Below are 114982 nucleotides of genomic sequence, written 5' to 3'. Positions count from 1 at the left end.
TTGAGGGAGGCGAGATTGTAGATGGAGAGGCCGGCCATGCCGCCGGTGAGGAGAATAATGATCGCGAACACTATTCCCAGCTTCAGTTTGATCGTCATGCGCATCGTGTCACAGTCCTTCAGAGGAGGTCGAACGTTGAGAGGCTTTTGCGGAGCCCCGTCTTTTTCAATGTCCGAGCCAGCCAAGCGGGGCGGTGACTGATTCACGCCCACAGAACCGGTATTTTCGGATCGTTCTCGCGGCCGCGCCTACACACGCGGACCCCGACGGCCCCTGCCGGGCCGCCGGATAGCTGGAGGGAAAAGGCCGTCAGGCGCTTTCCCGGAAATGGTTGTCCTCAGCATCGGGACCGCCCATCGAGAGGTCCAGTGCAAAACCCTTGGCGCGGGCCTGCTGGGCTGCGACCGAGTTGCCGGCCGGGAACGCAGGACGCTTGGCCGGCGCCTTGGCGACGGCAGGCTTGGCTGCCGGCTTGGCGGCGGGCGCCAGCTTCTTGACCGAGGCCGCGCCATCGACCTTGAAGAAGGCGATGGAAGCCTGCAGTTCTTCCGCCTGGGCGGCCAGTTCCTCCGAGGTCGCCGACATCTGCTCGGAGGCGCTGGCGTTCTGCTGCGTCACCTTGTCGAGCTGCTGGATCGCTTCATTGATCTGGCTGGCGCCGATATCCTGTTCGCGGCAGGCGGCGGAGATTTCCGTCACCAGTTCCGCGGTCTTGCGGATGTCCGGCACCAGACGGTTCAGCATCTCACCGGCTTCGGCCGCAGCCTTGACGGTATCGCCGGACATCTGGCCGATTTCAGCAGCCGCCGACTGGGAGCGTTCGGCAAGCTTGCGGACTTCGGAAGCCACGACCGCAAAGCCCTTGCCATGCTCGCCGGCACGGGCGGCTTCCACGGCAGCGTTCAAGGCGAGAAGGTCGGTCTGGCGGGCGATTTCCTGCACGATCGAGATCTTTTCCGCGATGGTCCGCATGGCGGTAACCGCGCGGGAGACTGCCTCGCCGCTCGTCTCGGCATCCTTGGCGGACTGGCGGGCGATCTTCTCCGTCTGGGCGGCATTGTCGGCGTTCTGCTTGATATTGGCCGCCATCTCTTCCATCGAAGCCGAAGCTTCTTCGGCGGATGCCGCCTGTTCGGTCGCCCCCTGGGAGACCTGCTCGGAGCTTGCCGAGAGTTCCTGGCTGCCGGCAGACACGTTGTCCGAAGCTGAAAGCGCGTCACCGACGACACCACGCAGGCGCTCGATCATCACATTGACATTACCGAGCAGCACGCCGATTTCGTCGTGATTGGTGATTTCGGCCATCTTCGTGAGGTCGCCCTCGGCAACATCGGCAACGGCGGTGGTGGCGCGGCGCAGGCCGCGGGCGATGGTGAGCGAGATCCAGACGGCGGCGACGATCGCGATCAGCACGGCGAGAGCCGCAGCGGCCATCATCATCATGCGGGTCGTGTCATAGAGTTCCACCGCAGCGGTGCCGGCGTCCTGCAGGCGGCCTTCCTCGAGCTTGACGATTTCGCCGAGGATCGTGTCCATTTCGGTTGCAGCCGCACGGGCTGTCGTCACGGAGATGTTCTGGGCGGCCGGCGCATTGCCGGCGGCGAGGAAGTTGCGAATCTGCTGTTCGGCCTCATCCGACTGGACGGCGAGCGCCCGCATCTTGGCCCAGCGCGGCTTGCCCTGTTCGGTCGCCTTGGCTTCGGCGTCCGCAAGCAGGCCATCGAAGGCCTTGCGGGCGGCATCGCCCTTGGCGCGGGCGCTTTCGGCTTCCTTTTCATTGGTGGCGACCAGCAGGTTCTTCTGCTGGCGGATGGCCTGCAACTGCTCGATATTGATCTGTTGGGCGAGCTTCAACCGCGCGGCCGGGCCTTGCAAAACCTGTTCGAGATTGGTGTTGAGCGTGCCGAGGCTGAGGATGCCGTAACCGGCGGTGCCGAGCAGCAACACGATGACGAAGCCGAAGGCTATCGCCAGCTTTAGCTTGATCGTAAATCGCATAATCGAAATTCCTTTTCGCTACCCCGAACCCACGACGAGTCCTTAAGCCTCTTTCCGGAAGGAGAAGATGGCTTCGAGGTTCGGGAGGATGATGAATTGACCGCCCCGCTTGACGAGGCAGTTGATGTAGTCAGGCCGCCATTTCATGCCGACGCTCGGCGGCGGCTCGCTCATGTCCCTTGAAAGGGTGGTGACTTCATTCACCTTGTCCGTGCGAATGCCGACGAGGGTCAGCTCGCCCTGCAATTCGATTTCGATGACGACGATACGGCTATCGATCGTCGATGCGCCGGCCTCCATGCCGAAGGCCAGCCTTATGTCCGCAAGCGGGATCACCTTGCCGCGGAAATTGATGACGCTTCCGACGAAGGCCATCGCGCCGGGAACGGCCGTCTCGGGCAGGAGATCGAGGATTTCCTGCACCATGATCGCCTCGATCGCGAATGTCTCGCCATGGAGGTCGAAGGTCAGGACTTCGAGTTCACCATTGTCGTTCCAGTGCATGTCGGCCAGTTGCCGAATATTTGTCTGAAGCCTGTCACTCATCCCGCGGCACGCAGATGCGCCTCCTGTTGCTGGCCCGCCGCCACCAGATGGGCGACATCGAGAATAAGGGCGACGCTGCCGTCCCCGAGAATGGTCGCGCCGGAGAAGGTCGCGACGTCATGATGCAGCTTGGACATCGACTTGATGACCGTCTGGTGATCGCCGATGATCTGGTCGACGACCATGCCGACCCGTTCCGTGCCGGTGGAGATGACCACCACTTTCTGATGCGTGTCCGGCTTGGTGCCGGTGCGGAACAGGTCGCGCAGCCTGAGGAACGGCACGAGGCTGTCGCGCAGCGAAATGAAGCTGCGGCCGCGTGAACGAAGATCCTCTTCCAGCGACAGTTCGAGGCACTCCTCGACCGCCGACAGCGGGATGACGTAGCGCCCCTCGCCCACCCGGACGAGCAGGCCATCGATGATGGCAAGCGTCAGCGGAATGCGCAGAGCCACTTCCGAGCCCTGCCCCGGCTTGCTGGTGATGTCGATGGCGCCGCGCAGCGCCTCGACCGTCTTCTTGACCACATCCATGCCGACGCCGCGGCCGGAAAGATTGGTGACCTGTGCCGCCGTCGAGAAACCCGGCTGGAAGATCATCTGCAACAGGTCCTGATCGGAAATCTGCTGTCCCGGCTGCATCAGCCCCGAGGATTCCGCCTTGGCGCGGACCCGCTCGCGGTTGATGCCGCGGCCGTCGTCCTTGATGGTGATGATCACCTCGCCGCCGGCCTGACGGGCGGAAAGCAGAACCTTGCCCGCCTCTTCCTTGCCGGCCGCGCGCCGCTCTTCCGGCGTTTCAAGCCCGTGATCGATGGAGTTGCGGACGAGATGGACGAGCGGATCGGCCAGACGCTCGATCACGGTCTTGTCGACCTCGGTGGTTTCGCCTTCGGTTTCCAGCTCGATGATCTTGCCGGTTTCGCGGGCAAGATCGTGCACGAGGCGGCGGAAGCGGCCGAACAGGCTGCCGACCGGCACCATGCGCAACACCATCATCGTATCGCGCAACTCACCGGAGAGGCGTTCGATTTCTTCGGAGACCGAGCGCAGCTGGATATCCATGCTGGTGCTGGCGAGCTGCCGCAGGCGTGATTGGGCGATGACCAGTTCGCCGACGCGGTCCATCAGTTCGTCGAGACGTTCGGCCGGAACGCGCACATTCTCGGCCGCCTTGGCTTGCTGTTTTTCACCGGCGGGCTCGGGAACCGGCTGCGGACGTGGCGCAGCAGCCGCAACAGGTGCCGGCACCGGCTGGACAACCGGCTCGGGAACGGCGACCACCGCAGGCGCTGCAACGGCTTTCACGACAGGTGCTTCCGCGGCAATCGTTTCCACGTTCAGCGTCATATCGTCGAGAACGAAGATGAAGACATCGTCGATCGCCGAGCGCGGCTGGTCGGTGGTGAGCGTCACGTCCCAGGAGACGTAAAGCTCGGTCGGCACCAGAACGTCGAGGGAGGGAATGGCCGAAGTATCGGCAACGACATGGCATTCGCCGAGATCGCGCAGCTCGTCGAGCAGGCCAAGCGGATTGGTGCCGTTGACCATGGAATTGAGTGGCAGGCTGAAACGGATGCGGAAGGTGTGGAGGTCATCGGCAACCGCCGCAGTCTCTACCGGAGCGGCGCTCGCCGCAACCGGCGCCGGCGCATCACCTTCCACGGCAAGGCGCAGCTGCGCCAGAAGCCGCTCGCCGATTTCGCCATGGTCATCGGTCGGATTTTCGATCAATGCGCGCATATGGTCCTGCGCGGCAAGGACGGCGGCGACGAGTTCGCTGGTGGCCGGCTTCTCCCCCTTGCGCACCCGGTCGAAGGCGGTTTCGCAATGGTGGGTGAAGGCCGCGAGCGCGTCGAAGCCGAACATGGCTCCCGATCCCTTGAGCGTATGCAGTCCGCGGAACACCGCGTCGATCTGGTCCTTGTCGTTCAACCGATGGGTAAGGTCGAGAAGGCCGGTTTCGATCTGCTCCAGCAGTTCGGCCGCCTCGATACGAAAGACTGCTACGGGATCGGGCATACTCATTTTCCGAGAACCTTCTTGACGATCTTGACCAGGTTTTCCGGATCGAAGGGTTTTGTGAGCCAGCCGGTGGCGCCGGCCGCCTTGGCGCGCGCCTTCAGGTCCGCATCCGATTCCGTCGTCAGGAAGATGATCGGCACGCCCATATGGGCCGGCAGCTTGCGCAGTTCCTCGATCATCGTCAGGCCGTCCATGACCGGCATGTTCAGATCGGTGACGATCAGGTCGAACTCTCCGGCCTTTGCCTTCTCCAGACCTTCGGCACCGTTCACCGCCTCGGTGATCTCGTAGCCGGCATTCGTCAGGGTCACCTTGGTCGTCAGCCGAATGCTCGCGCTGTCATCGACCGTCAAAATCCGTCCACTCATTGTCTTGCCTTTCCATGAAACCAGAATTTTTCGTCCTCTTCCGAGAACGCCGCGGCAAAACCGCTGCGATCGAGGACATCGCGCAGACGGGCATTGGCCGCCTCTGCCAGGTTGAAACCAACGCCTGAGGATTTGGCGCGGATCCGCGCGGATTCGATCAGTTGAACGAAACTGAGATCGACATCTGAATCGTCAGGTATGTGTATAGTTAGACTCTTTCTAGAAGAAATATTTGTCGAAATTATATTATGAACTTCCGATATATTCTTAATATTCAGCTTGCTCGGCAAATTTATGGAAAAATTAAGGATGCTATTTTCGCTCATTCACGCCTCGCAGAACGAAGAATACTATTGCACTTTATTCTGGAATCTCACGGCAGCCTTAACATGCCGTAAATGCTGGTTGCATTTGAGTGCACTTATTGCGAGTCTGTTCACTATGAATTTTTACCCGAAACATTTTGTAGACAATTTTTCGATTTGAAAAATAGCGTCGCTTTTTCAGTTATTTAATCTGAAATTTCGCCTTTTCCGCGAATCCGAACATGGCAAACGCACCAGCCATGGTCGCACCCGCCTCTCGAAGCGGCATGCAACGCAGACGAGTCCCGGATTTACCGGTCGTTTGCATCCTTCAACTATCGATTGGCGCAACAATATTTGGATAGTCGAGGTTCCCGTGACACAGAATGCAGCCCTTGCGCGCCACTATGACCACGACAGCGCAAGCCTGATCGGCGACCGACTGGAGGCCGCGCGCAGCAAGGTCGAGCAACGTTTTCTCGAAGGCGGGAACGTGCTGCTTTCGGTCATGGAGGTGCTGAACCGGCTGCTTGCCTCGCTCGATAATATCAGCCGCGCGCTCGAAACCGGCTCGGCCAACGACACGATGGCCGGCCTGCTCGCCACGGTGAAGAACCTTTCCGAACTGCCCGAGATCGAAAGCCTGCGACAGACGAACCTCGAAGCCCTGGCGATCGCCGGCTCCGGCATGCGCAATCATGTCGACGACATGCAGGAGACCATGCGCTACCTGCAGACCTTCGCCGTGACGGTGAAGATCACCGGCGCCGGCCTGCCGGAATTTGCGGGTTTTGCCGAGGAAATCCTCGACCGCATCCGCTCCGGCACATCGGAGGTCAAGGGCTTTGCCGAACAGCTCATCGCCCTTGAAAAAGACCTGACCGTCGCCCGCAGCTTCGGCGCCACCATTTCCAAGCAATATGCCCAGACCGTGCCGGACGTGGTGCGCGCGCTCGAAACCGATGCCCGCACCATCACCGAGCATCGCGCCAAGCTCGGCGTCATCGCCCGCGAGGTCGGCGTTCTCGCCCGCGGCATCCAGTCGAAGGTCGCGACCACGCTATCGGCCCTGCAGATCGGCGATATCACCCGCCAGCGCATCGAGCATGTGCAGGCAACGCTGTCGATGCTCGACACCTGCCTTGCCGGCGAAGAGGCTCGCGCGCTTTCCCGCCATGACCGCGAACGGCTGACCAACATCATCCATCATCTCTGCGCCGCCCAGATGGTCGAGATGGTCGAGGATTTCCAGCGCGACAGCCGCAACGTCGTCCAGACGATTGCGAGCTTCGGTGGAGACACCCAGGAAATCCTCAACCTGCGCGCCCAGATGCAGGGCAATGGCGGCGACGACAATTTCATGCGGGCGCTGGAGGAAAGCGTCACCAAGGCGCTCGGCATCGTCGCCCAGGTGGAAGCGGCGAGCCTCAAGGCCGATGCCGTCAGCCAGTCGACCGCTGCGACCGCCTCTCGCCTGCTCGAAGGCATCGACAACATCCGCAGCATCAAGATGGACATCCACTACATGGCGCTGAACACCAACCTGCGCTGCAGCCGGTTGGGTGAGGCAGGCCGCTCCATCAACGTCGTCACCGGCGAGTTGCGCCTTTTTGCAGGCAAGCTCGATGAATCGGCCGATGCGATCGTCACCGGTCTGACCCAGTTGGACAAGGCGGCGGAAGCCATGAACGCCACCGCAAACTCCGGCTCCAGGGGCCTTGAAGAGCGCCTGAACGGTGCCGTCTCCAACATCCGCACCACGGCAAACGCCATGGAAGACGAACTGGCGACGCTTTCCGAACATGGCCGCGAAGTCGCGACCCAGATCAGCCTGATGATCGCCAAGCTCGATTTCCAGCATGATCTCGGCGAAATCCTCTCGGCCTCCTCCGACGAACTCTTGACAATCGCCGGCGCCGATATCGCCTCGTCGGAAGGGCTGGAAGCCGTGCTGGCGCCGCTCTCCCAGCGGGTCTTCAAGACCTATACGATGGTGCAGGAACGCAACGTCCACCACGCCGTCATCCCGCCGCTGGAGGGCTTTGAAGCTCCCGCCGCCACCCCGGCCCCGGCCGCGCAGGACGATGACGATCTCTTCGCCGACGCTTTGTTCTGATGGCGTTTCGCGCGCGATCGTGCTCAAAGGCGATATCCGCATCGAAACACGAGCCTGACGCATGACGAAGACGACCGAGCTGTTGCGCAAGACGCTGCGCAAGTGGCGCAACCGCACCGCCCGGCGCCTGCTCAACACCCGCATCGGCCGCGAGATGCTGGTCGCCTCGATCAGCCCCCGCGTCATCACAATGACCGCCGATTGCGGCGACCACGTCATGACTTTTTCGCCGCACGACTATGTCGGCCGGAAAATCTATCGCAAGGGTCATTTCGAGCGCGACCACGTCGACCGGCTGCTGACGATTTTGAAAGAGAAATCATTGCTCGGTGACGACAAGGTGCTGCTCGAACTCGGCGGCAATATCGGCACCCAGACAATCTATTTCGCGCTGGCCAAGGCGTTCCGGCACATCGTCAGCGTCGAGCCCGATCCGCGCAATTTCGAACTCTTGGAAACCAACATCGCCCAGAACGGGCTTTCATCGCAGATATCGGCCGTCAATTGCGCCGCCGGCGAAACCGAAGGCGAGATCGCCTTCTTCCAGCACCAGGCCAATTTCGGCAAGAGCAGCGCCATCCGCCAGAGCGCCAGCGACCGCGAGATCAAGGTGCCGGTGCGCCCGGTCGGCACGATCCTACGCGAGGCCGGTTTCAGCGAGGGTGCGGTCGGCCTCGTCTGGATGGATATCGAAGGCTACGAGCCCGTCGCCTGCCGCTCGATGCAGGCGCTGATGGCCCGGCGGGTGCCGCTCTACATGGAGTTTTCGCCGACCTTCTACGGCCGCGAGGGCACGGTGGCCTTCGTGGCGGAGCTTGCCCGCCACTACGAGGATTGCATCGTCTTCCGTGAGGACGAGCAGACGCCGATGAAGGTCAGCGATATCCCGGTTGGCGAGGAACAGTTCGACCTGTTCCTGTTTGCCTGATCAGCGCTTGCGATAAAGGAAATAACGGCCCGCATCGACTGTCGCCGGCAGCGGCAGGGCTTCGAGATCGGGATGCTCCAGCGGCAGGCCGGAGGCCGCGATGCCGCCCGTGGCGAGCGCACCAGCGGCAAGCTGCGGCAGCCATGTCAGCGTGATTGCATCCTTGTCGTCATAGCCGGTGCCGATATCGGCATGGACGAGCGCGGCATTGGCCCCGACATAGGGCTGCGCCGTCTCGCGGATTTCGCCGATGACGAGGTTTTCGGCAGGCGGCGTGGACGACGAATGGGAACCGATTGCCCGGTCGAAAGCGACGATGCGATGGCCGGGAAACAGCGAGCGCAGGTGATCGAAGGTGCGACCGTTGCCGAGCCCGATTTCGAGGATGACGCCGTCCTTCCCCCTGACCTCTTCGCTGATGTGGTTGAGGACGTCGCGCTGCGCGCTCAGGCGACGGATGAAACTATCGAGACGGCTCATTCGCACTCATTCCGGTTGCTGCAATGTCGATCGCTTAACACGCATCGCGGTTGCGGGTCGAGCCGCTTGCGCCCAATACAATAAGCGCGACCACATCACGCAAAAGCGATTCCTGTTTCCCCGCCGATACGCTAGCCTGTTCCCATGACCCAGCCGTCCACCGACACGTTCTTCCGCTCGCTTCCCGTCTTCACCGATTTCGAAGGCGTGGCCGATACGGCCAACTACCATGCGCTGCCGGAAGACTGGACGCTTGCCACCGCCGATATCGTCGATTCTACAGGCGCGATCGAAAGCGGCCGCTACAAAGCGGTGAACATGGCCGGCGCGAGCGTCATCTCCGCGATACTCAATGCCGTCGGCCAGCACGATCTGCCCTTCGTCTTCGGCGGCGATGGCGCACTGGTGGCGATCCCGCCGGGCAATGCCGGTCTTGCCGAGGGGGCGCTGGCCGCCGTCCAGGTCTGGGTGCGGGAGGAGCTTGACCTGACATTGCGCGCCGCCCTGGTGCCCGTCGCCGATGTCCATCACGCAGGGCTCGACGTGCGGGTGGCACGCTTCCAGGTCAGCCCCGGCGCCTCCTACGCCATGTTTTCCGGCGGCGGCGCAAGCTGGGCGGAAGCGCGGATGAAGGAAGGCCTCTACAGCGTGCCCTCCGCCCCGGCCGGCGTGCGGCCGGATCTCACCGGCCTCTCCTGCCGCTGGAACCCGATCCAGTCCCGCCACGGCGAAATCGTCTCGATCATCGCCCTGCCCGGCGCAGCCGCGACGACCGAAAACTTCACCGCGCTCGTGCAGGATATCGTCGCATTGGTCGGCGGCGAGGAGCGCGAGGGCCATCCAATTGGCGAAAGCGGCCCCGAACTCGGCCTCTCCCATGCCGGCCTTGACGCAGAAGCTCGCGCGCAGGCGCCGAAAGGGCGACGGTTGTGGCAAAAGCTCTTCATCATCGCCCAGTATACGCTGCTGATCACGGCCTTCCGCATGAGGCGCAAGCTCGGCAGCTTCGACCCCGCCCAATATCGCCGCGACGTCGGCCGCAATTCCGATTTCCGCAAGTTCGACGACGGCCTTAAGATGACGGTCGATATCGACCCGGCCCGCCGCGCGCGCATCGAGGCGCGGTTGCAGCAGGCCGCCGATGCCGGCATCTGCCGCTACGGTTTGCATCGGCAGGACACCGCGCTGATGACCTGCCTCGTGCCGACGCCGCTGAGCAACGACCACATGCACTTCATCGACGGTGCAGCCGGCGGTTATGCTGTGGCTGCAAGCCGGCTGAAGAAAGGCCTTTCCGCCGCTGTTACGCCTTGACGATCGTGTCCTTGACGATACCGCGGCGCTGGAAGGCGTTGCGGGTATCGACGATCAGCGGCGCCCATTCGGCCAGACCGGCATAATCGATATCGTCGTGATCGGTCGCGATCAGCACCGCATCGAAGGCGCCGACGTTCGCAGCATCGAGCGGCACCGACTTGCGGCCCTTTAGCGCCAGATATTCGCGCGTCTTCGGAATTTCCGGCACGAAGGGATCATGATACGAGGCCGCGCCGCCGCGTTCCTCGATCAACTCGATCAGCTTCAGCGACGGGCTTTCGCGGATATCCGGCACGTTCTTCTTGTAGGCGAGGCCGACGACCAGCACCTTCGAGCGGCTGAGCGCCTTGCCGAGCTGCCGGTCCAGCGCCTCGGCCAGACGGCCGATCACATGGCGCGGCATCGCCGAATTGATCTCGCCGGCCAGTTCGATGAAGCGGGTCGGCAGCTCGTATTCCCGCGATTTCCACGTGAGGTAGAAGGGATCGATCGGGATGCAGTGCCCACCGAGCCCCGGCCCCGGATAAAACGGCATGTAGCCGAAAGGCTTGGTCTTGGCCGCGTCGATCACTTCCCAGATATCGATGCCCATCGCCTCGTAGACGACCTTCAACTCGTTGACCAAAGCGATATTGACCGCGCGAAAAATGTTCTCCGTCAGCTTCACCGCCTCGGCCGTCGCGGTCGAGGAGACCGGCACCACCTTGTCGACGGCGGCCGCGTAAAAGGCGGTCGCCACAGTGGAAGCCGCCGGCCCGTCGCCGGCCACCACCTTCGGAATGCTTGATGTCTTGAAGTCGCGGTTACCGGGGTCCTCGCGCTCCGGCGAAAAGCCGAGATAGAAATCGCGACCGGAAACAAGGCCGGTCTTTTCGAGGATCGGCCGGACCACCTCGTCGGTCGTGCCGGGATAGGTAGTCGATTCGAGCACGATCAACTGCCCCGGCCGAAGCGTGGCGGCGATCGCCTTGGATGTCTTGACGATGAAGGACAGATCGGGATCGCGATGGCGGGTGAGCGGCGTCGGCACGCAGATGACGATGACGTCGCAAGCCCCGAGACCGCCGAAATCGTCGGTCGCCCGGAAGCGCCCGGCCCGCGTCTCTGCGGTCAGCACCTCGTCCGAAACCGCCTCGATATAGGAGCGGCCGGCCTCGATCGCCACCATCTTCTGCGGGTCGATATCGAAGCCGGTGACCGGAAAGCCGGCGCGCGCCACGGTCATGGCCAGCGGCAGGCCAACATAGCCGAGGCCGATGACGCCGACATGGGCTGATCGCCCGATAATGCCGTCATGAAGGCTCTGGAAAATCGGGCTGGTCTCGGGGGTATTCAAGGGGGTGCTCACAGGGGCTCATCTCGGCTTGGCGCCCCCAGACAGGAGGCGGACTTCGACGGTCGTCAGTTGAGGATAAATTGACCGGGTGTCAAGACAAGGCAATTCAGGGGCTTACGGCGCCCCGGTCGATATCCGGTAAAATTACCATACCGAAATCTGGTTTTCGGCTTTTGCGGTGCCTATATGAAAATGGTGAGGGGCCTCCCGCATCCCTGTCCGGTCGCCGTTTTCTGGCGGCAACGTGCCCGTTTCCGTTTGCATCAGAAAGACGACCGAAGCGATGAATATGCACCACAGCCATGTTTCCAATCACCTTCTCGACCGCGTTTCCCACTGGCTGAAACAGAGCGCCCTCAACGGCGACGATCTCGAAACCGTCGTCACCGGCTTTTGCGAAAGGCTTGCGGCGGCGGGCCTGCCGCTCAACCGTATCCACCTGAGCTTTTCCATGCTGCATCCGCTTTACGATGCGCTGGGCTTCACCTGGCTGCGCGGCCAGGGCGTGACGGTGGAAGGTTATCGCGCCGGCGAGCATGAGGACGATTCCAACCGCTTCCTGAAAAGCCCCTATTACTATCTGCTCAGCAACAGCCTCGAGCACCTGCGCCGCCAGATCACGCCGGAGACGCCGGACGAATTCCCGATCTTCGAAGAGTTGAAGGCGATGGGTACGACCGATTACATCGCCTTCGTGCAATCCTTCGGCGAGGCCTCCGGCCAGGGCATGATCGGCTCGTGGTCGACGGATGCGCCGGGCGGCTTTAGCGACGATATCATCGAGGCGCTGCTGCGCATCCAGAACAGCCTTGCGGTTGCCGCCAAGATGGCGGTGCTCGGCAAGCTCGCCGACAACATGCTGACCACCTATCTCGGCGCCAATTCCGGCAAGCGCGTGCTCTCCGGCCAGATCCGCCGCGGCGATGGCGAAACCATCCGCGCCGCCCTCGTCATGGCCGACATGCGCCAGTCGACGATGCTGGCGGAGCGGGAGGGACGGCAGGTCTATATCGATACGCTCAACGAGTTCTTCGATGCAATCGCAACACCCTTCAACCGCGACGGCGGCGAAATCCTGAGCTTCCTCGGCGACGGCTTCCTCGCCGTCTACCCTTGCGGCCGCCACCGCGAGCCCTCGCAGGTCGCGGTCCACACCGCCATGAACGCGGTGCGCCAGGCGACGGCCCGCATGGCCCAGCTCAACGACAAGAGGCGCGGCCGCAACCTTGGTGAAATCCACTACGGCATCGGCCTGCATGTCGGCAATGTCATGTTCGGCAATGTCGGACTGAAGGACCGGCTGACCTTTTCCGCCTTCGGCTCCGCCGTCAACGAGGTGCAGCGCCTGCAGGGATTGACGAAGAAATACAACATTCCGATCGTCGCCAGCCAGTCCTTCGCCGGCTATTGCGGCGGAGACTGGCAAACGCTCGGCGACGAGAAGCTGCGCGGCGTGCGCCAGAAGGTGACGCTGCTCACCCCCAGCGAAGCCCACCTGAAGCTCGATAGCGCGGAAGCCATGCTGAACGGCGCGCTCGAAACCCGCTCCGAAGCCGAGCAGGTGATGCTGCTCTATCACAATACCCGCCGCCCGCGGGGCGGCAGCCTGTGGAACAAGCTTTTGCAATAGGGAAAAAACGCATCCGCATCCTCTCCGAAAGCCCGCAAACCATAAGGTTCCGCGGCGATCCCGGATGCCTGTCTTAATTCCGGTGAGCGGTCATGGACAGTCACATGACCGTAGGCTAGTTTCGTTAAAGACAAGAAGGCCATAAGGCCTCTGCCGCTTGCCGCGGCCAAGAAGACGGAACGGAGAATAAACGGGGATGGATACAGGCGCAGACCTGTTGCGGATCGAAGATCTGAGCATTTCGTTCGCCATGCTGGGCGGCGAGATCAATGCGGTACGCAAGGCAAGCCTCCGGGTGCTGCCCGGCAAGGTGACGGCGCTGGTCGGCGAGAGCGGTTCAGGAAAATCGGTCATAAGCCAGGCTGTCATGGGCATCCTGCCCCGGACGGCGACGGCCACGGGCCGGATTCTTTTCTGCGACCCGAAAATGCCCGGCGGCCCGGTCGATGTCCTCGCTATGCCGCGCGACGGCGCCCAGATCCGGGAACTGCGCGGCAACCGCATGGGCAAGATCTTCCAGGAGCCGATGACCTCGCTGTCGCCGCTCCACACGATCGGCAACCAGATCGCGGAATCCCTGAAAATCCACACCGACATGAGCGCGAAGGAACGCCGCAGCCGCAGCGAGGAAATGCTCGGCCTCGTCGGCTTCTCGAAGCCCTCGCGCGCCTTCGATATGTATCCGTTCGAGCTTTCCGGCGGCATGCGCCAGCGCGCCATGATCGCCATGGCGCTGATCTGCCAGCCTTCGCTGCTCATCGCCGACGAGCCGACCACAGCGCTCGACGTGACCATCCAGGCGCAGATTTTGAAGCTGCTGCGCGATCTGCAGACCCAGCTCAACATGGCGATGCTCCTGATCACCCACGATCTCGGCGTCGTCGCCAATGTCGCCGATGAAGTCGTGGTCATCTACCATGGCGAGATCATGGAAGCCGGCCCGGTCGATGCCATCTTCCGCAATCCGTCGCACCCCTATCTCAAGGGCCTGATGGCCGCCGTTCCGCATTTCGACATGAAGCCCGGCGAACGGCTGAAGGCGCTGCGCGAGGTTTCCGTCGATGCCGGCAGCCTGCTCGGCCGCAAGGTTCCGGCCGAGCCGAAATCGCCGCTCCACTTGCAATCGGACGTGCTGCTCTCGGTGCGCGATATCGCCAAGACCTTCACGACCCGCAAGTCGAGCTGGTTCTCCAAGGCCGACAACCAGCCGCACAAGGCTGTCGATGGCGTCAGCTTCGACATCCGCCGCGGCGAATGCCTCGGCCTCGTCGGCGAAAGCGGCTGCGGCAAGACCACCGTCAGCAAGATTTTGATGCGTGCGGTGACACCGGATTCCGGCTCGGTGATGCTGTCGAGCAGCGATGGCCCGATCGACGTGCTGGCGGCTCAGGGCGACGAACTGCAGAAGCTGCGCACGAAAATGCAGATGGTCTTCCAGGACCCGGTTTCGTCGCTCTCGCCGCGCATGACGATCCAGAACATTCTGAGCGAACCGCTCGAAATCCACGATCGCGGCAGTGGCAAGTCGCGCTCTGAATCGGTCAAGGGGCTCCTGAAGGCGATCGGCCTCGACCAGCGGCATATGAACCGCTATCCGCACAGCTTCTCCGGCGGCCAGAGGCAGCGCATCGGCATCGCCCGCGCGCTGGCGCTCGGGCCGGAACTCCTGATCTGCGACGAGCCGGTCTCGGCGCTCGACGTTTCCGTACAGGCGCAGATCCTCAATCTGCTTAAGGATTTGCAGTCCGAACTTGGGCTCACCTACCTGTTCATTTCCCACAATCTCGCCGTCGTCGACTACATGGCCGATCGTATCGCGGTCATGTGCGCCGGGCGGATCGTGGAGATTGCGCCGCGCGAAACGCTGATGCGCGCGCCGGTCCACCCCTATACCCGTTCGCTGCTGGCGGCCGTGCCCTTCCCCGATCTCGACCGGCCGCTGGATTTCGATACGCTGAACACGGGTGGCGCCTCCGATATGCGCAACTGGAGCCCCACCTTCCGCAATGACGGCGACGAACAGGCGCTCGCGGCCGCCGATCTCGGCGGCGGCCATTTCGTGCTTGCCCGCCGGAATGCCGATGTCAGGGAGTTGGTGCCATGATCACCAGACGCACGACGCTCGGCCTGCTCGCCTCGGCTTTTCTGCCGGGTGCGGTGCGCGCCGGCATGATCGAACCCGAATATCTCAGGCCCTACCTGCGCGCCCAGCGCCTGCCGGGGTTGAACGAGCGCGTACCGGTCAATCCGCGCGTCGTCAATCTCGCCGCCATGGGCCGCAAGCCCGGCCGCTACGGCGGCACCGTTCGCATGATCATCGGCAGCCAGAAAGACATCCGGCTGATGACGATCTACGGCTATGCGCGGCTGGTCGGCTACGACGAGAACCTCGTGCTGCAGCCCGACATCCTCGAAAGTTTCGATGTCCAGGAAGGCCGCATCTTCACCTTCAAGCTGCGCGAAGGCCACAAATGGTCGGACGGCGCCAATCTCACTTCGAACGACTTCCGGTATGTCTGGGAAGACGTGGTCCTCAACAAGGACCTGCGCAAGGGCGGCCTGCCGACCTATTTCCTCGCCGACGGCAAGCCGCCGGTCTTCGAGGTGCTGGACCCGCTCACCGTCCGCTATACCTGGGAAACCCCCAACCCGGATTTCCTGCCCAATCTTGCCGCCGCATCGCCGGCGACGCTGGTGCTGCCGTTCCATTACATGTGGCAGTTCCACAAGAAATATCAGGACGATTTCCGCATCGCGGCGCTGATGAAAGAACAGCGGGTCAAGAAATGGGCCGACCTGCACATCAAGATGTCGCGCACCTACCGGCCGGAAAACCCCGATCTGCCGACGCTCGATCCCTGGCGCAACAGGACGGCGCCACCGGCCGAGCAATTCATCTTCGAGCGCAATCCCTATTTCCACCGCGTCGATGAAAACGGCCTGCAGCTTCCCTATGTCGACCGCTTCGTTCTGAACGTCAGCTCGTCCAACATCATCGCCGCCAAGACCGGCGCCGGCGAGGCCGACCTGCAGGCCAACGGCATCGATTTCGTCGATTACAGCTTCCTGAAGGAGGCCGAGAAGCGTTATCCGGTCAAGGTCAATCTCTGGAAGAACTCGCGCGGCGCGCGTGTCACCTTGCTGCCCAATCTCAACGTCGGCGACCAGGTCTGGCGCAAGTTCATCATCGACGCCCGCTTCCGCCGGGCGTTGTCGCTGGCGATCAACCGGCACGAGATCAACATGGTCATCTTCTACGGGCTTGGACGCGAAGTCGCGGATTCGCCGTTGCCGGAAAGCGTGCTCTACAAGGAGGAATACGCCAAAGCCTGGGCCAATTTCGATCCCGACAAGGCCAATGCGCTTTTGGATGAAATCGGCCTCGACAAACGCGACAGCAGCGGCATGCGCCTGCTTCCCGACGGCCGCGTCGCCCAGATCGTGGTGGAAACCGCCGGCGAAAGCACACTGGAAACCGATGTGCTCGAACTCGTCACCGACCACTGGCGCAGCATTGGGATTCCGCTGTTCATCAAGACCTCGCAGCGCGAGGTCATGACCAACAGGGCGCTTGGCGGCGAAGTTATGATGTCCATGTGGTTTGGCATGGAAAACGGCATCCCGACGCCCGAGATGAACCCTTCCCAGCTTGCGCCGACCATGGACGACCAGTTGCAATGGCCGGCCTGGGGGCTGAACTTCCTGTCCGGCGACACCATGGCCAGCAAGCCCGACATCGAGGAAGTGCGCCAGCTTTCGGCCCTGCTCGAGGAATGGCGCCACACCGCCGAGACATCGGAAAAGACCCGCATCTGGCATGCGATGCTATCGATCTATACGGACCAGGTCTTTTCGATCGGCATCGGCAACGGAACGTTGCAGCCGCTCTTGCGGTCGGCGCGGCTGCAGAACGTGCCGGCGGAGGGATTCTACGCCTTCGAACCCACCTCCTATCTCGGCGTCTACATGCCGGATACCTTCTGGTACAGCGACGAGGTAAGCTGAGCATGCTGCGCTATATTCTGTTGCGTATCGCCGCCATGGTCCCGACGATGCTGATCATCTCGGCGCTGGTCTTCACCATCATCGAACTGCCGCCGGGCGACTATTTCGAAAGCTACGTCGCTGAACTCAGAGCCCAGGGCGAAAGCGTCGATACCGCCGAAATCAAGGAACTGCGCGAGCAATACGGCTTCGACAAGCCGCCGATCGAGCGCTATTTCTACTGGGTCGGCGGTATGCTGAAGGGCGATTTCGGCTATTCGTTCGAATACCAGCTTCCCGTCAGCGAAGTGGTGGGCGACCGGCTGTGGCTGACGGTGATGGTATCCTTCGTCACCATCCTCTTCACCTGGCTCCTCGCCTTCCCGATCGGCATTTATTCTGCCACGCACCAGTATAGCTGGGGCGACTACGGCCTGACCTTCCTCGGCCTGCTCGGACTCGCCATTCCGAATTTCATGTTCGCGCTGATCCTGATGTATTTCGCCAATATCTGGTTCGGCACCTCCATCGGCCACCTGATGGACCAGAAATTCCTCGGCGAGGCCATGAGCTGGGAGAAGTTCAAGTCGATCCTCGAACATCTGTGGATACCGGTGATCATCATCGGCACGGCCGGCACCGCCGGCATGATTCGCCGCTTGCGCGCCAACCTGCTCGACGAGCTGCAGAAACAATATGTGGTCACGGCGCGGGCGAAAGGGCTTCACCCCTTCAAGACGCTGATCAAGTATCCGCTGCGCATGTCCTTGAATTTCTTCATTTCCGATATCGGCTCCATCCTGCCGGCGATCATCTCCGGCGCTGAAATCACCGCCATCGTGCTGTCGCTTGAAACGACAGGCCCGATGCTGATCAAGGCGCTGCAGAGCCAGGATATGTACCTTGCAGGCTCGTTCCTGATGTTCCTCGCCTTCCTCACCGTCATCGGCGTTCTTATTTCAGACATCGCGCTCGCCTTGCTCGATCCGCGTATCAGACTGCAGGGTGGGAGCACCAAGTGACCGCATCGCTTCCGAAGTCCGGCGCTCCGCTGGAGCATTACATCTCGACGGCCCCCTTCGACCCCATGTCCGTGGAGGCGATGACCGAGGCCCAGAGCAAGATCTACCAGGCATCGCAGCTGAGGCTGATGTGGTGGAAGTTCAAGCGCCACCGGCTCGCCGTCGTGTCGCTGTTCTTCCTCGCCGCCCTCTATGCGACGATCACCATCGTCGAGTTCCTGGCGCCCTACAACCTGCACACCCGCAACGTCGACTACATCCATTCGCCGCCGCAGCGGGTGCATCTGTTCGACGAAGGCTCCTTCGTCGGGCCCTTCGTCTACGGCCGCACGATGACGCTCGACATGGATACGCTGCGCCGCATCTATAACGAGGACAAGAGCAAGGTCGAGAAGCTGCGCTTCTTTTGCAGCGGCGACGCATACAGGTTCTGGGGCCTCGTTCCCGCCAGCTTCCACCTCGTTTGCCCGGCAAAGGACGGCCAGTTCTTCCTTCTCGGCACCGACCGGCTCGGCCGCGACGTGCTGTCGCGCATCCTCTACGGCGCCCGGATCTCGCTCACCATCGGCCTGCTCGGCGTGAGCATGAGCTTCACGCTCGGCATCATCATCGGCGGCATCGCCGGCTATCGCGGCGGCACGTTCGACCTGATCACCCAGCGTGTCATCGAGGTGTTGCAATCCATCCCCAGCATACCGCTGTGGATGGCGCTCGCCGCCATCATGCCCGTCACGTGGAGCCCGATCCTGATCTATATCGGCATTACGGTCATTCTCGGCATGCTGGACTGGACGGGGCTTGCGCGCGCCGTGCGTTCCAAGCTGCTGGCGTTGCGCGAGGAAGACTACGTGCTGGCGGCCCAGCTGATGGGCGCCAGCGGCAGCCGCGTCATCGGCCGCCACCTGATCCCCGGCTTCATGTCGCACCTGATCGCCACCGCCACCATGTCGATCCCCGGCATGATCCTCGGAGAGACGGCGCTGAGCTTCCTCGGCCTCGGCCTTCGCCCGCCGCTGACCAGCTGGGGCATCCTGCTGACCGAAGCCCGCAGCGTCAGCGTCATCGCCTTCTATCCCTGGCTTCTCTTGCCGACGATCCCGGTGATCCTCGTCATCCTCGCGTTCAATTTTTTGGGAGACGGCTTGAGAGACGCCGCCGACCCCTATAAGTGAATGGGATGTTCATGCAGATACAGCCCAAAGGCGAACGATTGCGTCGTACACCGTGGAGAGACCGCCCATGACGCGCCGGATCGAGGATGCCCGCATCCTCATGTACAGCCATGATACCTTCGGGCTTGGCCATCTCCGGCGCTGCCGGACGATCGCCCATTCGCTGGTCGAGGATTATCGCGGTCTTCAGGTTCTGATCATTTCGGGCGCCACCATTGCCGGCGCTTTCGATTACCGCGCCCGCGTCGATTTCGTGAAGATCCCGAGCGTCATCAAGCTGCGCAACGGTGAATACACGTCGATGGACCGGCATATCGATCTTCAGGAAACCCTGAAGATGCGCCGCTCGATCATCCGCCACACCGCCGAAACCTTCCAGCCGGACATCTTCATCGTCGACAAGGAACCGCTGGGCCTGCGCGGCGAGGTCGAAGATACGCTCGCCTATCTCAAAGCCCGTGGCACGACGCTGGTGCTCGGTCTGCGCGAGGTGATGGATGCGCCGCATCTGCTCGAAGCCGAGTGGAAACGCAACGACGTCATGAACAAGATCGGCCGCTTCTACGACAGCGTCTGGGTCTATGGCCCGCCGGATTTCTACGATCCGCTCGTCGGCCTCGATGTGCCGCAGCAGGTCCGGGCCAAGATGGATTTCGTCGGCTTCCTCCAGCGCAGCGTCTCGAAGGACACCGAGTCCGAGCACAAGCAGAAGGAAGACTACATCCTGATCACCACCGGCGGCGGCGGCGATGGATCGGACCTGATCCACAACGTCATCGACGCCTATCAGGAAGACCCGACGCTCACCCAGCGCGCGCTCATCGTGCTCGGCCCCTATATGCCTGCCAAGCAGCGCCACCGGCTATTGGAAAAGGGCGCGAAAATCCCTTACGTCGAGGTCATCGAATTCGACAATCGCATGGAAGAGCTGATCGCCGGCGCGCAAGGCGTGGTCGGCATGGGCGGCTACAATACCTATTGCGAAATCCTCTCCTTCGACAAGCCGGCCCTGATCGTGCCGCGGGTCGCGCCGCGCGAGGAACAGTTGATCCGCGCCCGGCGCGCCAGCGAACTCGGGCTGATCGATATGCTGCTGCCCGATGAAGCCGCCGACCCCAAGCGCATGGCCGAAGCATTGAAGACGCTCTCCGGTCGCCCGGCCCCTTCCACGAGCGCTGCGCATATGCAGCTCGAGGGGCTTGCCAATATCTCGAAAATCGTCGGCGAATGGCTTGGCCGCCGCGATCACCTTTCCGTCGTGCAGGGATAATTCGGATATCATGCGCCCCCGCAAGATCATCGTGGTCCTGAAGGGCTACCCGCGCCTGTCCGAAACCTTCATCGCGCAGGAACTGCTGGGCCTCGAAAAGGCCGGCTTCGACCTGACGTTGGTCTCTATGCGCCGCCCAACCGACGCCAAGCGCCACCCGATCCACGACGAAATCCGCGCGCCGGTCCTGTATCTGCCGGAATATCTGCATGAAGAGCCGATAAGGGTGCTGAAGGGCCTGATCGCCGCATGGCGCAAGCCGGGCTTCAAGGCGGCGTTCTGCGCATTCCTCAAGGATTTCCGCCGCGACATCAGCCGCAACCGCATCCGCCGCTTCGGCCAGGCGGCGGTGCTGGCGGCCGAATGGCCTGACGGCGGCGAGTGGCTGCACGCCCATTTCATCCATACGCCCGCCTCCGTCACCGCCTATGCCAGCATGCTGACCGGCGTGCCATGGACCTGCTCGGCCCATGCCAAGGACATCTGGACCTCGCCGGCCTGGGAACTGGAAGGCAAGCTTGCCGAAAACCGCTGGACGGTGACCTGCACCCATACCGGCTTCGACTACTTGCGCTCGCTGTCGCGCGACGAAAGCTACGTCCACCTGAGCTACCACGGCCTCGACCTGACCCGCTTCGGCCCCTATGCCGGCGCGCATTCGAACCGCGACGGCAGCGATTCCGCCGATCCCGTCACCATCCTCAGCGTCGGCCGTGCCGTGACGAAGAAGGGGTACGACGTGCTGCTCCGGGCCTTCGCCCTCCTGCCGAAGGACCTCAACTGGCGCTTCGAACATATCGGCGCGGGCGAGCAGCAGAAGCCTATGAAAGCGCTTGCCGCCGAACTGGGCATCGCCGAACGCATCGAGTGGCGCGGCGCACTCGCCCAGACAGAGGTGCTGGAACGCTACCGCAACTCGGACATCTTCGCGCTTGCCTGTCGTATCGCCCCCGACGGCGACCGCGACGGCCTGCCGAACGTGCTGGTCGAAGCTTCGAGCCAGAGACTGGTCTGCGTCTCCACCGATGTTTCCGGCGTGCCGGAACTGTTGAAGGATGGCGAAAACGGCTTCGTCGTGCCGCCCGAGGACCCGCAGGCGCTCGCCGCAGCGCTGGAGACAGCGATCCGCAACCCTGCCCTGCGCCAGAAGCTCGGCAACGCCGCGGAAGATCGGGTGCGCCGCGAGTTCGATCATAATGCCAGCATTCGCCAGCTGAAGACACTGTTCGAAAACGAGTGGACCTGATGCAAGACCGCCGCCCCCTCAAGGTTTTCTTCTATGTCCAGCATCTGCTCGGCATCGGCCACCTCGCCCGCGCCAGCCGCGTCGCCCATGCGCTCAGCCAAGGCGGTCATGCGGTGACGATCGTCACCGGCGGCACCCCGGTCAACGGCTTCCCCGGCTCCGGCATCGAGCATGTGGCGCTGCCGCCCGTCGTCTCCGGCGTCGGCTTTTCCGGCCTTGCGGACATGGATGGAAACCCGGTCGACGCGCGCTTTCAGGAAGACCGCAAGGCTCGCCTGCTCGCCGCCTTTCACGCGACCGCCCCGGATGTCGTGATCATCGAGGCCTTCCCCTTCGGCCGCCGCCAGGTGCGCTTCGAACTCATGCCGCTTCTCGACGCCATCGCGGCAACCGAACCGAAGCCGCTGCTTCTCTCGTCGCTGCGCGACATCCTGCAGGAACGCGCCAAGCCCGGCCGCGACGAAGAAACCGTCGCCCTCGTGAAGCAGCATTTCGACCGCGTACTCGTCCACGGTGATCCGGCCTTCGCGCGGCTGGAAGACACATTTCCGCTGGCCGGCGAGATCGCCGACAAGGTGCTCTATACCGGCCTCGTCGCACCGCCCCCGCCGGCTCCGGCGGCTGAAAAATTCGAGGTCATCGTCTCGGCCGGCGGCGGCGCCGTGGGCAATGCCCTGATCCGCGCAGCCCTTGCCGCTTCAAAGACCCTGACGACGAACGGCCCCTGGGCGCTGGTCACCGGCCCCAACCTGCCGCAACAGGATTTCGACGCCATCGCCACCGATGCGCCCGAGCATGTGAAAGTGTTCCGCTTCCGCCCGGATTTCGCCAGCCTGCTCGGCGGTGCAAGGCTTTCGGTCTCGCAGGCCGGTTACAACACCGTCTGCGATATCCTGCGCGCCGGCTGTCGCGCGCTTCTCGTGCCCTTCATCGCCGGCGGCGAGACGGAACAGACCGTCAGGGCCGAGCGGCTGGAAAAGCTCGGCCTCGCCAGTGTGCTGACCGAAACCGATCTTTCCGACGCCACCATGACTGAGGCCATCCGCACAGCGCTCGCGATGAGACAATCCGCCCACGCGCTCGATCTCGACGGCGCCCGCCAGACCGCGCGAATCATTGAGGAACTTGCGGCCGCGCGTCGGCTGGCCTGACCCAAAAAACGCCCTGAAAAGATCGCCGCAGCCCCCGGATTCCCGTGCTTAAAGCGGGTGGTTTTCGCCGGGCCGCTGTTGTAATCTCACCTTTTCAAAAGCGTGGGACATGCAGCCGATGCCGACGAGTGCCGAAATTATCTCCTCGTCGCTGCGGCTCAGGCGCGATCGCCGGGCCAACCCTGCCCCATGCATCCTTCATCCGGTTCGTTAAGCCTCCATGGAAAAACGTCTCTCCCGCTACATCTGGAAGCATACCCGAGCCCAGCAGCTCTGGATTCTGCTTGTCGTCGCCGTGTCGATGATCCCCTATTTCCTGTCCTTCGACCTGCCCAAGCAGATCGTCAACGGGCCGATCCAGGGCGACGGTTTCGACCGGCCGGATGCGACCCAGACCTTCATGAACATCAATTTCGACCTGCCCTATATCGGCAATGTCGAGCTGTTCTCCGGCCTTGAACTCACGCGCATGCAGATGCTGTTCGGCTTGAGCCTCGTGTTCCTGGTGCTGGTGATCATCAACGGCCTCTTCAAATTCTACATCAATACCTACAAGGGCCGGCTCGGCGAGCGGCTGTTGCGCCGCATCCGCTTCGAACTCGTCGACCGCATCCTGAGGTTCCCGCCCACCCAGTTCAAGCGCATGAAGGGGGCGGAGGTCTCCAGCATGGTCAAGGACGAGGTCGAGCCGCTCGGCGGCTTCACCGGCGATGCCTTCGTCTCGCCGGCGCTGCTCGGCGGCCAGGCGCTGACGGCACTGTTCTTCATCTTCATGCAGAATGTCTGGCTCGGCCTGATCGCCGGCGTCATGGTCGGCGTGCAGGCGGTCATCATTCCGCGCATGCGCCGCCGCCTGCTCGTGCTCGGCCGCGAACGCCAGATCACCGCCCGCGAACTTGCCGGCCGCGTCAGCGAAATCGTCGACGGCATCGGCACCATCCATGCCTACGACACCTCGAATTTCGAGCGCGCCGACATCGCCGCGCGCCTCGGCCGCATCTTCAAGATCCGCTACGACCTTTACCAGTGGAAATTCCTGGTCAAGTTCATCAACAACTTCCTCGCCCAGCTGACGCCGTTCCTGTTCTATTGCATCGGCGGTTATCTCGCCTTGCAGGGCCAGCTCGACATCGGCCAGCTGATCGCCGTCATCAGCGCCTACAAGGACCTGCCCGGACCGCTGAAGGACCTGATCGACTGGGATCAGACCCGCCAGGACGTGCAGGTCAAGTACGTGCAGGTGGTGGAACAGTTCAGCGCCGAGCAGATCATCGATTCGAAGATTCAGGCGCTGTCCTCCGACACCGCACCCATGCCTGCGCCGCTTGCGGCCGTGAACCTGACGCTGGCCGACGACAGCGGCGCGCGGCTGATCGAGCGCGTCTCGGTGCAGATCAAGCACGGCGAGACCGTGGCGATCATCGGCGGTGCCGGCGCCGGCGGCGATGTGCTGGCCGAAGCCTTCGCCCGCCTGATCTGGCCCGAAAGCGGCAAGGTCACCGCCGGCGGCGAGGATATTCTGGACCTGCCGGAATCCGTCGTCGGCCGTGGTCTCACCTATGTCTCGTCGGATGCCTATTTCTTCTACGGCACACTGGGCGAAAACCTGCTCTACGGCCTGAAGCACGCACCGCTGAGCGAGCGCTCCTATTCCGGCGCGGACGCCACCCAGCGCAAATGGGACGTCAACGAGGCGCGGCTTGCCGGCAACCCCGATTACGATACGAAGGCCGACTGGATCGACTATCGCGCGGCTTCGGCGACCGGCGCCGACGACATCTTCCCCTCGCTCCTGGAAGTGCTCGACACCGTGCAGCTGTCCAAGGATATCCTCGATCTGGCCCTGCGCACGGTCATCGATCCCGCCGACCATCCCGAGCTTGCCGCCGGCATTGTCGAGATGCGCCACGCGTTGCGCGACGAACTGGAGGAAGCGGGCTTGAGCGGCCTCGTCGTTCCCTTCGAACCCGGCGCCTACAACATCGAGGCGACGGTCGGCGAAAACCTGCTGTTCGGCACCGCCGTCGGCCCCGCACTTGCCGGCAAGGCGCTCGGCAAGAACGCCTATTTCCGGTCCGTCGTCGGCCAGAGCGGCCTCGACCGCGTGCTCTTCGACATGGGTTACAGCATCGCAGAAAACGCGGTGGAACTCTTCGCCGACTTGCCGCCGGACCATCCCTTCTTCCAGCAGCTGACCTTCATGTCGGCGGACGACCTGCCCTATTACCAGGCGACCCTGCAGAAGCTGAAGGGACGCGGCTACGATGCGGCGAGCGAGGACGAGCGTTCCTCGATCATCCGCCTCAGCGCCCTTTACGTCGAGCCCCGCCACCGCTTCGGCCTGCTGACCCGCGAGCTGATGGAAAAGATCGTCGACGTGCGCCACCAGTTCTATGACGGCATGCCGGAGGAGCTGAAGGGTGCCATCGAGCGTTACGATCCCGAGCGTTACGTGGCCTCGGCCAGCCTTATGGACAACGTGCTCTTCGGCCGCATCAGCCAGAAGCATGCCGACGGTTCCAAGCGCATCCGCTCGATCGTCAGCTCGCTGCTCAACACGCTCGGCCTTCTGGAGCAGGTGCTGCGCATCGGCGGCGATTTCAATGTCGGGGCCGGCGGCAAGCGCCTGACGGCGGTGCAGCGCCAGAAACTGAACCTTGCCCGCGCCCTGGTGCGCGGCTCGGAATATTACGTCTTCAACCGGCCGCTGCCCGGCCTCGATCATCGCCTGCAGGACGAAATCGTTCGCGATGTGATGAAGCTCCTGCGCCGTAACGGACGCGAGCCGGCGCTGATCTGGGTGCTCTCCAACACCGGCCTCAGCCACCTGTTCGACCGGGTGCTGGTGTTCGATCGCGGCCAGTTGGTGGAAGACGGAACACCCGATACGCTCGCTGAAAAGAGCGGGGTATTCAAAGAGCTTGTGTCATCATAATGTAAGAAAAAAAGGCCATGCGTGCGGCTGAAGACAAGCATAGAATAAGGCACCCCGAACGGGGGCGAGAGGCAAACGGGGAAATGGGTACTCACATGCTGCTGAAGGACGAAGTTCAAATGTTGCGGCGGGTTCCGCTTTTCGCCGGCGTCGAGCCGGGAAAGCTGAAACTGCTTGCCTTTACCTCGGACCGGGTCAGCTACGATGTCGGCGAGGCGCTTTTCCAGCAGGGCGATGCCGGGGACGCGGCTTACGTGGTGCTGGACGGCAAGGCAGACATTCTGGTCGATACCTCCTCCGGGCCGATCAAGGTCGCTGAAGTCGAGAAGAACTCGATCGTCGGCGAGATCGCCATTCTCTGCGACGTCTCCAGGACCGCGACCGTCAAGACCACCACCTCGCTCGAGGCGCTGCGCATCCGCAAGGATCATTTCCTGAAACTGCTGACGGATTTTCCCGAGATCACTATCGAGATCATGCGCGTGCTGGCCGACCGTCTCAGCCACACCACCAGCGAACTCAGCGAAGCCCGCAGCCGCGCCCGCAACCCCGATCAGGATTGAGCGCTGATCGCGCCATCTGCCCGGCGGATCGAAAACCTGTTCGAGGGGAGCCCTGAGCGATAGCGCTCATACATCGCAAACAGCAGCGCGAAGGATGCCTGCGCCGTGTCCGCGGGCCAGCTTGCCCTAGGGTAGAGCGCGGCGACCCCATCGTAGAGGCCAAGCTTTTCCGCGCCGATCCACGGCAAGGCCAGTTCGCTGCCCATGCGCAGCCGGTACCAGTCCGCCAGGAAGTCCATGGCGGAGAGGCCGAGACGACGGCTTTCCACCATCAGCGCCACGGCATCCGCTGCTTGCGGTTCATCGGCGGTAACGGTCTTTGCATCGGCAAGGGCAATGTCTTCCGGCCGTTTTGCCAACAAGACCAGATCGGCGAGATCCAGCGCCCACAGGGCATCGGCGAGAGCCTTCGGCCATTCCCGTTTCAGATGACGCCGGCCAACCAGATGGCCAAGATGCTCATAAAGGAAAGTCCCGTAATCGTCGGCTGCCTGCACCCTCGCGAGCGATTGTCTTACCTCCCAGCCCGCCCCCTGCTTCCCCTTCTCCCCAGCGGGGAGAAGGTGGCCAGTAGGGCCGGATGAGGGGGACGGCTGGCTTGGAGCAACCGGCAGCACCCCCTGATCCGCCCTTCGGGTACCTTCTCCCCGCAGTGGAGAAGGGGAAGCCGCCATTTCCATCTGATAACACCGGCGGATCACCGGATCGCGCGCCAGATCATCGAGCCCAGGTGTGTCGATCTCCAGCCGATCGGGGTGGATCGTCACGACCTTGTAACCGCAGGGAAACGCCACCAGCGACGGCACCGCGACATTGACCAGATAGCCGCCATCCGTGCTGCGCGACCGCGCCGTATCGTTCACATGCAGGTGCCCGCTGAAATGCACGGCGATGCCGGCTGCCATCAGCCGCTCGGCAACAGCGGCATCCGGGATGCGCTTCACCATGCCCGTCCGCCCGAGAAGCGCCAGTTCCGCATCCCGCGTGCCATCCAGCGGATCGATTGCCGGATAATGGGAAAAGGCCATCAGGCACTTCCCCGCCGCCTTTGCCCGCCGCGCCACATCGGCAAACCAGTCGAATAGGAAGGCCTTGTGCTTCAGCATGCCGTTCCAGCCGGCATCGGTGCTATCGGCGAAATCTCCGGCATCGCCGGGCGCGATGCCATCGACCGGCGCAAAGACATTGGCGTCGATCATCAGCAGCCATACATCCGGCAAGGGCTCGACGAGATAGGACGCCTCCATCAGCCGCCGCCGCACCCGGCCATCCGGCGAACGGACCTCGTAAGTACGGCCCTCCACAGCAGCCTCTGAGCCGAACGGCGTTTCCCAATGCAGCTCGTCGCCCCTCGGGAAGAAACCGAAGGCAGCCATGTTCGAAAGCCCTTCGGGATAACCGGGGCAATACATCGCCGGCGTCACCACGATCTCCGCCGCATCGGCGTCGGTGATGCCCGCATCGCTGGTGGCAACGCTGTAACCGCCGTCCCCGGTCAAAAAACGCTTGGTCCGATGCCGGCCGTCGAGCGCGAAAATATCGTGGTTTCCGGGCAGCGCATGGAAGCGCAGGCCGTGGCGGCGCTGGTAATCCTCCAACAGAAGCCTGAGGCTCTTCACCGTCGCCACCTGCCCGTCGTCGGAATAATCGCCGAGCAGCACGACATCGCCGATGCCGGCGGCCGCGATGTCGTCGAGCGTGCGCCTCAGCGCAGCATGGCTTTCGTTGAAGACGCGGGTGGATTTGACGGTATCGGAAAGCCGGCGGAGGGCCATCCGCCGGCCGGCGTCGTCAAAAACGCCTTCGACACCATAATTGCCGTAAACATCATGGTAATGGACATCCGCCACGATGGCGATGCGGGGCGCTGAGGAGGGCGGCATGCGGGAATGTTTCCGTCGAGTTTCCAAACCGGATTCTTTTGTTGCCGTCTGTGCCATATATGGAAAGAAAAAGCGAATTTCAGTCTCGATTAAGCCTGAAGCTTTGGATAACATGGCGGAAATGAGGCCGGCACGAATGCCCGCTCCAGAGGTGAAGTCGAGACTTCGAGAGAAAGTTGCAGCCGGCGCGCAAGCGGCCGTGACTGGGGCGAGAGAGTGAACGAAAACGTGTTTCGGGTACGGTTGTGGGGTGTGCGAGGCAGCCTGCCGGTATCAGGTCCGGACTTCCAGCAATATGGCGGCAACACCATCTGCATCGAAATGCAGGTCGGCCCGCACCGGCTGCTGTTCGATGCCGGCTCCGGCTTGATGCCCGCGGGGCAGACCCTGCGCGCCGAAGGTGTGACCGATTTCAACCTGTTCTTCACCCACTGCCATTACGACCACATCATCGGGCTTCCCTATTTTTCGGCCCTGTTCGATCCCCATGCCTCCGTCACGCTGTGGTCCGGCCATCTGGCGGGGCGCATGACGACCCGGCAGATCATCGGCGAATTCATGCGGCCACCGTGGTTTCCGGTCGAGCCGGATATCTGCCGCGCCTCGCTCAATGCCCGCGATTTCCGCAGCGGCGATATCCTCACCCCCTATCCCGACGTGACGATCAAGACCGGCAAGCTGTTCCATCCCGGCGGTGCGGTGGGTTACCGGGTCGAATGGGGCGGCCGCTCGGTCGCCGTCATCACCGATACCGAACATCATCCGGGCACGCTCGATCCCGCCGTGCTCGACCTCATCACCGACGCCGATCTCTTCCTGTACGATTGCACCTATACCGACGAAGAGATGCCCCGCCATGTCGGCTACGGCCACTCCTCCTGGCAGCACGGCATCCGGCTCGCCGAGGCGGCAGGCGCCAAGCGCGTGGGCTTCATCCACCATTCGCCGCTGCGCACCGATAACGCCCTCAACGCCATCGATCTTGCCGCCAAGCGCGAATTCGCCGGCGCCTTCGTCGCCCGCGACGGGCAGGTCATCGACGTCTGAGCCTATTGCATAAGCTCGGAAACCGGTGTCCAGCGGCAGGCCGGATGACCGGCGGTCGCCGCAAACAGTCCTTCGAGGAACGACCAGACGGCGGCGTCATGGACGAGATGATGGGTCAAAAGCCCCATGCTGCCGCCCTGCCCCATATCCGAAAGCCGCGCGACGATCTCCGCTACCAGCGCCGCCGCATCGCGGCCCCCGCGCGTGCCATGCCAGTCCATCACATCGACATGGGTGTTGACAACAGGCAGTGCGGCCGGCTTTTCCGGCCCATAGACCGAGAGAGCCCGAAAGCCCAGCACCCGCAGATGCGGCACGAGGCCGGCATCGATCCGGTTCCACGGCGGCACCAGAAGCGGCACGAAACGCGCCGGATGCAGCGCGCGCAGCGTATCGAGCCCACGTCCGAGTTCGCCCAGAACCAGTTCCAGCGGCCGTTCGAGACCCAATTCCCGCTTCTTCTGGTCCCGCATCGCATAGTTGGTGTGCGACCAGCCATGGACGGCAACGGAAATGCCCTCTTCGCCCGCCAGCCGTTCCGCAAGCGCGGGACCTGTTGCGGCCGGGATGACGGCAAGGGTCGCCGGAACGTCGAAACGGCGGGTCAGGGCCAGAAACCGCTCCAGTGCCGGGGTCGGAATGACCGCGTCATCATCCCGCAGCCAGAAGCTTGCGACACGCCCGGCCTCGGACCAGCGGGACAGCGCTTCGAGGAGAGGATCAAAAACAGCCATCAGTGTGCGCCTTTCACATAGGTTTCGAGAATGCCGGAAAGTGTGGCGGATGCCTGCACCAGCGAGCGTTCATCCCGAACGAACTCCCGCGCCGCCCGCGCCATCGCCTGCCGCCTGCCATCGTTTTCCAGGAGATCGGCAGTAGCAGCCGCATAAGCTTCGATATCGCCGGCCGGCGTCAGCAGGCCGGTTCGTTCGTGCATCACCACCTCCGGCACACCGGCCGTCGCCTGCGCCACCACCGACAGGCCGGCTGCCTGGGCTTCGAGATAGGCAAGCCCGTAGGCTTCGCCGCAACCAGGCCAGACATAAACGGCCGCTTGCGACAGGATCGTCGCGATCTCGGCCGGCTGCCGCTCGCCAAGCCAGTCGATCCGGCTTTCCGGGAGGTCGGCGAAGACGGCTCTCACCTCCCCCGCCGCCGGCCCGTCGCCGACGATGGAAAGCCGCCAGTCCAGACGGTCGAGCAGGCCGAGCGCTTGAGCCAGCATGCGAAAACTGTCGAGCTTGTCGCCGCTGCGCATCATCGCCACGCAGACGAGCCGCCCCGGTTGCGGCGCGGGTTCCAACGCCAGAAACGGAGCCGGATCGATGAACGGGGAAAGCATGGCGAAGCGCGCGTCGGGCACGGCCGCTTCCAGTCCCGCCCGGTCGCGCCGTGTCATGCAGATATTGACGGCGGCCTGCCGCAGGCCCTCGGCCAGAAACGCCTGCCGCCCCGCCCAGCCGTCACGGTCGCGCCGCGCGGAATAGGAGGCTTCGGCCGTCACATAGGCAATGCCGGCTTCCGCCGCGAGCATCGGGCCGAGCATATCCAGCGCCTTGTAGTAGGGATGGTAGGTGAACCAGGCATCCGGCGCGCCGCTTTCCCGCCAAAGCCGCCGCAACCGCGCAATCTCGGCCTTAGCCACTTGGGCAGAAATCCCCTCGCCCGGTGCGCGTGAAAAGCTGCGCAGTTCGGACGCGACCTCCACCTCATGCCCCGCCATCCGCAGCGCCGCCATCAACTGCCGCGCCATCAGCCGGTCGCCGGAGGGCACGGGATGATTCGGCGATTTGAGCGGAGAATAAAAGGCGATCTTCATGGCCCGAGGTCTATCCGATAAACGATGCCGGAGAAATAGACCTTCACCGTTTCCAAGGGCCCAACCGGCTGCATCGCGTCACCGTTGAAAAACGGTTGGTTGCATTTTTTGTTGCTTGGGGGCAGGCTCCTGATCATGCATGGCGGTCGGAGGGGGTTTCGACGCCGGCATCGATCATCTGTTCCGGCGTGGGGTCTGTATGCGTAACGTGTTTTCCGCCTTTCTCGTCCTGCTGTCGCTGCTGATCGCCGGCCCGTCTCTTGCGCAAACGGCGGCCGCGCCGCCGCCGGAGAAACTGTCGGAACTGCTCAAACTGCTCGACGATCCCGCCATCCGCAGTTGGATCACCGCCCAGCAGCAGGCACAGGCCCAGACGCAGGCTCCTGCCATCCCGACGCAGGATGTCGAAGACCTCGAGGAAAAGGCGCGCAGCCATTTTGCCGCGCTTGCCGCGGCGGTGCCGAAGGTGCCCTCCGAAATTGCCAGGGTCTCCGCCCGCATCCGCGCCGATGGGGCCGCAAGCGGCTTTGCCCCCACCTATCTGCTGATTGCCGCCATCGTCGCGGTGGGCCTGGCGATCGAGTGGATTTTCAAGCGTGTCAGCAAGGGCGCCCGTTTTGAAAACGGCATCCTCAACAAGTTGCTGCTGGAAGCCGGGCCGACGCTGGTGTTTATCGTCACCGCATCGGTCATTTTCCTTGTCGTGCCCTGGCCGCTGCTGGTGCGCCCGGTCGTCCTGTTTTCCCTGCTGGCGGTCTTTGCCTTCCGCACGGTGCTCGCCATCGCGCGGTTGGCGATGACGGCCGGCGCAAGCCACCGGACCGTCCATCGCCGCGGCATGATTTTTACCGGCATACTGCTGGCCGGCATCGTGCTTGCAGCGCTGGGGCCGAAGCTCGGCGTCGACCCAGATGTCAGCACCGTCATTTCGCTCTTCGTCTCGGCGGTGCTGCTGGCGATCGCGATTGAAACCGTGTGGCTTGCCGCTCCGGCCGAAGAAAGCCCGCAGCGGCTCTGGCCGAAGATGCTGCGCACCCTCGCCCTCGTCGCGTTGTGGCTCGTCTGGTGCCTCGATTTCAACGGGCTGTTCTGGATCGGCATTTTCGCCGCCGCCCTGCCCCGCGTGCTGCCGGCCGTCGATCACATGGTTCGCGCCTTTGCTGAAAGTCGCTGGCAGGAGGGCGTGGTCAACAGCCCGCGCATGGTGCTGATCTCGCGCGGCGCCCGCGCGCTGGTGATCGGCGCGGCCGTCGCCTGGCTTGCGCTCATCTGGCGCTATGATCCGAACGATCTCCTGCAGCGCAATCCGGTGCTCGACACCATCATCACCGGCCTGTTCAAGAGCGTCGTCATCCTGCTGCTCGCCGATCTCTGCTGGGAACTCACCAAGACCTTTATCGACCGGAAATTGCAAACCGTGTCCGACCCGCAGTTACAGAACCCCGCGGATATTGCGCGCGGCAGCCGGCTGCGCACTCTGCTGCCGATCTTCCGCAATGCGCTGGCGGCGCTGGTGCTCGTCACTGCCGGCCTGATGGTGCTGTCGGAAATGGGCGTCGCCATCGGCCCGCTGATCGCCGGCGCCGGCATTTTCGGCGTCGCCATCGGCTTCGGCTCGCAGACGCTGGTCAAGGATATCGTCAGCGGTGTCTTCTACCTGATGGACGATGCCTTCCGCGTCGGCGAATATATCCAGAGCGGCAGCTACAAGGGCACGGTCGAATCCTTCAGCCTGCGCTCGATCCGGCTTCGCCACCATCGCGGCCCGGTCTTCACCGTACCGTTCGGCGAGCTTGGCGCGGTCCAGAACATGAGCCGCGACTGGGTGATCGACAAGTTCCGCCTCCGGGTGAAATTCGACACCGACGTCGACAAGGCGAGGAAGATCACCAAGAAGCTCGGCGCCGAGCTGTCGGAAGATCCCGAATTCGGGCCGATGATCCTGATGCCGCTGAAGATGAAGGGCGTGGAGGAGATCGGGGATTTCGGCATCGAACTCAGCTTCGCCTTCACCGCAAAGCCCGGCATGCAGACAATGGTGCGCCGCCGCGCCTATACGATGATTCGGCGCGCCTTCATGGAAAACGGCATCGAATTCGCCCAACCGACGGTCCAGGTCGGCGGCGACGAAAAGGGCGATCCGACGGCCGCGGCAGCAGCGCTCCGGAAACACCAGATGGCGACGGAAGCCGCACAGGCCGCCGCCGCGGGCGGGGCCTAGGCAGTAGCAAAATAATGCGGCTCATGTCCTTCTATTGCCCACTGCCTTTCAAAAAAGGACGTCTGCCGTGAACCAAGGCAGTGCAAGAAACACGGCACGCTCGCCCTGGGTAAGACCTCTCCGGTTCCACCTCAGCATCATCATCGTCGCTCTGCTGGTGGCGATCTCGGTGCCGATCATCTGGCTTGCCCACAGGCAGGGCAGCGCCGCCGCGCTCGCGGCCGGCGAAGAGCAGATGAAGGTCCTCAGCCGCCGCACCATCGAAAGCTACGAGGGCGTGTTCGGCGACGGTTATTCCGCGATCAACACCACATCGGTCCTGCAGCCGATGCTGTCGCCGCCGCCGGCGGAAATGAACGCCAAGCGGGAATTTCTGCTCAAGATGCTCCAGAGTTCGCCGGCCATCGACGGGCTTTACCTGGGCTATCCGGACGGCAGCTTCATACAGGTCGTCGACATGGTGGAAAATCCCGCCTGGGCGGCCCGGCTGTCCGCCCCTGAAGGGGCCACCGTCGCCATGCGGACCATCGTCAGCCAATCGACCGGCACGCTTGCCTCCTGGACCTTCTTCGATGCCGCCGGCAAGACCGTCGGCGAAAAGCAGATCGAAAACAGCGCCTACGATCCGCGCCGGCGCCCCTGGTACAACACCGCGCGGACGCGGGACGGACCGGTTTCCGTCGGCCCCTATGCGACGGCGAGCACCCGTTCGCTCGCCGTCACGCTCGCCATGCCGATGGAAAAGGATTCCGAGGTCGTCGTCGGGGTGGATGTGCTGCTGCAGACGGTGAGCCGGCTGCTGGCGCGCGAAATGGTTTCCGGCAATGCCCGCGGCTATGTCTTCGATGACGAGCGGCAGTTGATCGTGCATTCCGATCCCGCCGAGATGGAGCGCCTGCTCGCCATTCTTTCGGCCCCGCCGAAGATCGCCGACGAACTGGTGCAGATCCAGGACCCCATTCTCGATGCGGTCAAGGACCTCGACTGGACGACCGGCACGGCCGACGGCAAGATGGTGCGCTTTACGGTTGATGGTGTCGATTACATGGCGCAGATCGCCTCCGTCTCCTTCTCCGGCCTGATGCGCGGCAACACCATCGTCATCACCGCCCCGCTCGACGATTTCATCGGCCCGACCGAGGCCCTGCTGCAAAAGACGCTGCTGATCGCGCTCGCCTTCCTCACGGCCGGCATCCTTGCGGCATTGCTGATCGCCCGGCTGATCAGCAGGGCGCTGTTTTCGCTTGCCGCCAACGCCCGTCGCATGGGCGATCTCGAATTCCACGGCTTCGAGAAGGTGCAGTCTTGGGTGCTGGAAATCAACATGCTGACCGCCTCGCTCGCCGCCGCCAGCGAGGCGATGAAATCCTTCGCGCTCTACGTGCCGCGCGAGCTGGTGCGCAAGATCATCTCTTCCGGCCAGGCGATGGCGCGCACCGCCATCCGGCAGGAAGTGACCGTGCTGTTCACCGACATCCGCGATTTCACGACGATTTCGGAAGAGCATTCACCGGAAGAGATCGTCGACATGCTGACCGCCTATTTCGAGCTGATGAACGAGACGGTGGAAGCCCATAACGGCGCGATCATCCAGTATCTCGGCGATTCGATCTTCGGCATGTGGAACGCGCCGGTCGCCAATGCCGATCATGTCGGCGACGGCTGTCGCTGCGCGCTCGACCTGAAGCGCCGGATCGATGCCTTCAACGCGGAAAACCGGCTGGCCGGAAAACCGGAGCTGGTCACCCGCTTTGGCCTGCACACCGGCATCGCCGTGGTCGGCAGCGTCGGGGCGCAGTCGCGCCGGCAATATACCGCCATGGGCGATACGGTGAATGTCGCCTCCCGCCTTGAAGGCATCAACAAGCAATTCGGCACGACGATCATTGCCAGCGGCAGCATCCGCACGGTGGCCGGCGATGCCTTCGGTTTCCGCAGCCTCGGCAGCGTCCATGCCAAGGGGCGCAAGGAGCCGATCGACATCTACGAACTGCTGGAAAAGATCGAGGACGATGCTTCCGGCCACGGCGCACCTGTTATAGGTTGAAGCCGGAAGGACCCCGCGATGACCGCAACCCGCAATTTCCCCATGCGCACCGTGCTGCGCATCCAGTTTTCTCCGGAGCAGCGGCTCGGCCGCGGCAAGATGGAGCTTCTGGAACACATCAGGACCACCGGCTCCATTTCCGCCGCGGGCCGGGCGATGGATATGTCCTATCGCCGCGCCTGGCTGCTGGTCGAGGAAATGAACGTGATGTTCTCGGAACCGGTCGTCGCCTCGCAGCGCGGCGGAAAACAGGGCGGCGGCGCGCAGATCACCCCTTTCGGCGAAGAGGTGCTCGCCCGCTTCCGCGCCATGGAGGAAAAGACCCAGGCTGCGATCCGCGCCGATCTCGACTGGCTGGAAAACCACCGCAGCCTCCCTGCGGAGACCTGATCAGGGCCGCTCGAAGGCCACCGTCTTGACGATCGCATAGACGGGACTGCCGATCTTCAGCCCCAACCGCTCCGTCGAAAAACGGGTGATGCGCGACTGGATGACATCGCCGCCGCAATCGACCGACACATCCATCGTTTCACCGCTGCCGGCTTTCAGGCCCGCGACTGTGCCTTCGAGGATATTGAGGGCGCTGATCCCTTCCGGCCGTGCGGTCGCCAGGAGCACGTCTCTCGCGGGGATATGCACGCGCACGCGCCGGCCGATATCGTGATGTCCGGGGATGAGCAGCGATGCCGTTTTCAGGACCACCGTCGTCAGGCCATTGCTGTCGTCGATAGAGCGGATCGTGCCCTCCAGCAATGCCCCGGTTTCACGGCGCTCGGCCGCGATCGAAACCGATGCATCCCCGAGGATGTCCGCCGCCGACCCCGTCGCCCTGATCTTGCCGGCCTCCAGCACGACCACATGGTCGGCAAGGCGCGCGACTTCGGCCACCGAATGACTGACATAGACGATCGGCACGCTCGTCTCGTCGCGCAACCGTTCGAGATAGGGCAGGATTTCCGCCTTGCGCTCCTCGTCGAGCGCCGCCAGCGGCTCGTCCATCAGCAACAGGCGCGGATCGGAAAGCAGCGCCCGGCCGATCGCCACGCGCTGCTTTTCACCGCCCGAAAGATTGGAGGGCCGCCGCTCCAGAAGCGCCTCGATGCCGAGCAGATCGACGATGCGGGCGAGATCGTCGCCGCGCGCCGCCTTCGGCGAAAACCAGCGGCCATAGCCGAGGTTCTTGCGCACGGTGAGATGCGGAAAGAGCCGCGCCTCCTGAAACACATAACCGAACCGGCGTCGGTGGCAGGGCACGAACCGGCCCGCCGCCGTATCGACCAGCACATCGCCGTCGAGGGAGACCCTGCCCTCATCCGGCGCCGTCAGGCCGGCGATGATGCGCAGCAGCGAAGTCTTGCCCGAGCCGGAGCGGCCGAACAGCGCGGTAACGCCGCACTGCGAGGTAAACCCGGCATCCAGCGAAAACCGGCCGAGCCGGTGGCGGGCTTCGACGATCAGGCTCATTCGACCTCGATCCTGCGCCCGACGAGGCGCGCCATGAATTCGGAAGCCAGAAGTGCCGCCATGGAAATGACGATGGCGACAATGGTGAGCCGCATCGCCCCGAGATCGCCGCCCGGAACCTGGGTGAAGGTATAGATCGCCGCCGACAGCGTCTGGGTTTCGCCAGGAATATTGGAAACGAAGGTGATGGTCGCGCCGAACTCGCCCATCGCCTTGGCGAAGGACAGGATCATGCCGGCGATCACCCCCGGCAGGATCAGCGGCAGGGTGACGGTCGCAAACACCCAGAGCGGCGACGCCCCAAGCGTGCCAGCCGCCTCTTCCAGCCTGCGGTCCACCGCCTCGATCGACAACCGGATCGACCGCACCATCAGCGGAAAGCCCATGACCGCGCAGGCGAGTGCTGCACCCGTCCAGCGGAAGGACAAGACGATGCCGAACCAGTCCGACAGGAAGGAACCGACCGGCCCACGCCGGCCGAACAGAATGAGCAGAATGAAGCCGGTGACGACCGGCGGCAGGATCAGCGGCAGATGCACGATGCCGTTGAGAAGCGACTTGCCCCAGAAACGTCCGCGCGCGAGCGCCATGGCGACGAGAATGCCGAAAGGCAGGCTGGCGAGCATGGCGACGACAGAAATCCGAAGGCTCAGATGGATCGCCGTCCATTCCGCATCGCTCAAGACCAGCCAGTCCAATGGGTTACTCCGATAACGACAATGATGTCCACGCCGTGCCGCCATACCCCCTCTGTCACTCCGTGACATCTCCCCCTCAAGGGGGGGAGATGTCACGGAGTGACAGAGGGGGGTGAAGCCGCCCACTCTGCTTCCCTTGTAGCTCCTATTTCAGGATGGTGAAGCCCTGCTCCGTGAAGAACGCTGCAGCCTTGTCCGATTTCAGGAATTCAAGATAGGCGGCAGCATCGGCATTCTTCGATTCCGAGAGAATGGCGACCGGGTAGATGATCGGCGGATGGCTGTCTTCCGGGAAAGTCCCGACGACGGCAACGCCCGGATCGGCAGCCGCATCCGTCTGGTAGACGATGCCGTAGGGCGCTTCGCCGCGCGAAACCAGCGCCAGCGCCGCACGAACGCTTTCAGCACCGGCGACCTTGCCCTCGACCGACGACCAGACGCCGAGCTTCTCCAGCGCCGCCTTGCCATATTTGCCGGCCGGCACGGAATCGACCGCACCCATGGCGAGTTTGCCGTCGCCCACGAGACCGGCGAGGTCAAAACCCTCCTTGATCTCGACGGTCTTGGCATTTTCCTTCGGCGCGACGAGCACGATGCGGTTGCCGAGCCAATTGGAACGGGTGTCGTCCTTGATCAGCTTCTTCTCGCCGACATAATCCATCCAGGCGAGGTCGGCGGAGATGAACAGATCGGCCGGCGCGCCGGATTCGATCTGCTTGGCGAGCGCCGAGCTTGCGGCATAGGAAACCGTCGTCTGCTTGGCACTTTCCTTGGTCCATTCGGCATTGGCCGCATCAAGCGCGTTCTTCAGGCTCGTAGCGGCAAAGACGGCGATCGCGTCATCGGCCATCGCGGGGCTGGCAACGGCGGTGAAACCTGCAACGGCAACGGCGACGGCAACTTTCGTCAGCTTGCCGAAAAGATGAAATGTCATGGGTTCCCTCTCCAATTCTCTCGAAATATCCGAATGGATATAGCGAAGCAGAGCGAATGACTAGCGTTATATTCGAAGAAACACATTGCTTGAAACGAGAAAGCCGGACGGTCCGGCCTGCGCCGGGACTGGCAACGCTCAGCCGCCCGAAATCTTCTCCTGCGCGGCGGCGACCGGCTGGCTATAGACATGCACCGGTTCCCCCACTCCCTTCAGCGGGTAGGCGCCGAGGCTTTCCAGCTCGACCTCATGGCGCACCATGTCGGCGAATTCGCGCGACAGCAGCACCGGGCGACCGATCTCCTTGGTCAGCGCCTCCAGCCGCGAGGCAATGTTGACGGCAGGGCCGATGACGGTGAAATCCAGCCGCTGGCGCGAGCCGATATTGCCGTACATCACGTCGCCCACATGGACGCCGACGCCGTAACCGAGGACAGGCCGCCCCCGCGCGGCATTTTCGAGATTATAGGTGGCCATCGCCGCCTGCGCCTCGCCGATCGCCTGCAAAAGGTCGAAACAGGCCCTCGGATTGCTGAGCGGGAAGATCGCCAGCAGCCCGTCGCCCATGAATTTGAGGATTTCGCCGCCATGGGCCTGGATCGGCTCCGACATCGCGTCGAAATAGGCGTTCAGGAGGTCGATGACGTCGTCGCGCGGCCATAGGTCGGAGATGGCCGTGAAGCCGCGCAGGTCGCAGATCACGATCGCGGCCGCAACGGTGACGCCGCTGCCGCGCGTGGTGGCGCCGGCCAATATCTGCTCGCTCGCATGCGGTCCGACATAGGTGCGCAGCAGCGTGCGGGCGAGAATGTTCTTGATGCGGATTTCGGTGACCAGCGTCAGCGCCGGCGTCAGGTCTTTCAGGAATTCCAGATGCTCGTCGAGAAACCCGCCCGGCCGGTCGCTGGAAAAGGTCATAACGTGGCGCTTGCCGAGCGTATGGTCCATCGGCCAGGCGACGTAATCCGTCATCCCCTCGCGGGCAAGCTCTACATAGAGAGAATAGGCGTGTCCCCGTTCGGCGAGCCCTTCGAGGTTCTGCCGCACCTCGGCGGCGCCGCTCATGATCTCGTTGGCTGGGCTGTTCTGGAATTGCGCCGTTTCCTCGACCCCATAGCCGAAGAAGCTGATCTTGGCCTCGTCCATGCCCGTGCGCCATAAAATCCGGGCGCCGAGCCATTCGGGATGATGGGTGCGGAAATGCAGCGTGGCGCGCGCCACCGGCACGCCGGCCGCCTGAAGCCGCTTGCACAGCTCGACGAGAATTCTGTCGATGTAACGCTCGTCGCGCGTGCCGCTGACCAGCCAGTCGAGAATGGCGCGGCGCCGGACGGGCCAATGCCCTTCCTGCGCGAATGCCGGGTCCGAATCCATAAAGCCTCCGCCCTGAAACCGCGTGAACTAGATTTGGTGAGCACCGGCAAGTCAAGCAACACCTCAAAAGCAAAAAGCCCCTCCGCGAGCGAAGGGGCCTTTCGATGTCGTGGATGTGCCGGCTATCAGACGGCCTGGTAGGCGGCGATGACAGCAGCGACCTGATCGGAGTTGAGGGCGGCGAGTTGCGTCGAAGACAGAGCGTTCAGCTGGGCACTCGACATGGCGGCGATATCGGCCGTTTCGAGGCCCGGCAGGGCCTTGAGACTGATGGCCGCGATATCGTCGGTCGAGAAGGCCGCGATGCCGTCCGAAGACAGGGCGCCGAGGGCGGTCGAGGTGAGACCGGCGATCTGGGTGGAGGTCAGCGCCTCGACCTGCTCGGTCGTCAGGGACTGGATCTGCGCCGTGGTAAGCGCCGCAACCGCCTTCGCATTCAGGGCGACGATCTGGTCGGTTCCGAGAACCGCGAGATTGCCGGTCGAGAGCGAAGCCACCTGCGTCGAGCTCAGGGCATTGACCTGCGCCGTCGTCAGCGACACCAGCTGGTCGGTCGTAAGCGCCTGAACCTGCGCCGTCGAGAGAGCCAGCAACTGGCTGCTCGTCAGCGCCGCCACCTGATCGGTGGTGAGGGCCGCAACATTGCCGGTGGAAAGGCCCGAGAGGGCCTTCGCGGCGATCGCCGCGACATCGGCGGTCGAGAAGGTGACGATGTCATCGCTGCCGAGAGCCCCCAGCGAAGCCGAGCCGAGGGCCGCGACCTGCGTGGTGGTCAGGGCTTCGACCTGCTCCGTGGTCAGGGCACCGACCTGATCGGTTGTGAGGGCGGCGACGCTGCTGGTGGCGAAGGCCGCGACCTGCCCCGTCGAAAGGGCGGCGACGTTGGCCGTGGTCAGCGCCTTGGCCTGCGTCGAGCTCAGCGTCGCGATCTGCGACGTGGTGAGCGCAGCCGCCTGGTCGCTGGTCAGGCCGCCGATCTGGCTGGTGGTCAGGACGGCAACCTGGGCGTTGGTCAGGGCGGCAGCCTGATCGCTGGAGAGAACGGCGAGGTTCGCCGTGGTCAGCGATGCCAGCGACTTGGTGTTGATGGCGGCGATGTCGTCGGTGCCGAAGGCTGCGACCTGATCGGTCGTCAGCGCTGCGACCGCTGCCGAGCCGAAGCTGCCGATCTGGCCGGTCGAAAGAGCGGCGATGTGATCGGTGGTCAGCGCTGCGACCTGACCCGAAGTCAGGGCCGCAATGGACTTGGACGAGAGAGCCGCAACCTGAACCGTGGTCAGGGCCGCGATGTTGTCGGTATCGACGGCGGCAAGCTGCGTCGAGGAGAGCGCACCGAGCTGGGCCGTGGTCAGGACGGCGGCCTGGTCCGTCGTCAGCGCACCGATCTGGGCCGAAGAGAGGGCCGCGATCTGTGCTGTGGTCAAAACCGCGACCTGATCGGTCGTCAGCGCCGCGACGCTGTCGGTGGTGAGCGAGGACAGATATTTCGCGCTGATCGAGGCGACGTCGTCCGTCGAGAAGACGGCGATATCGTCCGTACCCAGCGCGCTGACAGCGGCGGAGCCGAGGGCGGCGACCTGCGTCGAGGAGAGCGCTTCGACCTGTTCCGAGGTGAAAGCGTTGATCTGGGCGAGCGTCAGGGCGGCAACCGACTTGGAGTTCAGCGAAACAACTTGATCGGTCGAAAGCGCTGCGAGGTTGGCGGTCGTGATGGCGGCAGCCTGGGCGCTGGTCAGGGCGGCCACTTGCGCGGTCGTCATGGCCACGGACTGGTCGCTGGTAAGCGCGCCGATCTGGGCGGTGGTGAGCGCCGCCGCCTGGCCGGTCGTCAGAGCCGCGACCTGATCGGTCGAGAGCGAGGCGATCGTGCCGGTCGAGAGCGTCGACAGCACCTTCGTCGTGATCGCCGCGATATCGGCGGTTGAGAAGGTTGCGAGATCGTCCGTCGAGAGTGCGCCGAGAGCGGCGGAACCGAGGGCCGCGACCTGCGCGGTGGTCAGGGCTTCGGCTTGATCGGTCGAGAACGCATCGATCTGGGCGGTCGAGAGCGCAGCAGCCGACTTGACGCTGAGGGCAGCGATCTGGCCGGTGGAAAGAGCCGCGACGTTATTGGTCGAAAGGGCACCAACCTGTGCGGTCGAGAGCACAGCGACCTGAGCGGTCGTCAGGGCAGCAGCCTGATCCGTGGTCAGCGCCTGAATCTGGGTGCTCTTCAGCGCCAGAACCTGACCGGTCGAGAGGGCCGCGACCTGATCCGTGGTGAGCGCCGCGACGCTTGCGGTGTTGATGGCGCCAATCTGCACGGTGCTGATCGCACCCAGCTGCGCGGTGGTCAGCACGGCGGCCTGATCCGTGGTCAGGGCGCCGATCTGGCCGGTCGAAAGGGCTGCAAGCGCGGCGGAGTTCAGCGCACCGACCTGATCGGTCGAGAGAACTGCGACGTTGGCCGTGGTCAGGCCGATCAGCGACTTGGCGTTGAGGGCGGCGATGTCGGCTGTCGAGAGAACGCCGACCTGATCGGACGTCAGGGCCGCGAGCGAAGCCGAGCCGAGCGCGCCGAGCTGGCCGGTGGTCAGCACATCAACCTGATCGGTCGTTAGGGCGCCGATCTGGCCCGTCGTCAGGGCATTGATCGCCTTGGTGTTGAGGGCGGCAACCTGATCCGTCGACAGGGCGGCAAGGTTAGCGGTCGTGATCGCGATCGCCTGGGCGGCGCTGAGCGCGGCGGCCTGGGCGGTGGTCAGGGCAACGGCCTGATCGGAGGTCAGGGCGGCGATCTGGGTGGTCTTCAGGCCGGCGATCTGGCCGGTCGTCAGAGCCGCGACCTGATCGGTCGAAAGGGCCGCGAAGTTGGTGGTCGACAGGCCGGCCAGCGCCTTGGCGCTGATGGCGGCGACGTCGGCCGTCGAGAAGGTAGCCAGCTGGTCGGTGGATAGCGCGCCGAGGGCGGCGGTGCTGAGGCCGGCGACCTGGGTGGTGGTCAGTGCTTCCGCCTGCTCGGTGGTCAGTGCACCGATCTGGGCGGTCGTCAGCGCCGCGATCGTCTTGGAGTTCAGGGCGCCGACCTGCGTGGTGGTGAGGGCGGCGACATTGGCGGTGCTGAGCGCTGCGACCTGCTTTGCGCTCAGGGCCGAGATCTGGGTGGAACCGAGAACGGCGACCTGATCGCTGGTCAGCGCTGCAACCTGCGCGGTCGACATGGCAGCGACGGATGCCGTGCCGAGACCCGCGACCTGATCGGTCGACAGGGCGGCAAGGGCTGCGGTGCTAAGGCCGGCGAAGGACTTCGAGCTGATGGCGGCGACGTCGGCGGCAGCAAGCGCTGCCACATGGTCGGTCGTCAGAGCGCCGATGGCGGCAGAGCCGAACGCGGCGATCTGGGCGGTGCCGAGAGCATCGACCTGATCGGTGCTGAGAACGGCGACCTGGGCGGAGGTCAGCGCAGCGACCGCCTTGGTGCTGAGGGCGGCGACCTGGCCGGTGGTGAGGGCTGCGACGCTGCCGGTGGTGAGGGCTGCCGCCTGGGTGGCGGAGATGACGGCGGCCTGGGCCGTCGTCAGGGCGCCGACCTGGTCGGTCGTCAGGGCGCGGATCTGGCTGGTCTTCAGGGCGGCGACCTGCGCCGTCGTCAGCACGGCGACCTGATCGGTCGAAAGAGCGGCGATGGCGTCGGTCGAGAGGCTTGCAAACGCCTTTGCACCGATGGCAGCGATGTCATCGGTGGAGAAAACGGCGACATCGTCGGTGGTCAACGAAGCGACGACGGCGGTGCTGAGCGACGAAACCTGGGCGGACGTCAGTGCTTCGACCTGCTCGGAGGTCAGAAGCTGGACCTGGGCGCTGCTGAGAGCGGCGATCTGCGTGGTCTGCAGGCTGGCGATATTGGCGGTTTCGATGATGGCGAGCTGCGCAGCCGTGAGGCCGGAGAGCGACTTTGCCGTGATCGCGCGCAGCTGGGTGGAGTTCATCGCAGCGAGATCTTCCGTCTCGAGAGCGGCGATCTGGGAAGAGCTGAGCGTGGCGATCTGCTTGGTGGAAAGAGCCGCGACATCATCCGTGCTGAGGGATGCGATCGTCGCGGTCGTCATGGCTTTGATCTGGTTGACAGTGAGAGAGGAAACTATCGAGGTCATGGACGCGCGCCTATGATGTTGACCGATTGCACATATCGCTCTCTCCGCCGGCAGCCGGCATCGTCAGACACCCCGCAACCATGACCACACCGCCGCAAAAACGACGATGCCGGCCGACCACAAGATCGCCTGTTGGAAAGAAACGACGTTACGAGGAACATGGCTCGCAGGAGCCAGCGCGTTGGGAGGGCATCATGCAGCCAGGGCCGAAAACCCTGATTCCCACGCCTTGAGGTGCTCGCACCTTGCGGCAGCAAGGCGTCTCACTGTCATCCGCCCTCCAGGGTCCCGGCATGGCAAAACATGCGGGTAGAGGCCTTGACGAACATTTAATTCGGCATTGTCTAATTTTAAGTTAATGCGATTGTTAAATTATATGGGTTTTTAGCAACCCCTCATTTTTCCTGCGCCATATCGGGACGGTGGAACCAATTTCCTTCTTCACCGGTAAAAGCCGACACAAGCCCAAAGCAAGCTAGGACATATAAGCAGGTCGTTACGCTCCGCGCCCCTACGTCAACCACTGCCCTACGGCGGCCTGTTTCCGAGATGCCCATGCTGAACGACAACGCATTCGCCTCCATCAGCGGTTCGCCGCTCGTCGACGTCCTCAACCGGGCGAGAAACCAGCAGGTCTCGCTGGCCGAACTGTTCCAGGTCGCGGAAAACTTCAACCTGACGGGCGACCGCGCCAATGCGGCGGAACTCTACAAGACCTGGGTCGCCTATAACGACAGCAACCCGCTGCTGCACCTCGCCTATTTCAACTACTCGGTGACGCTGCGCCAGATGGGCGATCTCGCCGGCGCCGTGCAGGCGCTGCGCGCCTGCCTGAAGGTCGATCCGAAATTCGGCCAGGCCCATATCAACCTCGGCCGGGCGCTGGAAGATTCAGGCCAGCTCAACCACGCGATCCAGCAGTGGAAGAGTTACGTCGAGGCGACCGCCGACATCACGCCCGATCGGGCAAACCACCGCCTGATGGTGCTGCAGCACATCGGCCGCGTGCTGGAAGGCGCCGGCCTGCTCGAAGAAGCCGAATCCACCCTGCGCCAGGCCATGGAGCTTCGCCCCGACAAGACCGAGGCCGGCCACCACTGGACCTCGATCCGCCAGCGCCAGTGCAAGTGGCCGACACTCGTTCCCTCCGAAAACGTCACCGTCCGCAATTTGCTCGACTCGATGTCACCGCTGACGCTCGGCTGCTTTGCCGACGATCCGCTGTTCCAGCTCGCCAAGGCCTACCGCTACAACAAGTCTCTGATGGGCCGTCCCGACCAGCTCGCCTTCCCCGTGCGCAAGCCGCGCAAGAAGGTCGGCACCAAGGAGCGCCTGCGCGTCGGCTACGTCTCTTCCGACCTGCGCGACCACGCTGTCGGCTTTGCGCTCAGCGAAGTGCTGGAACTGCACGACAAGAAGAGCGTCGAGATCTTCGCCTATTACTGCGGTGATACCCGCACCGAAGACGCCACCATGCGTCGCATGAAGGCCGCGGTCGATCACTGGCGCGATATCGCAACGACGCCGGATCAGGACGCGGCCAACCTCATCGCCAATGACCAGATCGACATCCTCATCGACGTCAACGGCTATACCAAGCTGGCGCGCACCCGCATCTTCGCCCACCGCCCTGCCCCGGTCATCGTCAATTTCTGCGGCTATCCCGGCTCGATGGGCAGCCCCTTCCACCAGTATATGATCGCCGACGACGTCATCGTGCCGCCGGAAAACGAAATCTATTACTCGGAAAAGGTCTTCCGCATTCCCTGCAACCAGCCGGTCGACCGCAAGCGCCTGATCGGCCGCAAGCCGACCCGTGCGGAAGCCGGCCTGCCGGAAGACGTCTTCGTCTATGCCTGCTTCAACGGCATGCAGAAGATCACAGCCCCCTGCTTTGCCCGCTGGATGACGATCCTTGCGGCGACGCCGGGCAGCGTGCTCTGGCTGCTTTCCGGCCCGGAAGACGTGAACCAGCGCCTGCGCGTGGCCGCCACCCAGGCCGGCGTCGCACCGGAACGGCTGATCTTCGCCCCGAAGGCCGCGAACCCGGATCACCTCGCCCGCATCGCGCTTGCCGATCTCTTCCTCGACACCTTCCCCTATGGCGCCCATTCCACGGCCGGCGATGCGCTGACCATGGGCCTGCCGATCGTGACCGTGCCGGGCAAGAGCTTTGCCTCGCGCTTCTGCGCCAGCATCGTCTCGGCCGCCGGCATTCCGGAACTGATCTGCAAGGATGCCGACGATTTCGTCGTCCAGGCGATCGCGCTCCACAACGATCGCAAGCGCCTCGCCGATATCCGCGCCTCGCTCGCGACCCAGCGCGAAACCTGCGCCCTGCGCGACATGCCGGGCCTCGTGCGCCGGCTGGAGGAAATCTACTGGCAGATGCAGGGCGAGTGCGAACGCGGCGAGACCCCGACGCCGGACCTGCGCAACCTCGACACCTACTACGAGGTCGGCATCGAGCTGCTGGCCAACGAGATCGAATACGAGGACGACGCGGCCTATCGCCAGCGCTACCGCGATATGTTGGCCAAGTGGAACATCTATGCGCCGCTCGGAGAGGATGCTCGCCTGCTGGCTAAGTGACGCCGGTCACAATCGTTCAAATCCCTCCGGCGGCGGACCGGAGGGATTTTTACGTTTCAAGAAGGACGCCATGCGCGGATTGCATGGGAGGATTGAGCGTTTCCCCAATTCTCATTCCCGATGAAAAGGCCCATATCAGCGTCATCAAGACGCCGGGCCGATGAGCGGATACCGACGTCAAGCTCAACCCATGAAAGGGGTTTATCATGAACGTCGTTCGCAGCTTCAACAACTGGCTCTCCTACCGTCGCGCCATGGCCGATCTCAGCCGCCTGGACACCCGCATGCTTCACGACCTCGGCATCAGCCGCGGCCAGTTCCCGGCGCTGGCCCGCAGCTCCAACCGCTAAAGTTTGTCAGGGAAAAGTGGAAACCGGTTTTCCCGAAAAGACAAACGAAACAAAAGAATCGAGAAACTGTCCGGTTCAGAAATGAACCTGAGAGGCTCCAGAAAGCGACACTTCCGTTTCAAAACGCCCGCCTCAAAAGCGGGCGTTTTTGTTTGCGCTCGCCGAACTTTATTTTCCTGTCGCCGGAACCTCCCGCGCGGCTGCGAGATTAAACGCAGGAAAGGAGGGTCCAATGGCAAACAACCCGACCCACTCCCCCGCCGTCCAATCCCTGCGGCAGGAAAAAGCCGAGCAGCGCAAAGCCGGCAACAAAAGCGATCTCCAGGAAGGTCTCGAAGACACCTTCCCTGCATCAGACCCCGTGTCGGCCTCATCGACCACCACGGCGACCCCGTCGTCGGATGCATCGGCATCCCAGAGCATGGGCGGCGACGGCGCAGCCGGTACGACCGACCAATCGCCGCGCTGGGAAGGACCGGAAAGCACTCGCCCGCGGGGCTATCTGCCGGCAAAGGACGATCCCGATACCAACCGTGACGCCGCCGGCGAAACCAACCGCGATCCGGACCGCAAGAAGGCAACCGACGCCCTCAAGGTCAAGGGAAACTGACATGGCCGTCAAAGACGATGCCGAGGGCCAGTTTGCGAAGTCCCGAGCCGACCGCAAGAGCAACGGCGTCGCAAGCGCCAAGCCGACCGTGATCACAGGCTCGGAGGATGCCACGGCCCACCGCACTCCGCCGGGACAAAAACACCCGAAACGGGATTGGGACGTGAATTTCGACGAGACCGAACCCGACCGTTCCTGACCCTCCCCTGCCGGCATCGCGACGATGCCGGCGGATTACCGGCGCAGGCGTCCAAGCCCTGCTTTTCTATCTTTTCGTTCTCGGCTAATGTTCGCGAAGGCGTGACCGTCCCTCATTCCCTTCGGAGCCAGCCGCCCGTGAAATTCGTATTCTTCTCTCCGCATTTTCCCACCAACAATATCGATTTCTGCGACCGTCTCCGTCAAGCTGGCGCCACCGTTCTGGGGATAGGCGATGCCGCCTACGAACGCCTGCCCGCCAAGCTCAAAAGCGCGCTCGGCGAATACTACCGCATCACCGACCTGGAGGACGCCGACCAGGTGCTGCGCGCCATGGGCCATTTCATCCATCGCTGGGGCCGTATCGACCGCTTCGAATCCCTTAACGAGCACTGGCTGGAGCAGGACGCCGCGATCCGCACGGATTTCAATATTCCGGGCATCCGCAGCGATTTCATCGAGAACCTGAAGCACAAGTCGAAGATGAGCGCCTTCTTCCGCAAGGCCGGCGTCGAGACGATCCGGCAGCACGGCTATACCGACAGGGTCGGCGTCGAGGCCTTCATCGCCGAAGTCGGCTATCCCATCGTGATCAAGCCCGACCAGGGGTCCGGCGCCAGCAACACGCTGAAGATCAGCGACCGCGGCGATCTCGATGCCTTCGAGGCCACGAAAAAGCCCGGCGTCCGCTATGTCGCGGAGCAGTTCATCGACGGCATCATCCTGACCTATGACGGACTGGTCGATCGCGACGGCGAGGTGGTCTTTGCCGCCAGCCACCGTTTCGAGCAGAGCATCATGGGCGTGGTCAATGCCGATTCCCATCTCAATTACTATTGCCTGCCGTTCGTCGATCCCGCCGTGGAAAAGGCCGGACGCGCGGCCGTCGAAGCCTTCGGCATCCGCGAGAAGTTCTTCCACATCGAATTCTTCCAGACCCGGACGGATGGCCGTATCGTGGCGCTGGAGATCAACATGCGTCCGCCCGGCGCCTGGATGACCGACGCCATCAACTACTCCTATGACATGGACGTCTATCGCGAATGGGCGGGAATGGTCGTCGCCAACAAGGTCGGCGGCCCCTTCACAGGGCGCTACTACACCGGCTATGCCAGCCGCAAGAACCATATCCGCTACGTCAACGATCACCGGGCCATTCTTGCGGCCCATGGCGACAGGATCGTGCATTTCGCGCCGATCGAGGATGTGTTCAGCCGGGCCATGGGCAATTTCGCCTATCAGTTCCGTTCGGAAGATTTTGAAGAGGTGAAAGCCATCGTGCGCTTCATCCAGGATGTGGAGCGTTAAAACGGTGCAGGTCGATTATCACAAGCGCTTCAGCCATCACCTCGGGCGGGAGATGGAGTTCAAGACCTACGGCCATGCCGGCCGCCCCGTTCTGGTCTTTCCCACCTCCAACGGCCGTTTCTACCAATATGAGGATTCCGGTGGCGTGCATGCGCTGGCCGACCGCATCGAAGCCGGCGAAATCAGGCTCTGGACGGTAGATGGCATCGATGGCGAAAGCTTCTTTTCAAATGGTCACGACCTTCCCGCCCGCATTGCGCGTCATGAAGCCTATTTCCGCTATATCCACGACGACGTGCTGCCGGACATCCTCGCCGCCGACGGCCGCGCCCCCATCCTCTCGGGCTGCTCGATGGGCGCCTTCCACGCCAGCAATTTCCTCTTCCGCTTCCCCGACCGCGCAGCGGGTCTTATCGCACTGAGCGGCGTCTATTCGACCCGCCACTTCTTCGGCGATACGCTCGACGGTCAAATCTACTTCAATTCGCCGGTCGATTATCTCGCCGGCATGCCCGAAGGCGATCTCCTCGGCCGCATCCGCGCCCGCCGCCTGTTTTTCTGCTGCGGCCAGGGCGCCTGGGAGGAACCGATGATCGAGGACACGCGCCGTCTTGAAGCCGTGCTGCGTGACAAATCCATCCCCGCCTGGGTCGATTTCTGGGGACCCGACGCCAGCCACGACTGGCCCTGGTGGCACAGGCAGATCGCGTATTTCTTCGGCAAGTGGCTAGAGGACGACCGAAACGAGCCGCGGTGATGTTGAACAGCCGGGCGGCGGGCGGACACGAGTGGCAGCGACCACTCAACCCGTCACATTCCTGGGAGAGCTAGCCGATCTTCTCGATAATCGGCGGGATTTCCACGAAAGCGAGGTCCGTCGAACCGGAATCGATGATGTCGAAGACGGCCTCGAGCATCTTTGGAACATCCTGCCGCACCATCTCGATATGGTCTCCGAGCATGGCGACGAAGGGGTCCCAGTCGAAGCAGCCGAGATGGGGCATGCGCTCGGCATAGTGTCCCGAATGGCGTATCCAGCGCATGACGCCTTCGAGTGAAATCGTCGAGTTGACGAACATGCCGCGCGGCAGGTCGCTCGTTCGAGCCGCGAGTTGTCGCATGACATTTTCCGCTTTTTCCGGCGCGTAGCCGCAGGTCTGCACCAGAGCCTCATCCACGGTGATGCCCGCCTCCGCATGGGCATCGCGGAAACCGCGCACGCGCTCCATCGTGTTGTGGTCGGTGCCGCGCCCGCCGACGAAGAGAAGCGGGGCCTTCTCGCCATACTCCCGCTCGCAATTGGAAAGCACGCGGCGCGTCAGTTCCAGCGCGCCACCGTAATTGTCGGAAATGACCGAGGGGGCGCGGGAGCCGGGCAGATCGAGATTGATGGTGCGCACGCCGGCGGCGGCGCAGAGATCGACGATACGGTCCGGGTCCGTCGCACCCGTCGCGATCAGGCAATCGACCTGATAGGACAGCATGGCGCGTGCCGCCTCCACCTCCAGCGCCGGATCGCGCATCGTGCAGGTGATGATCGGGAACAGGCCGCGCTCGCGGGCACGCGCCTCGAACTGCTCGACGATCGAGCCGAAATAGCGGTTGTCGTATTTCGGAACGATCATGCCGATGATCTTCGAGCGCTCGCGGCGCAGGACGCTCGCCTGCATGTTGAGCGCGTAGCCCTGTTCCTCAGCCAGTTTCGTGATCTTTTCGGCAAGCTTGACGCTGATGCGCCGCTTCTTCCAGTTGCCGTTGAGAACGGCACTCACGGCGCTGGCGGATGTGCCGGCCAGCTCTGCCAGATCATAGATGGTCGTCCTTTTCGGTGGGCTCGTTCGATTCACTGTCATCTCCATTTCGAAAGCCACCTTGACACCAATGGCGTTTGGTGACAATTCTTGCTTCATCGATTGAGCACATGTGCTTCATCGATGGAGTTGCCTGAACAGCAAGGCTGACCCAAGGGAGGAGTCAGACGGAGCATCGACGAACCGGACGTTGCGGCATCGCTGCAGCGAACGATGATCCATGCGCTTTCGGCGCGTGGAGGCGGTCGATCCCTGTCGCCCTTGGCGGCTTGAGGTCGCCGGCGAACGAACTGAAAAAATCAACCGTGGAGGAACACATGAAGACGCTTACCACTCTGCTCGCATCGACCGGCCTTGCCCTGTCGCTCGGCAGCGCCGCCCTTGCCCAGGAAAACGCGACCGTCGCCTTCCTGATGCCGGACCAGGCCTCGACCCGTTACGAGCAGCACGATTATCCGGGCTTCAAGGCCGAGATGGAGAAGCTTTGCGCCGGCTGCACGGTGATCTACCAGAACGCCAATGCCGACGTCGCGCTCCAGCAGCAGCAGTTCAACTCGGTGATCGCGCAGGGCGCCAAGGTCATCGTTCTCGATCCGGTCGATTCCGCGGCTGCCGCAGCGCTGGTCGAAATCGCCCAGTCGCAGGACGTCAAGGTCATCGCCTATGACCGCCCGATCCCGGACAAGCCGGCCGACTATTACGTTTCCTTCGACAACCAGGGTATCGGCAAGGCCATTGCCCAGTCGCTGGTCGAGCATCTGAAGGCCAAGGGCGTTCCGGACGGCGCCGGCGTGCTTGAGATCAACGGTTCGCCGACCGATGCGGCCGCCGGCCTCATCCGCGACGGCATTCATGAGGCGCTTTCCGCTTCTCCCTACAAGACGCTCGCCGAATTCGACACGCCGGATTGGGCGCCGCCGAAGGCGCAGGAATGGGCGGCCGGCCAGATCACCCGCTTCGGCGACGAGATCAAGGGCATCGTGGCGGCCAACGACGGCACGGGCGGCGGCGCAATTGCCGCGCTGAAGGCTGCCGGCGTCAAGGAAATGCCGCCGGTGACCGGCAACGACGCAACGATCGCAGCACTGCAGCTCATCATTTCGGGCGACCAGTACAACACCATCTCCAAGCCCTCCGAAATCGTGGCGGCGGCAGCGGCGAACATTGCCGTCAAGCTGCTCAAGGGTGAAACGCCGGAAGCCACAAACAAGCTCTACGAAACGCCTTCGCAGCTTTTCGTTCCGGCCGTCGTGACGGCGGAAAACATCAAGGCTGAAATCTTCGACAAGGGCATCAACAAGCCGGAAGAAGTTTGCACCGGCGAATATGTTGAAGGCTGCCGCAAACTCGGCATCATCAACTAATCCAGCCCATCATGTCCGGCCGCGTTTCTCGCGGCCGGACATTCCGGTCAGTCGAAAGGTGCAAGGGCCATGACAGCCACGCAAAGTCTCCCTCCCAAGGGGCAATCGGTGATGCGTCTCAGCGGCGTATCCAAGAATTTCGGAGCCGTATCCGCGCTGACGGATATCGATCTCGACGTAAAGGCCGGCGAAGTCGTCGCGCTGGTCGGTGACAACGGCGCCGGCAAGTCGACGCTGGTCAAGGTGCTTGCCGGCGTACACCAGCCGTCGTCGGGCACGATCGAATTCTGCGGTCAGCAGGTCTCGCTCGACAGCCCTGCCAAGGCGCTGGGCATGGGCATCGCCACCGTCTTTCAGGATCTGGCGCTCTGCGAAAACCTCGACGTCGTCGCCAATCTTTTCCTCGGCCACGAAATGTCGCCCTGGGCGCTCGACGAAGTCGCCATGGAAGTGCGCGCCTGGACGCTGCTGCGCGAGCTTGCCGCGCGCATCCCGTCGGTGCGCGAACCCATCGCCTCGCTCTCAGGCGGCCAGCGACAGACGGTCGCCATCGCCCGCTCGCTGCTCCTCAACCCGAAGCTCATCATGCTCGACGAACCGACCGCCGCCCTTGGCGTCGCACAGACGGCCGAGGTGCTGAACCTCATCGAGCGCGTGCGCGACCGCGGCCTCGGCGTCATCATCATCAGCCATAACATGGAAGACGTGCGCGCCGTGGCGGACCGCATCGTCGTACTGCGTCTGGGCAAGAACAACGGCATCTTCACGCCCGACTCGTCCAACCAGGAACTCGTTTCCGCCATCACCGGCGCCACGGACAATTCCGTCTCGCGCCGCGCCGACCGCAAGGCCGGCGAAGCACACGAACATCATGGGGGAGCAGCATGAGCCAGAATTCGTCCCAGCCGATGCTGGACCGCAGCGACGAGCGTGTGCGCCACGACGACAGCCTCGCCGCCATGGCCAGAGGTTTCATCGACCGCGTGCGCTCCGGCGACCTCGGCATGTTGCCTGTCGCCGTCGGCCTCGTCGTCATCTCCATCGTCTTTTCCGCGCTGAACCCGATCTTCCTTGCGCCGAACAACCTCGTGAACCTTCTCTTCGACTGCGCCACCGTCGGCGTCATCTCGCTCGGAATCGTCTGTGTGCTGGTGCTCGGCGAGATCGATCTGTCGGTCGGCTCGATGAGCGGTCTCTCCTCGGCCATGGTCGGCGTTCTCTGGGTCAACCAGGGCTGGCCGATCGTCGGTGCCATGCTTGCCGCACTCGTCATCGGTGCGGGCGTCGGCCTGCTTTATGCGACGCTTTACAATCGCCTGGGCATGCCGAGCTTCGTTGCCACGCTTGCCGGCCTGCTCGCGCTGCTCGGCATGCAACTTTATATCCTCGGCCCCACCGGCTCGATCAACCTGCCTTACGCCTCCGCGCTGGTGCGCTTCGGCCAGATCCTGATCATGCCCGACTGGCTGTCCTATACGCTGGCACTCGTGCCCGGCCTCGTCATGATCGGCCGGGGGCTGCGCACCCGCACCCAGCGCATGGCCGCCAATCTCTCGGCTCAGCCGATGCGGGCGCTGATCCTCAAGGCCGCGGTGTTGACGGTCGCACTGGAAGCAGCCGTCTTCTACCTCAATCTCGGCCGCGGCATTCCGTGGATGTTCGCCCTCTTCGTCGCGCTCGCAGTCATTCTCAACTATGCGCTGACGCGTACGAAATGGGGCCGCTCGATGTTTGCCGTCGGCGGCAACAAGGAGGCGGCGCGCCGTTCGGGCATCAACGTCCGCCGAATTTACATGAGCGCCTTCATGCTCTGCTCGACGCTGGCGGCACTCGGCGGCATCCTCTCGGCCTCGCGCCTTGCCTCCTCCAGCCAGCAGGCGGGAACGGGTGATGTCAATCTCAACGCGATCGCCGCGGCCGTCATCGGCGGCACCAGTCTCTTTGGCGGACGCGGCAGCGCCTATTCCGCCCTGCTCGGCATCATCGTCATCCAGGCGATCTCGAACGGTTTGACGCTGCTCAACCTGTCATCCTCGCTGCGCTACATGATCACCGGCGGCGTCCTTGCCATCGCTGTCATCGTCGACTCGCTCGCCCGTCGCTCCCGTGTCAGCCACGGCCGCGCCTAACGAATACCGGAATGGAGTTTTAGATTATGGCTGACCTCATGAAGGGCAAGATCGCCGCCATCACCGGTGCCGCCTCCGGCATCGGCCTCGAATGCGCAAAGACGCTGCTGGCCGAAGGCGCGAGGGTGGTGCTGATCGACCGTGCGCAGGACAGACTGGAACAGCTCTGCAAGGAGCTTGGCCCGAACGCCCTGCCGCTCGTCGTCGATCTGCTGAAGCCGTCCGACGTTTCCGGCATGCTACCGCGCATCCTCGAGATCGCTGGCGGGCTGGATGTCTTCCACGCCAATGCCGGCGCCTACATAGGCGGACCGGTGGCGGAAGGCGATCCGGATGCCTGGGACCGCATGCTGAACCTCAACATCAACGCGGCCTTCCGCTCGGTTCATGCGGTGCTGCCCCATATGATCGAGAAGAAGACCGGCGATATCCTGTTCACCAGCTCGATCGCCGGTGTGGTGCCCGTCGTCTGGGAACCGATCTACACGGCCTCGAAATTCGCCGTACAGGCCTTCGTCCACTCGACGCGCCGGCAGGTAGCGAAGTATGGCGTGCGCGTCGGCGCGGTCCTGCCGGGACCGGTTGTCACGGCATTGCTTGACGACTGGCCGAAGGAGAAGATGGAGGAAGCGTTGGCTAACGGCAGCCTGATGCAGCCGAAGGAAGTGGCCGATGCTGTGCTCTTCATGTTGACCCGGCCGCGCAACGTCACGATCCGCGACCTCGTCATCCTGCCCAACAGCGTCGATCTCTAAGCGCCCGGCAAGCGGCCTATGCCGCTTGCACCGGACATTCCTGATGAAAGGCGACAGACCCATGAATACTTCTTCCTCCGCACGCCCCGCAGGCGGCGAACGCTACCTCATTGGCGTCGATGTCGGCACGGGTAGCGCCAGGGCTGGCCTCTTCGATCTCTCGGGCCGGATGCTGGCCTCGGCGAAACGAGACATTTCGCTGTTTCGCGCGCCGGGCGCGATGGTCGAGCAGTCGAGCACGGAAATCTGGGCCGCCGTCTGCGCCTCGGTGCGCGAAGCCATCGGGAAGGCCCGCGTAGCACCGGAAAAGGTCGCGGGCATCGGTTTCGACGCGACCTGTTCGCTGGTCGTGCTGGGGGAAGCCGGCAAGCCGCTTCCCGTCGGCCCGTCGGAAGATCCGGAACGCGACATCATCGTCTGGATGGATCACCGCGCGGTGGATCAGGTCGAGCGTATCAATGCCGGAGGCTATGACGTCCTGCGCTATGTCGGCGGCATCATCTCGCCGGAAATGGAAACGCCCAAGCTACTGTGGCTGAAGGAAAACCGGCCACAGGTCTTCGATGCGGCCTGGCAGTTTTTCGACCTCGCCGACTTCCTGACCTGGCGCTCGACAGGCGATCTCGCCCGCTCCACCTGCACCGTGACGTGCAAATGGACCTATCTCGCCCATGAGAAGCGCTGGGACCCGAGCTATTTCCACGGCATTGGTCTCGGCGTTCTCGCCGATGAGGACTTTGCCCGCATCGGCCAGCGCGTCGTCGAGCCCGGCACGCCTCTCGGTAACGGACTGACGGAGCGCGCGGCCGCCGAACTCGGCCTTGCCGTCGGCACACCGGTCGCGGCCGGCATGATCGACGCCCATGCGGGCGGTATCGGCACGGTCGGCGTCGATGGCCCGCCGGAAAACAATCTCGGTTATGTCTTCGGCACCTCGTCCTGCACCATGACCACCACGCGCGAGCCAGTCTTCGTGCCGGGCGTCTGGGGGCCTTACTTCTCCGCCATGGTGCCGGGCATGTGGCTCAACGAGGGCGGCCAGTCGGCGGCCGGCGCCGCCATCGAGCAACTCATCTCCTTCCACCCTGCGGCAGCCAAGGCTAGGGAACTGGCAGAATCGCGCGGGCTTTCCCTGCCGGTGCTGCTGGCGGAACTCGCGGCGGAGAAAACAGGCACGCTTTCAGACGTGGCGGTGCTTGCGGACGGACTGCATGTCGTGCCCGAATTCCTCGGCAACCGCGCGCCCTTTGCCGATCCGCATGCCCGCGCGGCCATCGTCGGGCTTGGCATGGAGCGGGATATCGAAAATCTAGTCGCTCTCTACATCGCCGGGCTTTGCGGCATCGGTTACGGTCTGCGTCAAATCATCGACGCGCAGGCGGCAGCCGGAGCCCCGATCGACAAGATCGTCATCAGCGGCGGTGCCGGGCAACTCGATCTCGTGCGTCAGCTTCTCGCCGACACAACGGGCAAGCCGCTGCTTGCCACGCGGGCGGAAGAGCCGGTGCTGCTGGGTGCCGCCATTCTCGGCAGTGTCGCCGGCGGCACTTTCCCGGATGTGCGCTCCGCGATGGCGGCCCTTTCGGCAACCGATCGGACCTACCAGCCAGCCGGTGGCGAGACCGCCGGTCTCCATGCCAGACGCTACGAGGCCTTCCGGCGTCTTCAGGATCTGGCGCGCGAACTCCGCTAAGACCAATCGACTTTCAGGGCGGCCAGATCACGGCGGCGAAGAGACGGGTAACGCCTCTTCGCTCCGCAAACGCTTTTTGTTTTCAAATAAGCGGCCAGGGATTCCCGCAAAAATGCAATTTTCGCGACAGCGGGCGCAAAACAGCACCGTGTCGAAGGAACGTTGCGCGTTTCCAGGGGTTGGTGGGCATTGATAGGAGATTCCCGTGCGCAAAGTTCTGGTTGTTGAAGACGAAGTACTGATCCGATTGACATTGGTTGACGCGTTACATGAGGCGGGTTTCGACGTCGTCGATACGGGGTCGGCCGACGACGCGCTCGAGATCATGAACGAGCAGACAATCCATCTGCTCTTTACAGACATCCAGTTGCCGGGCAAGCTGACCGGTGTTGATCTCGCCCAGATGGTTGCCGAACGTTTTCCGGACGCCGGCATTATCGTCGCATCGGGCCGGATACGGCCGACAGGCGCGGATTTGCCGACCGGGGCTAAATTCTTTGCAAAACCATACCGCTTCGATCAGATCATTGCATCGTTGAAAGCGATGAGCCGCCGCTAAGATTGCCGAGCACCACGACCACATGGCTTCACCATAGTTCCGACAGCGCAATCGGCATGATCCATGGCATAACATGCAGGACCGAATCCGAGAGACCTTCATGAAGATTGCAAACGACGCCGGACCCATTTCATCGAGAGAACGCTTCCTTGAAGCGATCGTTCAGAGTGCCATCGATTATGCCATCATATCGATGGACCTCGACGGCCTCGTAACGAGCTGGAATGAAGGGGCTTTCAATATCCTGGGCTGGAAAGCCGAGGACATGATCGGAAAACCGGCCACTATTTTTTTCACCCAGGAAGACCGGGAAAGCGGCATTCCCCAAAAGGAGATGACGGCCGCGCTCAACCGCGGCCGAGGCAGCGACGAGCGATGGCACCTGCGCGCGGACGGCACGATGTTCTGGGCCTCAGGCGAGATGATGGCACTGTACGCATCCGATGAACAGATCATCGGCTTCATCAAAATTCTTCGCGACAGGACCCAGGAACGCGAACGCGCCGAACGTGAACGTCTCCTCATGCACGAACTCGGTCACCGGATGAAGAACACGCTGTCCGTCGTCCAGGCGATCGTGACGCAATCCCTGCGCAATGCGGTTTCCCTCGACGATGCGGCCGAAAAGCTTCAGTTGCGGATCGCCGCCTATGCCAAGGCCCATGACATCCTGCTGCAGAAGGATTGGGTCAGCGCGACGCTCGCAGACGTCGTGGAAGCCACTAAAATGAACATCGGTCTGGACGGGAGCACGCGCATCCTGTCGAGTGGGCCGGATATTCAACTCGGGCCGCAGGCGGCCCTGTCCTTTTCAATGGTGTTCCACGAACTTCTCACCAACGCGTCGAAATATGGAGCGTTGTCGAATGCGCAGGGCCGCGTCGAGGTAAAGTGGAACGTCGAACGCCGCGATGACGTGGAAACCCTGGTCGCATGCTGGCGGGAGATCGATGGTCCGCCCATACCCAGTGCCGAACCGGACCGCAAGGGTTTTGGCTCGCGCCTGATCGTCTCCAGCCTGCAGGCCTTTGGCGAGGCGAATATCTCCTACAGGCCCGAAGGACTGACCCTCCTTGCCGAATTGCCGCTCTCGAAAATTCAGGTCCAGAATGACTTGTCGGCCATCGACAAGTCCTCGCCTTGATGCGGAAGCAGGCTCGCGGCCAACAAAAAAGGCCGGGGCGAAACCGCACCGACCTTCCTCATCATCGCTTGTCTACCTGTGCCAGTACATCCGTGGTCAAAAGCATAAAGCGATGCCGGCCAATTGCGAGCGGCAGAGATTTTCCAGCGCTCATCAGCAATGCCGATAAGCACCATATAGAGGCCGACTGTGTCGAAAACAAGTTCGGCAGGCATATTCATTTCAGGATTGCGGGCAAACCTTCGGTCCTTGTCTCCAGGCAACCTGAATTGATTCATTGCTAAAGGATAGAAACGGGTCCACTGTACTCGTTCCAGCAGCCATCTTACGGGCGCTGCTGTTTGAGGGTTGATTACCCTGGCCCCAAGCGAGGAGGACACCATGTCTTCCATATTCCATCAGCCGCAGAAATATGAAGTTGCGACCTTGGCTGGCTACGCCGTATCCGCGGCAAGTCTTGCAATGGTCATTTACATCCTGAGCAGAGGATGGCTCTGGTAATCCTCGACGACGGATTGAGCCAGCGTCAATTTTGATGCGACGGAAAAGCGATGCTCGAAATGACTGAAAGAACGACCCGGACCGAAATCACATTCACGCATCCGTTTCACCTGCAATCCCTTGCAGACCCTCTGGAAGCAGGAACGTATCGCCTGGTCGTGGACGAGGAATTGATCGAGGGCCTCAGCTTCACGGCCTACCGGCGCGTCGGAACCCATCTCGAGATTCCCGCGATCTCGGTCGGGATGGCGAAGCGCCAGTTCCTTCAGGTGTCACCGGCGGAAATCGATGAGGCATTGGCCCGCGACGGGCAAGCCGTGCAGGCGGGACCGCGCTTCATCCCCTGATCACGCCAGTTGATCGCGCATCGTCAAAGCGTTCTCGATGGCCGCACCGGAGGCGGTATTGTCGAAGACGCACCAGCTGCCGGCGGCGAGACGCTTCCCAAAGGTTCGTATTTCGGCCTCGTCGTAGTTGGAATAATACATCCGGGGAGTGCCGTGCAGCCGGACATATTTCGGCGGTTCGGTAAAATCCCCCGCCCCCCAGACCGGCGCCGGGTCGGCCAGAACCCGGTCGATGGCAAAGCGTCGGAGCACCTCTTCCGCCGACGGCGAGGCCCAGCCTGTGTGGCGCGGTTCAATCACGATCATGCCCGGAAAAGCATCGCGCATCGCCGCGAACGCGGCCGTCACCTCGGCGGCATCGAATCTGAGGCTGGGAGGTAATTGGCAAAGCAACGGGCCAAGCCTGTCGCCCAACCCTGAAACGTCTCCCAGGAACGCGTTGAAGAGGGGACCGATCGACCGCAAGCGCTGCTCATGGGTAATCTCCCGCGGCAGTTTGACGGCAAAACGAAAGTCGTCCGGCACAACGCTCGCCCAGCGCTCGAATGTCTTCCTCTGATAGTGGCGATAGAAGGTCGAATTGATCTCGGCGCCGTTGAAGACGGTTGCATAGCGGCTGAGCCCGCTCCCTTTTTCGGGAAAAAGGTGCGCCACGGTCTTCGGGATCGACCATCCGGCTGTCGCGATAAAAGGCACGTTTCCTATCCTGTCTGACGAAAAAAAATGGCCGGCAGATGCCGGCCATTTCCTGAACCGTTTAACGCCTGTAGCGCAGGCGCTCCTGTTCGATTTCCGCCGGACCATACGGGTCCAGCGTATCGTCGAACTCGGACCAGCCCTGTTCCGCGTAGACTGCACGGCGCTGGTCCGGGTCGACCCAATTCGACTTGCGAAGAATGGCTTCCGCCTCCGCCCGGAGGCTGTCGTCGACCTTTGCGGTCACGAGCGTACCGCCGCGGCGAACACCCTCGGCATAGACATGGGCGTGGGCTTCGGGAACGCCGGATTCGGTCAGAGCGCCTATGAGCCCGCCCGCCGCACCACCTGCCACCGCGCCGGCAACGGCGCCTGCGGCCGTGGCTGCAAGCCAGCCGGCAGCCACCACCGGCCCTACGCCGGGAATGGCCATGATGCCGAGCCCGGTCAGCAGACCGCCGACACCACCGACAGCCGCGCCGATGCCTGCACCCGTGCCTGCGCCTTCGGCAGCATTGGTTTCGGTGCGGTGGCGTCCGTCTGCATTGTTGGAAACGATGCTGATATCGCTGGAAGGCACACCGCTTGCCTCAAGGGCGCTGACGGCGGTGCTCGCATCGGAATAGTCGTCGAAAAGTCCGGTAACGGTTTTCATGGAAACCTCCTGCAAAATGAAATTAGTTGGCGACGATGTTGCCCTGATAGTCGAGTGCGACATTCACGGCCTTGCCGTCCTTTGTCGCCTTGGCCTGCCAGACTCCCTTGTCATCCAGCATGAGGCCGGTAACATCGGCATATCCGGCTTCCGTGAAACGCTCCTTCGCCTGGTCCTCGGTGAAGCTATTGGCACCGGCTACCGGGGCGGTCGCGTTCTTGGTATCGGGCGTGGCCACGGCCGGCATATCGCCATCGGTCGCTGGTGCCGTGGATGTCTGAGCGAAGGCGCCAAAAGTCGATGCGCCCGCAAGCGCTGCGGCTAGGAGAAGTTTTTTCATGATTTTTTCCTCGTTGGAACCTGAGAGCAGGCCCAGCAGAAACACCTCGCCGGCCACATAGTTCCGCCGGCCGAAATAGAAAATGGCGCCCCACCGCCGCGGCGCCGTCATTGCCTCCATGTCCGCGCCGCGCGTGCGCACCCTTATATTTCGTATCCGGCAAGGCAGATTTATTGTGCAGCGCAGCAACCATATCGCCGCCGATGGGTTAGGGTGTATGCGCCAGTCCGGCGTGCTATCTGGAGTCCTCCCATGAGATCCTTATCCGATACACTCGAACGCCTTGCACGGATGCGCTCGGTGAACCCCGTCTTGCCGACCGGCTCCATCCTGAGGAAGCTCGATCACTTCGGAGACAACCCCGGCGACCTCACAGCCTGGTGCCATGTGCCGAAACATCTGCCGGCCGCACCGGCCCTGGTGGTCGTGCTGCACGGCTGCACGCAGACCGCCGCGGGCTACGATGCCGGCTCCGGCTGGTCGGCCCTTGCCGAGGACTACGGCTTTGCGGTTCTGTTTCCCGAACAGAACAGGCAGAACAACGCGAACCTCTGTTTCAACTGGTTCAACGCCGCCGACACGCGACGCGGCCAGGGTGAGGCCATGTCCATCCGCCAGATGATCGCCGCTGTCGTTGCCGAACACCACGTCGATGAACGGCGCATCTACATCACCGGTCTCTCCGCCGGCGGCGCGATGGCAAATGCCATGCTGGCCTGTTACCCGGAGGTCTTTGCCGGCGGCGCCATCATCGCCGGCCTTCCCTATGCGGTTGCCGCGACCATCCCCGAAGCGTTCGACCGAATGCGCGGACAGGGACTGCCCGGCACCGGCGCATCGCAGGCAAGCCTGCGCGCAGCCTCCCGCCATGAAGGCGCATGGCCGACAGTTTCCGTCTGGCAGGGAACCAGCGACAATACGGTGGTACCGCAAAATGCGGCCGCAATCATCGCACAGTGGCGAGGCGTACATTCCGTCCCGGAGCAACCCACCCAGGTCGAGACGATAGACGGACATTTGCGATCGGTGTGGCGCGACGATCGCGGCGTCGATGTGATCGAACTCCACAAGATTTCCGGTATGGGGCACGGCACGCCCATCGACACCTCCTGCGGATATGGCAGCGCATCGCCCTTCATGCTCGATGTCGGCGTTTCGTCGACGGTGCTGATCGCACGAAGCTGGGGCCTTGCCGCATCCTTCGAGCGCCGCGAGCGAACGCACGCCCCAACGTCAGCGGAAAGCATGGCGACCCCGCAAACGCCGCCGAGTGGCGGTGTGGGAGGCAGCATTCAGATGGTGATAGAGAATGCGTTGCGCTCAGCCGGGTTGATGAAATGAGGGACGTCACAGGGACCATCCCGGATTTTTTTCAGAGGCGAAGGAACGTCGTTGCGGTTCAATGGTTGTAGGAGTCTCTTCCTCATGAAAATTGGATCGGACACCGGCATGCCCACCGAGAAGACATTGAACGACCTGTTTCTCGATACGCTCAAGGATATCTATTTCGCCGAAAAACAGATTCTGAAGGCTCTGCCGAAAATGGCGCGCGCCGCCCAGTCGGAAGAAGGCAAGGCGGGCTTCCTCCAGCACCGCGACGAAACCCAGGGCCAGATCGAACGCCTCGACCAGGTGTTCGAGCTTCTGGGTAAGCCGGCCCGCGGCAAGACCTGCGAAGCGATCCAGGGCATCATCGCCGAAGGCGAAGAGATCATGGAGGAATACAAGGGAACCGCCGCGCTTGACGCGGGCCTCATCTCGTCGGCCCAGGCCGTCGAGCATTATGAGATCGCCCGCTATGGCACGCTCAAGGCCTGGGCAAAACAGCTGGGCCTGAACAGCGCGATCCCGCTTCTGGATGCCAATCTCCAGGAGGAGATCGCCACCGACAAAAAGCTCACGGCGCTCGGCGAAACCTCGGCAAACGCCGAGGGTTCGCTGAAGAAAGCCGGCTAGACTGCGAACAACACCGATCAGACCGCCTTCCGGGGCGGCCTTTTTGTTTCGGCGCCATCGGCGCCCTTCTTCATCCTTCAGGAGCCTCATCATGGCCAGAAAAACCACCGCACGCGACAGAACCGACACCGCCACGATCCACGATGTGAAACTGAAGCGGGGAGCCGGCGGCGAGCTTCACCAGACAGCCGAGGACGACACGCCCGTCCTGACGACGGCCCAGGGCGGGCCGGTCGCCGACGACCAGAATTCGCTTCGGGTCGGCCCGCGCGGGCCGCTCGTCGTCGATGACTTCCATTTCCGCGAAAAAATCTTCCATTTCGACCACGAGCGCATTCCCGAGCGTGTCGTGCACGCCCGCGGCTACGGTGCGCACGGCTTCTTCGAGACCTACGAATCCCTGGCCGCCTATACGAGGGCCGACTTGCTGCAGCGTGCGGGCGAACGCACGCCTGCCTTCGTCCGGTTCTCGACGGTCGCCGGCAACAAGGGCTCGGCAGACCTTGCCCGCGATGTCCGCGGTTTCGCGGTCAAGCTCTACACGCAGGAAGGCAACTGGGATCTCGTCGGCAACAACATTCCGGTGTTCTTCATCCAGGATGCCATCAAGTTCCCGGATCTCATCCACGCCGCCAAGCAGGAACCCGACCGGGCCTTTCCGCAGGCGCAGACCGCCCACGACACCTTTTGGGACTTCATCAGCCTGACGCCGGAAAGCATGCACATGGTTATGTGGACCATGTCGGACCGGGCCATTCCGCGCTCCTTCCGCTTCATGGAAGGGTTTGGCGTCCACACTTTCCGGTTCATCAATGCCAAGGACGAATCGACCTTCGTTAAATTCCACTGGAAGCCGAAGCTGGGCCTTCAGTCCGTGGCCTGGAACGAGGCCGTCAAGATCAACGGCGCCGATCCCGATTTCCATCGCCGTGACCTCTGGCAGGCGATCCAGTCCGGCAATTTCCCAGAATGGGAATTGCAGGTCCAACTCTTCGACCAGGATTTCGCCGATAGCTTCGATTTCGACGTGCTCGATCCGACGAAGATCATCCCGGAAGAACTTCTGCCGCCGCAACCCGTGGGCCGGCTGGTGCTCGATCGCATGCCGGACAATTTCTTCGCCGAGACCGAGCAGGTCGCCTTCATGACGCAGAACGTGCCGCCGGGCATCGACTTCAGCAACGACCCGCTGCTGCAGGGCCGCAACTTCTCGTATCTCGACACCCAGCTGAAACGGCTTGGCAGCCCGAACTTCACCCATCTGCCGATCAATGCGCCGAAATGTCCCTTCGCGCATTTCCAGCAGGACGGCCACATGGCGATGCGCAACCCGCAAGGCCGGGTGAACTACCAGCCGAATTCGTTCGATGAGGGTCCGCGTGAATCCCCGATGCGCGGCCATCGCCCCTTCCCCGCGGAAGAACAAGGCGTCAAGGCACGCCTGCGTCCCGAAAGTTTTGCCGATCACTATAGCCAGGCCCGCCAGTTCTATATCAGCCAGACCCCGCCGGAGCAGCGCCATATCGCGGCGGCCCTCACCTTCGAACTGAGCAAGGTCGAACGACCCGTTATCCGTGAACGCATGGTATCGCATCTTCTCAATATCGACGAAACACTGGCGGCGACGGTCGCCCAGAAGCTCGGCTTCCAGTCGATGCCCAAACCCGCCGATGCCGCCGTGCAAACCCGCCAGGATCTCGACCCCTCGCCGGCGCTCAGCATCGTCGAAAACGGGCCGAAACGCTTCGAAGGCCGAAAGCTCGGCATTCTGATCACCGATGGCGTTGACGCCAAACTGGTGAAAGGACTGGCGGCGGCGATCGAAAAGGAGAAAGCCGTCTGTGAATTCATCGCACCCAAGGTCGGTGGCGTCACGGCGTCGGACGGAACGTGGATCGAGGCGCATCATATGATCGACGGCGGCCCCTCCGTGCTCTTCGACGCCGTCGCGCTGCTGACATCCGCCGAGGCCATCGACGATCTGGTAAAGGAAGCGACGGCTCGCGACTTCGTCGCCGATGCCTTCCAGCACTGCAAGTTCATCGGCTATGACTCCTCGGCCATGCCTCTGCTCGAGAAGGCCGGGATCGCCGACGCGCTTGACGAAGGCGTCCTTGCCCTGCCCGGTGAAACGGGACTTTCCGGCTTCGTATCGAACCTCGGCAAGCTGCGCGTCTGGGGGCGGGAGCCGTCGGTCAAGCTCGGCAAGGCCTCGCCGCCGGTCAAATAGAATCACGGGCGCGGCAGCAATGCCGCGCTTCCCCATGGGTCTTTCGACATCGAGGCGCGGCTACGCCAATGTGCGTGGTCGCGTCGCTCCGCCTTCGTTTTCCCACTCCTGTAGATCGGTTTCATCAGAACGGAAGTGGATGCCGAGCGGACGAAAGGCAGTCCTGCGGACAAGCGGCAATCCCTGGATGGCGTAGCGGGGAAGAAGCGGGGCAAAGAAAACGCTCGGCTTCGTCGACGGGCCGAAGGATCGCTTCAGCTGTTCCGCCAGTTCATGCGGTGAAGCTTCGCCGGAGAGAACCAATTGTACCAGCAGCAAGGTGGCCGTGTTGAGTTTTTGCTTGCCGTCGACAAGCACATCCGGGCTGTATCCCGCAGAACGCAGCACGGATCGGATCATCTCCATTTCGCTCGATGAAAGCGTCGACATTGCGTCATCGGAAGACATGTCGTCCTCCCGCGGTCGGGGCCAGGGTAACAAACCCTCAAGCAGCAGCGCCCGTGACATGGCTGCTGAAGCGGCCAGTGTGAGCCTGCCGCGCGTCGTTAGCAAGCGTTCAATCGAGGTGCATTCGCCGTTCCGTCCGGGACACGTGATTGTGTTGGTCGCGTCCGCATTTTGGGCGTAGGCTCGACAGGAAAGCCCGTTGCCAATCTGCGAGCCCCGCAGGCCGTGCCGATATTATCGGGAGTGGTGTGCGTGAATCAGTTCGAAAATTCACAGGACGCCCAGATACTCGCGCTGGCCATCGTCCAGACCATTCCCGAGCCGTTCGTGGTTCTGGACGACCGATTCCGCGTGATCGCCGCCAACGATGCGTTTTACCGCACATTTGATATCGACCCCGCGCAATCGCACGGGATCACGCTCTATAATCTCGACGACAAGCAATGGGATATCCCGGTCTTGCGCGATCTCCTGAAAACGGTCATTCCCCAGCATCAGACGATAACCGACTTCGAATTCGAACGCGACCTTCCGCGGCTGGGTCGCCGCACCATGCTGCTCAGCGCCAGGACAGTGCGCTATGCGGGGTCCGAACGCTCGAATACTTTGCTGGCATTCTGGGACGTCACCGAGGCGAGGCAGGCCCAGACGCAAAAGCAGGTGCTGCTGGAGCATACCGAACGGCTGCTGCAGCAGCAGCGTATCCTCTTCCAGGAAATGCAGCACCGGGTTGCCAACAGCCTGCAGATCATTGCCAGCATCCTCATGCTCAAGGCGCGGGCCGTGACGTCGCAGGAGACCCGCCATCATCTCGAGGATGCCCATCAAAGGGTGATGTCCGTAGCGGCGGTGCAGAACTATCTGCATCTGACCGACGGGATCGACCAGATCGAGGTCGGCGCCTATTTGAGGAAACTCTGCACGGGGCTCGCCGCGTCCATCGTGCTGGAGAGCAACCCGGTAACCATCGACGTCACCGCCGACGAAAGCTTCATTCCTTCCGCGAGCGCCGTCAGCCTCGGCCTCATCGTCACCGAACTGGTGATCAATGCGATCAAATACGCCTTTCCCGACCCGAAAACGGAGGCGCGCATTCTCGTCAGCTATGAGGTCCAGGGCGAGGACTGGAAGCTGGTGGTATCGGACAACGGTATCGGCAGAAGTGAAACCAACGCCGCTCAGGAACCCGGCTCGGGCCTCGGCACCCTCATCATCAAGGCGCTGGCCGAACAACTCGACGCACGCATGGCGATCGTATCGAGCGAGGCCGGTATGAAAGTGGCGATCACGCGGGCAACGTTCACGTCGCGGCTGCCGGACACGGCTTGAGGCTCGGCCGGAACAGCGCGTCAGGCATGACACGCGCACAACTTTTTAACGAGACGCGTTATTGGAAAACTAATGGTTGACGCAGTCGCACGGACACGCTACAAGGGGACATCGAATTTGCTTGCTGAGCTTTGCTTGTTGCGCGATTAGCACCGCGTTCTGAACGAACCTTTCCTTTCAAAATCGCTATCATCCTCCGCGGCGCTTTGGCGTGGCGGTTTCTCAATGCTGCTACGAAAGGGTTCTTCATGACCACTGGCACAGTTAAATGGTTCAATTCCACCAAGGGCTTCGGCTTCATCCAGCCTGACAATGGCGGCGCCGATGCGTTCGTCCATATCTCCGCTGTCGAACGCGCCGGCATGCGCGACCTCGTCGAAGGCCAGAAGATCGGCTTCGAACTGGAGCGCGACAACAAGTCGGGCAAAATGTCGGCCTGCAATCTCCAGGCTGCCTGAACGGGTTTGCGCTTTCCTTTGACCACGGATGTACTGGCACTGCCGGAAGCGCGCCACCCCAAAACAAGGCCAGGCAATTTGCCTGGCCTTTTGTTTTTCCGCTCGCCTGGCGAGCCTCACCCACCGGAACACCCATGACAGATAAATACAGCATCTCGCGCCAGAAGGCCGAGATTGCCTTCAGCCATATCCAGACGCCGTTCTTCGCAAAGGACAAGGCGCTGGACGAGCTTGATTCCATGACCCAATCCCGCGAGGCCAAAACCTTGCGGCTGCGTGAGGAGCGCCTTGCCAAGGAATTGTCGGACCGCATGTCGGCCACATCCGCCCTGCTTGCCAAACGCGCCGGCGCGCGATGATCCTTTTCACAACACCGTAGTCAGGACAGACATTTGAAGAACACCAGAGACAACCAGCTTTCCGACCGCCGCGCGGCATCCGCCGATGCGAAGTCGGCCCTCTTGAATGCCTACCGTGCAGCCCAGCTGACCGCGGCACCGGCCAAGGCGGCGCGTCAGGCCGAACGCGCTCTCGTCGCCGCGGCGCGGGACGAACGTCGCCAGGCGCGCGAGCGCATCAAAATGGAAGAGCAGGCCCGCATCGAGACCGAAGCGGCCGAGCGGCAAGCCACAGCGGACGCCGCTGCGCTTGCCGAAACGGAAGCCCGCGACAGCGCCGAAAAGGCCCGCGTCGCGCGGGTGATCGAGGATGAGGCGGCGCGAAAGGCCGCGCGTGATCTACGCTACGCCAACCGGAAGGCCAGACAAGCCTAGGCTTTTACGGATCGACATAGCCCGGCGGAAACGCGCCGGGCACGACATCGGCTGCGAACGCGAGAACGGGACAGCGAGGCTGCTTGTTCTCGGCGACGCCTGCGGCCGGGTATAAAATAAAATATTAATTTCATTTGCTTTTTTTGGATTAAGGCGCAAGCTCGGTCTATCCGGATTGCCATTGGCTCCAGGTCCGAGCGCGGGCCGTATCGATCCCGATAATCATCGATTAGAGGGAATAGAGTCATGTCGTTCAATGAAAACACCACGAAAGCAAAACCCTATATCGTCGGCTTCGTTTTGGGCCTTGTGGCCGCACCCATCATCGCGTTCAGCGCCGGATGGGTCTCGACGACCGCCGCACGCGCCGACGCCGTCAAGACCGCGCGGGTAGAGGCCTTTGCGGGCGTCTGTTCGGCCAACGCAGGACGGATCGCCACCGCAAGCAACACCGATCTTGCGACGATCAAGGGTTACGACAACCGTGCCAAGCGCGACGAACTCGTCGCCGCAGCCATGGCTGATATCCAGGTTCCAGCCGACCTTCTGAGCAAGGTCACCTTCGACTGCGGACATACATTGTCCTGATTGGGCAGAGTTACTTCGCTCGGTTTGCCGCGGCGGCCATTTGCATGCGGGCTGCCTTCAAACCCTCGGTCTTGACGCGGTCCGCTTGCCGCTTTTCCTCGATGAGGGCTACGGCGACCGCTTTGGAACTCTCAAAATCTCCTCGTGGAGACAGTCCGCGTGGTCTACGTTTATCATTGTGCATGGTTGCACCTCCGATCAGCGGCCACGATAGTCCGATCCGGCGGCGCCGCAATAACATATGACATGCTGCGCGGAAGGAGCGGCCGCCCGACCGGCGGGTGGCGTGCCCCGGTTTTAAAGTTCGACTTTTACATTGTCGCCCATATCGGGGCGAACGTCGGAAATTGCCGCGGCAAACATCTTGATGTAGCTGACGACGGTTCCAGGGCTATCCCAGTATTCCGCCGAGGCCGGCTCCACTTTCAGGACACGGATGGATGGATCGTCCGCGTCGTCCCACCACGCCTTCGCCGGGGTGGAGAACAGATCGCGTATTCTCTCGCGATCGTTGGAAACAGTCGCCTTACCGGAGACGGAGATATATTTCTGGCCTTTTGAATCCGCGAAGGCGAGGCAAATCTCCGGGTGTTCGCTGATCTCGTCATCCTTGTGACCATCGACATCCGTCAGGAAATAGATCGCGTTTTCCACGCGTTCCACATGGGCGGCCATCGGTCGCGCCCGGATGTCCGGCCCCTTCCGGGTGGCCAACATGCAGAACCTGATTTTTTCCATGAGGTCGTAGGCGCGCTCGACATCGGTCGTTTTCTCGGACATGCGGCTTTCTCCTTTGTGAGCAGGGTTAACCCCTTGGAACGCCTCTGGTTCCAATGATCGCCATCGGCCGCTTGCGCGACAGGAGAGGGGTCGTGCGCACCCGGTTTTCGGTGTCCTGTTTTCGTCTAAGGAAAGAAGACCGGCGGGCGCGGAACAAACGTAGTCCGGGCTAGTTCAAAGACATCACCAGCGCGTGAAATCTAAAGGAACTCCACTATGACAGCTCCCGGCGTCACAGGTGACGAAGCGACCGCCGACAACGCCCGCACGAGGGCTGCGGAAGCGATAGCGCGAGCCCAGGCGACTACGGCAGCCATTTCAACCGGCGCCGTCCTCGGCTTCATCGCACTGGTCCTCGGCGCAGTCGCAGCCTGGTTCGGCGGTGTCAGCGGCACCAGGCGTGCCGCGCTCGTCGACGCATCGGATCGATGTGTTTCCTGAATGCGTCGCCGGCATCCCGCCGGCGATTTCTCCAACCAAAGAACGGATACGAAAATGGCCGACGTCATGAAGCTTGAAGACCTGTTCCTCGATACGTTGAAAGATGTCTATTTCGCCGAACAGAAGATCGTTGAAACCCTCCCGGAGATGGAAGAGGCAGCCACGAGCATCCAGCTCAAGGACGCTTTTACCAAACATCTGGCGGAAACCAGGGTTCACATCGACCGTCTCGAACAGGTGTTCGAGATCATCGGTGAGGAGCCCGAAGCCAAGACCTGCGATGCCATCCTCGGCATTACCGACGAGGGCGCCGAGATCATGGAAGACTATGAAGGCTCCCCTGCCCTCGACGCGGGACTGCTCGCCGCGGCCCAGGCCGTCGAACACTATGAAATGTCCCGTTACGGCACCTTGAGAACCTGGGCGCTGGAGCTTGGTCTCAACGATGCGGCCGGCCTCCTGCAGACGACGCTGGATGAAGAACAGGCGACCGATCTCGCCCTGACCGCCATCGCAACATCGGTGGTCAACCAGAAGGCCGATGCCTGACCTCGCCGTCAATAGGTCCGCGGCAAACGCGCCGCGGATTTACAACATTAGGAGAATGACATGGAAATCATAGGCAAGCAGATCCACGACGAGAAATCGGCCGTCACCGTTGAATTCGTAGGAGAAGGCGGTGACGTCGTATCCGTCCATTTGAAGAAGGACGCAGACGGCCATCTCAACCGGCTCAATGCCGAAGAGAAGGCCAAGGCCGTGATGATACAGATCGCGACCTTCGACACGGGCAATGCCGGGTTTGCCGATATGGATGCATCGTTCGCTTCCGAAGACCCGCAACCGGCTTATTTCACCCTGAGAACCGCATCGCCTTCTCCCCCCAAGGGGGACGAGTCGCCGGCGGTCATATCGCTTCGGAGCGCTCGGTCCGCACAGGATACCGGCACCTTGGAAGAGCATCTCGACGAAGGACTGGAATCGTCATTTCCAGCGAGTGATCCTGTGTCTGCGACCGTCAGCACCATTCCGAGCGGCCGCACCGAGAACCCCGCTGCCGCAAACGACTGATGAGAGCGATACGGGCGGCTTTAAATCCCGCCCGTACAAGACGTGCATGATGTCAGCGGATACGGCGTATCGCACGGCTCAGAGGTTCGTATTCGCACCGCTCGCCATTGGATATCCGCGCCGACAACAGGCCGTTCTCGCAAGCCCGGTCATCGTCCCAACCCGGATGGTTGACGATAGGATAGAGGCAGATACCCTCGATGGGAACGCCGGCGTTCACGGCGGCCCGGACCTCGGCGTCGACATATTCGATCCAGCCTGCGCGCCGGTCCCCCTCAATGCCGGTTTCCGCTATGAACATCGGCTTGCCATAGCGGGCGTAGGTCTCGATCAGGATCGTCCTCAGCGGCTTGTAAAGCGGATGATCCATATCGATCGGCGGGCCGCCATGTATCCACTGGTTGTTGTGGTAGTAGTTCACGCCGATGATATCGAGATACTTTTCAGTGCCGCCGATCTGCGGCCACATCCGCCCGGCCAGCAAATCCCACCCCTGGAACTGGGATTGACGGTGGCCTTCGGCCGCCAGCCGCTCCCACGGACGAGACGGCTCCCAGACCACATTGATGACGGGGTCGCAGTGGACGAAGCGAGCCCTTGCATCGACGGCAAGGACGGCATCCATGGCAGCGATCGACGCCCGCGCCAGTTGCACCTTCAATTCGAAACCGCGCCCATGGGCGAAGGGATTGAGATAGCCCGCATCTCCACCACCCCATGAGAAGAACGAGATTTCGTTCACGGGTGCGTAGAAGGGAACCTCGTCGCTTTCGGCGCGCACGACCTTAGCCGTGGCACCGGCAAAGCGGGCAAAACGGTTCACGAAGTCCGGCGACCAGATGTCGACGACATCCGGCCAGCCGTAATGCAAGAGATCCCAGATAACCTGCGTTCCGGTCTCTTTCGCCGCACGCAGCATGGGCAGGAAGCTCGACCAGTCATATGTTCCGGGCACAGCTTCGACCAGATGCCAGCGCAGGCCGTCACGCACGGTCCTGATCGAATGTCGGGCGAGTTGCCGATAGTCGTCTGCGGCATGAACATCATGGCCGGTGGCGGCGATCACATCCAGCCGTCGGCCGCTCGTCTCGCCCTCGCGTCTGCGCAGGCGGTGCGTGGAACACTCGAACCCGCCCTGAAGGAAGGACTTGAACAGCCCGGTGCGTCCCGCCTTCGTCCGCTCGCGCACCACCTCTTGGATCAGCCGTTGCCATTGCGGCGTGACGGCAGACGCGCTGTAATGCGTTTCGATCTTGCGCCGCAGCGCCTGTCCCAACGTCCTGCGCAGCGCGGCGGACACGACAAGGGTCTTCATGGCCGAAGCGACGGCGACCGGATCGCCAAAGGGCACGAACAGACCGGAGACCCCATCCTCTATCTGCTGCAGAGCGCCATTATCAGGCGTGGCGATGACGGGCAGGCCAGCCGCCCCCGCCTCGGCGATCACATGCGGCATGCCCTCGCCCTTCGACAGCCAGGCAAAGACATCGAAGGCAGACAGCAGCGCTGGAATATCCTTGCGGTCTCCCAGAAACGCCAGCGCGTCCTCCAGCCCCCGCGACAGGGCGAGCGCCCGCAACCGGAGGGCATAATCCGGCATGAAGGCATCGGGGCCGCCGACGATTACAAAGCGCGCGGACTTATCATCCTCATGCAACAGCGCCGCCGCCTCGATAAAATCCTCGACATTTTTCTTCGGATCGAGCCGTCCGACCCACCCGATGAGAACGGCATTTTCGTCCACACCCAGCGATGCCCGCATTTTACCGCGCGAACCGGGATCGAACTCCGAAAGATCGACCATCGAGGGTATTTCGAGAGCATCCTTTTCACGGCCGGGCATATGCGAAGCGGCCGCGTCGCGAATGGACCGACAAACACCGACATAGCGATTGGTGAAGTGCTTCGGCCCCGCCAGGGCTTCCGAAACCAGCCCGCCATGCTCGATGAGCGGCGGGCGAAGGTGAAGGCGTTCCAGTGCCGGATAGATGTCGGCCACATTCTGGCAGGAAACCACGACGTCATAGCCCGCGATCTTGTTGGCCAGATAGGAAACGGTGTCCTCGAACGACAGCCCGTAGGGCGTCGTATCGACATCGACACCCAAAGCCGTCAATTGCTCATGGGTCTGGGCGGGCATGCCGGGCTTGTGGAAACAGGCGACGACATCGATGCGGTAGCGCAGACGATCGAGATTGCGGGCGAGAAGCCGCACCTCGGTCTCCTCCCCTCCGACTACCAGCCAGGCGAAAACGAACAGGATGCGGGTCGGCGGATCGGACGGTATCATTCGTTGACCTTGAAAACGATCTGCAGGAATTCCGGCCGGTTCTCCACGAGATCGGCAAGGAAGCGCGGCCCGTCCTCGAAGGGGACGACATGCGTGATCATATGTTCGGATATGAGCGCACCCTGGCTTTTCATCAGCTTGAGGGTTTCCCCGGCAAGCCGCCGCCTGTCCCACAAAGGCGCCAATCCGCGCGGCACGCGGTTGATCTGGGCGCAGCGGATGTTGAGGCCGTTGTGATGAAACTCCTCCCCCAGCCGCAAAGCCTCGGCACCGCCCTGATAGAAGGCAAGATCGATGACGGTGCCCTGAGGCCGCAACGCTTTCAGCGCCAGGTGCAGGCTTCGGGCATGCGCCCGTGTCTGAAACACGACATCGGCACCGCGATCGCCGCCGCCGTTGTGAAATCGGGACTTGGCATGCTGCCAGGCGTCGTCCTCGGTCATCGCCGTCAGCCCCATGGCCTCGGCCTTGCTCCGGCGAAATTCCGAAGGGTCGGCGACGATGACGCTGGACGCCCCGAGATCCCGCGCAAAAAGTGCGGTCATCAGCCCGACTGTGCCGGCGCCGAGCACCACGACTTGACGCCCCGCAATACCGGCACCGAGACAGGGCACGTTCACCCCGAAAGCATCCGCGTCGGCATGCAGGATACCGTTGGCCGCGATCGGCCCCATCTGCGCGACGAAAACGCCGAGGATGGGATCGACGTCAGCCGGCACCGGCACCAGCACGTCGTGGAAAGGATCTGCTGTATGGCCGCTTTTATGCGCATAGGTCGTGGCGACGACTTCCCCGTTCGCAAAGCCGGAAGTCCGCGATTCCACCACACGCGCCACTTCCATGTAGCCTAGGAATGGCACCGGGTAGCGAAGGTCAGGCTCGTTTTCGATGAACACACCGCGCCCACCATCGAACCGGGAATGGAAATAGGGATTGGTGTTTTTGATGAACGTCAGCTCGGTGCCCGCGGAAAAGCCGGTATAGAGCGTTTCCAGACGGACATGGCCGTCGGCCGGCGGGCCTTCCTCGTACTCAAGGAAGTATGCCCGTCCCGGCGCCTCGATCCCGAGAGAGCGTATGACGCGATGGCCGGGCGGCAATTCCCTCGGTCGCTCGATCCGAGGTTGATGCCGCAGCGGGGCCATCGGGTTGCGATCGATCGCGGGCGGGTCGAAGCGGATGGGCTTGCCGCTGCGGGCGGAAGCGGCAACGGCAAGCGCAAGCCGGTGTGTCGCCAGCGCATCGGCATAGGCGCAGCGAATATGATTGTCTCCGCCGCGGACGGCGTCGACAAAAGCCCGGTCTTCCCGCCAGACGGGGTCGCCCTCCGCCTGCCGCACGGGCCGGCCGGCCCCCACGTCGACCATGATGTCATGATCGGTCAGTTCGATCGCAAGCCGATCGGCGAAGATGTTCAGCCCGACCTTATGGTTCCAGCCGAGAAGACAGGTCGATGAGATATTGGCGATAACCCCGGATTGAAACGTGAGGTTAGCCGTCGTGACGGCCGGCACGTCGAGACCCGGAAATTCCTCTCGATCCTTGAAACCGGCACGCCCGTAAACATCCGTGACTTCGCCGACGAGAAAGCGGGCGAGATCGATAATATGGGTAGCCTGCTCGACCATCTGTCCGCCGGAACGATCTCTCTTCCACCACCATTGCGGGGGCGGCGTCTGGTCGAGCCAATAGCCCGAAAGTAATTGCGCCGGATTTTCTGCAAGAAGCTGCCGGGCCTCGTCCACCGTATCGAGATAACGCCAGTGATAACCGACAGCCGTGATCAGTCCGGCGGCGTCGATCGCGGCCGACAGCTCTTCCGCCAGCTCGATGTCGAGCGTTATCGGCTTTTCGACGAAGAACGGAATGCGCCGGGCGATCAGATCCCTCTCGGCATCCCCGTGGGCAAAGGGCGGGATGCAGATATAGACCGCATCCAGCGCCTCCATCTCCAGCATGGCGCCGTGATTGGCGAAGGCCTTCGCGCCGAACCGGGATGCCGCCTGCTCCGCCCTACCGAAATCCGGGTCGGCAAACGCCACGAGGGAAACGTCATCGAAGCCGGCCAGAATATCGAGGTGGCGGTGGGCAATGCCGCCGGCCCCGATGAAGCCGATACGCGTCTTGTGCATGGAACATTGTCCTTGTTGTGTAGCGTCCTGCGAAAGAAAACGCCCGTAGACGGCCTGGGTTTCAGAGGCCATGCGCTGCGCCGAAAACCCTCTCTGGAAACGCATCCGGCCGACCTGACCAATGGTTTGCGCCTGCGTCGGGTCCGCAAGAGCGCGAATGACGGCCTCGGCTATCGATGACGGATTTCCCGGCTCTGCAAGAAACGGATGTTCCGCTCCAAGCGCCTCGATCGTGCCGCCGATGCCGGTCGCCACCACCGGCAGGCCGAGGGACATGGCTTCGAGCACCGCCAACGGCAACCCCTCGAAGCGCGACGGCAGGACGAAGAGATCGGCGATAGCCATGAGACCTGCAACGTCGGCCCGCTGGCCGAGGAATTGCACATGCGTCTCGAGACTCAACTCCTCGGTCAGCGCCCTGACAACGTCCTGTTCCTCGCCCTGGCCGACGAGGAGCAGGACCACCGATGGATCTGCCGCGATAATTGCCGGCATGGCGCGGATCAGGGAGACGTGATCCTTCTGTCCGGAAAACCGGGCGACCGTGAGGAGGACTTTCTTTCCCGCAAGCCCGAGTTCGGACCCGAGAACCTTCTCGCCCCCCATTGCCTCCAGTGCAAAAATTCCGTTCCTGACGACGGTTATGCTGTCTGCAGCGACACCGTTGCTCTCGAAGCTCAAGCGGGACGCTTCGGAAACGACGATGTGATGCGCCAACAGCGCACGCTCCTGCCGATAGCGCTCCTTCTGCACATCATCCGTCAGCAGATAGGGAAGATGCTCGGTGCGGATGACAGGGATGCGGCAGGCGACGCCCGCCCGCGCGATATCATGGCCTTCCCAGCCAATGCCGGCATGAACATGGAGCAGCGATACGCTGCCGGACCGGAGCCAGTGTTCGAACGACGCCATCTCGTCGATCGACTTGATCGCCAGCCCGTGACCTGAGGCGCATTGGAGCAGACCGGACGCATCCGGCGCAGCAATAATGATATCGAATTCCGACTGCAGCGCGCGCGCCAGCGTCAGCATATGCTCGCCCATGCCCGACGGCTCCATGCTGTCGGTTGCGAGCACTATTCGAGGGCGCTCGCCGCTCATGATACGCCGATGGCGACGGTATCACCCAAGCCCCGACGATAGCTCTGCCTGAGGGGCTGATCGTCCAGAACCCGCCGGGTCAGGGCTTCTTCCACCAGAGCGGTCATCGCCTGGAACGTCCTGTCCCAGGACGAACCGGCAAGCATCGCATCCACCGAGGCCAGCCAACCGGCATCCTTCCTTGCCAGTGCAAGCGCGGCATCGCAGGCCAGGGCAAAGTCGGCCGCAGTTCGCGCAAGAAATACACCCTTCGTATCGCCATAGTGGCGCACTACGTCGGTAATTGGCGTACTGACCACCGGGCGTCCCGATGCCAGGTATTCGGGGGTCTTGGTCGGGCTGATGAACTTCGTCGCCTCATTGAGCGCAAACGGCATCAGGGCGGCATCCCATCCGGCAAGATAGGCCGGCAGTTCGTCATAGGATTTCTTGCCGAGGTAGTGAATGTTCGGCGCCTTCGGCAGATCATCCGGCGCAATCTTGGCAACCGGGCCGACAAAGACGAAAGACAGGTCGGGCCTTGCCTTTGCCACGGCCTCGATCAGCGCAAGATCGAGCCGCTCGTCGATGACGCCGTAATAGCCGAGCCTGGGACCTTTGATGGAGCGCTGGTCGAGGGGCTCGGCGACATTTCGCCGGGCAGCGCGAAAATGACCTGCGTCAACGCTGGATGGAAAGGGATGAATATTGTTGTGAAGCGCGCGCTTGGCCTCGTAGAGACTATATCCGCCGGTAAAGATCACATCGGCGCGGGCAATCAGCGCAGCTTCGATTTTCGCCAGATTGGGCGGAGCGAATTTGAAATTTGCCAGTTCATCCATGCAATCATAGATGACGGCCGACGCATCCACATGACGCGCAAAATCGTACATCATCGGCGTGTAGAACCACAGGATCGGCCGTGCTGGACCGAGGAGCCCGAGCAGATCGTCCAGAAGCTTGCTCAAGGCCCGCTCTCGCTCGTCCTCGCTCCAACCCTGCGGGATACGTGGCCGCACCGACTTGACGGTCGTGCCCGCGAAAGCATGGATTTCCAGATAGGCAAGGTGGTGGTCGGTCGGGATATATTCCTCGAAGAAGAAAACCTTTCGTTCCTTTGCGAACCGTTCCATCAGGTGCTGAGGACGTTGCAGAACGAAGTCCCAACGCAGATGAGAAAAACAAATCATCGGCGCGCTGCGCGATGACACGACATGCGAGGCCTGAGAAATGGGACTGGAGAGATTCATTGTACATCCGTACTTGAGAGACGGATGCAAACCTCGATAGCGATACTTTGTTCCGCTTTTCCGGGAACAATTCTAAAATACCGGAGCAGCCATCAATGCCCGCAGCTTTTCAACGGAATGCGGCCATGTCCAGTTATCGAGAACGGCTTGTCGCGGTGAATACGCCGGCAGGTTTTCAAGAATATCCAGAACAGCGTGATGAAAATCTTCATCCGAGGCCGCTCGCCCGGTCCGAGGGGTAATATACTGAAGGCCGCAGCACAACGCGCTGTTTGCAAGGACCGGCAGGCCGGCAAGCATATATTCCGTCAGGATCGCCGGCGCCCCATCGTCCACGCCGCAGACGACCCCGATCCTCGCCAGGTTCATCAGCCGGTTCACCTCCTCAAACGGTACGCCCGGCGGACCGACGAAATCGACATCGATCTGCAACTCGGAAGCTTGCCGGCGTAAAACATCGCTCATCTCGCCGTAACCGAAAACGCACAAGGCACGGATGGAGCGTGGCAACCGCGCCATGGCTTTGAAGAGGATATCGTGGCGCTTATAGGCCTGAGCCGCGGCAACATAGATGATGTCGTAGGTTTTGGAGCTGCCCGTCGGATAGAACATGCTGTCTGCGGCAAAGTCCGGTCCTATGGGAAGGACGGCCGTTTTCATCATCGGATGCCGACGGCGAACCTCGTCCGATTGCCATTCGGCGCCCGTCAGGATGAGGTCGAAATGCCGGCTGACATCGGGTGGAATGCGCAGCGCAGGCGCATCGATGGATTGTAGATCTTATAGCTTTCACGGCAGGCCTCAAGGATGTCTTCAGACACGCCCAGTCCCCAGACGCAGAGGATATCGGGCGGGCCGGAGGTGAGGATATGCGCCAGCATGTCGTTCGAGGCGAAGGGCGCATCCGGCCCGTTCATCTGGAAGGACCGCCGCACCAGAAACGGCCCATCTTTCAGATCCTCTACCGGCGGACATTCGCCTCGCCAATGCGTCCAGATTTCGGCAGTGTCGACGATGCCCGCCTTGATGCAGGCAAGCGGCAGGCGCTCGAGGTAATTGCCCGTCACCCGCACATCGTCGTGACCATACCCGTCGTTCCCCGAATTACCAGGCGGGAGTTCCGACCATTTCGCCCGATGCTGTTCGACACTGGGTACCCGCGACGCAAATGCGTCTCCGCCCTGAAAATCGCTGATAACGACAAGCCGCCGGCGTCCCGTTTTCTGTATCGTCATATAGGCAGCCGGATCATGGATCACCTCATTGGATCACTCGAAACCCGCCAATCTCGAAATTGATCCATTTCACTGCAGCCAATGTCATGGCTTACCGCCCTGGTCCGTTGCCTTGCTGGATCGGTGTTGGCCAAATACTGGGCATCACCAGTCGCTCCAGCGCGGGCAGACGGACAAGTCCTTGGGGTCTGGCGGCTGGTCATGTCCTAAACCAACAGTGCTCAATGCACCGAAGGATCGTCACTATCGAAGAATGACCGGATACCGTCCCGTGCGACTGTGGCAAGGAATTCGTCAAAGGCGTCGCGGTCGGTCGCGAAGCCCTCCTCCCAGGTCGTGACATCGTCCTCCTCCGTCACGACCTCAAGTGCCCAATCATTGTTGGTGCCGGCCGGTCGAAAAATATCGACAAGAACGGTCACGCCATCCTCGGTGAATTCGCCGGCAAGTTCGGAGTGTTCCATTTTTTGTTTTTTGGGCATGTGGGTATCCGTCTTTGAGACCGGGCCGAAACCGGGGCCTGGTGGCGATGACATGAAGCAGCCATCCCTTCATGGCACTCCAATGCAAATCCGGCAAGACGTCGAAATCCACCGGCAAGCGTCTGCCCTCAAAGCACCTCCCCGACACCAAGATCATCATCGAAAACTGGCGATCTCACGACAATACCGTGCGGCCGCACACATCGCCCGGTTACAAGCCACCGCAACCCGAAACGACGATTTGACCTTGCCCGGATGGAAGAAAACATCGTCCGGCTATTGCATCCCCAGCACCATCTCCGCTGCCTTTTCCGCGATCATGATCACCGGGGAGTTGGTATTGCCGGACACGATCGTCGGCATGATCGAGGCATCGACGACGCGCAGTTTCTCAAGCCCGCGCACGCGCAGCTTCGCGTCCACCACCGCCATGGGGTCGCTTCCCATTCTGCAGGTGCCGACAGGATGAAAGATCGTGGTGGCGATATCACCTGCACGCCGGATCAACTCGTCATCGCTCTGATATTCCCGGCCCGGCAGCATTTCCTGCGGTCGAAAGCGGGAGATAGCCTTCGTTTCCATCAGGCTGCGCGCATGACGGATCGAATTTGCCGCGAGCAGCCGGTCGCCCGCGGTCGAAAGATAATTCGGACGAATTTCAGGGGCGGCCGAGGCATCAGCCGTCGTTATATGCACCGCGCCGCGACTTTCCGGCCGAAGGTTGCAGACAGAGACCGTCACGGCAGGATAACGATGCAGCGGCTCGCCGAGCCGGTCGGTGCTGAGCGGCTGGACGTGATATTCCAGATCGGCGGTAGCGACGGACGGATCGCTTTTGGCAAAAATCCCGAGCTGGCTTGGCGCCATCGAGAGCGGGCCGGAACGGCTGATAGCATACTGCAAACCCATGCCGACACGGCTAAACAGGTTATGGTAAAGCTGGTTAAGCGTGCGCGCGCCCTCTATCTTGAAGACGGTTCGGATCTGCAAGTGATCTTGCAGGTTTTCGCCGACACCCTGAAGCGCGTGATGCAGGGGAATGCCGAGGCTCGACAGCACATCCGGCCGCCCGACGCCCGAAAGCTCTAGAATTTTCGGCGAGTTGATCGAACCTGCAGACACAATGACCTCGCGCGACGCGCGGGCGACGCAGGAGCGGCCATTGAGGCGAAAGCGCACGCCGGATACAGCCTTGCCATCGAACTCCAGCCGCTCGGTCTCCGCGCCCGTCAGCACGCGCAGGTTCTTCCGCTTCATCGCCGGGCGCAGGAAGGCTTTCGTCGTGTTCCAGCGCAGGCCGCCCTTTTGATTGACCTCGAAATAGCCGGACCCTTCATTGTCGCCGTCGTTGAAATCGTCGGTCTTGCGGATACCGAGTTCCTCGGCCGCATCGCGGAAAGCATCGAGGATCGGCCAGGACAGCCGCTGGCGTTCGACGCGCCACTCGCCTCCCGCCCCGTGCAAGGCTGATGTTCCGCGATAATTGTCTTCCGATTTCAGGAAAAAGGGCAGCACGTCATCCCAGCCCCAACCGGCATTGCCCGCCTGTCGCCAACCGTCGTAGTCCGCCGCCTGCCCGCGCATGTAGATCATGCCGTTGATCGACGAGCAGCCGCCGAGCACCTTTCCCCGTGGATAGTTGAGCGTCCGGCCATTGAGACCGGCCTCGGCTGCCGTCCTCATCATCCAGTCGGTGCGCGGATTGCCCATGCAATAGAGGTAACCGATCGGCACATGCACCCAGTGATACCGATCCGAGCCACCGGCCTCGAGCAGCAGCACCCGGTTTCCCGGATCGGCCGAAAGCCGGTTTGCCAGCACGCAGCCGGCCGACCCAGCACCGATGACGATGAAATCGTAAACGCCTTCATCCACAGGCATTTCATTCATGGGCATGGTCACGCTGCAACTCCTGTTGCGAGGCTTTGCTTCTGCGAAAGCCGCCGCCACAACGGCGTCATCGCCTCGTTGATATCCTTGTAAAGCTCGTAACGGCGGGCGTAGTGGGCCGAGAGCGCAGCATTGGGCTGATAAAGCCGATCGATTCGCACCATGGCGGTGGCTCCTTGGGTGAAATCGGCAAACAGCCCGACACCCGTCCCGGCCGCAATCGCAGCTCCGAGCGCCCCGGTCTCCCGCGACACGGCAACGGTGACCGGAACGCCCAACACATCCGCAAAAATTTGCGGCCAGAGCCTGCTGCGCGAACCACCGCCGGAGAGCACCGCCTCGTCGAAGGTCGCACCCGCCTTGCGGATGGTCTCGATGTGCTGACGATGACCGAAGGCGACACCTTCCAGAAGCGCGCGGATCAAATGTCCCTTGGTGTGCCAGCCAGCCATGCCATAGAAACCTGCCCGCGCATGGCCATCCTGCTGAGCGCCATAGAGATAGGGGTGATAGAGCGGATCATCCGCAGCCGGCGTGACGGCGGCCGCGAGCGCGCTGGCCGCATCGAAGGGCGAAACGCCCTCCTGATGATGCTCGCCCTCGAAGAATTCCCGCACCAGCCATTCGAGATTGGCGGCCGACGTGGCGCTGTTTTCCATCGCCATGTAGCGGCTGCGATCGAAGGTGGAGGACATGAAAACCGGGCCGTCAAGGTCCGGGCCATCGATGATCACCTGATTGATGCTCCAGGTGCCGGCAATGATCGAGGCGCTGCCGGTGCGCGACACGCCCGAGCCGAGCGCCGACGCCACGACATCGAACAGCCCGCCAACAACCGGCGTGCCCGCCGCAAGCCCGGTCTCGGCCGCCGCGTCTTCCGTTACATGCCCTGCGATATCGGCGCTTTCGATCAGCGGCGGCAGCATATGCATGCTGTCGGCAAGCCCGTAGGCGGCCATCAGCGTTCTGTCGTAGCGGCGGGCGGCGAGATTTAGCAAACCGGCGCCGGACACGTCGGAAACCTCGCTGACACGGTTTCCCGTCAGCCGGTTGACGACGAAATCCTTGGAGAAGAACACTGTCCCGATGCGCTGGAAAAGCTCGGGACGATGGCGTTTCAGCCAGGCGAGCAGCGTCGGCGTCTGGGAGGGCCAGGGGCGCTGGCGAGCGATCGGCACTGTGCGGTCGCCGACCCCCTCGCTCGCCCATTCTTCAACAAGCCCGGTCGCACGCGTATCGAGCGACTGGATACCCAGAAGCGGCTGGCCGTCGCGATCGAGCGCATAGAGCCCGTTGCCGTGGCCCGCGCAGCCGATCGCGGCGATGTCCGTCGCCGCGATACCTGCCTTGTCGAGGCAGGTGCGGATCACCCGCCTGGCATTGGCCCAGAGTTCGCCGAGGTCGCGCTCCACATGGCCGGGGCACGGCATGCGACTATGACCTTCCTCCCCGGCATAGGCCACTTCCCGGCCCTCGAGATCGAAGATCACCGCCTTGATGACGGTGTTTCCGGCATCGAGGCCCAACAGGTATTTTTGCATTCCGAACCCCTCCCAAGGTTCTGACAGTTTTACGTGGTTCGGGCCGAAAGCCCAGACCCGCTTTCATCACCCCTGCCGATACCGCGCGAAGGCCTCTTCGCCGCTCGCGTCTTCATGGATGATCGCCATCAGGCCGCGCACGACGGCGCTTGGATTGGCATGCTGGTAGATATTGCGCCCGTAAACCATGCCCATCGCGCCCTGCCGCATCAGGGCGGCGGATTTGGCGAAGACGGCGGACAGGTCTTCCTTGCCGCCGCCGCGCACCAGAACCGGGCAACGCGCCGCCTCGACTACGCGGTGGAAATCCTCCGGGTTGGTCGTCGGGTCGGCCTTGACGATATCTGCCCCCATTTCGCGGGCAAGCCGCGTCAGCGTCACGATCTTCTCTGCATCGCCATCGACCATATAGCCGCCGCGCTCCGTTACCGGCTGCATCACCAGCGGTTCGATCATCAGCGGCATGCCGTATTTTTCGCAATCGGCGCGGACGCGGGCGATGTTCTGGACGCACTGGCGGAACAGATACGGCTCGTCCGGCAGCATGAACAGATTGACCACGACACAGGCGGCATCCATCTGCAGCGCGCCGATCAGCGGCTCGGCTTCGTTCTGCAGCACGGCCCACATATCCCGGTGACGGATGCGGTTATAGGGATTACCCATGTCGATGCGCATGACCAACGCGGGCTTGTCCCTGCCCGGCAGGTCCTGCAGAAGGTCGGCCTGGCCGTAATTCATCTGGATCGCATCGGGTTTCGCGTCGACCAGCGCCTTCACCACCGCCGGCACGTTCTCCAGCCCGTCGAGGAAGGATGGCTCGTTGCAGACGCCATGATCGATCGCCACATCCAGGCAACGGCCGTTGCCGAACAGCCGGTTCATCCGGACCTTGCTGATGTCTCGCATAGTTCACTCCTTTGTTCGTTCCTTGCGGAAAGGGTTTCCTCCGTGACACCGTGACGGTCGTTCAGGAGGGTCAGAAAACGGGTGCGCTCTTCGGCCGCGCGCTGGGGCGGCCAACCCTTCTCTGCGGCGAGGAGGGCAAGGGCGGCGTCGGTCATTTCAAGCGAAAGCTCGCCGCCGACGGCCAGCGTCGTGCGCCGCAGAAGCAGGTCGTCCAGATGCTCGACGGCCTCGGAGCGGATGAGATGGATAAGTTCGCGGGCGCTGTAGTCGGCGTGGGGCAAGGCCTCATCCGCTGCCACCGACATAAATTGGGCGATCTCGGCGGCATCGGTGCCATAGCGTGTGAAGAGCGTGGCGACACGATCGGCGGCAAGGCCAGTCGCGGCGGCAAGCTGCCGCAGCCATTCATCGCGATCGTCAGGAAAACCGCGCCCTCCCCCGAACGTGCGTTCGGCTGTATCCAGCCGGCGCGGCAAGCCAAGCCGTTCCAGCGCCATGTCGGCGGCGAGTTCCCCGAAGGAACGAAAGGTCGTCCACTTGCCGCCGATCATGCAGAGCACCGGGGGACCGCCATCTCTGCCTTCGAGCATCGTGCAGAAATGATCGCGCGGAATGCGGCCGGTAAAACTGTCCTTGCTGGCGGGCAACGGTCGCACGCCAGCAAACTGGAAGACAATCTCTTCCGGCCGAATGACGATGCCCGGCAAGACGAAGGCGAGCGATTGCAGGATATACTCCCGTTCGTCTGCCTCGCAGCGCACAGTTCCGGGGTCGTTCACCCGGATGTCCGTCGAACCGACCAGCACCTTGCCGAGATAGGGAAACAGGATGCAGATGCGTCCGTCTTCGTTCTCGTAGTAGATCATGTGGCCGTCGAGCATGTCGCGCAGGCCGGGATGATCGATGATCAGGTGCGAGCCCTTCGTGCCGCCCATCAGCGGCGCGGGCCGTGCGCCTTCCGGAAAGAGCGTGCCGTTGGCGATATCGATCCAGCCGCCGGTGGCGTTGATGATAAGAGACGGCTTGATCGTTAGCCCCTCGCTGGAGACGTCGTCGCGCAGCAGGAAACCTCCGGCCGGGGCTTGCTCGATCGTTGCGTAATTCAAAGCAGCGGCATTCGAGCCGGCAGAGAGCCCGTCGCGCAAGATTTCTATACCGACGCGCTCCGGGTGACTGACCCATGCGTCGTAATAGGTCGCGGAATTGCGGATCGCGGAATTGAGCGCAGGCCATTTGGCAAGTGTGCTGCGACGACCGCGAAACTGATGCTTCGGCATCAATGCGCGTTTGCGGGTCAGAAAATCATAGATGCCGAGCCCCGCCTTGATGGCGATGGCGCCGCGACGGCTCGGGCGGCGGGTGAGACCGAGGAAGCGCACGATGCCGTTGCCGAGCCCTGAGAAAACGTCGAAGATCGGAACGGTTGTCGGCAGCGGTGCGACGTAATGCGGCGCGTTGCGCAGCAGCCGGTCGCGCTCGACCAGCGATTCCCGGACAAGGCTGAACTCGCCGTTTTCGAGATAACGCAGCCCGCCATGCACCATGCGCGACAGCGCGGCGCTGGCGCCGGAGCAATAGTCGCTCTTCTCGACAAGCAGCACGTTGACACCTTGCAGCGCCAGCTCCCGAAAGACGCTGAGCCCGTTGATGCCGCCGCCGAGGACGCACACGTCCACCTTCGGGCTCTTGCGGAGCCCGTCCAATGTCTCTTCACGGTTCATGATGACAGCCTGTTATCCGTCCATGTTGGCCAGTTTCGCAGCAAGCGCCGCGTCGATGGCCGAAAGTTCGTCCGCAGTAAGTCTGAGTGTTCCTGCCCGCGCATTGTCGAGCGCCTGCGCCGGGTTGCGTGCGCCGCAGAGTGCAAAAGTCACGCCCGGTTGCGCCAGCGTCCAGGCGATGACCACCTGCGCGATGCTCGCCTCATGCCGCTCCGCGACCGGCCGGATCGCATCGGAAAAGTCCCTTGCCTTCTCTCGGTTGGCGACGGAAAAGCGCGGATTGTCCTTACGCTGGTCGTCACCGGAGAAGATACGTTCCGGCCCGATTGCGCCAGACAGCAGGCCGAGCGCCAGCGAGGAATAGCTGAGCGTCGACACGCCGTTTGCAAGGGTGAGCGGCAGCAGGTACGCCTCGATCTGCCGATCGATCATGCTGAAGCGCTCCTGGATCGCATCGAGCGAACCAGTTTCTATGTACTGTCGGAGTTCCGAAGGGTTGACGTTGCTGGCGCCGATGGCGCGGATCTTGCCCGTCTGCTTCAGTTCCTCCAACGCTCTGACGGTCTCCTCGACCGGTGTCGTCGCGTCCTGCCAGTGGGTGATATAGAGGTCGATATAGTCCGTGCCGAGCCGCCGCAGGCTTTGCTCAACCTCGTGGATAATGGAGTCGCGTCCGAGATAGCGGTGAACCGGTTTGCCATCCTGATCGAAGAAATGATTGCCCTTTTGCGTATGCCAGACGAGCCCGCACTTGGTAGCGATGACGGCCTTGTCGCGGCGCCCGGCAATCGCCTTGCCGACAATCTCCTCCGAGCGGCCGAGGCCATAGGCCGGAGCCGTGTCGATGAGGGTCACGCCAGCATCGAGCGAGGCCTGGATGGCGGCGATCGATTGCGCCTCGTCCGTCCCGCCCCACATCCAGCCGCCGATCGCCCAGGTGCCAAGCCCGACGGCCGACGCCTTGACGCCGGAGCGCCCGATCTCGCGGATCAACTGTTCGCCGCTCATGCCGAAAACCCTTCCCCGGATGCAATTTCAAGAATGCGTGCGCCGGTCGCCTCGTCGGTGACGAGCGTATCGAGGTGGTTGCCGCGCAGCACGCTCAGGATCGAGTTGGCCTTGTTGAGACCACTTGCTACGCCGATCTTCGTCGGGATCGAGGCGAACTCTTCCAGCGTCAGCGAAACGAGCGCTCGGTTGAGACTGTAGTCGCAGACGCGGCCCTCACCATCGAGCAGATGAGCGAGCAGTTCGGCGCTCGCACCGGAATGTTCGATGGCCTTGCGGTCCTCGCTGGAGGAGGGGTGCAGATCGTAGTAGGTCGAGTCTGTGCTAAGGATCGAGCCGATGCCGACCACCGCAATCTTGGCCTCCCGCGCCCGCTGGAAGACATCGGCGACGGCACGCATATTGATCAGCAAGTCCCGCTGCTTGGCATCGTCGGCAAACAGCGGCGCATGGATCTGATAGGAGCGTCCGCCGAGCCGGTCTGCCATCAGGGTCGAGACGTGGTTGACGTCGGTATAGTGCTTGCCTTGGACGCAGCCTGTCGCCGGGATCACGTCCACATCGAAGCGGCGAACGGGCTGCAGGCCGGCGACGACAGCGCCAACACCCTTGCCGCCGGTGATGCAGATCGTGTCGCCGTCAGCGATTTCCTCCAGCAGCAGCCGTGCCGCCGCTTCTCCAACCGCTTGCAGCGCCGTCTGCGGATTATCGGAAACGGTCGGCACCACCACGGCGCGGTCAATGCCGCCGAGCGCCAGCAGGCGTTCTTCCATATCCACCAGCGGCTCGACAGGCGACTTGATCTTGATTTCGACGAGGCCGAGCTGGCGGCCGCGCTTGATCAGCCGGTTCACGGTGGCATGCGAGATGCCGAGCTGGTCGGCAATCTGCGACTGTGTCAAACCTTCGAGAAAGTGCAGCACGAGCGCCTGGTGCATCTGGCGCGCGATGACGATTTCCTCGCGCGGCGCGGTTGTCTTGGGCTTCAATTTGGCAATCGGCATATCAGGCGGCCTTCCGCTTGTGCAGGAAATGGTCGATGGAGACGGCGGCGAGCAGAATGCAACCTTTGATCATGTCCTGCCAATAGACGGAAACGTCGAGCAGGATAAGCGATGAGGTGACGACCGAGAGCAGCGCGATACCGAGAATGGCACCGAAGATCGTACCCGAGCCGCCGTTCAGCGAAGCGCCGCCGATGACCGCCGCCGCGATGATGTTCAGCTCCATGCCGACGCCGAAAGTGGGGGTCGCCGCACCGAAGCGGGACATATAGATGACGCCGGCGACACCTGACAGCGTCGAGCACAGAACCGTCACCCAGAACTTCACCTGGTTGGTGCGGATGCCGGAATAGAGCGCCGCCTTCTCGTTGCTGCCGGTATAGAACACTTTGCGGAACGCGGTGGCCCTGCGCAGCAGGAAATCGAACAGAATGACGACGGCGACGAAGATCAGGATCACATAGGGAACGCCATGAAACGTGCCCTGCCCGACGGCCTTGAAACCTGCCGGCAGCGTGAAGAGCGACAGCGGCGTGCCTTTGGTGATGATCAGGCAAAGCCCCCGCACGATCACCATGCCGGCAAGAGAGGTGATGAAATGGTTCAGCCCCACCACCGTCACGAAGAACCCCATGATCGCCCCAATAGCGCCGCTCGCGAAAATACCGATCAGCGAGGCCGCCCACGGATCGAGCCCGGCGAGGAACAGCGAGCCGGAAAGCACCATGGCGAAGCAGACGACCGAACCTACGGCAAGATCGATGCCGCCGACGATGAGCAGGATCGTCATGCCGACAACGACGATGCCCTCCACCGAAAAGCTCATCAGCATGGCGCGGAAGTTGCCGAGCGTCAGGAAGTGCGGCGAGGCGAAGCTCATGATCACGCAGAGCGTCAGGATGATCGCGATCAACCCCGCCTCGCGCATGGTGCCGATGCGTTTCCAATGCCCCGTCTTCGGCATGTCCGCCGCCATCGTGTCGATTGCCATTCCCGTCTCTCCCTCCTTAGGCGGCATGATCTGCCGTCCTTGTCGCACTGATCCCCGATGCCAGGCGGATCACGGCTTCTTCCGTCATGTCTTCCGAGCCAAGCTCGCCGGCGATGCGCCCCTCCCGCACGACCAGCACGCGGTCGCAAAGCCCAAGCAATTCCGGCATCTCCGAAGAGATGACGACGATACCGATGCCCGAGCGCGCGAGATCGCGCAGCAACCGGTGAATTTCGGTCTTGGCGCCGACGTCGATACCCCGCGTCGGCTCGTCCATCAGGATCACCTTGGGTTTCACCGCAAGCTGCTTGGCGATCGCTACCTTCTGCTGGTTGCCGCCGGACAGCGACTTCACCGGGGCCTCGACGCCACCCATGCGCACAGCAAGCCGCCGCGCGAAATCCTCCGCCAGCGCCGCCTCGGCACGGCCGTTCAGCAGGCCCGCAGTGTTCGTGAGCGCTTTCAAGTTCAGCACCGAGATATTCTGGGCAATCGACATTTCCAGAAAGATGCCTGACCCCTTGCGGTCTTCCGACAGATAGACGATGCCGGTCTTGACCGCATCCGCATAGGCCCGGATCGCCTGCGGCTTGCCATGCAGGCGGACTTCGCCGGCCGTATGCGCGCGAAGCCCGCAAATGCCTTCGGCGATCTCCGTGCGGCCGGAGCCTATGAGGCCGCCGATGCCGAGGATTTCGCCCCTGCGCAGATCGAAGCTGATGTCATGGAAGCGCACGCCATCGCCAAGACCATCGATTTCAAGGATTGCCTCGTTCGAGACGTCTTCGGCCCTAAGCTTGTCCGGATAGAGCTGGGTGATCTCACGGCCGACCATGCGGCGCACGACATCGTCAGCCGTTACGTCGGCGATGTTGTCGGTGCAGACATAGCGGCCGTCGCGGAAAACGGTGACCCGGTCGCAAAGGCTGAAAATCTCGGCCATGCGATGGCTGATATAGATGATAGAGATACCGTTCGCCTTGAGGTCGCGGATGATGGAGAAGAGCTGCTGCGCCTCGGTTTCGGTAAGCGCCGCGGTCGGCTCGTCCAGAATGAGCACGCGGCAGTCGAGCGTCAGCGCCTTGGCGATCTCGACAAGCTGCTGGCTGGAAATCGGAAGGTCCGCGACCTTCCGGCGCACGTCGATGGCGGCCAGCCGGTTCATCACCTGCTGGGCATCGCGCTCCAGAGCGCGGTAATTCATGAAAGGGGAACGCCGTCGATTGGTCGCGGCCATGAACATATTCTCTGCCACGGTGGCATCCGGGCAGAGGGCGATTTCCTGATGCACCAGCCCAATGCCGAGCGCCTGCGCGGCAGCCGGTGAAGCGATGCGGACGGGTTTTCCATCGACACGGATTTCGCCTTCGGTTGGCTGCAGCACGCCAGCGATGATGTTCATCAGCGTCGATTTGCCCGCACCGTTTTCGCCGCAGAGCGCATGGACTTCGCCGCGTTCGAGCGTGAAATCGACATCGGTCAACGCCCGGATCGCCCCGAAATGCTTGGTCACGCCATGAATGCTGAGCACCGCCATCGTCTTTCTCCCTCTCCCGTCTTGCCATCCGCACGCAAGGATGCGGATGGCAACTATCGGAAGCTTACTCCTCGATACCCTTCGTGCCGCGGCGCTTCAGGTACTTATCCCAATAGAAGTCGTCGGCATTTTCGGCAGTGACGATCGAAAGACCGTTATCGACCACCGGAATGCTCATCGGGTTGAAGCCCGAGCGCTTGGCGTCGTTCATCGGGTCGATCAATTCCGGATGCTTGGCAAGCCACAGCAACATGAAGCCCATGTAGCCCTGCATGCCCTGGTTCGGGTTGATCGAACCGAAGACTTCACCGGCCTTGATCATGTCGAGAATGTTGGCGTTGACGTCGGCGCACATGACAAGAACCTTGCCGCCGTTTTCCTTGGCGGCCTGAGACGCGCCGATGGCGGAGTTCGCTTCCGGCATGAACACGGCACCGAGATTCGGATTAGCCTGGATCAGGCTCGAAAGCCCTTGATAGGCCTTGGTCGGGTCCTGGTTGGACGCGGCGCGGCCGACAAGCTTCATGTCCGGCCACTTCTCTTCCATACGGCCGATGAAGGCGGCGATACGTTTGTCGTGATTGTCCTGTCCCGGATTTTCCAGAACCGCATATTCGCCCTTGCCGCCCATCTTCTCGGCGATCGCATCGGCGGCATAGACGCCTTCGCGGGTGTTGTCCGAGGTGATGAAGGAGACGCGCTTGGACAGCGGCGAGTCGGCGGCAAACGTGACGACGGCCGTGCCCTGCTCGATGGCGCGGTTGATCGGCTCGATGAACGGGTCGGAGTTCATCGGATGGACGAGGATGCCGGCCGGGTTCTGGGCCAGCGCCTGGTCGAAAGTGGCGATCTGCTTGTTGACGTCGTATTCCGGCGTGCCGGTATATTCGGTTTCGCAGCCGAGCTGCTGACCTGCCTGCTTGAACATTTCATAGACCGGGAACCAGTATTCCACACCGGAGACCATGACGTTCATGACGTATTTTTCACCCGGCTTGCAACGAAACGGATTGTCCGTTTCCGCAGATGCCGTGCCGGCAAAAAGCGTTGCCGCAAGGACCGCCATGGCGGTCGAGCTTATAAATTTGCGCAAGATTCCTCCTCGAGGCCGAAGCCCCTCCCAAAAGCCCGAGGGCGTCTCAAAGACGCCGCTGATCGCGTTGAAACCGAACTTCCTCCTCGAAGTCCGATGAGGACAATAAAGGCGAAGGCAGAACCAATGTCAATATAATTCACAGTATGAAATATATTTCATTTGTAGCGAAACGGACTGCGCCCCTTCCACGCCCGTTCCGTGCGACAGCCATGACCACCGACGGTAGCGCCCGTATTGATCCGCCGTTTCGGGTGGCTGGCGTCTTTCTACCGGCGCTGGCAGGGCTTCTGATCCGCAGCGCTACTGCCGGGACCTTTTCCGCGCGGATTTATCCGGTACCGATCCTCGATGGAGGATTGCGAGGCCGATTGCGGGCGTTTCGCTCGGCAATACGGTCGCGGGCGGGCTTACCGATATCGGCGTGGTGATCGCCACCCCGGCCGTCATGCGTGGCGCTCATCGTCATGAACCGCTCGCATCACTGCCATAAGCAGAGACGCCAAAGGCGATCCATGGAATTTAGGCAGGATGGAGCGTCCGGAAAATGCGATCCGACTCTCCTTCGACCGACCACGGTCTGGCGATGCCGCCCAGGCTCTCGCCGACGGCAAGCCCTGCCTGGATGGCGTCCTCGTGAAAGCCAGAGCCGAAATAGGAGCCGCAGAACCAGGTATTGGCTTCACCCTGAAGCGACCAGAGCTGCTTCTGCGCGGCGAGCGTTTCGGCATTGAACAACGGATGCTGGTAGAGGCCTCGCCAGATGACCTTGTCTTCCGCGGGAGCGTGTAACGGGCTGAGCGTTACGAAGAACGGACGCGGATCGGCGATACCCTGCAGCCGGTTCATCCAGTAGGTAACGCAGGGCTTGCGGGGTGCTGCGCCATCACGCCCGGAACGCGCAAGATAGTTCCAGCTCGCCCAGACGCGGCGGCGGCGCGGCATCAGGCTTTCGTCGCTGTGCAGGACGGTCTCGTTATCGCCATAGGCGAAAACACTCAGCAGGTCCGCTTCTCGCTGCGACCGGTCGGCGAGCATTTCGAGCGCCTGGTCGGCGTGAGCGCCGATCACCACATGATCGAACCATTCGGGCTCCGCACCGGCCACGGAAATCTCCACCGCGCCATTCACCCGACGGATCGCCTTCACCGGGGCGTTGGTACGGATACGGTCATGGAAGGGCGCGACAAGGCGTTCGACATAGGCGCGGCTGCCGCCGTCCACCGTGCGCCAGATCGGTCGGCGCATGAATTTCAAAAGGCCGTGGTTCTCGCAGAAGCGCACGAAGGAAAGCGCCGGATAATTGCCGATTTCCAGCGCCGGTGTCGACCAGATCGCAGCCGCCATCGGGTATAGATGATCCTCCCGAAAGGCACGGCCGAAGCCCGCACTGTCGAGATAGTCGTTGAGGCTCGCCGACGGGTCGAGATTGCGCACGCCGCTCGGCGCCTGCCGATAGAAGCGTACGAGGTCACGCAGCATCGACCAGAAACGCGGGCTTGCGAGATTGCTGCGCTGGGCGAAAAGGCCGGCAAGATTTGTTCCTGCATATTCCAGTTGCCCTTCGTCCATCGAGACGGCGAAGGACATGTCCGATGCCTTGGTCGGCACGTCAAGATGGGCAAACAGCGCCGCGAGATTGGGATAGGTCGCTTCATTATAGACGATGAAGCCGGTATCGACGGCGGCATCGCCGGACGTCACCGTGTGAGAATGGCCGCCCGTGCGATTGTCGGCTTCGAAAACCGTCACCTCATGGCGTTGCGACAGAAGCCATGCGGCGGAAAGACCGGCAATGCCCGTGCCGACAACTGCAATTTTCAGGGACCGGTCCGTTTGGGGAAAATGGCGCATGACGATCCTTCTGCAACTGCCAAGCTCATGAGAAACTATCAAGACCCTTTACGGGAGCGGGCTTATGGCGGATCACTGCGCACAGCCTATTTCGTCCCGTGTGATCCGCTTCGGAGAATGCCGCGTAGAAGGATGCATGAATGAAGTTTCCAACCCCATCGAGATCGATCGCGACCCAGGTGTGCCGACAGGCCGGCGGCTTGCCGTGGTGAGTTCAAGGGAAACGCAACAGACGCCCTCGCCCGACACGCTTGTGGAAATGATGATGCAGATCGCGCAGGGTCGTGATCGTCAGGCCTTCGCGTTGCTGTTTCGCTATTTCGGACCCAGGCTTAAAACCTTCTTCTTGCGCTGGAGGCTTCCGTCGGGCGCGGCGGAGGATCTGGTGCAGGAAACGATGCTGAACGTCTGGCGCAAGGCCTCCTATTTTGATCCCGAACGGGCGGGCGTCGCGACGTGGATCTTCGCCATCGCCCGCAACATCCGTATCGACTACATGCGTCGCCAGCGTGATCCGTCAACCCTTCCGCCCGATCCCGAGAACAGGCCGGACACGGTCGAAGACGGATTGCTCGGGGCCGAGCGGGATGCGCGGGTGCGCCAGGCGCTGAGCGCGCTCTCGCCCGAGCAACAGACGATCGTCCGTCTCTCCTATTTTAGCGAGAAATCGCAGACCGAAATCGCCGATGAGCTGGGTATCCCTCTCGGCACCGTAAAATCTAGAACACGCCTGGCCATGAACCGGCTGCGCGCGCTGCTGGAAGACAAACCATGACCAACAGAAATCACGCAACCGACGACACCTTGATGCGCTTTGCCGCCGGCACGCTTGCCGCCGGGCCGGCCATCGTTGTCGAGGCGCATCTGGCAAGCTGCCCGGTCTGCAGGGCCCGCGTGGGCGAATATGAAGCGCTCGGCGGCTCCCTGTTGGAGGAGATGGAGCCCACGCCACTCTCGGCAACGGTGCTGAGCGACATGCTTGCGATGCTGGACAATGAAGAGGCTACCGGCGCTACCGTGCCGCCGCCGCTCGCCCCCGTTGAGATCGAGGGCATCCGCCTGCCGGACGCCCTGCGCGGCTGCGATATCGGAAGCTGGCGCTGGATCGGTCCCGGCATGAAGATGAGCCGTGTCGGCGTGCCGCAGGACCCGGATGCCAATCTCATCCTGCTCAAGGTCGGCCCCGGCCGCGCCCTCCCCGATCACGGGCATGTCGGAACCGAGTTCACCTACATCGTCTCCGGCTCGTTCTCCGACAAGTTCGGCACGTTTCGCCCAGGCGATCTTGCTGAAATGGATGACGACGTCGAGCACCAGCCGGTTGTCGACAAGGATGGCGAATGCATCTGCCTCGCGGCTATGGAAGGCAAGATGCGCTTCAAAAACGTCATCGGCCGCATGTTGCAGCCGATCTTCGGGATCTGAGCCATGACGGCGGCCGGACTGTTCATTCTTCTGGCCGTCGCCATCTCGTTTGCCATGACCGCCGTCTGGTTTGCCGTCCTCAAGGGCGCGACATCCGGCTGGATCGACGCGATCTGGTCGTTCCTTGTCGGCGCCGCCGGTATGGTCGTGTCACTTGCCCCGATCGATGGCTGGGAGGGAGACTGGCAACGGCGGGTTGTCGTCACGATCGTCGCGGGGCTGTGGTCCTTTCGGCTTGGCCTGCATATCCTGCGGCGCACCCTGCAGGGCGGCGAAGATCCGCGCTACGCCAAACTGCGGGAGGAATGGGGGGAAAGCTGGCGTTCACGCCTCTTCCTCTTCCTGCAGATACAGGCTGCCGCCGCGCTCCTGCTGGCCGCAACCGTTTTCATCGCCGCACGAAACCCCGCAACGGGCCTTCAATGGAGCGATGTCGCCGGTATCGTCATCCTTGTGACGGCGGTCGTCGGAGAAGGCGTTGCCGATGCGCAGCTGGCGCGGTTCCGCGAAAACCCGGCAAACAAGGGAAAGGTCTGCGACGAGGGCCTGTGGAGCCTTTCACGCCACCCCAACTACTTCTTCCAGTGGCTGGGATGGACCGGATACGCTGTTATCGCCATCGGTCCGTACGGCGCTTGGGAATTGGGCTGGCTGGCGCTCGCCGGCCCTGCCTTCATGTACTGGCTGCTGGTCCATATTTCCGGAATCCCGCCGCTTGAAGCGCACATGCAGCGCTCGCGCGGCAGCGCTTTCGCCGCCTACGCCAATCGCGTCAATGCCTTCTGGCCAGGCCCGCAACTGAGGAAGAAGACGCCATGAACCTTGCCGCTACCGCCATCACCGCCGCCGAGCGGCTGCCGCTTCCCGATCCCGCCCTGCGCTTCGGCATCAGCCGGCTCGTCGGCCGCACGCGCCGCTTGCTGGCACAGGGCAGCGGCCCTACGGATCGCGACTTTGCACGATCGATGGCCGAATGGCCGATCGCCGTTCACACCGACGAGGCCAACGCCCAGCATTACGAACTGCCGGCGGCGTTTTTTGCGCTGACGCTCGGTCCGCGCCGCAAATATTCCTCCTGCCTCTATGCCTCACCCGGCGACACGCTGGCGGAAGCGGAAATTTCGGCGCTGGAAGAAACCTGCGCCCATGCAGATCTTGCCGACGGCCAGAACATTCTCGAGCTGGGTTGTGGCTGGGGTTCCCTCTCCCTGTTCATGGCTGAGCGCTATCCTTCTGCGCGCATCGTCTCCGTTTCGAATTCGTCGTCGCAACGCGCCCATATCGAGGCGGAAATCGAGCAGAGAGGCCTTCGCAACCTCACGATCGTCACCGCCGATATGAACGATTTTTCTCCCGACAGCATCTTCGACCGGATCGTTTCGGTGGAGATGTTCGAGCATATGTCCAACTGGAAGTCCTTGCTTGAACGGGCGCGCGGATGGATTAGCGACGACGGCCGGCTCTTCCTGCACGTGTTCTCCCATCGCAAGACCCCCTACCGCTTCGACCATGCCGACAAGGCGGACTGGATCGCGCAGTATTTCTTCACCGGCGGCGTCATGCCGAGCCACGGGCTGGTGCGGGAGTTCAGCGACAGCTTCGCCGTCGAAGCGGACTGGCGCTGGAACGGCAAGCACTACGAACGCACGGCGCTCGACTGGCTCGACAATTTCGACAGAAATCGTAGCGCCATCCGCGCCATTTTCGAAGCAACCTATGGCCCGGACGCGGCGCTCTGGATGCGGCGCTGGCGGATGTTCTTTCTCGCCACCGCCGGCCTTTTCGGGCATGCCGACGGCGACGAATGGGGCGTCAGCCACTACCGCCTGCGCCCCGCAGGCGCAGGGCCGTGATCTCCTTTTTTCGCAAGCTGGTCGAAAGGGTGCGGGCCTATGCCCGCCATCCGGACCCGCGTGTCGCCGCGGCGAATGTTATCGCGCTGCTGGTCGCCTCCAACCAGCCGTTCTATCCACTCTATCTTTGGTGGACGGTCAGCACCGACATTACGGCCGCGTGGTTCACGTTTCTCTCGACGCCATTCTTTCTCGCCGTGCCGGCCGTTGCGCGCCGGAACGGTGTCGCGGGCCGGGCGCTTCTGCCGCTGACCGGCGTCGGCAATACCATGCTGTCGGCCTGGCTCTTCGGCACGGCGTCCGCCGTCGAAATCTTTCTCGTTCCCTGCGGGGTGATTGCGCTTCTGCTGTTTCGCCCAAGCGAGCGGCTTGTCGGGCTGGCGCTCACCGCCCTCGCCTTCAGCGTCTTCCTGTTTTTGCACGATGCCTATGGATTGCCGCTGGCGCTGTATGACGCCACTGAATACGCCGCACTGGCGCGGCTGAACCTTATCAGTGCCAGTATGCTCACGGCTTTCGTCGCCCTCACGTTCTCCAGTCTGCTTGCGCAGGCCGAAAAATCAGCCGACACGGCTGGCCAGCAGGAAGCCGGCTGACGCGCCGACGGCTGTGACGAAGCCACCCCAGACCATATCGGCAAGCGTGACGACAAGCGGCCAGTCCTTCAATGTCGCCTGGTTGGTGAGGTCGTAGGTCGCGTAGGCTACGAGGCCGAGCACCGCGCCGTTCAGGGCCGCCTTGCCGAGACTGCCGCTCTCGACAGCCGGCAGCACGGCGAAGAAAACGATGCCCGCGACATAGATCACATAGAAGAAGACGGCGGGCGCCAGATGAAACTGCGGTGCAAGCCTGTCGCCGAGCAGCGGCCTGTAGAGCATATCCGCCATTGTCGTCAGCCAGATGGCATCGACGACCAGAAAGGCTACGCCGGTCGTAATATAGGCTGTGATAACCGTTTTCATGCCTGCGTCTCCCGCGGTTTTCCCTATTCCTTACGGCAAGTTTGCCTTCCTGGATCACCGTGAGTGAACCAAATGGCCTGCCTATGCGTATGTTAGGAAAAGCAAAGAGGATAGGCCGATGAGGATAGCCGTTCTGACTGCATGCGCCGCCGTGATCTCGACAGCCGCCGCATCTTACGCGCAGCAATCCGCCGACCCGAGCGGCATATGGCTACGTGACGATGGCAACGCGCGCGTGCGCATTGCGCCCTGCGGCGGCAAGATATGCGCGACCAATCTCTGGATCGGCGATACCAGCAAGGGCGAGGAAGCCGGTGACCGCCTGGTCATGTCGCTTGAGCCAAAATCGGCGGACACGCTGGCCGGGACCGCTTACGATGCCAAACGTAACCGCACCTATTCGATCACCGTGCAGGTCTCGGACAAATCGCTTCTCACCCGCGGCTGCATTCTGGCCGGCGTGTTGTGCAAGAATGTCCGCTGGCAGCCGGCGCAGTGACGGCGATCGGCAAGGATCAGGCATGAGGGAAAAGCGCGTCACCAGCATGGCCGACAACGGCCCGCCTCCCGCTGCGGCCGGAACGCTTTATTCCGGCAAGGTCATGCACCAGCGGCTCAATCCGTTCGGTCATCGTTTCAGCTACAGCGTCTTTTCACTGCTGGTCGATATCGACCGCCTCGACGATCTTGCCGAACTTTCGCGTCTGCTCTGCGTCAACCGGGCTGGCGTACTTTCCTTTCACGAACGCGACCACGTCGAAAAGGACGACGAGACGCTACGCCAGTTCACGGACCGCCTGCTGGCGCGCGCCGGGCTTGACAGACCCGCAGCGCGTATCCTGCTACTCGCCTACCCGCGCATGTTCGGCTATGCCTTCAACCCGATCTCGACCTACTTCGCCTACGATAAGGACGGGCGGTTGCTTGCGATCATCTATGGCGTGCGCAATACCTTCGGCGAGCGCCATAGCTACGTGGCGCCCGTGCTTGCCGGGGAGCAGAGCCCCGCCGGCATTCGCCAGACGCGCACGAAGATTTTTCACGTTTCTCCCTTCATGGATATGGGGCTGCGCTACCACTTCCGCATCCTGCCACCGGGCAAAACGGTACGCGTGCGCATCCATGAAACCGCCGGCACGGAGCCGATGCTTGCTGCGACGTTCAATGCGGATGCGACCGCCCTCAACGACGCCAACCTCGCGCGCTATCTCCTGCGTTTCCCTTTCATGACACTCAAGGTCATGGCCGGCATCCACTGGGAGGCGCTCAAGCTCTGGCTCAAGGGTGCGCGCTTTCGCACCAGCCCGCCTCCGCCCGAAACAGCAAGCTACCGCGATACGGCCTGATCATATTCGTTGGTTACCGACATCAGGTCGCGCCATCGTGGGTTGGATATGCTGACGGTCGAACCTCACAGCTTCCGCCAGATCCGCACGAAACCTGGCAAGTTCCTCCTGCTGCCGGCCATGATCAGGAAGACGCAGAAGATAGGAAGGATGCACCGTCACCATCATGCTGCCGCCTGTGTCGATATCCAGCAGATCTCCTCTTAGATCACCCAGCTTTTGCTGCCTGCCCGTCAGCGAGGCGACCGCGGTGGCGCCCATCGCAACAACCAGTTTCGGCTTGACGAAATCCAGTTCCAGCTTCAGCCACCACTTGCAATGCTGCACTTCGCCAAGGTTCGGCTTCTGGTGAATACGACGCTTGCCGCGAAGCTCGTATTTGAAATGCTTGACCGCATTGGTGACGTAGACGCGTGTCCGATCAAGACCAACGGCCTGTGCCGCCTCGTCGAAAACCCTGCCAGCCGGCCCGACAAACGGACGTCCGGCGAGATCTTCCTGATCTCCCGGCTGTTCGCCGACAATCATGATGTCGGCATTTTCCGGCCCTTCACCGAAAACAGTCTGGGTCGCGTTGCAATGGAGCGGACACCGCATGCATGCCATCGCCTGCTCCCGCGCCTCTGCCAATGTTGTCGGCTCTGAGACCGCGCTTGCGACCGGCGTCTTCGCCGCGGCCTGGAGGCGGGTGTGAAACAGCGGCGCATCGGTTGCCGCCCGCTCGGCCATGGCAATCACTTCAGCCTCTGCGCTTGCGATCATATCTGGAATGAGCTCGGCTTCCGGTAGATTCTTCCAATATTTCTTCGGCATTTCCGTCTGCATCATTTTTACCTTCAACCGCGCCGGGTTGAAGATGTGTCGGAAGTACGTTCGCCATAGCGTTTCCGTCTGATCGGAAAGCTTCGGGTTTTCTGCCGGAGAAGACGAGACGTGAAGCTCCTCACCGTCCCACGCCGCGGTTCCCTTGGGCGTGGCAATCATCCAATCCATGTCCGTGAAGCGGCGCTGGAAGAAAGGCGCGACGCGCGAGACGATGTAATGATCCGGTTCGAACCAGGCAAAGAAGCGTCGGCGCCTTCCGTAACCGCCGTCCGGTATCTCCTTGAAACGAACGAAAGCCGTCATCTTGTGGCAATCGCGCCGAACGGATTTTTCCATGGTCCGCAACGCGGCCACATCCGCATCGGCACGGATCGCCAGGAGCGACGGCTCAGCCTGAAGCCGGAAGAGGAGACCGTAAAGTCGTCCGAAGCGGGCGGGGTCGGAATGACAAATGACAGCTTCCGCAAGCGACAGGAATGCTTTCGGTACCGTGAGCAACGAAGAGGCGCTCACGGCCGGAATTTTAGCCGTGTCCGCCGCCGGCATGTCGAAAAGGTCGTCAGCGGCATCCGCTCGAACACGCCAGTCGATGTCCTCCGGCAAGACTTTTGCGGCGAAAAGCCCTCGCGCGGCACGACGCCATTCGGAAAGATCGCCCCTGCCCTCCAGTACAATCCTGTGCATCAGAAAAGCGCCAGTTGTTCGGGCTTGGGCTCGAACATTGCCCGCAGGTCGGACCTCTCGGCCAGCCGGTGCGGCGTCCAGCCCTCGGCCACGATGAAGGCCTGCACTTTCTTTACCGAGACGTGCAGCCGGGCGAGGTCCTCCAGCCGCAATCGGCGGTGACGTCGCGACGACAGGACGCCTGCCACCGCCTTCGTCCCAAGGCCGGGCACCCGGAGCAACATTTCCCGTTCGTCCCGGTTGATATCGACCGGAAAACGGTCGCGGTTGGCGAGGGCCCAGGCAAGCTTCGGATCGAGCTTTAGATCCAGCATGCCGCCCGGCTGCTTCTCGGTGATTTCCTCTATGCCGAAACCGTAGAAGCGGTAGAGCCAATCGGCCTGATAGAGCCGATGCTCCCGGATCAGAGGCGGCTTGATCAGCGGCAATGTCTTGGAAGCATCGGGAATGGGACTGAAGGCGGAATAATAGACGCGCCGTAGCCCGTAGCTTCCGTAAAGCCGGGCGCTGGTGCCCAGGATCGTGCGGTCATTCGACTGATCGGCGCCGACAATCATCTGCGTGCTCTGGCCGGCCGGCACGAAGCGCTTGCGTCGTTTCGTCTGCAGTGTCGGTTCACTGGCGGCTTCAATTTTCAGCCGAAGTTCACCCATGGAGCGACGAATATTCGCAGGGTGTTTTTCCGGGGCAAAACGGGTAAGCCCGGCATCAGTGGGCAACTCGATATTGATGGAAAGCCGGTCGGCGTAAAGCCCTGCCTCTTCAATGAGCAGCGGCGATGCTTCAGGAATCGATTTCAGATGGATGTAGCCGCGAAAATTATGAGTAACGCGCAGTTCGCGGGCAATACGCACCATTTCCTCCATCGTATAATCCGATGAACGGATGATCCCGGACGAGAGAAACAGCCCCTCGATGTAGTTGCGCCGGTAGAATTCCAGCGTCAGCCACACCACTTCCTCCACGGAAAACCGGGCTCGCTCGACATTGCTGGACGACCGGTTGACGCAATAGGCGCAATCATACATGCAGAAATTGGTCATCAGGATTTTGAGCAGCGAAATGCAGCGACCGTCCGGCGCATAGGCATGGCAAATGCCGGAACCTTCCGTCGATCCGACGCCGCCCGACTTCAGGGAGTCCCGCTTGACACTACCGCTTGAGGCGCAGGACGCATCGTATTTGGCTGCATCCGAAAGAATGGCCAGCCGCTCATTCAATGACTTCTTCATAAATGTTCATGATATGTTCTTATGCGCCGTTGTCAATACCGTTGGTGGGAACAGGCGCAATACCGCAATCATGAAGAAGCCCCCGACGCACTAAGCCAACGCGCCAGGGGCCCTCGCTGCAACGTCCCGATCCTGACGTCGCCCGGCCAGCATGTCATTTAAAAATGACACTTTCAGCGGTTCAAAAACAAATGTTCGGTGCCGGACCACGGTAAGGTAATCCTCAGTGCCGTTTACTCGGCAGGAGCAACGCGTCTGGCAAATGGCAGACACAGGATGGCGCAAGCCGTCAGAATGGCAACAACCAGCCACGCCTCGTTAAGAGCCTGCACCGTCGCTGCTGTTTGCAGCAACGGATCGAGCATCGCCATCGCCGCTTCGTCCAGGCCGCCTTTGTGCTCTGCCAGCGTCTGAAGCGGCACGCCGATGAATGTCGCGGTATCGGTATCCCCAGCCTGTAGGCGTTCAAGCAGCGAACGGCCGAGGGGCTCAGAGCGGGTATAAATGATCGTATCAATCAGCGCGATGCCGATTGCGCCACCCAGATTCCGCATCAGGTTGAACAGCCCGCTGGCATCCGGAACCTTGTCGGGTGAAAGCGTTCCGAGCGCCAGCCGCGTCGGCGGCAATAGGCAGAACATGATGGAGACGCCGCGCAGGATCTGCGGCCAGAACATCGCGTCATAGTCGGATTGCGGGTTCTGGAACGCACTCATGGCGATGCCGACGGCAAAGAGCGCGAAGCCGAGCGCAGAGAGCAGTCGAGCATCGACGCGTTTTTCCAAAGCGACGGCAATGGGCGCGGTTATGAGCTGCGCCACTCCGGTGACAAGCATGGTCATGCCGATCTCAAGAGCATTGTGGCCCCTGACAAATGCCAAAAAGACGGGCATGAGATAGACGGAGCCGAACAGGCCGATACCCAAGATGAAGCTGAGGACAGACCCCACCAGAAAGTTTCGATCGCGAAAATTGCGGAGTTCGATGAGCGGACGTGTCCGGCCAAGCGACCGCAAAACAAAGACGCATCCGCAGAGGACCGACAGTCCAAGCAAACCGACGATGTAAAGCGACGCCCAGCCACTGGTAGGTGCTTCCTTCAAGGCTAGCTCGAGTGACGCCAGACTTATCGCCATCAGCGCGAGCGAGAACACGTCCAGGTTCCGAAGTTCGGACGTATCGAGACCTTCGCGCGGCAGTGATCGCATGGCGACCAAAGCAGCGAGAATGCCGGGAATGACATTAATCAGAAACAGCCAATGCCAGGAATAGGTTTCCGTGAGCCACCCGCCGACGATAGGGCCGACGGTTGGAGCAAGGACGGCGAGAACGCCAGCAATCGTCGTGGCGATAGCCTGCCTTCCTTTAGGAAACAGGATGAAGACGGCTGAAAAGACCGACGGGATCAAAGTGCCGCCGGAAAAACCTTGGAGAACGCGCCACGACACCAGTTCACCGAATGTGCTGCTTATCGCGCAGCCGGCGGATGCAATGACGAACACCGTAAGTGAAGTAACGAACAGCCAGCGCATCGTCAGAAACCGGGTCAGAAAGCCCGTCAATGGGATCGCAACGATCTCGGCGATGAGATAGGCGGTCTGTATCCAGCTCATCTGGTCTGGATTGATATCAAGTGCCGACTGGATGGTCGGAAGCGAAGTCGCCACGACCTGAACGTCGAGAATGGCCATGAACATGCCGACGCACATCGCCATGAACCCCGTCCACACCAAGATGGGGGGCATGGCCGCGCGCGAAAGATCAGGCCCGTTCTGCATGGGATAAACCTGACAGGGCGGCATTCTCGGCCCTGATCCGTATCGTCAGGATCAGGGCGTTGGCGAGCGTGAATATGAGTGCATAGAGCGGCATGTCGAAGCAGAGTGGAAGGACGGCGATCTCGCCGATCACAACGACGTAGTTCGGATGCCGTAAGAATCGATAGGGGCCGCTCATCACCAGGGTCTCTCCGGGTATCACAATGATCCGTGTGGTCCAGCGCCGGCCAAGCGTGGACAAGGTCCAGAGCCGCAATATCTGAAGTCCTGCGAAGACAGCGATCCAAGCCATCTCAAGCGGCGCATTCCAGGCGAGCAGCCACAGACCGAGAAGCCATACCGCATGCAAAACCACGATAGCCGGATAGTGGCCGGCCGCGACTTCGGTCGCTCCCCTTACCATCAGTGCTCGGGTATTGTTTCTGGCAAGCCGGAGCTCGCCCAAACGTTCGAATGTCACCGCCATGAGGAGCAAGATCGACCAGATCATGCCGCGGCCTTCAAAGACACGCAGCTCAACGTGAAGCCTGGGCCCATGGCGGTCAGCAGCGTTCGCCGCGGAAGACCGGAGGCGATCAAACGATCCAGAACGAACAATGCGGTCGGCGATGACATGTTGCCATAATCCGACAGGACGTCCCGCTCATGATTCAGGCTGCCTTGACCCAGCGCCAATGCCGATTCCAGCGCATCGATTACCTTCGCACCGCCGGGGTGACAGGCAAATCGGTCGATATCCTCAACCGTCAGACCCGATCGAGCCAGTATCGATGTTACCGCGGGCTGGATATTTGCAGCCGCAAACGGCGGTATGGCCCGGTCGAAAATCACGCCAAGTCCTTCCGGATCGACGCTCCAGCCCATGATATCCAGCGTGTCGGGCCAGCTATGCTGACCACTCATTTCGATCTCCGCGATACCATCATCGGCGGCACGAAGCACACAGGCCGCCGCCCCGTCTCCAAACAAGGCCGTTGCGACGATGTTGGCCTTCGTCAGTTTGTCGATCCGAAACGCAAGTGTGCAGGTCTCGACCGCGACCAGCAGAACGACAGAACCCGGCCGCGATGCTGCCAACCGGGAAGCGATGGAAAAGCCCGAAACGCCCCCGGCGCACCCGAGCCCGAAAACCGGAACACGTTCCACATCGCTGCGAAATCCCATTTGTGTACTCACCCGCGCCTCAAGGCCCGGTGTCGCGATCCCGCTAGACGTCACGGTGACGATCGTATCGACCTCGTCAGCGGACAGACCAGCCGCTTGCAATGCCTTGTTGGCAGCGGACACGAACAGTGCACCTGCACCTTCGATGAAAGCGTCGTTCCTGTCCGGCCAGCCCGGCGTCGTGAAATACCAGTCGAGAGGACGGACGCCGTAGCGCCGTCTGATGCCCGAACTTTGGAAAACCTTCGCCAGACGCTCGAAGTCGGCATATCGGGATGAAAAGGCCTGATGGGATGCAAGTGCGGCGTCACGTTGATCAATGACATGCGGAGGGACGGCAGTCCCGATCGAGACAATCTTTACGGATTCAGACATGAAGATTCCTGCTGAGCGCTTCAGGGCTCGGGCCTGCTGCGCCAAGGCCGGTCCGATATAGGAACGTGCTGTTTCCGCAAAGGTTTCTTGGAATGCCGAATTAAATTAGAAGTATTCTATGAAACTCATGTCTCGGCCGCCGATTAGAAGGGGTTTAAAGCCCTGTTCCAACGAGAGCACCTATTCCGGCGGTGAGCGCCATCGCGAACGCGCCCCAGAACGTGACCCGCAGCGTTGCACGCGTGACATCGGCTCCACCGGCTTTCGCGCCGATTGCCCCCAGGAGAGCAAGGAACAAAAGAGAAGCGATCGAGACTGCCGTCACAAGCATTGATGCGGGAGACAGCAAGACCATGAGCAGAGGCATGGCGGCACCGACCGAAAAGGTTGCCGCCGAAGTCAGTGCTGCCTGTATGGGTCTTGCCGCGGTCATCTCCGAAATACCAAGTTCGTCATGGGCATGGGCGGCGAGTGCGTCCTTGGCCATGAGTTGATCCGCAACCTGACGGGCAAGCGTAGCATCCAGTCCCCGGCGAACGTAGATTTGCGCCAGTTCCTCGCGCTCCTGGCCCGGCTGCGTTTTCAGTTCGAGACGCTCGCGGTCAAGGTCGGCCTTTTCGGTGTCGGACTGTGAACTCACGGAGACATATTCTCCGGCTGCCATGGACATGGCCCCCGCTACGAGGCCGGCAATACCGGCGACCAGAACCTGGGAACTGGCAGCTGAAGCGGAAGCGACTCCGACAATGAGGCTGGCCGTCGAAACGATGCCATCATTGGCGCCCAGAACTGCAGCCCGGAGCCATCCGATCCGGGAAACGAGATGATTTTCTGTGTGCAGGCGGCTCATAAAGATGTCCTTAAATTGCTTATGATCCCCCGCGTATTTCCGCGTAGGATCATAAGCTGGCGTGGGAGGTATGACGCTTAGTGTTCAAGATCGCCGCTTCCAGCCCGTGATCATAGCACGGACAAGATTTTCCCGGTGTTCTACACTCGCCAGCACGACCCCTGTGATGTGCAGGACGATAAGAACGAGCGTCGAATAAACCAGCGTTTTATGGGTATTTTCCACCCATTCGACACCCCAATAGGCATCGGTCGTCATCATATATCCCGTCGTGACGATGCCCGAGATCGCCAGGAGCAGTGCGATCACCATTGCACCGCCCGCGGGATTATGCCCGATATAACGCCTGGCCCGCATTCGAGCCGTGTCGGCGAGAAAACGCAAAACCGTCGCAGGACTGTGAACGAAGTTGACAAACCGCGCGTGTTCGGAGCCGAAGAGGCCCCAAATCACGCGGATCGCGACAAGGCTGCCGATGGTGTAACCGGACAGGATGTGCGCCGACTTCCATTCGTCGCCCGTAAAGAACGAGAACGTGAAGAAGCCGACGAGGGCCCAATGGAAAACTCTGACAACCGGGTCCCAGACTTTAAGCCGCTCCGGCCGCTGTTGGCAACCGGAGACAGAGCCGGGCATGTTCTGCTCGGCGGGGCGCATCAATCGTCTCCGTCGACGCCGACCTGAACGCCCGTTTCCGGGTTGGACAGCGCCTCGACCTTCTTGCCATCCTTCACGCCGTAAATTTCGTAGCAGCCGCTTTCTGCCTTCACCTGGCGGACTTCGAAGCCCATGCCGGCGGCTTTGGCTTTCATCGCGTCCTTCGTCATCCACTTGGCCTGTGGGACATCTCCACACTTGCCGGCGTCGTCAGCATGGGCAATACCGCCGAGAACGGTCGCTGCGAACAGGGAGGCAATTACGAATGTCTTCATCATCAATATCCTTCGTTGACCCGGTCGGGCACTCTTGCTCCGACCGTCGACTGCAATCTAAGCGAAGGGGGCTGAGCGATAGCTGACGTCAAATGTCAGCGAAACTTCAGCTTCGCGGTGGTATTGTTGGGAATGAAACACGCGCGCTACACGGCATCGGGACGCCGGGCAAAGACCGGATTGGCGCTCGCCGTCGTCCTCGGGCTGACATTCGGACATGCGGCGCCCCTGCATGCCGACGATGACGACGAGACGAAGACAAGGAATTTTGATGAAACCCGCGATATACTGCGCGACCGCGTTCAGAAGGGCGAAATAAAATCGCTTGCCGAGCTTCGTCATATCGTCTTGAGCAAAGTGCCCGGCGATATCGTTTCGACATCGGTTGATCAGGAGTATGGTGTGACGGTCTATGACTTCCGGGTCCTGAACTCCGTCAACAGACTGATCGAAGTCGAGGTCGATGCAGCATCCGGGATGATCCTTGAAATCGAGAACGACGAATGAGAGTGATGCTCGTCGAAGACGACCTGTTGATCGCACGGGATGTGATCACCCATCTGGAGCGGGCCGGGTTCCTGGTTGTCCATGAAAGGGATGGCGAGTCCGGCTGGTTCACGGGCGATACCGAAGAGTTCGCCGCCATCGTGCTTGATCTGGGACTTCCGCGCATGGACGGTCTGTCCATTTTGAAGCGCTGGCGTTCGCAGGGCCGCACGACTCCCGTCCTGATCCTGACAGCGCGCGGCAACTGGCAGGAGCGCGTCGAAGGTATCGATGCGGGGGCCGACGACTATCTGGCAAAGCCCTTCCAGATGGCCGAATTGCTGGCACGTCTGCGTGCGATCATTCGCCGTAGTGCCGGACAGGCCAGTTCCATCATGGCCTTCGGGGATGTCACAATCGATCTGCGCACAAAGACGGTCACGCGCCTTGGCTTGCCGGTCGATCTGACCCCACTTGAGTATCGGTGTCTTGCTTTCCTCGCCAACAACAGTGAACGTAACGTCGCTCAGATGGAACTGACCGAACAGCTCTACGCACAGGACTTCGAGAGGGACAGCAATTCGGTCGAGGTTCTTGTGGGGCGTTTGCGGCGCAAGCTCGGTCATGAGTTCATCGCGACGCGACGAGGATACGGATACCGCATCAACGGACATCGCCCGTGATGCTGTCCATCCGCCAACGCTTCCTCCTGATTTCTCTGGTCTCTGTCTTCGTAGCGCTTGTCATGGCGAGCGTGGTGATGGTTGCACTGTTTACCCGCAACCTGGAGCGTCGGATCGATTTGGAGCTGGCGGGGCATATCAATACCATCGCCGGGGCGCTGCGCTTTGCCGCCGACGGCAGGGTCGAGCTTCCCAATCGCCCGGTCGACCGGCGCTTCGAGGAGCCTTACAGCGGTCTGTACTGGCAGGTAGAGGACGACCATCGCAACGATCAACTGCGGTCCGCGTCACTTTGGGACTATGCCCTGCCTCTGCCGGAAGACGGACAGGAGACCGGTTCGGTCGACCGCTACCATCTTGATGGGCCGGACAAGACAGACCTCATTGTCCAGGAGCGCAAGATCATCGTCTCCGCTCCCGATGGAAAACGGGCGATCCGGGTGGCTGCTGCAATCGACGCTTCAGAGGTGAAGACGGCAAGCCGTGGCTTTATGCTCGACATCGTTCCATACATGGTGGCGCTGGCCATCTTCCTGATCGCGGCATCTCTGGCGCAATTGACCTATGGTCTAAGGCCACTGTCCACGATTACCAAAGGATTGGATGATATCCGCGAACGGAAGTCGGACCGACTTGATGGCAGGTTTCCGAAAGAACTCCAGCCTGTGGTCAAGGCCGTCAATCGCTTGCTTGAAGCGCAATACCTGCTCATCGCCCGTGCCCGCACCCGCTCAGCCGACCTGGCCCACGGCCTCAAGTCTCCCCTGACTGTCCTGTTCAACGACGCCGACACGCTACGCGAACGAGGCGAAGTGGAAATTGCGGACGAACTGGTTCACCTGGCAGACGTCATGAAATCTCATGTCGATCGCGAGCTCACCCGCAGCAGACTTGCCGGAAGCGCATTTTTGCGGTCATCCGACGCCGATCTTTCCGTCTCCATCGACGTCATCACGCGAACACTCAAGCGGACGCCGCGCGGCGAGCAATTGAACTGGGACATCGATGTCGAAGACGGGCTCGTCATTCCAATCGACCCCAACGACCTGCAGGAACTCCTGGGGAACATCATTGACAATGCCGTAAAGTGGAGCCGGTCCGCCGTTCGTATTCATGCGCGGAGGCAAGATGGGAACATCGTTTTGCTGATCGAGGACGATGGTCCAGGGGCAAGCCCGGAAGGACTGTTGACCATCATGGAGCGTGGCATTCGTCTGGACCTCAAAACTCCCGGAACGGGTATCGGTCTTGCCATCGTCAGCGATATTGCAGCTCTCTACGATCTCTCCATTGATATCGCAAACGCTGAAAATGGAGGCCTGCGGGTCGTCGTCCGCTTTTAGCCCGGACGCTGCTGATGAAGCATTCGGATCGAGTGAGAGGCCGCTACGTCGCTCACGACTGCGCCGTTATGTCGATGCAGCCACTCCCGATTTTTCCGACCCGTTGGCCGGGAGAAAAACCTATATCGGATGTGCCGACGGGCCTGCCGAAAAAGAACCCCTGACCATAGTGACAGCCAAGCGCTTGCAGCGCCTGAAATTCCGCCATGGTTTCCACGCCCTCGGCGACGACGTGCTTTCCCAGCGCCTTTGCCATATCGATGGTGGCCTTCACAATGGCAAAATCGGCACTCGAACCCGTCATCGCGCGCACGAAGGACCCGTCGATCTTGATCTGGTCATAGGCAAATTCCCTGAGATGCACGAGGGAAGCAAAGCCGGTACCGAAATCGTCAAACGCCACGATAAAGCCGGCCGCACGCAGCGCCTCAAGCTGCGCGCCGATATCACCGCCCTGCCCTGACAACATGACGCCTTCCGTGACCTCGATCTGGATGTGACGAGGTGACAGTCCCGCCGACCGGGTTGCGACAAGGATTTCATCGACGAGGCAAGGATTGCCCGGCAACGGGATAAACTGTGACGATGAAACATTGATCGCAATGTGTCCGAAATCCAAGCCTGCAGCATCCCACGCCTTGGCTTGAGCGATGGCGCTCTGAAGTACATAGTTACCGATACGCCTGGATAACGTGGGCTCGTCGAAAGCGGCGCGAAAGGCCGCTGGACCGATGACCGATCCGTCGGGCTTCTTCAGCCTGAGCAGAGCCTCGAAGCCAATACGCCTTCCCGTTTCGAGTTCCACCTTCGGCTGGTAGTGGAGCACGAAGAAACCATGTGCGAGCGCCTCTTCTGCAAGCGCCAGCGCCGCTTTATCAGCATGTGCGCGATCCAACCGACCGGAGTCGACGCGAGACAACAAATAGCGGTCTTCGGATTGCAAAAGACGTTCCACAGCGCAGCGCGCCAGCCGATCCAGCAAGCCGCGCACGTCGGCTCCAAGGCGCCGCGGCACCCGATCGAGAACGCAGAGCGAGCCGAGCCGAAGCCCCGGCTCGATCTCCAGGGGCACGCCGGCATAGAAGCGTATCCTATCGCTTCCGGTCACGAACGGATTATCGACGAAGCGGGCATCGCGGATAGCGTCCGGCACGATGAAAAGCCTCGACGATCGGATTGTATAGTCGCAGAAGGCGGCCGCCCTGGACGATCCTTCCCCTTCGATGCCCCGTTTCGACCTGAACCATTGGCGTTCGCCGTCCAGCAGCGTGATCAGGCCGATCGGCGTCCCCGCCGCAAAACAAGCCGCATCGACCAGCGCCTCAAGCACGGCGTCCGGGCCGGTAGACACGATAGACAGTTCCCTGAGACGTTTGAGGCGAGCTGCCTCGCCCGGTGAAGCGCCTTTGAGGCCGACCGCTTCTGCGCAAATCACATTTCGTCTTACACACGGAAGCATGAGGCTTTTCCACTCTCACCGCTGTTGGATGTCGCCGAGGCGGTAGCCCACGCCGCGGATCGTTTTTATCGCACCGCCACTCGCGGCATCGAGTTCCGCGAGCTTGCCGCGCAGCCTGTTGATGTAGACGTCGATTGTCTTGTCGCGCGGGTCATGCTCACGAAAGAGCGCCTGCCTTGCAATGCGCGACTTCGGGCAATCCTTCCCGGCGCTGGCGTGGAGAACCTGCAGTATCCGCCCCTCGAGTGCGGTCAGCGCCTGACTGGCTCCCTGGAAATCCATCGACAGGCGACCGATGTCGCAATCGATATTGCCGATCTTGAATGAAGAGCTTTGCCGCAGAACGCTGCGACCCGAACGCGCCTCGTGCAGGCGATGGACGCGGGCGCGCAATTCTTTCACGCTGAACGGTTTCATCACATAGTCGTCTGCGCCGACACTGATGGCGTCAGCCCGGCTGTCGGCGTCTCCAGCGCCCGAGATCATGATGATAGGGACATCGGAGCGCCTGCGTGCTGCGCGAAGCAGTTCCAGCCCGCTCCCGTCCGTCAGGTTGATATCGATGAGAATGCAGTCGTAAGCAGCGAGTTCGTTTGAGTGAATGAAGCGGCTCGCCTGTCTCGCGGTTGCAAGGCTGTCCAGTCGGTCCCGAGAATCCGACCAGCTCAGCCGCAACATTTCAATGACGTCTCGCTGATCTTCGATGATCATTATGTGCATGGTTTCTTCGAGTGCTTGGCGCTTCGGCCCAAGCCTCCTTGCTGAGCGCCATCCGGCGGGGACGGCATCGGGCGCAGCATGGGCTGCACCTCTTCGCTCGCTGATATGGTCCTTGGACTCAGGCTTTCCAAGGTCGAGAACGGAGAACTCAGGCGCGCCAGCCGATTAACGAAGTCCGGTCTCAACTGTTTGACGAAGCATAGATGCAGGTGCCCCGGATCTCGCTGAACGACGACACTGCCAACAACCACGTCAAAACGGCCAAAAACGAGATAGACGTGATCGGGAACCTGCAGCTTTCCCATCCGCACCGTTGCTCCGCCCTCGCTGATTTCGAGGATGAGGCAGCGAACGATCTGCGCCTTGCGCATCCATTTCCCGGTGAAGAGAAGATTGCAGAAGAGGGTGACGCTGCGGCGGTACCATTTACGACTGAAGTAGTCGGATTCGATGCGACTGAGATACGTCGTTCTCTTTGCGGACTTCACAGGCTGACCTCGACGCTTGCCGAGATTTCCTTCCCCTTTGCAGAGGCCAAAAACACGGCGGTTAATGCATCGATTAGAGCGGTCGGCCCTTAAGCGACCGCCGCGCCAAATTTAAAAAAGGTTAAAATGGTGCGATCTCTCATGGATTACGGCGCTCTTGGAGATTATCGAGAAGTTGAAGTCAATTGCGTTGGGGACGGTGCAAAACATGCGACGAGGAAATGCAATCGCTGGCAAAACCTTTCGCACGCTCGTAACTGGCTTCGGGCGCGCATTCGACGGGTTTTCGGCCGGTCTGGTCGTCGGCGCAATCTCCGCTTTCGTACTCGGCTGGTCCCCTAAAAATGCCTGGCTCTGGGCCTTCGGAGTTTCGCTGTTCATAGCGTGGCGATTCCGGCAAGGGGGGCCGTGGCGACCGAAGGCAGACCGTCAATCGCACGATGACTATGGGAACCAGGCCCTTCTGGAGATCGCCGGCAAGACTGCGAAGCTTGGCGGATGGGTGGTGCACCTGCCGGACCGGAGAATTGAGTGGTCGGACGAAACGTCCGCAATCCACGAGAGACAAAGGGGTGAAACAGTCACCTTCGAGGCGGGGATCGGATATTTCGCGCCCGAAGGGCGAGAGGCGATGTTGTGGCACTTCGACGCCTGCGTGGCGACCGGCGCGCCTTATGACACCGAAGTGGAGATCATCACGGGCAGAGGCAGGCGGAAATGGGTTCGTGCGATCGGAGTTGCTATTCGCGATGATATGGGCCGCATCTGCCGGGTCCAAGGGGCACTTCAGGATATCGATGAGCGAAAACGGCTGGAGAATACGGCCAGGGAGCTCGAACGGCGTTTTGCCGAATCCATGGAACATATCAGTGATGCTTTCTTCCAGCTCGATTCAGATTGGCACTTCACCTACCTCAACCATCAGGCCGAACGTCTGCTGGAGCGCCCGCGATCAGCGCTTCTGGGCCGCCTGATCTGGCAGGAATTCCCGGAGGCCTCCTCTGGCACCATCCGGCAGCACTACGAGCGCGCCGTCCACGAGAACAGGACGGCCGATTTTGAAGTGTTTTACGAATCCCTCGATGCATGGTTCGCGGTCACCGCCTATCCTGGCCCGACCGGACTGACCGTCTATTTCCGGGACGTGACGAAACGGCATGCAGCCGATCAGCACTTGCTTCTGCTGGAGATGGCCGTCTCGGGAATTGAAGACTTCGTCATTATAACGAAGGCGGCGTCGCAGCCTGGGAACAGGCAAACGATCGTTTATGTGAACGACGCCTTCGTCAGGATTACCGGCTATTCACCGCACGACGCGTTGGGCCGCTCCCCCGGTTTCCTCCAGGGTCATCGGACCGACATCGCGACGGTCGAAAGGATCGACCGCGCAATTGCGCTGCCGACGGCGATCCGGGCCGAGCTTCTCAACTATGCCAAGGACGGTCGCGAATATTGGATCGACATGAGCATCGCCCCCATTGTCGGGTCCGATGGGCGCGCGACCCATTTCGTTGCGACCGGCCGCGACATCACCGACAGAAAGAGAGCAGAAGAACGGCTTGCGGAAAGCGAGGAACGCTTCGCAATCGTTGCCATGATGACGACGGACGCCGTCTGGGACTGGGACGTTGCGACCGGCCAGGTCCAATGGAACAGCAACATCGCGTCCGTCTTCGGGCATGACGACGTGCCGGTAGAGGACGGTTTTCGGGAATGGGAAGCCAAGATCCATCCGGACGACCGCACCCGCGTCGTGTCGAGCGCGCTTGCCGCAATCGATGGGCAGGCCGTCACCTGGCTGGAAGAGTACCGCTTCCGCCGCGGGACGGGGACATATGCGGAGGTCCTCGATCAGGGGCACATCATCCGCAATTCCGAAGGCGAGGCAACCCGCATGGTCGGCGGCCTCCGCGATATCACCGAGTCACGGCTGAACGAGGCAAAACGGCTACAAGCGCAGCGGCTTGAGGCCATAGGCCAGCTCACGGGCGGCGTCGCCCATGATTTCAACAACCTCTTGACGGTCATCATCGGAACGGCGGAGACGTTGGCCGACGAAATCGCTGATCCGAGACTTTCAGCGATAGCGCAGCTAAACCGCAAGGCCTCGCTTCAAGGCGCCGCCCTCACACGCCAACTTCTCACCTTCGCGGGGCGGCAACCGCTCGAACCGGCGGCCTTGAGTATCAACAGTTCCATACGGGCCATGGCGGGATTGTTGTCGACCGCACTTGGGGAAACGATCATCCTGCACCTTGAACTTGATCCGGCGGCAGGTCAGGTGAGAGCGGATGCGGCGCAACTGGAAGCGTCTATCATGAACCTCTGCATCAACGCCCGCGACGCAATGCCCAACGGCGGCAGGGTAGCGATTTCGACCGAGCAAAGCGGCGACGATGCAGTGGTTCGAATCTCCGACGATGGCTTCGGTATGGACGCGGAGACGCGAGCAAAGGCCTTCGAGCCATTTTTCACCACGAAGCCCTTCGGCAAGGGTAGCGGCTTGGGACTGAGCGTGGTGTACGGTTTCGTGCGGCAATCCGGAGGCCGGCTCGAAATCGCATCGGAGCCAGGAAGGGGAACCACCATTTCCCTGTACTTTCCCCGACTGGCGTCCACGGACATCCCTGCCGAGACGTTTTCGAGCGGAGTATTGGATGGTGGCAGTGAGCGCGTTCTCGTCGTCGAGGATGATCCGATGGTCCGTGAGTTCGCCGCCACAACACTCAATTCTCTCGGTTATTCCGTAACATCTGCAGCCGACGCATCCGAAGCTTTGCGGATACTGGAAACGGACGGTCCGTTCGATCTGGTGTTCTCGGATGTGGTCATGCCGGGTCCGATTGACGGTCGCGCCATGGCGAGCAAGATCATGGTACAGTATCCGAACCTCCCTGTCGTGCTGACGACCGGTTACGCCGATATCGAACGCATCAGTGCCACGTCGCGATTCCGGCCGCTCGCAAAGCCCTATACGCGACGACAGGTCGCGGAAGCTTTGCGGGAGGCGATTGGCATTTCGCGCGACAATCGATGAGCTTTTGCGCCGTTACGATTGCGCGGTTACGCAACGGTGCGGTGCTGCGTAACTTCGACTGCTGCTCAAGCTCGATATAATGGAGTGCCCGCTTTCGTCGCGGAGGTGCATGGGGATTTCATAGAGAAGCAGGAGGCCATCAGCTTGACACGGAGCAGAAACGCAAAAAGCTCCCCGACGCTTATAT

At 62.1% G+C, this 114982-nt stretch carries 103 protein-coding genes and 2 pseudogenes (1 of these 105 cut by a window edge); 55 read left to right on the top strand and 50 right to left on the bottom strand.

What is annotated here, in order from left to right:
* The 6 genes from ASC86_RS12630 to ASC86_RS25810 all read right to left on the bottom strand — a co-directional run.
* Positions 1–104 carry the start of a methyl-accepting chemotaxis protein gene (locus ASC86_RS12630; RefSeq protein WP_056321338.1) on the bottom strand. The gene continues 1696 nt to the left of window position 1, outside the view, so 104 of the gene's 1800 nt are visible here — the first part of the coding sequence; it begins with the start codon at positions 102–104; the stop codon falls past the left edge of the window.
* A 205-nt stretch (positions 105–309) separates the two neighbouring features.
* Positions 310–1998: a methyl-accepting chemotaxis protein gene (locus ASC86_RS12625; RefSeq protein ID WP_056321335.1), complete on the bottom strand. Its 1689-nt coding sequence runs from the start codon at positions 1996–1998 to the stop codon at positions 310–312.
* Between the two features lie 42 nt (positions 1999–2040).
* Positions 2041–2502, bottom strand: coding sequence for a chemotaxis protein CheW (locus ASC86_RS12620; RefSeq protein ID WP_156387062.1), 462 nt, complete (start codon positions 2500–2502; stop codon positions 2041–2043).
* A 38-nt stretch (positions 2503–2540) separates the two neighbouring features.
* A complete protein-coding gene (locus tag ASC86_RS12615) occupies positions 2541–4571 on the bottom strand; it encodes a chemotaxis protein CheA (protein WP_056321328.1) in 2031 nt (676 codons plus the stop codon).
* On the bottom strand, positions 4568–4936 hold the full coding sequence (locus tag ASC86_RS12610) for a response regulator (protein ID WP_056321325.1): 369 nt from the start codon (positions 4934–4936) through the stop codon (positions 4568–4570). The genes ASC86_RS12615 and ASC86_RS12610 overlap by 4 nt, the downstream gene beginning before the upstream one ends.
* Positions 4933–5262, bottom strand: a complete 330-nt coding sequence (locus tag ASC86_RS25810; protein WP_156387035.1) for a hypothetical protein — start codon at positions 5260–5262, stop codon at positions 4933–4935. Before ASC86_RS25810 ends, ASC86_RS12610 begins: the two co-directional genes overlap by 4 nt.
* Positions 5263–5668: 406 nt before the next feature.
* On the opposite strand from ASC86_RS25810, the gene ASC86_RS12605 reads away from it, so the two are divergent.
* Together ASC86_RS12605 and ASC86_RS12600 are read left to right on the top strand one after the other, a co-directional pair.
* The gene (locus ASC86_RS12605; protein ID WP_244477613.1) at positions 5669–7357 is read left to right on the top strand and encodes a chemotaxis protein; all 1689 of its coding nucleotides are present in this window, start codon (positions 5669–5671) and stop codon (positions 7355–7357) included.
* Between the two features lie 61 nt (positions 7358–7418).
* Positions 7419–8285 (top strand): FkbM family methyltransferase, encoded by an 867-nt coding sequence (locus ASC86_RS12600; RefSeq protein ID WP_056321317.1) that lies wholly within the window; start codon positions 7419–7421, stop codon positions 8283–8285.
* Here the strand turns inward: ASC86_RS12600 and ASC86_RS12595 are convergent, their stop codons facing one another.
* The gene (locus tag ASC86_RS12595; RefSeq protein WP_056321314.1) at positions 8286–8765 is read right to left on the bottom strand and encodes a class I SAM-dependent methyltransferase; all 480 of its coding nucleotides are present in this window, start codon (positions 8763–8765) and stop codon (positions 8286–8288) included.
* 144 nt (positions 8766–8909) lie between these two features.
* On the opposite strand from ASC86_RS12595, the gene ASC86_RS12590 reads away from it, so the two are divergent.
* Positions 8910–10079 (top strand): DUF3095 domain-containing protein, encoded by a 1170-nt coding sequence (locus tag ASC86_RS12590; RefSeq protein ID WP_056321313.1) that lies wholly within the window; start codon positions 8910–8912, stop codon positions 10077–10079.
* Here the strand turns inward: ASC86_RS12590 and ASC86_RS12585 are convergent.
* On the bottom strand, positions 10069–11418 hold the full coding sequence (locus tag ASC86_RS12585) for a nucleotide sugar dehydrogenase (protein WP_056321307.1): 1350 nt from the start codon (positions 11416–11418) through the stop codon (positions 10069–10071). The two genes, ASC86_RS12590 and ASC86_RS12585, sit on opposite strands and share 11 nt — an antisense overlap.
* Before the next feature lie 283 nt (positions 11419–11701).
* Between ASC86_RS12585 and ASC86_RS12580 the strand changes: the two genes are divergently transcribed.
* The 10 genes from ASC86_RS12580 (at position 11702) to ASC86_RS12535 (ending at position 26391) form a co-directional block, all read left to right on the top strand.
* The gene (locus tag ASC86_RS12580) at positions 11702–13048 is read left to right on the top strand and encodes an adenylate/guanylate cyclase domain-containing protein (RefSeq protein WP_056321304.1); all 1347 of its coding nucleotides are present in this window, start codon (positions 11702–11704) and stop codon (positions 13046–13048) included.
* Positions 13049–13244: 196 nt separating this feature from the next.
* Entirely contained in the window at positions 13245–15152 is a 1908-nt protein-coding gene (locus ASC86_RS12575; RefSeq protein WP_056321302.1) for an ABC transporter ATP-binding protein, read from the top strand.
* Positions 15149–17053 (top strand): ABC transporter substrate-binding protein, encoded by a 1905-nt coding sequence (locus ASC86_RS12570; RefSeq protein ID WP_056321296.1) that lies wholly within the window; start codon positions 15149–15151, stop codon positions 17051–17053. The genes ASC86_RS12575 and ASC86_RS12570 overlap by 4 nt, the downstream gene beginning before the upstream one ends.
* Positions 17054–17055: 2 nt before the next feature.
* Positions 17056–18054, top strand: a complete 999-nt coding sequence (locus ASC86_RS12565; protein ID WP_056321294.1) for an ABC transporter permease — start codon at positions 17056–17058, stop codon at positions 18052–18054.
* A complete protein-coding gene (locus ASC86_RS12560) occupies positions 18051–19226 on the top strand; it encodes an ABC transporter permease (RefSeq protein ID WP_056321293.1) in 1176 nt (391 codons plus the stop codon). Before ASC86_RS12565 ends, ASC86_RS12560 begins: the two co-directional genes overlap by 4 nt.
* Positions 19227–19293: 67 nt before the next feature.
* Entirely contained in the window at positions 19294–20496 is a 1203-nt protein-coding gene (locus ASC86_RS12555) for a glycosyltransferase family protein (RefSeq protein WP_056321289.1), read from the top strand.
* Between the two features lie 10 nt (positions 20497–20506).
* Complete coding sequence (locus ASC86_RS12550; protein WP_056321285.1) at positions 20507–21742, top strand: glycosyltransferase family 4 protein; 1236 nt, start codon at positions 20507–20509, stop codon at positions 21740–21742.
* Entirely contained in the window at positions 21742–22893 is a 1152-nt protein-coding gene (locus ASC86_RS12545; protein WP_056322540.1) for a glycosyltransferase, read from the top strand. Before ASC86_RS12550 ends, ASC86_RS12545 begins: the two co-directional genes overlap by 1 nt.
* Positions 22894–23113: 220 nt before the next feature.
* The gene (locus ASC86_RS12540; protein WP_056321282.1) at positions 23114–25828 is read left to right on the top strand and encodes an ABC transporter transmembrane domain-containing protein; all 2715 of its coding nucleotides are present in this window, start codon (positions 23114–23116) and stop codon (positions 25826–25828) included.
* 95 nt (positions 25829–25923) lie between these two features.
* On the top strand, positions 25924–26391 hold the full coding sequence (locus ASC86_RS12535; protein ID WP_056321279.1) for a Crp/Fnr family transcriptional regulator: 468 nt from the start codon (positions 25924–25926) through the stop codon (positions 26389–26391).
* On the opposite strand, the gene ASC86_RS12530 is transcribed toward ASC86_RS12535, so the two are convergent.
* Complete coding sequence (locus ASC86_RS12530) at positions 26382–28274, bottom strand: metallophosphoesterase (RefSeq protein ID WP_056321276.1); 1893 nt, start codon at positions 28272–28274, stop codon at positions 26382–26384. The genes ASC86_RS12535 and ASC86_RS12530 overlap by 10 nt on opposite strands.
* Positions 28275–28490: 216 nt before the next feature.
* Here ASC86_RS12530 and ASC86_RS12525 point away from each other — a divergent pair, with 216 nt between their 5' ends.
* Entirely contained in the window at positions 28491–29321 is an 831-nt protein-coding gene (locus tag ASC86_RS12525; protein ID WP_056321272.1) for an MBL fold metallo-hydrolase, read from the top strand.
* A gap of 2 nt (positions 29322–29323) precedes the next feature.
* On the opposite strand, the gene ASC86_RS12520 is transcribed toward ASC86_RS12525, so the two are convergent.
* Positions 29324–30055, bottom strand: coding sequence for a polysaccharide deacetylase family protein (locus tag ASC86_RS12520; RefSeq protein ID WP_056321265.1), 732 nt, complete (start codon positions 30053–30055; stop codon positions 29324–29326).
* Positions 30055–31140 carry a glycosyltransferase family 4 protein gene (locus ASC86_RS12515; protein ID WP_056321263.1) on the bottom strand — a complete coding sequence of 362 codons (1086 nt, stop codon included), beginning with the start codon at positions 31138–31140 and terminating at the stop codon, positions 30055–30057. Before ASC86_RS12515 ends, ASC86_RS12520 begins: the two co-directional genes overlap by 1 nt.
* Positions 31141–31339: 199 nt before the next feature.
* Here ASC86_RS12515 and ASC86_RS12510 point away from each other — a divergent pair, with 199 nt between their 5' ends.
* The 3 genes from ASC86_RS12510 to ASC86_RS12500 all read left to right on the top strand — a co-directional run bounded on the left by ASC86_RS12510 (position 31340) and on the right by ASC86_RS12500 (position 35798).
* On the top strand, positions 31340–33361 hold the full coding sequence (locus ASC86_RS12510; protein WP_056322536.1) for a mechanosensitive ion channel family protein: 2022 nt from the start codon (positions 31340–31342) through the stop codon (positions 33359–33361).
* A 67-nt stretch (positions 33362–33428) separates the two neighbouring features.
* Positions 33429–35408 (top strand): adenylate/guanylate cyclase domain-containing protein, encoded by a 1980-nt coding sequence (locus ASC86_RS12505; RefSeq protein WP_056321261.1) that lies wholly within the window; start codon positions 33429–33431, stop codon positions 35406–35408.
* 18 nt (positions 35409–35426) lie between these two features.
* Positions 35427–35798, top strand: a complete 372-nt coding sequence (locus ASC86_RS12500; protein ID WP_056321259.1) for a winged helix-turn-helix domain-containing protein — start codon at positions 35427–35429, stop codon at positions 35796–35798.
* On the opposite strand, the gene modC is transcribed toward ASC86_RS12500, so the two are convergent.
* The 5 genes from modC to ASC86_RS12475 all read right to left on the bottom strand — a co-directional run bounded on the left by modC (position 35799) and on the right by ASC86_RS12475 (position 44011).
* Positions 35799–36872 (bottom strand): molybdenum ABC transporter ATP-binding protein, encoded by a 1074-nt coding sequence (modC, locus tag ASC86_RS12495; protein ID WP_056321256.1) that lies wholly within the window; start codon positions 36870–36872, stop codon positions 35799–35801.
* Complete coding sequence (gene modB, locus ASC86_RS12490; RefSeq protein WP_056321253.1) at positions 36869–37570, bottom strand: molybdate ABC transporter permease subunit; 702 nt, start codon at positions 37568–37570, stop codon at positions 36869–36871. The genes modC and modB overlap by 4 nt, the downstream gene beginning before the upstream one ends.
* Positions 37571–37715: 145 nt before the next feature.
* The gene (gene modA / locus ASC86_RS12485) at positions 37716–38504 is read right to left on the bottom strand and encodes a molybdate ABC transporter substrate-binding protein (RefSeq protein WP_056321250.1); all 789 of its coding nucleotides are present in this window, start codon (positions 38502–38504) and stop codon (positions 37716–37718) included.
* A 138-nt stretch (positions 38505–38642) separates the two neighbouring features.
* Entirely contained in the window at positions 38643–39878 is a 1236-nt protein-coding gene (locus tag ASC86_RS12480; RefSeq protein WP_056321248.1) for an adenylate/guanylate cyclase domain-containing protein, read from the bottom strand.
* 125 nt (positions 39879–40003) lie between these two features.
* Complete coding sequence (locus ASC86_RS12475) at positions 40004–44011, bottom strand: hypothetical protein (RefSeq protein ID WP_056321245.1); 4008 nt, start codon at positions 44009–44011, stop codon at positions 40004–40006.
* A gap of 555 nt (positions 44012–44566) precedes the next feature.
* Here ASC86_RS12475 and ASC86_RS12470 point away from each other — a divergent pair.
* From ASC86_RS12470 to ASC86_RS12450, 6 genes are all read left to right on the top strand, one after another.
* Positions 44567–46603 carry a tetratricopeptide repeat protein gene (locus tag ASC86_RS12470; RefSeq protein ID WP_056321243.1) on the top strand — a complete coding sequence of 679 codons (2037 nt, stop codon included), beginning with the start codon at positions 44567–44569 and terminating at the stop codon, positions 46601–46603.
* 206 nt (positions 46604–46809) lie between these two features.
* The gene (locus ASC86_RS25235) at positions 46810–46953 is read left to right on the top strand and encodes a DUF1127 domain-containing protein (RefSeq protein ID WP_082510163.1); all 144 of its coding nucleotides are present in this window, start codon (positions 46810–46812) and stop codon (positions 46951–46953) included.
* A 421-nt stretch (positions 46954–47374) separates the two neighbouring features.
* On the top strand, positions 47375–47563 hold the full coding sequence (locus ASC86_RS12465) for a hypothetical protein (protein ID WP_056322533.1): 189 nt from the start codon (positions 47375–47377) through the stop codon (positions 47561–47563).
* A 1-nt stretch (position 47564) separates the two neighbouring features.
* Positions 47565–47762: a hypothetical protein gene (locus tag ASC86_RS12460; RefSeq protein ID WP_056321240.1), complete on the top strand. Its 198-nt coding sequence runs from the start codon at positions 47565–47567 to the stop codon at positions 47760–47762.
* Positions 47763–47899: 137 nt separating this feature from the next.
* The gene (locus ASC86_RS12455; RefSeq protein WP_056321237.1) at positions 47900–49069 is read left to right on the top strand and encodes an ATP-grasp domain-containing protein; all 1170 of its coding nucleotides are present in this window, start codon (positions 47900–47902) and stop codon (positions 49067–49069) included.
* A 4-nt stretch (positions 49070–49073) separates the two neighbouring features.
* Positions 49074–49826, top strand: a complete 753-nt coding sequence (locus tag ASC86_RS12450; RefSeq protein WP_056322530.1) for an esterase family protein — start codon at positions 49074–49076, stop codon at positions 49824–49826.
* Between the two features lie 70 nt (positions 49827–49896).
* Here the strand turns inward: ASC86_RS12450 and ASC86_RS12445 are convergent, their stop codons facing one another.
* Positions 49897–50922 (bottom strand): LacI family DNA-binding transcriptional regulator, encoded by a 1026-nt coding sequence (locus tag ASC86_RS12445; protein WP_156387034.1) that lies wholly within the window; start codon positions 50920–50922, stop codon positions 49897–49899.
* Positions 50923–51197: 275 nt separating this feature from the next.
* On the opposite strand from ASC86_RS12445, the gene ASC86_RS12440 reads away from it, so the two are divergent.
* From ASC86_RS12440 to ASC86_RS12410, 7 genes are all read left to right on the top strand, one after another.
* Positions 51198–52244, top strand: coding sequence for a sugar ABC transporter substrate-binding protein (locus ASC86_RS12440; RefSeq protein WP_056321235.1), 1047 nt, complete (start codon positions 51198–51200; stop codon positions 52242–52244).
* A gap of 69 nt (positions 52245–52313) precedes the next feature.
* Positions 52314–53132 carry an ATP-binding cassette domain-containing protein gene (locus ASC86_RS12435; protein ID WP_056321232.1) on the top strand — a complete coding sequence of 273 codons (819 nt, stop codon included), beginning with the start codon at positions 52314–52316 and terminating at the stop codon, positions 53130–53132.
* Entirely contained in the window at positions 53129–54373 is a 1245-nt protein-coding gene (locus ASC86_RS12430) for an ABC transporter permease (protein ID WP_056321231.1), read from the top strand. Before ASC86_RS12435 ends, ASC86_RS12430 begins: the two co-directional genes overlap by 4 nt.
* A 26-nt stretch (positions 54374–54399) precedes the next feature.
* Positions 54400–55128, top strand: a complete 729-nt coding sequence (locus ASC86_RS12425) for an SDR family oxidoreductase (RefSeq protein WP_056321227.1) — start codon at positions 54400–54402, stop codon at positions 55126–55128.
* A 61-nt stretch (positions 55129–55189) separates the two neighbouring features.
* Entirely contained in the window at positions 55190–56821 is a 1632-nt protein-coding gene (locus ASC86_RS12420; RefSeq protein WP_156387033.1) for an FGGY-family carbohydrate kinase, read from the top strand.
* A 205-nt stretch (positions 56822–57026) separates the two neighbouring features.
* Positions 57027–57380 (top strand): response regulator, encoded by a 354-nt coding sequence (locus tag ASC86_RS12415; protein ID WP_056321222.1) that lies wholly within the window; start codon positions 57027–57029, stop codon positions 57378–57380.
* A 100-nt stretch (positions 57381–57480) separates the two neighbouring features.
* Positions 57481–58524 (top strand): HWE histidine kinase domain-containing protein, encoded by a 1044-nt coding sequence (locus tag ASC86_RS12410; protein WP_056321219.1) that lies wholly within the window; start codon positions 57481–57483, stop codon positions 58522–58524.
* Here the strand turns inward: ASC86_RS12410 and ASC86_RS25805 are convergent.
* Positions 58479–58916, bottom strand: a complete 438-nt coding sequence (locus ASC86_RS25805) for a hypothetical protein (protein WP_156387032.1) — start codon at positions 58914–58916, stop codon at positions 58479–58481. The genes ASC86_RS12410 and ASC86_RS25805 overlap by 46 nt on opposite strands.
* 168 nt (positions 58917–59084) lie before the next feature.
* Here ASC86_RS25805 and ASC86_RS12405 point away from each other — a divergent pair, with 168 nt between their 5' ends.
* Entirely contained in the window at positions 59085–59372 is a 288-nt protein-coding gene (locus ASC86_RS12405) for a hypothetical protein (protein ID WP_056322524.1), read from the top strand.
* Here the strand turns inward: ASC86_RS12405 and ASC86_RS12400 are convergent, their stop codons facing one another.
* From ASC86_RS12400 to ASC86_RS12390, 3 genes are all read right to left on the bottom strand, one after another.
* The gene (locus tag ASC86_RS12400; protein ID WP_056321217.1) at positions 59373–60068 is read right to left on the bottom strand and encodes a DUF72 domain-containing protein; all 696 of its coding nucleotides are present in this window, start codon (positions 60066–60068) and stop codon (positions 59373–59375) included.
* Between the two features lie 61 nt (positions 60069–60129).
* Positions 60130–60723, bottom strand: coding sequence for a general stress protein (locus ASC86_RS12395; protein ID WP_056321214.1), 594 nt, complete (start codon positions 60721–60723; stop codon positions 60130–60132).
* A 22-nt stretch (positions 60724–60745) separates the two neighbouring features.
* Positions 60746–61063, bottom strand: a complete 318-nt coding sequence (locus ASC86_RS12390; protein WP_056322521.1) for a hypothetical protein — start codon at positions 61061–61063, stop codon at positions 60746–60748.
* A 252-nt stretch (positions 61064–61315) separates the two neighbouring features.
* On the opposite strand from ASC86_RS12390, the gene ASC86_RS12385 reads away from it, so the two are divergent.
* The 3 genes from ASC86_RS12385 (at position 61316) to catE (ending at position 65249) form a co-directional block, all read left to right on the top strand.
* Positions 61316–62404 (top strand): PHB depolymerase family esterase, encoded by a 1089-nt coding sequence (locus ASC86_RS12385; protein WP_056321211.1) that lies wholly within the window; start codon positions 61316–61318, stop codon positions 62402–62404.
* A gap of 108 nt (positions 62405–62512) precedes the next feature.
* Positions 62513–63019, top strand: coding sequence for a ferritin-like domain-containing protein (locus ASC86_RS12380; RefSeq protein WP_056322518.1), 507 nt, complete (start codon positions 62513–62515; stop codon positions 63017–63019).
* Positions 63020–63110: 91 nt separating this feature from the next.
* Entirely contained in the window at positions 63111–65249 is a 2139-nt protein-coding gene (catE, locus tag ASC86_RS12375) for a catalase C (protein ID WP_056321208.1), read from the top strand.
* Positions 65250–65309: 60 nt separating this feature from the next.
* Here the strand turns inward: catE and ASC86_RS12370 are convergent, their stop codons facing one another.
* On the bottom strand, positions 65310–65696 hold the full coding sequence (locus tag ASC86_RS12370) for a hypothetical protein (RefSeq protein WP_056321204.1): 387 nt from the start codon (positions 65694–65696) through the stop codon (positions 65310–65312).
* A gap of 252 nt (positions 65697–65948) precedes the next feature.
* Here ASC86_RS12370 and ASC86_RS12365 point away from each other — a divergent pair, with 252 nt between their 5' ends.
* From ASC86_RS12365 to ASC86_RS12345, 5 genes are all read left to right on the top strand, one after another.
* A complete protein-coding gene (locus ASC86_RS12365; protein ID WP_056321201.1) occupies positions 65949–67025 on the top strand; it encodes a histidine kinase dimerization/phosphoacceptor domain -containing protein in 1077 nt (358 codons plus the stop codon).
* Positions 67026–67273: 248 nt separating this feature from the next.
* Positions 67274–67483, top strand: coding sequence for a cold-shock protein (locus ASC86_RS12360; RefSeq protein ID WP_056321197.1), 210 nt, complete (start codon positions 67274–67276; stop codon positions 67481–67483).
* Between the two features lie 134 nt (positions 67484–67617).
* A complete protein-coding gene (locus ASC86_RS12355) occupies positions 67618–67842 on the top strand; it encodes a hypothetical protein (protein WP_056321194.1) in 225 nt (74 codons plus the stop codon).
* Positions 67843–67875: 33 nt separating this feature from the next.
* The gene (locus ASC86_RS12350; protein WP_056321191.1) at positions 67876–68256 is read left to right on the top strand and encodes a DUF6481 family protein; all 381 of its coding nucleotides are present in this window, start codon (positions 67876–67878) and stop codon (positions 68254–68256) included.
* A gap of 246 nt (positions 68257–68502) precedes the next feature.
* Positions 68503–68844 (top strand): hypothetical protein, encoded by a 342-nt coding sequence (locus ASC86_RS12345; RefSeq protein ID WP_056321189.1) that lies wholly within the window; start codon positions 68503–68505, stop codon positions 68842–68844.
* Between the two features lie 297 nt (positions 68845–69141).
* Here the strand turns inward: ASC86_RS12345 and ASC86_RS12340 are convergent, their stop codons facing one another.
* The gene (locus ASC86_RS12340; RefSeq protein WP_056321186.1) at positions 69142–69624 is read right to left on the bottom strand and encodes a pyridoxamine 5'-phosphate oxidase family protein; all 483 of its coding nucleotides are present in this window, start codon (positions 69622–69624) and stop codon (positions 69142–69144) included.
* Between the two features lie 216 nt (positions 69625–69840).
* Between ASC86_RS12340 and ASC86_RS12335 the strand changes: the two genes are divergently transcribed.
* From ASC86_RS12335 to ASC86_RS12325, 3 genes are read left to right on the top strand one after another with little or no spacing between them, the layout of a single operon-like run.
* Positions 69841–70065 carry a hypothetical protein gene (locus tag ASC86_RS12335; protein ID WP_056321184.1) on the top strand — a complete coding sequence of 75 codons (225 nt, stop codon included), beginning with the start codon at positions 69841–69843 and terminating at the stop codon, positions 70063–70065.
* Between the two features lie 54 nt (positions 70066–70119).
* The gene (locus ASC86_RS12330; protein WP_056322515.1) at positions 70120–70614 is read left to right on the top strand and encodes a ferritin-like domain-containing protein; all 495 of its coding nucleotides are present in this window, start codon (positions 70120–70122) and stop codon (positions 70612–70614) included.
* 60 nt (positions 70615–70674) lie between these two features.
* Entirely contained in the window at positions 70675–71136 is a 462-nt protein-coding gene (locus tag ASC86_RS12325) for a hypothetical protein (RefSeq protein WP_056321181.1), read from the top strand.
* A gap of 52 nt (positions 71137–71188) precedes the next feature.
* Here ASC86_RS12325 and ASC86_RS12320 read toward each other — a convergent pair whose 3' ends face one another.
* The 6 genes and pseudogenes from ASC86_RS12320 to ASC86_RS12300 all read right to left on the bottom strand — a co-directional run bounded on the left by ASC86_RS12320 (position 71189) and on the right by ASC86_RS12300 (position 79605).
* Complete coding sequence (locus ASC86_RS12320; protein ID WP_056321179.1) at positions 71189–73426, bottom strand: glycosyltransferase; 2238 nt, start codon at positions 73424–73426, stop codon at positions 71189–71191.
* Complete coding sequence (locus tag ASC86_RS12315; protein WP_056321178.1) at positions 73423–76602, bottom strand: glycosyltransferase; 3180 nt, start codon at positions 76600–76602, stop codon at positions 73423–73425. Before ASC86_RS12315 ends, ASC86_RS12320 begins: the two co-directional genes overlap by 4 nt.
* A gap of 95 nt (positions 76603–76697) precedes the next feature.
* Positions 76698–77771: pseudogene (locus ASC86_RS12310) on the bottom strand (glycosyltransferase); the annotation flags it as partial.
* A 189-nt stretch (positions 77772–77960) separates the two neighbouring features.
* Positions 77961–78548, bottom strand: coding sequence for a glycosyltransferase (locus ASC86_RS26665; RefSeq protein WP_244477605.1), 588 nt, complete (start codon positions 78546–78548; stop codon positions 77961–77963).
* A 47-nt stretch (positions 78549–78595) separates the two neighbouring features.
* The gene (locus ASC86_RS26660) at positions 78596–78955 is read right to left on the bottom strand and encodes a hypothetical protein (RefSeq protein ID WP_244477604.1); all 360 of its coding nucleotides are present in this window, start codon (positions 78953–78955) and stop codon (positions 78596–78598) included.
* Positions 78956–79344: 389 nt separating this feature from the next.
* The gene (locus tag ASC86_RS12300) at positions 79345–79605 is read right to left on the bottom strand and encodes a hypothetical protein (RefSeq protein WP_056321175.1); all 261 of its coding nucleotides are present in this window, start codon (positions 79603–79605) and stop codon (positions 79345–79347) included.
* Between the two features lie 137 nt (positions 79606–79742).
* On the opposite strand from ASC86_RS12300, the pseudogene ASC86_RS26655 reads away from it, so the two are divergent.
* Positions 79743–79838, top strand: a pseudogene (locus tag ASC86_RS26655) (integrase core domain-containing protein); the annotation flags it as partial.
* Positions 79839–79881: 43 nt separating this feature from the next.
* On the opposite strand, the gene ASC86_RS12295 reads toward ASC86_RS26655, so the two are convergent.
* The 10 genes from ASC86_RS12295 to ASC86_RS12250 all read right to left on the bottom strand — a co-directional run bounded on the left by ASC86_RS12295 (position 79882) and on the right by ASC86_RS12250 (position 93153).
* Positions 79882–81495: a GMC family oxidoreductase gene (locus tag ASC86_RS12295; RefSeq protein WP_056322512.1), complete on the bottom strand. Its 1614-nt coding sequence runs from the start codon at positions 81493–81495 to the stop codon at positions 79882–79884.
* Between the two features lie 8 nt (positions 81496–81503).
* Positions 81504–83036, bottom strand: coding sequence for an FGGY-family carbohydrate kinase (locus ASC86_RS12290; protein ID WP_056321174.1), 1533 nt, complete (start codon positions 83034–83036; stop codon positions 81504–81506).
* 66 nt (positions 83037–83102) lie between these two features.
* Positions 83103–83945, bottom strand: coding sequence for a class I fructose-bisphosphate aldolase (locus ASC86_RS12285; RefSeq protein WP_056321171.1), 843 nt, complete (start codon positions 83943–83945; stop codon positions 83103–83105).
* Complete coding sequence (locus ASC86_RS12280; RefSeq protein ID WP_056321168.1) at positions 83918–85666, bottom strand: glycerol-3-phosphate dehydrogenase/oxidase; 1749 nt, start codon at positions 85664–85666, stop codon at positions 83918–83920. The genes ASC86_RS12285 and ASC86_RS12280 overlap by 28 nt, the downstream gene beginning before the upstream one ends.
* A 12-nt stretch (positions 85667–85678) precedes the next feature.
* On the bottom strand, positions 85679–86674 hold the full coding sequence (locus ASC86_RS12275) for an aldo/keto reductase (RefSeq protein ID WP_056321164.1): 996 nt from the start codon (positions 86672–86674) through the stop codon (positions 85679–85681).
* Positions 86671–87678 carry a sugar-binding transcriptional regulator gene (locus ASC86_RS12270; protein WP_056321160.1) on the bottom strand — a complete coding sequence of 336 codons (1008 nt, stop codon included), beginning with the start codon at positions 87676–87678 and terminating at the stop codon, positions 86671–86673. Before ASC86_RS12270 ends, ASC86_RS12275 begins: the two co-directional genes overlap by 4 nt.
* Before the next feature lies 1 nt (position 87679).
* Positions 87680–88669, bottom strand: a complete 990-nt coding sequence (locus ASC86_RS12265) for an ABC transporter permease (protein WP_056321156.1) — start codon at positions 88667–88669, stop codon at positions 87680–87682.
* Between the two features lie 16 nt (positions 88670–88685).
* Positions 88686–90206: a sugar ABC transporter ATP-binding protein gene (locus ASC86_RS12260; protein WP_056321153.1), complete on the bottom strand. Its 1521-nt coding sequence runs from the start codon at positions 90204–90206 to the stop codon at positions 88686–88688.
* A gap of 64 nt (positions 90207–90270) precedes the next feature.
* The gene (locus ASC86_RS12255; protein ID WP_056321151.1) at positions 90271–91299 is read right to left on the bottom strand and encodes a substrate-binding domain-containing protein; all 1029 of its coding nucleotides are present in this window, start codon (positions 91297–91299) and stop codon (positions 90271–90273) included.
* 522 nt (positions 91300–91821) lie between these two features.
* The gene (locus ASC86_RS12250) at positions 91822–93153 is read right to left on the bottom strand and encodes an FAD-dependent oxidoreductase (protein WP_056321148.1); all 1332 of its coding nucleotides are present in this window, start codon (positions 93151–93153) and stop codon (positions 91822–91824) included.
* 136 nt (positions 93154–93289) lie between these two features.
* Between ASC86_RS12250 and ASC86_RS12245 the strand changes: the two genes are divergently transcribed.
* The 5 genes from ASC86_RS12245 to ASC86_RS12225 are packed head-to-tail and all read left to right on the top strand — an operon-like array spanning position 93290 to position 97027.
* Positions 93290–93928, top strand: coding sequence for a sigma-70 family RNA polymerase sigma factor (locus tag ASC86_RS12245; RefSeq protein WP_082510155.1), 639 nt, complete (start codon positions 93290–93292; stop codon positions 93926–93928).
* Entirely contained in the window at positions 93925–94578 is a 654-nt protein-coding gene (locus ASC86_RS12240; protein ID WP_056321147.1) for a ChrR family anti-sigma-E factor, read from the top strand. Before ASC86_RS12245 ends, ASC86_RS12240 begins: the two co-directional genes overlap by 4 nt.
* Positions 94579–94581: 3 nt before the next feature.
* A complete protein-coding gene (locus ASC86_RS12235; protein ID WP_056321145.1) occupies positions 94582–95397 on the top strand; it encodes a DUF1295 domain-containing protein in 816 nt (271 codons plus the stop codon).
* Positions 95394–96431, top strand: a complete 1038-nt coding sequence (locus ASC86_RS12230) for a cyclopropane-fatty-acyl-phospholipid synthase family protein (protein WP_056321143.1) — start codon at positions 95394–95396, stop codon at positions 96429–96431. Before ASC86_RS12235 ends, ASC86_RS12230 begins: the two co-directional genes overlap by 4 nt.
* Entirely contained in the window at positions 96428–97027 is a 600-nt protein-coding gene (locus ASC86_RS12225; RefSeq protein ID WP_082510153.1) for a hypothetical protein, read from the top strand. Before ASC86_RS12230 ends, ASC86_RS12225 begins: the two co-directional genes overlap by 4 nt.
* Here the strand turns inward: ASC86_RS12225 and ASC86_RS12220 are convergent.
* Positions 96992–97393, bottom strand: coding sequence for a DUF2177 family protein (locus ASC86_RS12220; protein ID WP_056321141.1), 402 nt, complete (start codon positions 97391–97393; stop codon positions 96992–96994). The two genes, ASC86_RS12225 and ASC86_RS12220, sit on opposite strands and share 36 nt — an antisense overlap.
* 118 nt (positions 97394–97511) lie before the next feature.
* On the opposite strand from ASC86_RS12220, the gene ASC86_RS12215 reads away from it, so the two are divergent.
* Together ASC86_RS12215 and ASC86_RS12210 are read left to right on the top strand one after the other, a co-directional pair.
* Positions 97512–97892 carry a DUF2147 domain-containing protein gene (locus ASC86_RS12215; protein ID WP_056321138.1) on the top strand — a complete coding sequence of 127 codons (381 nt, stop codon included), beginning with the start codon at positions 97512–97514 and terminating at the stop codon, positions 97890–97892.
* Between the two features lie 22 nt (positions 97893–97914).
* A complete protein-coding gene (locus ASC86_RS12210) occupies positions 97915–98739 on the top strand; it encodes a DUF1365 domain-containing protein (RefSeq protein WP_056321136.1) in 825 nt (274 codons plus the stop codon).
* Here the strand turns inward: ASC86_RS12210 and ASC86_RS12205 are convergent, their stop codons facing one another.
* From ASC86_RS12205 to ASC86_RS12170, 8 genes are all read right to left on the bottom strand, one after another.
* Positions 98740–100248, bottom strand: coding sequence for a UdgX family uracil-DNA binding protein (locus ASC86_RS12205; RefSeq protein ID WP_056321134.1), 1509 nt, complete (start codon positions 100246–100248; stop codon positions 98740–98742). It lies immediately after the preceding gene.
* On the bottom strand, positions 100248–101480 hold the full coding sequence (locus ASC86_RS12200; protein WP_056321132.1) for a putative DNA modification/repair radical SAM protein: 1233 nt from the start codon (positions 101478–101480) through the stop codon (positions 100248–100250). The genes ASC86_RS12205 and ASC86_RS12200 overlap by 1 nt, the downstream gene beginning before the upstream one ends.
* 233 nt (positions 101481–101713) lie before the next feature.
* Complete coding sequence (locus ASC86_RS12195; RefSeq protein ID WP_056321131.1) at positions 101714–103258, bottom strand: DHA2 family efflux MFS transporter permease subunit; 1545 nt, start codon at positions 103256–103258, stop codon at positions 101714–101716.
* Entirely contained in the window at positions 103242–103748 is a 507-nt protein-coding gene (locus ASC86_RS12190; RefSeq protein WP_056321128.1) for an isoprenylcysteine carboxylmethyltransferase family protein, read from the bottom strand. Before ASC86_RS12190 ends, ASC86_RS12195 begins: the two co-directional genes overlap by 17 nt.
* Entirely contained in the window at positions 103745–104797 is a 1053-nt protein-coding gene (locus tag ASC86_RS12185; RefSeq protein ID WP_056322502.1) for a type III polyketide synthase, read from the bottom strand. The genes ASC86_RS12190 and ASC86_RS12185 overlap by 4 nt, the downstream gene beginning before the upstream one ends.
* Before the next feature lie 154 nt (positions 104798–104951).
* Positions 104952–105647 carry a VIT family protein gene (locus tag ASC86_RS12180; protein ID WP_056321126.1) on the bottom strand — a complete coding sequence of 232 codons (696 nt, stop codon included), beginning with the start codon at positions 105645–105647 and terminating at the stop codon, positions 104952–104954.
* Positions 105648–105731: 84 nt separating this feature from the next.
* A complete protein-coding gene (locus ASC86_RS12175) occupies positions 105732–106304 on the bottom strand; it encodes a cytochrome b/b6 domain-containing protein (protein WP_056321123.1) in 573 nt (190 codons plus the stop codon).
* Positions 106304–106579, bottom strand: a complete 276-nt coding sequence (locus ASC86_RS12170; RefSeq protein ID WP_056321120.1) for a PepSY domain-containing protein — start codon at positions 106577–106579, stop codon at positions 106304–106306. Before ASC86_RS12170 ends, ASC86_RS12175 begins: the two co-directional genes overlap by 1 nt.
* A 132-nt stretch (positions 106580–106711) precedes the next feature.
* On the opposite strand from ASC86_RS12170, the gene ASC86_RS12165 reads away from it, so the two are divergent.
* The 3 genes from ASC86_RS12165 to ASC86_RS12155 are packed head-to-tail and all read left to right on the top strand — an operon-like array spanning position 106712 to position 109091.
* Complete coding sequence (locus tag ASC86_RS12165) at positions 106712–107086, top strand: PepSY domain-containing protein (protein WP_082510151.1); 375 nt, start codon at positions 106712–106714, stop codon at positions 107084–107086.
* Positions 107083–107748: a response regulator transcription factor gene (locus tag ASC86_RS12160; protein ID WP_056321113.1), complete on the top strand. Its 666-nt coding sequence runs from the start codon at positions 107083–107085 to the stop codon at positions 107746–107748. Before ASC86_RS12165 ends, ASC86_RS12160 begins: the two co-directional genes overlap by 4 nt.
* Positions 107748–109091 (top strand): sensor histidine kinase, encoded by a 1344-nt coding sequence (locus ASC86_RS12155; RefSeq protein ID WP_056321110.1) that lies wholly within the window; start codon positions 107748–107750, stop codon positions 109089–109091. The genes ASC86_RS12160 and ASC86_RS12155 overlap by 1 nt, the downstream gene beginning before the upstream one ends.
* Positions 109092–109143: 52 nt before the next feature.
* On the opposite strand, the gene ASC86_RS12150 is transcribed toward ASC86_RS12155, so the two are convergent.
* Positions 109144–110442, bottom strand: coding sequence for an EAL domain-containing protein (locus ASC86_RS12150; protein WP_162245003.1), 1299 nt, complete (start codon positions 110440–110442; stop codon positions 109144–109146).
* 123 nt (positions 110443–110565) lie between these two features.
* Complete coding sequence (locus tag ASC86_RS12145) at positions 110566–111261, bottom strand: response regulator transcription factor (RefSeq protein WP_162245002.1); 696 nt, start codon at positions 111259–111261, stop codon at positions 110566–110568.
* A gap of 212 nt (positions 111262–111473) precedes the next feature.
* On the opposite strand from ASC86_RS12145, the gene ASC86_RS12140 reads away from it, so the two are divergent.
* Together ASC86_RS12140 and ASC86_RS12135 are read left to right on the top strand one after the other, a co-directional pair.
* Positions 111474–111851 (top strand): hypothetical protein, encoded by a 378-nt coding sequence (locus ASC86_RS12140; protein ID WP_056321102.1) that lies wholly within the window; start codon positions 111474–111476, stop codon positions 111849–111851.
* Positions 111852–111915: 64 nt separating this feature from the next.
* Positions 111916–114795 carry a PAS domain-containing sensor histidine kinase gene (locus ASC86_RS12135; RefSeq protein WP_056321100.1) on the top strand — a complete coding sequence of 960 codons (2880 nt, stop codon included), beginning with the start codon at positions 111916–111918 and terminating at the stop codon, positions 114793–114795.
* Positions 114796–114982 lie beyond the last annotated feature (187 nt).

Origin of the sequence: Rhizobium sp. Root1212, assembly GCF_001424985.1 — a bacterium.
Lineage (GTDB): Bacteria > Pseudomonadota > Alphaproteobacteria > Rhizobiales > Rhizobiaceae > Pararhizobium.
This window is presented reverse-complemented; position numbering and strand designations above follow the sequence as displayed.

What these genes read in the sequence shown, in the direction of transcription:
- ASC86_RS12625 (WP_056321335.1), bottom strand. Translation starts at nt 1,998, where the DNA reads ATGCGATTTACGATCAAGCTAAAGCTGGCGATAGCCTTCGGCTTCGTC.
- ASC86_RS12620 (WP_156387062.1), bottom strand. Translation starts at nt 2,502, where the DNA reads ATGCACTGGAACGACAATGGTGAACTCGAAGTCCTGACCTTCGACCTC.
- ASC86_RS12615 (WP_056321328.1), bottom strand. Translation starts at nt 4,571, where the DNA reads ATGAGTATGCCCGATCCCGTAGCAGTCTTTCGTATCGAGGCGGCCGAA.
- ASC86_RS12610 (WP_056321325.1), bottom strand. Translation starts at nt 4,936, where the DNA reads ATGAGTGGACGGATTTTGACGGTCGATGACAGCGCGAGCATTCGGCTG.
- ASC86_RS25810 (WP_156387035.1), bottom strand. Translation starts at nt 5,262, where the DNA reads ATGAGCGAAAATAGCATCCTTAATTTTTCCATAAATTTGCCGAGCAAG.
- ASC86_RS12600 (WP_056321317.1), top strand. Translation starts at nt 7,419, where the DNA reads ATGACGAAGACGACCGAGCTGTTGCGCAAGACGCTGCGCAAGTGGCGC.
- ASC86_RS12595 (WP_056321314.1), bottom strand. Translation starts at nt 8,765, where the DNA reads ATGAGCCGTCTCGATAGTTTCATCCGTCGCCTGAGCGCGCAGCGCGAC.
- ASC86_RS12590 (WP_056321313.1), top strand. Translation starts at nt 8,910, where the DNA reads ATGACCCAGCCGTCCACCGACACGTTCTTCCGCTCGCTTCCCGTCTTC.
- ASC86_RS12580 (WP_056321304.1), top strand. Translation starts at nt 11,702, where the DNA reads ATGAATATGCACCACAGCCATGTTTCCAATCACCTTCTCGACCGCGTT.
- ASC86_RS12575 (WP_056321302.1), top strand. Translation starts at nt 13,245, where the DNA reads ATGGATACAGGCGCAGACCTGTTGCGGATCGAAGATCTGAGCATTTCG.
- ASC86_RS12570 (WP_056321296.1), top strand. Translation starts at nt 15,149, where the DNA reads ATGATCACCAGACGCACGACGCTCGGCCTGCTCGCCTCGGCTTTTCTG.
- ASC86_RS12565 (WP_056321294.1), top strand. Translation starts at nt 17,056, where the DNA reads ATGCTGCGCTATATTCTGTTGCGTATCGCCGCCATGGTCCCGACGATG.
- ASC86_RS12555 (WP_056321289.1), top strand. Translation starts at nt 19,294, where the DNA reads ATGACGCGCCGGATCGAGGATGCCCGCATCCTCATGTACAGCCATGAT.
- ASC86_RS12550 (WP_056321285.1), top strand. Translation starts at nt 20,507, where the DNA reads ATGCGCCCCCGCAAGATCATCGTGGTCCTGAAGGGCTACCCGCGCCTG.
- ASC86_RS12545 (WP_056322540.1), top strand. Translation starts at nt 21,742, where the DNA reads ATGCAAGACCGCCGCCCCCTCAAGGTTTTCTTCTATGTCCAGCATCTG.
- ASC86_RS12540 (WP_056321282.1), top strand. Translation starts at nt 23,114, where the DNA reads ATGGAAAAACGTCTCTCCCGCTACATCTGGAAGCATACCCGAGCCCAG.
- ASC86_RS12535 (WP_056321279.1), top strand. Translation starts at nt 25,924, where the DNA reads ATGCTGCTGAAGGACGAAGTTCAAATGTTGCGGCGGGTTCCGCTTTTC.
- ASC86_RS12530 (WP_056321276.1), bottom strand. Translation starts at nt 28,274, where the DNA reads ATGCCGCCCTCCTCAGCGCCCCGCATCGCCATCGTGGCGGATGTCCAT.
- ASC86_RS12520 (WP_056321265.1), bottom strand. Translation starts at nt 30,055, where the DNA reads ATGGCTGTTTTTGATCCTCTCCTCGAAGCGCTGTCCCGCTGGTCCGAG.
- ASC86_RS12515 (WP_056321263.1), bottom strand. Translation starts at nt 31,140, where the DNA reads ATGAAGATCGCCTTTTATTCTCCGCTCAAATCGCCGAATCATCCCGTG.
- ASC86_RS12510 (WP_056322536.1), top strand. Translation starts at nt 31,340, where the DNA reads ATGCGTAACGTGTTTTCCGCCTTTCTCGTCCTGCTGTCGCTGCTGATC.
- ASC86_RS12500 (WP_056321259.1), top strand. Translation starts at nt 35,427, where the DNA reads ATGACCGCAACCCGCAATTTCCCCATGCGCACCGTGCTGCGCATCCAG.
- modC (WP_056321256.1), bottom strand. Translation starts at nt 36,872, where the DNA reads ATGAGCCTGATCGTCGAAGCCCGCCACCGGCTCGGCCGGTTTTCGCTG.
- modA (WP_056321250.1), bottom strand. Translation starts at nt 38,504, where the DNA reads ATGACATTTCATCTTTTCGGCAAGCTGACGAAAGTTGCCGTCGCCGTT.
- ASC86_RS12480 (WP_056321248.1), bottom strand. Translation starts at nt 39,878, where the DNA reads ATGGATTCGGACCCGGCATTCGCGCAGGAAGGGCATTGGCCCGTCCGG.
- ASC86_RS12475 (WP_056321245.1), bottom strand. Translation starts at nt 44,011, where the DNA reads ATGACCTCGATAGTTTCCTCTCTCACTGTCAACCAGATCAAAGCCATG.
- ASC86_RS12470 (WP_056321243.1), top strand. Translation starts at nt 44,567, where the DNA reads ATGCTGAACGACAACGCATTCGCCTCCATCAGCGGTTCGCCGCTCGTC.
- ASC86_RS25235 (WP_082510163.1), top strand. Translation starts at nt 46,810, where the DNA reads ATGAACGTCGTTCGCAGCTTCAACAACTGGCTCTCCTACCGTCGCGCC.
- ASC86_RS12465 (WP_056322533.1), top strand. Translation starts at nt 47,375, where the DNA reads ATGGGCGGCGACGGCGCAGCCGGTACGACCGACCAATCGCCGCGCTGG.
- ASC86_RS12460 (WP_056321240.1), top strand. Translation starts at nt 47,565, where the DNA reads ATGGCCGTCAAAGACGATGCCGAGGGCCAGTTTGCGAAGTCCCGAGCC.
- ASC86_RS12445 (WP_156387034.1), bottom strand. Translation starts at nt 50,922, where the DNA reads ATGACAGTGAATCGAACGAGCCCACCGAAAAGGACGACCATCTATGAT.
- ASC86_RS12440 (WP_056321235.1), top strand. Translation starts at nt 51,198, where the DNA reads ATGAAGACGCTTACCACTCTGCTCGCATCGACCGGCCTTGCCCTGTCG.
- ASC86_RS12435 (WP_056321232.1), top strand. Translation starts at nt 52,314, where the DNA reads ATGACAGCCACGCAAAGTCTCCCTCCCAAGGGGCAATCGGTGATGCGT.
- ASC86_RS12430 (WP_056321231.1), top strand. Translation starts at nt 53,129, where the DNA reads ATGAGCCAGAATTCGTCCCAGCCGATGCTGGACCGCAGCGACGAGCGT.
- ASC86_RS12425 (WP_056321227.1), top strand. Translation starts at nt 54,400, where the DNA reads ATGGCTGACCTCATGAAGGGCAAGATCGCCGCCATCACCGGTGCCGCC.
- ASC86_RS12420 (WP_156387033.1), top strand. Translation starts at nt 55,190, where the DNA reads ATGAATACTTCTTCCTCCGCACGCCCCGCAGGCGGCGAACGCTACCTC.
- ASC86_RS12410 (WP_056321219.1), top strand. Translation starts at nt 57,481, where the DNA reads ATGAAGATTGCAAACGACGCCGGACCCATTTCATCGAGAGAACGCTTC.
- ASC86_RS25805 (WP_156387032.1), bottom strand. Translation starts at nt 58,916, where the DNA reads ATGGAAGACATGGTGTCCTCCTCGCTTGGGGCCAGGGTAATCAACCCT.
- ASC86_RS12405 (WP_056322524.1), top strand. Translation starts at nt 59,085, where the DNA reads ATGACTGAAAGAACGACCCGGACCGAAATCACATTCACGCATCCGTTT.
- ASC86_RS12395 (WP_056321214.1), bottom strand. Translation starts at nt 60,723, where the DNA reads ATGAAAACCGTTACCGGACTTTTCGACGACTATTCCGATGCGAGCACC.
- ASC86_RS12390 (WP_056322521.1), bottom strand. Translation starts at nt 61,063, where the DNA reads ATGAAAAAACTTCTCCTAGCCGCAGCGCTTGCGGGCGCATCGACTTTT.
- ASC86_RS12385 (WP_056321211.1), top strand. Translation starts at nt 61,316, where the DNA reads ATGAGATCCTTATCCGATACACTCGAACGCCTTGCACGGATGCGCTCG.
- ASC86_RS12380 (WP_056322518.1), top strand. Translation starts at nt 62,513, where the DNA reads ATGCCCACCGAGAAGACATTGAACGACCTGTTTCTCGATACGCTCAAG.
- catE (WP_056321208.1), top strand. Translation starts at nt 63,111, where the DNA reads ATGGCCAGAAAAACCACCGCACGCGACAGAACCGACACCGCCACGATC.
- ASC86_RS12370 (WP_056321204.1), bottom strand. Translation starts at nt 65,696, where the DNA reads ATGTCTTCCGATGACGCAATGTCGACGCTTTCATCGAGCGAAATGGAG.
- ASC86_RS12360 (WP_056321197.1), top strand. Translation starts at nt 67,274, where the DNA reads ATGACCACTGGCACAGTTAAATGGTTCAATTCCACCAAGGGCTTCGGC.
- ASC86_RS12355 (WP_056321194.1), top strand. Translation starts at nt 67,618, where the DNA reads ATGACAGATAAATACAGCATCTCGCGCCAGAAGGCCGAGATTGCCTTC.
- ASC86_RS12345 (WP_056321189.1), top strand. Translation starts at nt 68,503, where the DNA reads ATGTCGTTCAATGAAAACACCACGAAAGCAAAACCCTATATCGTCGGC.
- ASC86_RS12340 (WP_056321186.1), bottom strand. Translation starts at nt 69,624, where the DNA reads ATGTCCGAGAAAACGACCGATGTCGAGCGCGCCTACGACCTCATGGAA.
- ASC86_RS12335 (WP_056321184.1), top strand. Translation starts at nt 69,841, where the DNA reads ATGACAGCTCCCGGCGTCACAGGTGACGAAGCGACCGCCGACAACGCC.
- ASC86_RS12330 (WP_056322515.1), top strand. Translation starts at nt 70,120, where the DNA reads ATGGCCGACGTCATGAAGCTTGAAGACCTGTTCCTCGATACGTTGAAA.
- ASC86_RS12325 (WP_056321181.1), top strand. Translation starts at nt 70,675, where the DNA reads ATGGAAATCATAGGCAAGCAGATCCACGACGAGAAATCGGCCGTCACC.
- ASC86_RS12320 (WP_056321179.1), bottom strand. Translation starts at nt 73,426, where the DNA reads ATGATACCGTCCGATCCGCCGACCCGCATCCTGTTCGTTTTCGCCTGG.
- ASC86_RS12315 (WP_056321178.1), bottom strand. Translation starts at nt 76,602, where the DNA reads ATGGGCGAGCATATGCTGACGCTGGCGCGCGCGCTGCAGTCGGAATTC.
- ASC86_RS26665 (WP_244477605.1), bottom strand. Translation starts at nt 78,548, where the DNA reads ATGAAAACGGCCGTCCTTCCCATAGGACCGGACTTTGCCGCAGACAGC.
- ASC86_RS12300 (WP_056321175.1), bottom strand. Translation starts at nt 79,605, where the DNA reads ATGCCCAAAAAACAAAAAATGGAACACTCCGAACTTGCCGGCGAATTC.
- ASC86_RS12295 (WP_056322512.1), bottom strand. Translation starts at nt 81,495, where the DNA reads ATGAATGAAATGCCTGTGGATGAAGGCGTTTACGATTTCATCGTCATC.
- ASC86_RS12290 (WP_056321174.1), bottom strand. Translation starts at nt 83,036, where the DNA reads ATGCAAAAATACCTGTTGGGCCTCGATGCCGGAAACACCGTCATCAAG.
- ASC86_RS12285 (WP_056321171.1), bottom strand. Translation starts at nt 83,945, where the DNA reads ATGCGAGACATCAGCAAGGTCCGGATGAACCGGCTGTTCGGCAACGGC.
- ASC86_RS12280 (WP_056321168.1), bottom strand. Translation starts at nt 85,666, where the DNA reads ATGAACCGTGAAGAGACATTGGACGGGCTCCGCAAGAGCCCGAAGGTG.
- ASC86_RS12275 (WP_056321164.1), bottom strand. Translation starts at nt 86,674, where the DNA reads ATGAGCGGCGAACAGTTGATCCGCGAGATCGGGCGCTCCGGCGTCAAG.
- ASC86_RS12270 (WP_056321160.1), bottom strand. Translation starts at nt 87,678, where the DNA reads ATGCCGATTGCCAAATTGAAGCCCAAGACAACCGCGCCGCGCGAGGAA.
- ASC86_RS12265 (WP_056321156.1), bottom strand. Translation starts at nt 88,669, where the DNA reads ATGGCAATCGACACGATGGCGGCGGACATGCCGAAGACGGGGCATTGG.
- ASC86_RS12260 (WP_056321153.1), bottom strand. Translation starts at nt 90,206, where the DNA reads ATGGCGGTGCTCAGCATTCATGGCGTGACCAAGCATTTCGGGGCGATC.
- ASC86_RS12250 (WP_056321148.1), bottom strand. Translation starts at nt 93,153, where the DNA reads ATGCGCCATTTTCCCCAAACGGACCGGTCCCTGAAAATTGCAGTTGTC.
- ASC86_RS12245 (WP_082510155.1), top strand. Translation starts at nt 93,290, where the DNA reads ATGAATGAAGTTTCCAACCCCATCGAGATCGATCGCGACCCAGGTGTG.
- ASC86_RS12240 (WP_056321147.1), top strand. Translation starts at nt 93,925, where the DNA reads ATGACCAACAGAAATCACGCAACCGACGACACCTTGATGCGCTTTGCC.
- ASC86_RS12235 (WP_056321145.1), top strand. Translation starts at nt 94,582, where the DNA reads ATGACGGCGGCCGGACTGTTCATTCTTCTGGCCGTCGCCATCTCGTTT.
- ASC86_RS12230 (WP_056321143.1), top strand. Translation starts at nt 95,394, where the DNA reads ATGAACCTTGCCGCTACCGCCATCACCGCCGCCGAGCGGCTGCCGCTT.
- ASC86_RS12220 (WP_056321141.1), bottom strand. Translation starts at nt 97,393, where the DNA reads ATGAAAACGGTTATCACAGCCTATATTACGACCGGCGTAGCCTTTCTG.
- ASC86_RS12215 (WP_056321138.1), top strand. Translation starts at nt 97,512, where the DNA reads ATGAGGATAGCCGTTCTGACTGCATGCGCCGCCGTGATCTCGACAGCC.
- ASC86_RS12210 (WP_056321136.1), top strand. Translation starts at nt 97,915, where the DNA reads ATGAGGGAAAAGCGCGTCACCAGCATGGCCGACAACGGCCCGCCTCCC.
- ASC86_RS12205 (WP_056321134.1), bottom strand. Translation starts at nt 100,248, where the DNA reads ATGCACAGGATTGTACTGGAGGGCAGGGGCGATCTTTCCGAATGGCGT.
- ASC86_RS12200 (WP_056321132.1), bottom strand. Translation starts at nt 101,480, where the DNA reads ATGAAGAAGTCATTGAATGAGCGGCTGGCCATTCTTTCGGATGCAGCC.
- ASC86_RS12195 (WP_056321131.1), bottom strand. Translation starts at nt 103,258, where the DNA reads ATGCAGAACGGGCCTGATCTTTCGCGCGCGGCCATGCCCCCCATCTTG.
- ASC86_RS12190 (WP_056321128.1), bottom strand. Translation starts at nt 103,748, where the DNA reads ATGATCTGGTCGATCTTGCTCCTCATGGCGGTGACATTCGAACGTTTG.
- ASC86_RS12185 (WP_056322502.1), bottom strand. Translation starts at nt 104,797, where the DNA reads ATGTCTGAATCCGTAAAGATTGTCTCGATCGGGACTGCCGTCCCTCCG.
- ASC86_RS12180 (WP_056321126.1), bottom strand. Translation starts at nt 105,647, where the DNA reads ATGAGCCGCCTGCACACAGAAAATCATCTCGTTTCCCGGATCGGATGG.
- ASC86_RS12175 (WP_056321123.1), bottom strand. Translation starts at nt 106,304, where the DNA reads ATGCGCCCCGCCGAGCAGAACATGCCCGGCTCTGTCTCCGGTTGCCAA.
- ASC86_RS12170 (WP_056321120.1), bottom strand. Translation starts at nt 106,579, where the DNA reads ATGAAGACATTCGTAATTGCCTCCCTGTTCGCAGCGACCGTTCTCGGC.
- ASC86_RS12165 (WP_082510151.1), top strand. Translation starts at nt 106,712, where the DNA reads ATGAAACACGCGCGCTACACGGCATCGGGACGCCGGGCAAAGACCGGA.
- ASC86_RS12160 (WP_056321113.1), top strand. Translation starts at nt 107,083, where the DNA reads ATGAGAGTGATGCTCGTCGAAGACGACCTGTTGATCGCACGGGATGTG.
- ASC86_RS12155 (WP_056321110.1), top strand. Translation starts at nt 107,748, where the DNA reads ATGCTGTCCATCCGCCAACGCTTCCTCCTGATTTCTCTGGTCTCTGTC.
- ASC86_RS12145 (WP_162245002.1), bottom strand. Translation starts at nt 111,261, where the DNA reads ATGATCATCGAAGATCAGCGAGACGTCATTGAAATGTTGCGGCTGAGC.
- ASC86_RS12140 (WP_056321102.1), top strand. Translation starts at nt 111,474, where the DNA reads ATGCAGGTGCCCCGGATCTCGCTGAACGACGACACTGCCAACAACCAC.